Genomic DNA, 114103 nt, shown 5'->3' on the forward strand with positions numbered 1-114103 from the left:
CGTCGGAAGCGGCACCGGCCACGGTGACCCTGGAGGGGTGCGTCATGGGCAACTGGATCAACTCCGCGATCTCGTCCATCAGGGAACGGGACCGCGCGGCCCGGGACGACGACCGGGGACAGACGGCGGTCGAGTATCTGGGGATCATCGCGGTGGTGGTGGCCATTGTGCTGGCGATCACGGGGACGGATATCGGCTCGGCGATCTACGAGGCCATCATCGAGCAGATCGACGAACTGACCGGCTGACCCACGCTCGTCCGTCCGGTGACGCGGGGCAGGCCTTCCCCATCTACATCACGGTGGTGGCGGGCCTGCTCCTTCTCGCGTTCGCTTTCGTCGCCGTGGGCCAGGCAGCGGTCAACCGGAGCGACGCCCAGACCGCGGCCGACGCCGCCGCGTTGGCAGCGGCTCAGGAGACTCGGGACGACCTCACCGGCGCCTGGCTGGACGACCTGCTGGATCCTGCCCAATGGCGGGCGATCTTCGACGGCAACGCGGCAGGCGTCGACTCGGGCTGCTGGCGTGCCTACGAACTGGCCTCGATGAATGACGCGGAGGCCGACTGCACTGCCGACGGCCTTCTCGCCTACGTGGTCGAGGCGACGACCAACGAGTCCGTCGGAGACTCCATCGTGCCGGGCACGGAGGGTAAGCACGCGACCGCGCGGGCGCGGGCCGTGATCGAACCGCGCTGCGATTTCGACCTTCCCGGTGAGGACGCCGGTGAGGAAGTGCTGCCCGACCTCTCCTGTGACGGCGAGAGCTGGGAGCTGGATCCGGAGGAACCGGCCGACCTGCCAGGTCCCGAGGATCTCTTCGATGTCCACCTGGCCGACTGACAAGCGAACGACGAGTTGAGAAGGAAGCGGAGTCATGAGTATTCGGTGCACGGCGAAGGCTCGCAGGGGGATGGCTGCGCTGGCCGTTGCGGCTGGACTGGTCCTCGGCGTGGCCGGCTGCGGTGGCGGCGGTGGCAGCGACGACGCGAAGCCGGAGGCATCCGCATCCGCATCCGAGCGTGACAGCTCGGGCCTCGACACCCAGGAAGGCACGGACACACCCCTCGCCGAAGTGAGGGGCGAGGACGGGCTGATCCTGACGATCACCTCCGCCGTCAGAGACGCCGGTGGGTTCGTCACCGTGAACGGAGAGATCAAGAACGACGGTTCGGACTCGATCCGCATCCCGATCGAGACACGTGGCGACGAGACCGAGATCGTGCGGCACGGCGAGTCGCTCGGCGGGGCGACACTCGTGGACTCCGAGACCAAGAAGCGGTATTACGTGCTCCGCGACACCGATGGCCGTCCTCTGACCACCACGGACATGCCCCAGATCAAGGCCGGGGCGTCGATTCCCGTGTTCATGCAGTTCCCCGCACCCACCTCCAACTCCTCCGAAGTCACCTTCCAACTCCCCACCTTCGCCGCCGCCCCCATCCAGATCACCGGATGAGGCCCCCGACCATGACCTCCACTCCTACCCTCACCACCCGATCCCGACCCCGAACCCCCCTCCCCCTGGCCCTCGCCACAGCCACCCTCCTCCTGCTCTCCGGCACAGTCGCCCACGCCGACGACGACCCCAGCGTGCCGCCCGGTACCGAACCCAGCGCCTCCGCCCCCGTCGACGTCGACCCCAACGACCTCGACCTCAAGCTCCCCGAGGGCGCCACCCTGGCCGAGCCCAAGGTGCTGGACATCAAGACCGTCGTCGAGGAGCAGAGCGGCGACGAACGCCGCGAGGACACCAACGCCGACGTCAAGTTCGCCCTCCAGGCCGAGGTGCTGTTCCCCAAGGGCAGCGCCACCCTCACCGGCGACGCCAAGGCCCGGATCGCCACGATCGCCGCCGAGATCGACACACAGGGCGCCACCACGGTCCGCGTCTTCGGCTTCACCGACAACCTCGGCTCCGCCGCCAGCGGTGACGCCCTCTCCAAGGAGCGCGCCAACGCCGTGCACGACATCCTCGACTCGGAGCTGAACAACCCCAACGTCACCTTCGAGGTCCGCGGCTACGGCGAGGACTACCCCATCTCCTCCAACGACACCGAGACCGGCCGCAAGAAGAACCGCCGCGTAGAGGTCACCTTCCCCCGCACCGACTAACCCCCCACCCCATCAACCCCTCTCCACCTCCACCTCCACCCGCACCCCGACCCGAACCCCCCACCCCTCCATCGCCCCCGCCTCCGCCTCCAGGACATGCCGGGAGCGCAGGCGGGGCAGACCCAGGCGGCCCGGGGCCATGGTGCGGACGGCGAGGACCCGCAGCCCCCGGTCCAGATACGCCACGTCGATCGCGAACCGCATCCCGAACGTGTGCACACTCCCCGCCGGTGTCAGCAGCAGCGCCCCCTCGACCCCGTCCCGCCCCAGCAGCCCCCTCGTCCGGGCCCGGTACGAACGGGCGACCTCCACCGGCACCGACACCGGCACCCGCTCCCCCGAACCCCGCACCACCAGCACCCCCACCCCGTCCCGCCACCGCGACGACCGACGACCCACGCCGGACCACCCCCTCCCGCCCCCACCCCATCACACCCGCCCCGCCCGCAAAGCAGTTGTCCCGATCCCCACCCCCCGATAGGAAGAACCGCACGACCATCCCCTGACCCCCTGGGCCTTCTCATGCACCCGCACCACCCCCACCCCGCCCCCTTCGAAGCCCTCATCGCCGAAGCCCTGGCCACCCCCACCGACGGCTGGGACTTCTCCTGGTTCGAGGGCCGGGCCACCGAGGAGCGGCCCTCCTGGGGGTACGCGCTGGCCCTCGCCGGACGGCTGGCCCGGGCCGGTGCCGCGCTCGACATCCAGACCGGCGGCGGCGAGGTCCTCGCCTTCGCCCTCGGCCGGCCGGACGACGCCCACCCGGCCCCCCGCACCGTCGCCGCCACCGAGGGCTGGCCCCCCAACGTCGACCGGGCCACCACCCTCCTGCACCCCTACGGCGTCACGGTCGTGGCGTCCCCGGAGGACGCCCCGCTGCCGTTCGCGGACGGCGCCTTCGACCTGGTCTCCAGCCGTCACCCGGTACGCCCGCACTGGAGCGAGATCGCCCGCGTCCTCGCCCCGGGCGGCACGTACTTCGCCCAGCATGTCGGCCCCGCCAGCGTCTTCGAGCTGGTCGAGTACTTCCTCGGGCCCCAGCCGGAGGCCGTCCGCTCCGCCCGCCGTCCCGACCGGGAGCGCGCGGACGCCGAGGCCGCCGGACTGGAGATCGTCGCCCTGCGCGCGGAGCGGCTGCGGATGGAGTTCCACGACATCGCCGCCGTCGTGCACTTTCTGCGCAAGGTCGTCTGGATGGTCCCCGGCTTCACCGTCGAGGCGTACGAGCCGCGGCTGCGCGCCCTGCACGAGCGGATCCGCTCCGACGGCCCCTTCGTCGCCCACAGCACCCGCCACCTCTTCGAGGCCCGCAAGTCCACCACCACCCCCGACCGCCCGTAGCTCCGCACCCGCACCCCCGGCCTGCCCGCCCGCGAGGCCCCGCCGGTACGCGGGGCCGGGGTGGAGCGGTTCGCGGGGCTGGGCGGCGATGGCGTGGGCGTCGAAGCAGGGGAGGAGCCGTACCCCGCGCGGAGGGGCGTCGGGGAAGGCGGTGCCACCGGCCGCCGGCCAGGCCGGGCCGCCCTCGAAGCGGGGCGGGCGGACACAGGGGACCCTGCGGCCCCGGTTCGGGCCGAAGCACAGTGCGCCGAACTGCCCGGCCCGGTGCAGCACCGACCGCCGGCGCGGCCACAGGTCCTGGAACGCCGGCATCACCCGTTCCCGGGCCCAGGGCCCGGTGCGGGCCACGACCTCCTCGCTCAGCTCGTCCACGGTCAGCGGCCCGCGCTCGCCGAGCGCCGCCCCGGCCGCCGCGATCACCCGCTCGGTCCGCTCCCCGGTGGGCCCGGTCGGATTCGGCCCGGCTGGTACGGCGGTCAGCGCGGCGCGGTACAGGGGCAGGTCCGCGGCGGGCAGCAGAGGCACGGTGCCGCGCGGGCCGCAGGTCTTCCCCAGGGTCGGGTCCCCGCCCCCCGGGACGGCGCTGTCCCCCGGGCGGCGAGCCCCGCCCGTACGTCCGCCCGGGTCCGTCCCGTGGTCCGGAGACCGAGGGACAGCTCGGCCGCGGACAGCACCTGGGCGTGTGCCCCGAACATCGCGGACGCGATCCGGGCCACTCCGATGCCCTCCGGCGCAGGATTGGCCAGGAATTGCCGGTCGAGTCGGCGGGCGCTCGCGGCGCGCCAAGTGATCGCAACGGTCATGGGGGCGACCGTGGGGCAGCAGTAGGACGCATTCCGACCTCTTGGTCGGGAGCAATGGAAGGTGGCAAATCGCCTAAATAGGAGTAAAAGTCAAATTGCCGGTCCGTCGGTTCACGGATTCTCCACATCGTTATCGCAGGTGATTCGCATCTGGTGCGGGCGTCGCGTAAGTTCGGACCAAGGCAATTCGCGTGAGCAAAGCTGCGCGGTGGGCACCGCGCGGTGGAGGGGGCTGCGCGGTGCCGTGCCTGTTCGCGGGGGTGTCACGTGCGGGTTCGCCCGGCGATTGGCCCATCGGAGGGAACTCCGGCGATTCGCCCGGCCGGAGTGCCGAACGCTGGGAATCAGCCACGCATTGCCTGTGAAGCGGGCATTTCACGGGTGTCGAGGCGTTGCCGGACGACTTCGGAGAGTAGTTGTGGCACGCCGATGCACGCAGCATCACTTACGAAGGGTTATGGTGGAAGCCCCCCCTCGGGCCGGTCCGTCTCCCCCCCCACGGACCGGCCCGTTTTTCTGCCCTCTCCCGACCGCCCCCCGATGCGCCCGGCTCACGCCCCCCGGCGCCGGACCCGGGGCAGCGCCCCGCCCACGCCCCCGGCGCGGGACCCCGCACCGCGCGGCCCGCCTGCCGCCGGCCCACCCCCACCACAGCCCGCTCACCCCCATCCCCCACCCGCCCCGCACAAGGAGCCTCCCCCCTCAACACCCCTAGGGGGAGCCGTCGTAGAACGGGGGTAGGCTCACACCCCTCAAGGGACCGCCACTCGGACCGGACCCGCACTCGGCCGGGCCGTCCGAATCCGTACCGGAGGGGCTGACAATCACGTGAACCTGCGCGACACGCTGCGGAGCCTGCTCGTCAGGCTGTACGCGCACCGGGTGGAAGGCCACCTGGACCACGCTCAGGTGCCCAAGCACATCGGCGTCATCATGGACGGCAACCGGCGCTGGGCCAAAGCCTCCGGCTCGCCCACGATGGACGGACACCGGGCCGGCGCGGAGAAGATCGGGGAGTTCCTCGGCTGGTGCACCGAGACCGATGTCGAGGTGGTCACCCTCTGGCTGCTGTCGACCGACAACTTCGACCGCCCCAAGGAGGAGCTGGTCCCGCTCCTCGGCATCATCGAGAACGTGGTGCGCAGCCTCGGCGCCGACGGACGCTGGCGGGTGCACCATGTCGGCACCCCCGATCTGCTGCCCGCCGGGATGCAGCGCACCCTGAAGGAGGCGGAGGCGGCCACCGCCGACATCGACGGCATAGTGGTCAATGTCGCCATCGGCTACGGCGGCCGGCAGGAGATCGCCGACGCGGTCCGCTCGATGATGCTGGAGGCCCACGACAAGGGCACCACGATGGAGGAGCTGGCCGAGGCCGTCGACGTCGAGATGATCGGCCGCCATCTCTACACCCGCGCCCAGCCCGACCCCGATCTCGTCATCCGCACCAGCGGCGAACAGCGGCTGTCCGGATTCATGCTGTGGCAGACGGCCCATTCCGAGTACTACTTCTGCGAAGTCTTCTGGCCCGCCTTCCGCAAGGTCGACTTCCTGCGCGCGCTGCGCGACTACGCCGCCCGCGGCCGGCGCTTCGGCGGCTGACCGCCAGCGCGGGACCGGGCCGCGCCGCCCGTCCGACGGCAGGTCAAGGCGGCAGGTCAAGGCGGCAGGTCACGACGGCGGGTCACCTGACCGGTCCGGTCACCTTGGCCACCCAAAGGTGACGTACTCCCACAGAGCAGCGGTGACCCGGACGTACCCCGCTTAACGCGGAGTTCATCGGAGCGCCGTCATATGCCCTGGCATGGCCGCGCTCGTTCGAGGGCATAACGCAGACAGGTCGACATCCGAACCACGGATGTCTCGATCTCAGCGGACGGCACGGGGCCGTCCGCCCGGGAGGCCCTTTGCACCAGCCCGACCGTGCGGTCTCGGCACGGATGAAGCCGCGGAGGGCCGGTTCCCGGCCCGTGGTGCCACGGGGCCGAGGACCGGTCCAGCTCCTCTCCGTCGCTCCCCGACCTCATCCGAGGGGGTACGTCCTTCCGTGGTGACCAGCACAAAGCGCCACAAGCCCGACCGGCGCACCTATGTTCTCGACACCAGCGTCCTGCTGGCCGATCCCCATGCCCTCAGCCGCTTCGACGAGCACGAGGTCGTGCTCCCGATCGTGGTGGTGACGGAGCTGGAGGCCAAACGGCACCATCCGGAGCTCGGCTACTTCGCCCGGCAGGCCCTGCGCCTGCTGGACGATCTGAGGGTCCGGTACGGCCGACTCGACGCCCCCATCCCCACCGGGGAGCTGGGCGGCACCATCCGTGTCGAGCTCAACCACTCGGACCCCAGCGTGCTGCCCAGCGGCTACCGCCTGGGGGACAACGATTCCCGCATCCTCGCGGTCGCCCGGAACCTCCAGGCGGAGGGGTTCGACGTCACCGTCGTGTCCAAGGACCTCCCGCTGCGGATCAAGGCGTCCTCGGTCGGTCTGCTGGCCGAGGAGTACCGGGCCGAGCTGGCCATCACGGACGCCTCCGGGTGGACCGGGATGGCGGAACTCGCGCTGCCCGCCGAACAGGTGGACATCCTCTTCGAGGAAGGACACGTGTATGTGCCCGAGGCGGCCTCGCTGCCCGTGCACACCGGGCTGACCATCCAGTCCGAGCGCGGCAAGGCGCTCGGCCGGGTGACCCCGGAGGGCAGTGTCCGGCTGGTGCGCGGCGACCGGGAGGCGTTCGGCATCAAGGGCCGCAGCGCCGAGCAGCGCATCGCGCTCGATCTGCTGCTCGACCCGGACATCGGGATCGTCTCGATGGGCGGCCGGGCCGGCACCGGCAAGTCGGCGCTGGCGCTCTGCGCGGGCCTGGAGGCGGTGCTGGAGCGCCGTCAGCACCAGAAGATCATGGTCTTCCGGCCGCTGTACGCGGTGGGCGGGCAGGAGCTGGGCTATCTGCCGGGCACCGAGGCCGAGAAGATGAGCCCCTGGGCGCAGGCGGTCTTCGACACCCTGTCCTCGGTCACCAGCCGGGAGGTCATCGAGGAGGTCACCGCGCGCGGGATGCTGGAGGTCCTGCCGCTCACCCATATCCGCGGCCGGTCGCTGCACGACGCGTTCGTGATCGTGGACGAGGCCCAGTCGCTGGAGCGCAACGTCCTGCTGACCGTGCTCTCCCGGATCGGCGCCAACTCACGGGTGGTGCTCACCCATGACGTGGCCCAGCGGGACAATCTGCGGGTCGGGCGCTACGACGGAGTGGTGGCCGTGGTGGAGAAACTGAAGGGGCATCCGCTCTTCGCGCATGTCACCCTCACCCGGTCCGAGAGGTCCCAGATCGCCGCCCTTGTGACCGAAATGCTGGAGGACGGACAGATCTGACCCGGACGTCCCACAACGGGGCGAATATCCGGCAGTTGGCGCCGCCCGGCAAAGGGGAGACCCTAGCCGGGCGGCGCTGTCGTGCGCCGCACTTTCCCGAAATCCCCCGGGGCGCGCGGGGTGTGAGCTTTCACACGCAACACAGAATTGCCACCCGGCGCCGGGTTACGGCAGAGTCTCGTTCCTGTCAGGCCCCGCATACGGCACTCGTGTACCCCGAGGGGTACGGCACCACAGCGCACCACCGCAAACTCAACAGCGTCGCCGTATGCCGCCCGAGCATTTCGCGGCGCTCCCCGCACGGGAGTTGCCCACCGGGCCCGTGCCTCCCGTGACCGCGCAGTAGGGGAGGCCAGCGCCAGGGGCACGATCAGCGTCCGCCAGGGTCACCGAAGCGGGCGATGCTGGAAGGAAACCGTGTGAGCCGGATCTCGGTCCGGGGATTCGCAGTGGCCTCGGCCACCGCGGTCACCGCCGTCGGTAGCGTTGTCGGCGTTGCCTCGGGCAGCACCGCACAGAACAACGACGCCGAAGCGGCGGCTACCGACCTGACGCTCCTCGCGGACATACCCACGGGCCAGCAGGCCCCGGTCCTCACCGCCTCCCTCACGCAGCAGGCCGACAACCAGGCCATCGCCGCGGACGCGAGCGCCAAGAAGGACGCCGAGGCGGAGGCCCGCAAGGCGGCGGCCAAGTCGGCCATCAAGAAGAAGAAGGACGCCGAGGCCAAGGCCAAGGCGGAGAAGGAAGCCAAGGAGCGGGCGGAGGCCGAGGAGAAGGCCAGCCGCGAGAAGTCGGAGTCCGTCAGCGACGCCTCCAGCTTCAGCGTCCAGAGTTCCTACACCGTCGCGCAGATCCAGGCCATGGCCCGCCAGATGGTGCCGTCCGGCCAGTGGACCTGCTTCAGCAACATCGTGGACCACGAGTCGGACTGGAACTACAAGGCCGTCAACCCCTCCTCGGGCGCCTACGGTCTCTTCCAGGCGCTGCCCGGCTCCAAGATGATCTCCGCCGGCGCCGACTGGCAGACCAACCCGGCCACCCAGATCAAGTGGGGCCTCAGCTATATGAACGAGCGCTACGGCAGCCCCTGCGAGGCGTGGACGTTCTGGCAGGCCAACAACTGGTACTAGCACCGGTACCGGAGCCCCGGCCGGCCCTCACCGGGCCGCCCCGCTCAACCCCGTGAAGCCCCTCCCCGTCCTAGGGGGAGGGGCTTTCGCCCTGTACGGTCTGACACGACGGGCTCCAGGGGGGAGTAGTGGGGAAGGACGGGGGAAGAGGGCGGATCATGTCACGAGTGCCAGGGTGGCTGAGCCGGATGGGTGCCGGGCTGACCGAGATGGGCCAGCGGCTGGACGAGCGCCGCCGCGCCGGGGCCGGTGCCGACGACGACACCGGTCCGGTCCCGGGCCCCGGGACCGGGGGCGAGATGGTGCCGTCCCCGCCCCCGTATCCGCCGGCCGCGCCCCCCACCCGCCCCGACCCGGCGCACGCGGTGCCGTGGGGCGTCCGGGTCGCCGCCGAGGCGGGCTGGCGGCTGCTGGTGCTGGCCGGGACCCTGTGGGTGCTGATGCGGGTCATCAGCGCCGTCCAACTGGTCGTCCTGGCGTTCGTCGCCGCGCTGCTGATGACCGCGCTGCTCCAGCCGACCGTGGCGCGGCTGCGCCGGTACGGGGTGCCGCGCGGACCGGCCACCGCGCTCACCGCGATCCTCGGATTCGTGGTGATGGGCCTGATGGGCTGGTTCGTCACCTGGCAGGTGATGGAGAACATCGACACCCTCTCCAACCAGGTCCAGGACGGTATCGAGGAGCTGCGGCGCTGGCTGCTCAACAGCCCGTTCCATGTCACCGAGGAGCAGATCAACGACATCGCGGGCAATCTCCGCGACGCGGTCGGCGCCAACACCGACGAGATCACCTCCGCCGGACTGGAGGGGGTCACGGTCATCGTGGAGGCGCTGACCGGTATCGCGCTCGCCGCGTTCTGCACACTGTTCCTGCTCTACGACGGCCGGCGGATCTGGGAGTGGGCGCTGAAGCTGGTCCCCGCCGCCGCCCGGCCCGGTGTCGCGGGCGCCGGGCCGCGCGCCTGGCGCACCCTGACCGCCTATGTGCGGGGCACGGTGGTGGTCGCCCTCATCGACGCCATCTTCATCGGGCTCGGCATCTACTTCCTGGATGTCCCGATGGCGGTGCCGCTGGCCGTCTTCATCTTCCTCGGGGCGTTCATCCCGCTGGTCGGCGCGGTCATCTCCGGCGCGCTCGCGGTGGTCGTCGGGCTGGTCACCCAGGGCGTGTTCACCGGGGTGATGGTGCTGGTCGTGGTGCTCGCGGTGCAGCAGATCGAGGGGCACATCCTCCAGCCGTTCATCCTGGGCCGGGCCGTGCGGGTGCATCCGCTGGCGGTGGTCCTGGCGGTCGCGGCGGGCGGGCTGGTCGCCGGGATCGGCGGCGCGGTGGTCGCGGTCCCGCTGGTCGCGGTCACCAATACGGTCGTCGGCTATCTGCGGGCGTACGCCGACGGGCGGTACGACGGGGGCGGCGGGGGCGGCGGGGGGCAGGTGGTCGCGGCCCGGCCGCCCGTGGAGGACGCGGTGGCCGTCGAGGGGGGAGCGGTTCCCCCGGCGGACGGCGGTGGTGGCGGCGGTGGCGGCGGTGGCGGGAACGCGGAGAGCCCCGCCCACCAGGGGTGAGCGGGGCCCTCGAAACCACCGGGGTCACTCGGCGAGGATCGCCTCCGCGTCCAGGGTGACCGCGACCGCCTGGATCACCGAGGCGATCTTGAACGCCTCCTGGACGGTCTCGCGCGCCACGCCCGCCTTGCGCAGCACCTGCTCGTGCGAGTCCAGGCACAGCCCGCAGCCGTTGATCGCGGAGACCGCGAACGACCACAGCTCGAAGTCGACCTTGTCGACACCGGGGTTGCCGATGACGTTCATCCGCAGCCCCGCGCGCAGGGTGCCGTACTCGTGGTCCGAGAGCAGATGGCGGGTGCGGTAGAAGACGTTGTTCATCGCCATGATCGCGGCGGCCGACTTGGCGGCGGTGTACGCCTCCGGCGTCAGGTTCGCCTCGGCCGCCGGGGCCAGCTCGCGCAGGACCAGCGGGGAGCGGGCGGCGATGGCGGTGGCCAGGACCGTGCCCCAGAGCTGCTGGGCGGGCAGTTCGGAGTTGCCGATGACCGACCCGAGATTGAGCTTCAGGTCCTTGGCGTAGTCCGGTATGCGGGACTTGAGGGAGTCGAGGGACATGGCACTCACTCTCCGGCGAGCAGGGCGCCCGCGTCGAGGGTGTCCTCGCCCTTGGTCCAGTTGCACGGGCACAGCTCGTCCGTCTGGAGGGCGTCCAGGACCCGCAGGACCTCCTTGGGGTTCCGGCCGACGGAGCCCGCGGTGACCATGGTGAACTGGATCTCCCGGTTCGGGTCGACCACGAACACCGCGCGCTGCGCGAAGCCGTCCTCGCCCTCGATGCCCAGATCCCGCATCAGCTCGTGCCGGGAGTCGGCCAGCATCGGGAAGGGCAGGTCGCGCAGATCGTCGTGGTCCTTGCGCCAGGCGTGGTGGACGAACTCCGAGTCGCCGGAGAAACCGAGGATCTGGGCGTCACGGTCGGCGAACTCCTCGTTCAGCTTCCCGAACGCGGCGATCTCCGTCGGACACACGAAAGTGAAATCCTTCGGCCACGCGAACACGACCAACCACTTGCCCTCGTAGGACTTGTGGTGGATCTGCTCGAACTCCCGGCCCTTCTCCAGCGAGACACAGGCGGTCAGCTCGAACTCGGGGAACTTGTCACCGACAGTGAGCACTGGCTCTCCTTGCAGCGAGGAGACACCTTGGACGCGGGTGTCTCCCATGGGTTGGACGTGCTCGATGCTTTCATACGCTGGATTGATTGCGGTAATAGCTACACTCGGGTCTGTTGATCGGAAGGGGTTATCAGTGACTGTGGGTAAGGTGTCGGGGCGGCGGAGACAGCCGAGCCTGGCCCAGTTGCGGGCCTTCGCGGCGGTCGCCGAGCATCTGCACTTCCGGGACGCGGCGGCGGCCGTCGGGACCAGCCAGCCCGCGCTGTCCGGGGCGGTCGCCGCGCTGGAGGAGACCCTCGGCATCACCCTGCTGGAGCGCACCACCCGCAGGGTGCTCCTCACCCCGGCCGGTGCGCGGCTCGCCGTCCGCGCCAGGGCGGTCCTCGGCGAACTGGGCGCGCTGCTGGAGGAGGCGGAGGCGGTCCGGGCCCCGTTCACCGGCACCCTGCGGCTCGGCACGATCCCGACCGTCGCGCCCTATCTGCTGCCGACGGTGCTGACGCTGGTGCACGAGCGCTACCCCGACCTCGATCTCCAGGTGCACGAGGAGCTGACCGCGAGCCTGCTCGACGGCCTCGCCGCCGGGCGGCTGGACCTGCTGCTGCTCGCCGTGCCCCTCGGTGTCCCCGGGGTGACCGAACTCCCGCTCTTCGACGAGGACTTCGTCCTGGTCACCCCGCTCGGGCACCCGCTCGGCGGGCGCGAGGGCGTGTCGCGCGAGGTGCTGCGCGAGCTGCGGCTGCTGCTCCTGGACGAGGGGCACTGCCTGCGCGACCAGGCGCTCGACATCTGCCGGGAGGCCGGCCGCGAGGGCGTCCCCGCGACCACCACCGCGGCGGGGCTGGGCACGCTGGTGCAGCTCGTCGCGGGCGGCCTCGGGGTGACACTGCTGCCGCGCACGGCGGTGGGGGTGGAGGCGGGGCGCTCCGGGCGGCTGCTCACGGCGTCCTTCGCGGCGGCGCCGGGACGCCGGGTGGCCCTCGCCATGCGGACGGGGGCGGCGCGCTCCGCAGAGTATGCGGAGCTGGCGGGAGTGCTGAGGGAGGGGATGGGGGAGTTGCCGGTGCGGGTTGTTTCTCCTGCCGGTGATTCCGGGTTCGGCCGGTAGGGGTGCCGTGCGCGGTTCCTCCCCCAGAGGGGGTGCCCCCAGCACCCCTTGAAGGCCGCTCACGGCACCGTCCCTCATCCGCTCACTCCGTGCGCAAGCCGTCCGGGCGCATCAGGCGGAGCAGGGGGGGCAGGCTGAGGGCCGTCACCGCCAGGACGACGCCCGCGCCGATGCCGGTCATCGTGAGGACGCTCACCCAGTCGACCCCGACCCCGGTGTCCGACATCCGCAGCAGGATCGCGCCCAGCGTCAGACCCACCGCGTTGGCCAGGATCAGCCCGACGATGATGGGGATCGCCGTCTGCCACAGCACCGACAGGGTGAGGGTGCCGCGCCGGGTGCCGAAGGCGACCAGCACCGACAGCAGCTTCTTGCGCTCGCGGAGCTGTTCCAACTGGGAGACCAGCAGACTCGCCCCGATCAGCATCAGCACCGCCGCCGCGCCGACGAACAGACCCGTGCGGATGGTCTCGAAACGCTGGACGCGCTCCTCGGCGACCCACATCATCGTCCTGGCCAGCGGGTCGACCGCGGCGACGGCGTTGCGGGCCAGGTCGTAGGCGTCCGGCACGGTCCGGTCGAAGGTCAGATACACCTGGCCGGTGAACTGCGGACGCAGCTCGGCGGGCAGCGCCTTCGGGGTGACGAGCACCCCGCCCCACTCGCTGCCGGTCAGCGTGTCGCTGGCCTCGGCCCGCTTGAGGGCGGGCAGCTTCCAGGGGACCTCGTCGCCCGGCTGGTCGTCGTAGGACGCGTCGAACCAGACCGTCCTGCCCTGCTCGGCCAGGGCGCCGGTGTCCGGGTCGTAGGCGGCGTCCGGTACGACGAAGACATCCCCGTCCGTGCAGGACGGCAGCTTCGCGACCTCGCGCAGCAGCGCGCAATCGGCGACGGTCACCGAACTGCCCAGCTCCGGGTTCCTGGCCCGGTCCGCGATGTAGCCGTCCGAGTAGCCCCGGGCGGTGCGGACGCCCTCGGTGGCGGCGAGGGCTTCGACGGCCCGCTCGGGGCCGGTGCCGTCCCGCAGGGCGACCTGCATCTCCACACTGCTGACATCGCGCCCGGTGCTCCGGGTGTAGTCGTCCTCCACACCGGTGAACAGCATCTGGAGCGCGATGGCACCGGCCACCGCCACCGCGATCCCATTGACCGTCCGGGCCGCCGTGCCGCTGCTCAACTGGAGGCGGCGGACGGCGAGCTGCCAGGCGACCGGGCCGCCCCCGAGACGGCCGACGAACCGCTCCACGATCCACGGCAGCAGCGCGGTCACCCCGACCAGCAGCAGCACCACACCGCCCGTGACCAGGTACTGGTTGAACTCGCCCCCGTCGCTGCCCTGGCCCAGCATCGGATACAGCATCGCCAGTCCGGCCAGCGGCAGCAGCAGCCGCCACCACAGCCGGCGGCGCCGCGGCCTGGCGGTGCGCACCACGCCCAGCGGCTCGATCACCACCCCGCGCAGCGCGAACAGGGTCACCGCGACCGCCGCGGCCGGCACCAGCAGGGCGACCACCGCCACGAGCAGCGGCGAGGGGTTCAGATAGCTGGGGAAGACACTGAGGTCGAACAGCTCCGCGGAGCCCGCGGCCTGCCGGGCGACCAGGAAGAAGCCGGTGCCGACCAGCAGTCCGAGCAGGGACCCGGCGAGGGCCTCACCGGCCGCCACCCGGCGGGTCATCCGGCTGTCCGAGCCCACCAGCCGCAGCGCCGCCAGCCGCCGGTCCCGTCCGTCGCTGCCGAACCGCTCGGCCGCGGCGACGAACACCGCCACCGGCATCAGCAGCACCACGACCACCACCAGGATCAGCAGCAGCAGAACCGGGTCCCAGGGCTCGGTCTGCGAGTCCCGTCCGAAGCCGTCGATCCGCCGGGAGTCGGTGCCCAGAGAGCGTTCCAGGCCCTCGGCGCCCTGGTAGAAGACGAGATCGTGCGACCCGATCAGACCCGGCTCGGCGATGGTGCCGACGATCCGGTCCGGCAGCCGCTCGCGCAGCAGCGCCCCCTCGGACGACTCCAGCAGCTCCTTCAGCGCGGGCGAGACCACCATGGTGCCCGGCGCCGGGAACTCGGCCACCCCCGGCGGCGGTACCGCCTTGGCGCCCTCCGGCTGCAGCTTCCGGCCCCGGATGTCGTCCGCGCGGAAGGTGGTGTCGGCATCGGCGACCAGCAGGGTCGCGTCGGTCCGCGGCGGCGGCACGGTGACGAAGGTGTAGTCGTCACGGGCCTCCCCGCGCGCGTGCCGCTCGGTCAGCGCGTTCGGGATGGCGGTGGTCAGCAGCAGCAGGGCCACCCCGAGACCGACGCCCACCGCGGTGAGCCCGGCCCGGATGATCCCGCCGCGGCCGGAGAAGGCGAACCGGGCGCCCATGGCGAGATCGCGCGCCCACTGACGGACGTTCACCCCGCCGGACCCCGTTCTGCGCGTGCTCATACCGCGCGCTCCATGTCCCGCGAACGCCCGTCCCGGACGACGACCTCACGGTCGGAGTAGGCCGCCACCCGGGCCTCGTGGGTGACCAGGACGACCGCCGCGTTGGTGGAGCGGGCCGCCTCGGTGAGCAGGTTCATCACGCGCTCGCCGTTGAGGGAGTCGAGCGCGCCGGTCGGCTCGTCGGCGAACAGCACCCGGGGCCCGGTCACCAGCGACCGCGCCACCGCGACCCGCTGGCCCTGGCCGCCGGAGACCTCGCCGGGCCGCTTGCCCTTCAGGTCGTCCACCTCCAGCCGCTCCATCCAGGCGAGGGCGGTGCGCTCGGCGTCCTTGCGGGAGGTGCCGTTCAGCCGCAGTGGCAGCGCCACGTTCTCCACGCAGGTCAGCTCCGGCACCAACTGGCCGAACTGGAAGACGAACCCGAACTCCGTGCGCCGCAGGGCGCTGCGCTGGGCGTCGTTCATCCCCGTCATCTCACGGCCGTGGTAGACGATCGACCCGGAGTCGGGCGCCACGATCCCGGCGAGACAGTGCAGCAGGGTCGACTTGCCCGACCCGGAGGGGCCCATCACGGCGACGACCTCGCCGGGGTGGATGGAGAACCCGGCGCCGTCGAGGGCGGTCGTGGGGCCGTACGCCTTGCGCAGATCGTGCGCGGCGAGCAGGGAGCCGGGGGGCGTGGCGGCCGGGGCCGCGGCGGACGAGGTCGTGGTGGACGGGGTCATGGCGCCACCGCCTCCTTGAGTCGGTCGAGTCGGGCGGCGGTCAGTTCCAGCCAGCGCAGATCGGCTTCGAGATGGAACAGGGCGTGGTCGCAGATGAGCTGGTCGGCCAGATCGCCCTTGCGCTTGCGGTCGGTGAGGATCCGCATCATCCGCAGATGCTCGGAGCGCTGGGTGTCGAGGATCCCGGCGGCGTCGCGATGGGTGAGCAGCGCGAGCACGACCTTGGTGTAGAGGGTCGAGTGGAGGTAGGGCTCCGGCTTCTCCGGGGTCGCGAGCCACTGCTGGACGTCGGTGATCCCGGCGTCGGTGATCGCGTACCGCTTGCGCTCGGGGCCGCCGCCGGGCTCGATGCCGTCGACCTCCACGAGGCCGTGCTTCAGCAGCCGGGACATCGTCGAGTAGACCTGGCCGTAGTGGAGCGGCCGGTCCTGACCGAACTTCTCGTCGAAGGCCCGCTTCAGGTCGTAGCCGTGACGCGGCCCGGACTCCAGGAGACCCAGAAGGGTGTGACCGATGGACATGCCGAGCACTCTACACAGGGGGTATACCCGGTATGTATACGCGGAGTGTGTAGATCATGGTGGAGGTGATGAAGGCGCAGGTCAGCGCCGTTTGTCACGGTTCGGAGACGGCGATACGGGGATCAGGGCTGCGGCGGCTCACCACTCGACCTCGGCCGACCGCTCGGCCCCGGCTCGTCACTCGCCCCCGGCTCACCACCCGCCCCCGCCCGACCCCTCGGCCCCGGTTCACCACCCGCCCCCGCCTGCCCCGGCGGGCGCCCCCGGCGCGGGATCGGGCCCGCCTCGCCCGGCAGCCGGCCCTGCTCCGCCAGCGCCCGGCGGAGCAGGAACTCGATCTGGGCGTTGGCCGACCGCAGCTCGTCGGACGCCCAGCGGGCGAGCGCGTCGTACACCGCCGGATCCAGCCGCAGCAGCACCTGCTTGCGCTGCCGCTGCGGCCGGCGCTCGGGGCCGGTGCCCCCGGACGGGGCGGTCACTGGTAGAGCGTCCCGGTGTTGATGACCGGGTGGACCGAGCGGTCCCCGCAGAGCACCACCATCAGGTTGGACACCATCGCCGCCTTGCGCTCGGAGTCCAGCTCCACGACGTCCTGCTCGGTGAGCCGGGCCAGCGCCGCCTCGACCATCCCGACCGCCCCGTCCACGATCTGCCGCCGGGCCGCGACCACCGCGCCGGCCTGCTGCCGCTGGAGCATCGCCGAGGCGATCTCGGGGGCGTAGGCGAGGTGGGTGAAGCGGGACTCGATGATCTCCACCCCGGCCGCCTCGACCCGCGCGTACAGCTCGACGCCGAGCTTCTCGGTGATCTCCTCGGCGTTGCCGCGCAGCGAGAGGCCGTCCTCGTCATGGGCGTCGTAGGGGTACTCGATGGCGATGTGGCGCACGGCGGCCTCGGTCTGGGTGGAGACGAACTCGATGTAGTCGTCCACCTCGAAGACGGCCTGCGCGGTGTCCTCCACCCGCCACACCACGACCGCCGCCAGCTCGACCGGGTTGCCATAGGCGTCGTTCACCTTCAGCACGGCCGTCTCGTGGTTGCGCACCCGCGTGGAGATCTTGGTGCGGTCGGTGAGCGGGTTCACCCAGCGCAGGCCGTCCTGGCGGACGGTGCCCCGGTAGCGGCCGAAGAGCTGCACCACCCGGGCCTCGCCCGGCGCGACCGTGTTCAGCCCGCACAGCGTGATGAAGGCGGCGAGCGAGATCACACAGCCGCCGACGATCAGCGCGGCCTTGCCGCCGCCGGAGGTGACGGCGACCGCGGACACCGCGATGCCCACCCCGCCGAACAGTCCGAGCAGGCCGAACACCAGCGCCGGGCCCCCGCCGACACTGTGCGCGGCGAACTCCCGGACTCTGGGCTCGGGCATCTGCGGGGCGTCGGCGACGGCCGCGCTCTCGGATGTGGACATGGGTGCCCCCCGTTTCTGTGGCCGAACTCCCCCTGCGGGAGTCACTAGCTTGCTTCTATCTAAGTGATATCAGATTATCCGGTCACAGCAACCCCCACCCCCCTCCGAACGTCGGATTCAGTGGGCCAGGTCAGGACACGTGCCGATTGTCACGTCCGTAATGGGCCGGATCGTGCGCACTTCGTCACAGACGACGGTGTTAGCTTCTGAGCCGACCCGAGATGACACGGATGTGACAGACGAGACCGAAGCGGAGTAGACGGACACATGGGGCGAGCCGAAGAGAGACGAGCGCGTCAGCGCGGCGGTCGCCGCCGTGCGGCGTCCAGGGGCGGCCGTTCGTCCGATGGACGGACCCGCACCGGCATACGCCGGTTCCTCACCTGGCGGAAGATCCTCGGCACGTTCCTCGGCTTCTGCCTGCTGTGCATCGGCGCGTTCATCCTGCTCTACCTCCTGATCGACATACCCAAGGGCAACGCGGTCGCCCAGGAGCAGAGCAATGTCTACGAGTTCAGCGACGGCTCGGTCCTGACCCGGCAGGGCGAGACCAACCGGGAGATCGTCGACCTCGCCCAGGTCCCCAAGGACGTCCAGCGCACCTTCGTCGCCGCCGAGAACAAGACCTTCTACGAGGACTCCGGCGTCGACCTCAGGGGCACCGCCCGCGGTCTGTTCAACACCCTCAGCGGCCGGGGCATGCAGGGCGGCTCGACCATCACCCAGCAGTACGTCAAGAACTACTACCTGACGCAGGAACAGACGGTCACCCGCAAGCTCAAGGAGCTGGTGATCTCCCTGAAGGTCGACCGCGAGACCTCCAAGGACGACATCCTCGCCGGGTACATCAACACCAGCTACTACGGCCGCAACGCCTACGGCATCCAGGCCGCTGCCCAGGCCTACTACCGGGTCGACGCCGGTGACCTCACCGTGGAGCAGGGCGCCTATCTCGCGGCGCTGCTCCAGGCGCCCAGCCAGTACGACTGGGCGGTGGCCTCGGACACCAGCAAGAAACTGGTCCAGGACCGCTGGAACTACGTCCTGGACAACATGGTCGAGGAAGACTGGCTGGACGCCGCCGACCGGCGGGGCATGGAGTTCCCGGTGCCCGAGGAGGTCCAGGGCAACCCCGGGCTCCAGGGCCAGACCGGCTATCTGGTGGACGCGGCCAACGACGAACTCGCCCGGCAGCTCGTCGCCCAGGGCGCCGCGGAGAACGAGGACGACGCCGTCGCGATGGTCAAGCGCGGTGGCTGGAACATCACCTTGACCATCGACAAGAAGAAGCAGGGCCAACTGGAGCAGGCGGCCGAGGACCAGTTGATCAGCAAGCTGGACGCCGAGGAGCGCCCGGTCGACGCGAACATCCAGCCCGGCGCGGTCTCCGTCGACCCGAAGACCGGCAAGGTCGTCGCGATGTACGGCGGCGCCGACTACGTCGAGCACTACCGCAACAACGCCACCCGGCGGGACTACCAGGCCGCCTCCACCTTCAAGCCGGTGATCCTGGCGGCGGCCGTGGAGGAGGGCTCCGAGACCCAGGACGGCGACCCGATCACCGCGGACACCGTCTACGGCGGCGACAGCGGGCGCGAGGTGGTGGCCGACGGCGAGAAGGTCGGCTTCAACCCGCCCAACGAGGACGATGTCGACTACGGCGATGTCAGCGTCCAGACCGCCATGAACAAGTCCATCAACTCGGTCTTCGCCCAGATGGGCGTGGATGTCGGGATGGAGAAGGTGATGGAGGTCGCCGGGCTGCTCGGGATGGACACCGAGGGCATGGAGTCGGTGCCCGCGCAGACCCTCGGCTCGATGGGCGCGAGCCCGCTGGAGATGGCCGGGATCTACGCCACCCTCGACAACCACGGCAAGAAGGTCACCCCGACGATCCTCGCCTCCGCCGACCACAAGGACACCGTGGTCGACCTGCCCGACCCGATCGGCGAGCAGGTCATCAGCCGCGAGACCGCCGACACCGTCACCTCGGTGCTCACCGGCGTGGTCGACGACGGCACCGCCCGCACCTCGGTGCGGGACAACCCGGAGCGCGACGGCCAGCAGGTGGCCGGCAAGACCGGTACCTCCGACTACGGCCGCTCGGCCTGGTTCACCGGCTACACCCCGGACCTGGTGACCTCGGTCGGCCTGTTCGGCGAGGACGCGAAGTCCGGCGAGCAGGTCAACATGGCCGGCGCCACCGGCACCCTGCCCGGCAAGGGCCGGGTCAACGGCGGTGGCCTCCCGGCGCAGATCTGGGCCCAGTACACCTTCGGCGCCACCGGCAAGGCCACCGAGTTCGACCTGGACACCGACCAGGGCGCGGCCGTCCAGCCGTCCTGGACGCCCACCGCGACCCAGGAGCCCACCACCCAGGCGCCGACCCAGGAGCCGACCACCGAGGAACCGACCGAGGAGCCGACGACCCCGGACCCCACCACCGAGGAGCCGACCGAGGAGCCGACGACCGAGGAGCCCACCACCGAGCCCCCGTCGCAGACCCCGACCAGCGGCACCCCGACCGGCCCCACCACCGAACCACCGGTCAACCCCGACAACCCGGGCCAGCAGTAGCGAACCCGGCCGGTCACGGAGCAAAGCGCCCCGAAGGGACGCCGATGCACCCGTGACAGCAGCGGCAGGGGAGACTTTCGGCCAGTCTGACGACGGCCCTTTCCCCTGCCGAACACCCCGTGCCTATGGTGATCACGTCGTGATCCGGCCCCGCCCACCCGGCGGGGCCGTCGCGTGTGCAACTCCCCATGAAACCCCATGAAGGAGCGCCACATCCATGGCCGACGAGATGGTGCGCAGAGCGCAGATGTTCATCAACGTCACCTATGACAACGGTGCCAAACTCGGGATATCCCGGCTCACCGAGAACGGTGAGACCAGTTGGACCGTCATGTACGCCCTGACCCGGGCCCTCCAGTACGAACTGGGCATCACCGCCCTGTCCGACAGCTTCGGACCCACCACCCTCTCCACCCTCCAGACCAAGCACCCGAGCATCGGCTCCGGTTCCCCCGCGAACATCGTCCGGATCGTCCAGTCCGGCCTGTACTGCAAGGGCTACGACGGCGGTGAGATCGACGGGGTCTACGACGCCCGCGTCCAGGCCGCCGTGACCAGGCTCAAGACCGACATGGGCGTCGACTTCGCCTACCCCGGCACCGTGGTCACCCCCAAGGTCTTCAAGGGCCTGCTCAACATGGACCCGTACATCACGGTCGGCACCGGCACCGAGCAGATCCGGGCCGTCCAGCGCTGGATGAACGGCACCTTCGTCCAGCGCCGGGACTTCTTCATCGTCCCCTGCGACGGCCGCCACTCCCGCACCGTCGCCCAGGCGATGCTGTACGCCGTCCAGTACACGATCGGCATGGCCGACGGCACCGCCAACGGCAACTTCGGCCCCGGCACCCAGGCCGGCCTGAAGTCCAACACCGTCTCCGTCGGATCGTCCGGCACCTGGGTGCAGTTGTTCACCGCCGGGATGCTGCTCAACGCCCGGCCCGTCGCCTTCGCCGGCACCTTCACCGAGGCGCACGCCGCCGAGGTCCGCGCCTTCCAGTCGTTCGTGGCGCTCCCGGTCACCGGCCGCGGCGACTACCCCACCTGGGCCTCGCTCCTCGTCTCCTACGGCGACCAGACCCGCAAGGGCGCCGCCTGCGACGGGGTCACCCGGATCACCCCGGACCGCGCCGCCACCCTCAAGGCCGAGGGCATCACCATCGTCGGCCGCTATCTCACCAACGCCATCCCCGGCGGCGGCACGGTCCCCGAGAAGACCATCCAGCCCGGCGAACTCCAGACCATCGCCGACCAGGGCATGCGCTGCTTCCCCATCTACCAGACCTTCGGCCGGGGCGCCGAGGACTTCAGCTACCCGCTGGGCCGGGCCGCCGGACAGGCCGCCATCAACGCCGCCCTCGACCACGGCTTCAGGACCGGCACCCGGATCTTCTTCGCGGTCGACTTCGACGCCTACGACTACGAGGTCACTGACAACGTTCTCCCGCACTTCAAGGGCATCGAGGACGCCATCCGCGACGACGGCAACCGCTACACCGTCGGCGTCTACGGCCCCCGCAACGTCTGCACCCGCGTCTCCGACGCCGGGCACGCCTCCGCGTCCTTCGTCTCCGACATGTCCTCCGGCTTCTCCGGGAACTTCGGCTATCCGCTGCCCGCCAACTGGGCCTACGACCAGATCGTCACCAAGACCGTCGGCACCGGCGCGGGCGCCATCAACATCGATGTCAACATCACCTCCGGCCGCGACACCGGCCAGGGCTCCTTCAACCCGCCCCGCACCGTCAAGCCCGACACCCGACTGCACCCGGACGTCCAGAACGCCATGCAGATCGACGTCGGCAAGTACATGGAGTCCCTGGGTTTCCCGCTGGACGGCGGCATCCGCAGCTACCAGCACTGGAAGTGCTTCGAGCGCACCGTCACCGCCCATGACGACCTGATCACCGAACTCTCCCAGCGCCACTCCATGCGCAAGGCCCTCATCCAGACCACCGCCTACTGGGAGATGCGGCACATCGCCCCCGACGACGAGGCCGCCTGGCTCGCCGTCATCGCCGCCTTCAACACCACCGGCCAGTACATCCGCGACACCTCCACCGGCATCGCCAAACAGCGCGCGATCACCCTGATCGGCGCCCACAACCACGCCCTGGACCGCGGCTACGGCACCGACCAGCCCCGCCGGGACACCGCGATCGACGAGGACAAGTACAACGCCTGGAAACAGGCGTACGACAATGAGCGCTACGCCCTCACCAGCGTCGCCCTCATCCACCGCTGGGACATCGACGGCAAGCCCGGCGGCGACGACGACTCCCCGGCCCTGCGCGCCCCCAGCCTCGACTACACGGACACCGAGATCTACGAGGTCCTGCGCCGCTACCAGGGACCGGGCGAGCCCGCGTTCACCGAGGCCAAGAAGCGGATGGGCCTGTACTACGTGATGGAGAAGTACAACTCCATCTCACGCAACTACTAGCCGGGGAGCCCTCGATGTCGGGAGACGAGCCCTACGCCGGTCACAACGGCGCCCTGCTGCTGATCCTGCTCCTGGTCACCGGCACGGCAGCACTGATCCTCGCCGTCCAGGGCGTCCGGCGCCTGCGGGCGTCCTCGCCCCGGACCGGCGCCGCCCTGCTGTCCTGGTCCGCCACCGCCGCGCTCTACGTCTGGGGCCTGCTGCATCTGCTCCTCACCGACGACTACGGCCAGGCCCAGGCGTGCAACGACGCCGTCGGCGACCGGCTCACCGGCTACGACCCCGGCTTCCTCCCGCTGCGCTTCGGATGCCGGACCGGCGACGGACAGACCGTCGAGGCCGTCATCCCCTCCTCCCTCGATCCGGCCCTGGCCGTCCTGACCCTCTGCTCCCTGGCCCTGACCGGACTCGCCCTCGCTCATCACAGAAGGACATCGTCCCGTGACCAGTGAACTGTCCCGCCGCGGCGTGCTGCGGCGCACGGCCCTCGTGGCCGCCGGGGTTGCCCTGGGCTCCCCGCTCCTGTCGGCCCCCGCCGCCGCGGCCACCGACCCCGACAAGCTCCGCGCGGCCGTCCGCGCCGCCCAGGAACGCAACAAACGCCAGCTCACCGGCGTCTCCTCCACCAACGGCTGGGAGATGGAACGCAACCCCGGCGCCCGCGGCCACATCTACACCAGACCCGTCCCCGGCACCCCCGTCCGCGGCGTCCAGGTCCGCATGGGCGACGTGGAGACGATCCTCGTCCACGCCGTCCGCCGCTTCCACTACGAGATCGACGAACTGCGCCCCGACGACCTCACCGGCTGGCGCAGCCCGTCCACGGTCCGCAAGGGCCTGCCCGAGTCCAACCTGGCCTCCGGCACCGCCGTCCAGATCCGCCCCGGCCACTATCCGTCCGGCACCAAGGGCGGCTACTTCCCGAACCAGCTCACCACCATCGAGTCGATCCTGACCGACTGCGACGGAGTCCTGGCCTGGGGCGGCCACGACAAACACTCCGACGAGTCCCTCTTCTACCTGGCGGCGGGCCCGGACGACCCCCGCGTCACAGTGACGGCACAGAAGCTCCGCACCTGGAACTGGAACAGTCCCTTGTAGTCACCGGGCGACCCAGATGCCCCAAGGGGCGCGGGACTGTCCCGCGCCCCACCACGAGACATCACCCACTACCCACCGTTGAACTCACCCGCGATCCGATCCCCCAACCCCTTGTCCACATTCCGCCAGTACTGAAGCGCCCGCTCCAGCACCGCCGCCGACACCCCGTTGCGCAGATGCCCGGTGACATTGGAAGCGAGCCGCTCCCGGGCCGCCCCGTCCAGCACCTCCCGCACCATCGTCCCGGCCTGCCCGAAATCGTCGTCCTCCCGGTGCAGCGCGTAAGCCTCCCGCACCATCTCCCCGGCCGCGTACCACCCGGCGATGTCCCCGAACCGGTCGACATCGGCGGCCGGGCCGCCGTACGAGTTCGGCGCGTACGGCGCTCCCGTGCGGGCCGGTTCGTAGCGCATCGGCCCGTCCTTGGCGTAGGAGCGGACGTCGGAGTGGGCGCGGTTCGGGGGGAGCTGGGCGTAGTTGGGGCCGATCCGGTACCGGTGGGTGTCGGGGTAGGAGAAGAGCCGGCCCAGCAGCATCTTGTCCGGTGACGGCCCGATCCCCGGCACCAGGTTCGACGGCTCGAACGCGGCCTGCTCGATATGGACGAAGTAGTCCTCGGGGTTGTGGTTCAGGGTCATCCGGCCGACCTCGATCAGCGGATAGTCGCCGTGCGGCCACACCTTGGTCAGATCGAACGGGTTGAACCGGTAGTCCGCCGCCTCGTCGAACGGCATGACCTGCACATACATCGTCCAGGACGGATGCTCTCCGCGCTCGATCGCGTCGAACAGATCCCGGCGGTGCACATCGGCGTCCTCCCCGGCGAGCCGGTCGGCGTCGGCCTGGGTGAGGAACTCGATGCCCTGGTCGGTCTTGAGGTGGTACTTGATCCAGAACCGCTCGCCGCCCCCGTTGACCCAGAGATAGGTGTGGGAGGAGTAGCCGTTCATGTTCCGGTAGGTCCGCGGGATGCCCCGGTCGCCCATCAGCCAGGTCACCATGTGCGCGGACTCGGGGGACAGGGTCCAGAAGTCCCACTGCATATTGTTGTCGCGCAGGCCGCTGTCCGGGCGCCGCTTCTGGGAGCGGATGAAATCCTGGAACTTCTGCGGGTCGCGGACGAAGAACACCGGGGTGTTGTTGCCGACCAGGTCGTAGTTGCCGTGGTCGGTGTAGAACTTCAGCGCGAAGCCGCGGGGGTCGCGCCAGGTGTCGGGGGAGCCCTGCTCGCCGGCGACGGTGGAGAAGCGGGCCAGCATCTCGGTGCTGCGGCCCGGCTGGAAGAGATCCGCCTTGGTGAACTGACGGACGTCATTGGTCACCTGGAAGGTGCCGTACGCGCCCGAACCCTTCGCGTGGACCACCCGCTCGGGGACCCGCTCCCGGTTGAACTGGGCCATCTTCTCGATCAGATAGTGGTCCTGGAGCAGGATCGGCCCGGTGTCGCCGATGGTGAGCGAGTGTTCGTCGCTCTCCACCGGGATCCCGGCGTTGTTCGTCGTGTACGGCACGCGTGGGGGCGTCTGCGTCATGAGCGTCCTCCTCGAGGTCGTCAGGTCGCCTCGCTCACCCCATCCACTGAACTCCGCCCCACCTGCATCGGCAACTTCTGGATACGGTCCAGGACTGGCGCTAGCCTAGGTCTGGTTCAGTTCGAACCACACCACCTTGCCGGTGCTGAGCCGGGTCGCGCCCCAGCGCCGGGCCAGCCGGTTCACCAGATACAGTCCGCGCCCGCCCTCGTCGGTGGCCCGCGCCTGCCGCAGCCGGGGCAGTTGCGGGACATCGTCGCCGACCTCGCAGCGCAGCACGTCGGTGCGCAGCAACCGCAGCGTCACCGGCCGTGACGCGTACCGTACGGCGTTGGTCACCACCTCGCTGACCAGCAGCTCCACCGAGTCGGAGAGGTCCTGGAGGCCCCAGCGGTCCAGGGCCCGGCGGGCGAGTTTGCGGGCCTTGCCGGGCGCCGCGTCCTCCGGTTCGAGGAACCAGTACGCCACGTCGTTCGGGGCGATCCCGTCGAAGCGGGCGGCGAGCAGCGCGATGTCGTCGTCCCGGTCGCCCGGTCCGAGCATGTCGAGCACCTCGTCGCACAGGGCTTCCAGGGGCGGTGGATGGTCGGGGCCGGTGAGCTGGGCGGTCGCCGCGAGCCGGTCACGGAGCTGGTTTATACCGGTCCAGACGTCCCGCAGCCGGGACTCCACCAGGCCGTCGGTGTAGAGCAGCAGGGTGCCCCCGGCGGGCGCGTCCAGCTCGACCGCCTCGAAGTCCACCCCGCCGACCCCGATCGGGGCGCCCGCGGGCACCCGCAGCACCTCCGCCCGGCCGCCGAGGTGCAGCAGCACGGGCGGCGGATGCCCGGCGTTCGCGATGGTGATCCGGTGCGAGACCGGGTCGTAGACGGCGTAGAGGCAGGTCGCCATGCGGTCGGTGCCCAGCCGCTGGGCCTGCTCGTCCAGATGGTGCAGCACCTCCTGCGGGGGCAGGTCCAGCCCCGCGAGGGTCTGCGCGGTCGTGCGGAGCTGGCCCATGATGGCCGCCGAGGTCATGGAGTGCCCCATGACATCCCCGACCACCAGGGCGACCCGGCTGCCGGGCAGCGGGATCGCGTCGTACCAGTCGCCGCCGACCCGGGCGGTCTCGGCCGCCGGGAGATAGCGGGAGGCCAGCCGGACGCCGGTGGGGCGGGGCAGGGTCTCCGGGAGCATCGTGCGCTGGAGTTCGTCCGCGATGTACGCCTCGCGGCCGTACAGCACCGCCTTGTCGATGCCGAGCGCGCTGTGGGTAGCGAGCTGGGCGGCGACCAGCAGATCGTCCGGCTCGAACGCCAGGCGCTCCGGGCGGCGCAGGAACACCGCCGCACCGATCACCCGCCGACGGCCCCTGAGCGGCGCCAGAATCGCCCGCTGACCGGCGGGGACGACGAGTTCGGCGTCGTCCCCGAGCAGCTCGGGCAGCGCGGCGCGGGCCGCCGGGGCGTCGGCGAAGACCGGCCGCACCCCGCGCAGCACCTCGGCGAGCGCGCCGCCCGGCCGTACCTCGCACAGTTCGGCGGTGACGGCGGACAGCTCGCTGGGCTCCGGCGTCTGGGCGGGCAGGAAACCGCCCTCGGTGTCCCGCTCCTCCGGGATCCGGTCGGTGCGCCGCAGTCGCAGCACCACCGGACCCGTCGGCCGCTCGTCGCCGACCGGCAGCGGATCGCGCAGATAGACCAGGATCGCGTCCGCGAACGTCGGCACGGTCGCCCGGCACAGACCCATCACGATCTCGTCCAGGTCCATACCGCGGGCGATCCGGCGGGTGGCCGCGCCCACGAACCGCAGCCGGTCCCCGTCGCGCCGCATCGGGGTCGGCCTGCCGCCCGGCAGGGCACCGCCCTGGCCGCTGCGCCGCTCCGGGGCCGCCGCGCGGCCCGCGTCCGGCTGGACCGGGATGCCGTCAGGACCCGGATGCCGCCGGGGATCCGCGTCCTCGGCCGGGTGGTCGCCGTCGCCGGGCTTCTCCCGGGCCGGGGGCGCCGCCAGGGGTTCGTCGGCGGACGGCTGGGAGTGCTCCGCGTCCGCCCCGCCCTGCGTCAGGGCCGGCGGGCCCGGCGGGCCCGGCGTGCTCTCGGCGGCCGGGACCGGTCGCGCGGGGTCGCCGGGCGGGGGAGTCGGGGTGTGCAGAAGCGCCCCGCGGGGGTCCACGGGGTCGACGCCCGGCTGGGGGCGTTCATAGGAGGTGGGGTTCTCCGTCACGCGTGTCGCATCCGTCCGTCGGGGGCCGTGCGCCGCGCTCGCCGGGGGCATGCGCGCCGCGCGTGTTCGTCCCGCAGAAGTCCCGATACCCGGATTACGTGCCCCAGGAACGGAAAATCCGGGTGGTCAGCGGCTGTTCCTGTGCTGGTGGCCGACCGCTCGCGGCCCGCACGCCCCGTGCCCTCGTACCGCTCGCTCACGTCCTGCCGCCCCTCGGTGACATCTGGTCAGACTCCGTGCACGCTCCGGCAGTTGCCGCACAAGCTCCCTGGCGGAGGACGATCCTACGTTTCTTGCCCGGGGGCGCATCAAGGGTCTCATGAGGACACATGCGCGGGCGTACGGTCCCAGTCGTCCGGCAATGACGGTACCCCCCAGGACGGATCCGGGCGCCAGTGCTGCCAGCCATCGGCGTACGGAGCACCCCAGGCCGTGATCACCTCGATGGCGGCCCGGCCCGCCGCCCGCACCCGCCCGGCCAGCGCCGGGTCCACCAGACCGTCCCGCCGGGCCTGCGCGAACTCGTCCTCGTCGTGCCACCGCCAGGACCGGTCCGGGTCCACGGAGATGTCCAGAAAATGATCCTCGGAGTCCACTCCGCCCTCCCAACGGGACAGCGGCTCCTCCAGGTTGACGTACCAGTTCTTGAACTGCCATCCGGGCTCCCAGAACAGCCACACCGACCAGGGGTCGCCCGGCCGGGCGAGCTTCAGCACTCCGGTGCCGAACCAGCGGTCCCGCAGCACCGCGCGCGGCTTGGTGTAGCGGGAGTCCAGCGGCTCCCGGTGGACCGGGGTGCCGTCGGCCAGCACCGGCTTGACGCAGTCCGTGCCGGGCGCCAGCCAGACGGCCAGCAGCTCGGCGTCGTCGCGGACGACGGTCACCGGCCGGGCGATGTGGATGCCCGGTCCGCCGTTCTCCCGGTACCGCCACAGGATCGGGGAGCCCGGCGGCCAGTACGCCGTACCGCCGGGCGCCGCTGTCGCCTTCGGGTCCGCCACCGGGTGCTCGTCGTCGTCCGCCATGGGCAGATAGTAGGTGCCGACGGCGGGGCACGCTGCGGTCCCGGTCACGGTTCACCCGAGGGTCTGACGGACGGGCCCGGCGGGGGTCCGCGTGGGGGGCGGGGAGCGGGCCCGCGCCGGGGCTGCGAGCGGGCCCGCCCGGGGGTGGGGAACAGGTCCCCGCGGGGGTGGGGAGGCGGGCCCGCGCAGGGCGGGGGCGAGGGCCCGTCCGGGGCTCAGGGGCGGGTCATGCGCAGCACGTCCAGCGCCTCGTCGAGCTGCTGCTCGGAGAGGGCGCCGCGCTCCACGTAGCCGCCCTCCAGCACCACCTGGCGGATGGTCTTCCGCTCGGCCAGCGCCTTCTTGGCGACCTTGGCGGCCTCCTCGTAGCCGATGTACTTGTTCAGCGGGGTGACCACCGACGGGGACGACTCGGCGTACTCGCGGGCCCGCTCGCGGTGCGCGGTGATGCCGTCGACCGTGCGGTCGGCCAGCAGCCGGGAGGCGTTGGCGAGCAGCCGGATCGACTCCAGGACGTTGCGGGCGATCACCGGGAGCATCACGTTCAGCTCGAAGTTGCCGGCCGCGCCCGCCGTGGTGACCGTGAGGTCGTTGCCGATGACCTGCGCCGACACCATCAGGACGGCCTCCGGGATCACCGGGTTGACCTTGCCCGGCATGATCGACGAGCCGGGCTGGAGGTCGGGCAGGGCGATCTCGGCGAGGCCGGTGCGCGGACCGGACGCCATCCAGCGCAGATCGTTGGCGATCTTCGTCAGCCCGACCGCGATCGTCCGCAACTGCCCGCTGGTCTCCACGATGCCGTCCCGGGCGCCCTGCGCCTCGAAGTGGTCGCGGGCCTCGGTCAGCGGCAGCCCGGTGGCCCGCGCGACCTCCTCAATCACCGCCGCCGAGAAGCCGGGCGGGGTGTTGATGCCGGTGCCGACCGCCGTACCGCCCAGCGGCAGCTCCGCGAGGCGCGGCAGGGAGGCGGTGAGCCGCTCGACGCCGTAGCGGACCTGGGCCGCGTAGCCGCCGAACTCCTGGCCGAGGGTGACCGGCGTGGCGTCCATGAGATGGGTCCGCCCGGACTTCACCACATCCGCGAACTCCTCCGCCTTGCGCTCCAGCGCGGCGGCCAGATGCTCCAGCGCCGGGATCAGATCGCGGGTGACGGCCGCCGTCGCGGCGATGTGGATCGAGGAGGGGAAGACGTCGTTGGACGACTGGGAGGCGTTGACGTGGTCGTTGGGGTGGACGTTCCGGCCCAGATGCTCGGTGGCGAGGGTGGCGATGACCTCGTTGGTGTTCATGTTGGACGAGGTACCCGAGCCGGTCTGGAAGACATCGATCGGGAAATGCGCGTCCCAGCGGCCCTCGGCGACCTCTCCGGCCGCCTCCTGGATCGCCTCCGCGACCTCCTTGTCCAGCACCCCCAGTTCGGCGTTCACCTTGGCCGCGGCGCCCTTGATGCGGGCCAGCGCCTCGATGTGCGCGCGCTCGATGCGCTGCCCCGAGATCGGGAAGTTCTCGACGGCGCGCTGGGTCTGCGCCCGCCACTTCGCGTCCGCGGGGACCCGCACCTCGCCCATCGAGTCGTGCTCGACGCGGTAGCCGTCGGTGTCCTCGGTGCCCCGGGCGGGCTGCTGCTGGTCGTCTCCGCCGGCGGTCGTGGTCATCGTGCTGATACCTCCATGAGTGCGGTGCGGGCCCCGGTGGGTGAGCGCGTGGGGGGTGGGGGCGTATTCCCTCCGGGAGTCTCCCGGCGGCGCGGCTCGACCGCCGTCAACCGTGCGCCGGGCCCGCCCACATGCCCCGGACGTGCCCCAGGTGCCGGGTCATGATCGCCCGTACGGCGGTTTCGTCGCGGGCGAGGAGCGCGTCCAGCAGTTCCAGGTGCTCCTCGGCGGACGCCTCCAGACGGCCCTGCTCGACCAGCTTCGTCAGCCCGTACAGCCGGGCCCGGCCCCGCAGGTCCCGGACCACCTCCACCAGATGCGCGTTGCCCGCCAGCGCCAGCAGGCCCAGATGGAAGCGGGTGTCGGCCCCGACGTACGCGATCAGATCACCGGCCGCGGCGGCGGCGACGATCTCCCGGGCCACCGGGCGCAGCGCCGCCAGCTCCGCCGGGTCGGCCCCGGCCGCCAGTCCGGCCGTCGTCGGGATCTCGATCAGCGCGCGGATCCGGGTGTACTCGTCGAGCTGCCGCTCCGACACCGCCGTCACCCGGAAGCCCTTGTTCGGGACGGGTTCGAGCAGGCCCTCCTTGGCGAGGTCGAGCAGCGCCTCGCGCACGGGCGTCGCCGACACCCCGAACCGGGCGGACAGCGCCGGTGCCGAGTACACCTCGCCGGCCCGCAGCTCACCGGCGATCAGCGCGGACCGCAGCGCGTCGGCGACCCGCTCGCGGTAGCTGGCGGAGCGGACCCCGCCGAGGGAGGGCAGGGGAGGGGGCGGGGGCTGCGGGGGCGGGGGCTGCGGGGTCATGGGGTGCGGTGCTCCATGGTGCTCAGAGTACGAACCCGGCCGGGAACGGGTCGTCCGGGTCCAGCAGGTACTGGGCCGTCCCCGTGATCCAGGCCCGGCCGGTGAAGCTGGGCAGGACCGCCGGGCGGCCCGCGACCTCGGTGGTGCCGAGCAGCCGCCCGGTGAACCGGGTCCCGATGAACGACTCGTTGACGAACTCGGTGTGCGGGGCCAGCTCCCCGCGCGCGTGCAACTGCGCCATCCGGGCGCTGGTGCCGGTGCCGCAGGGGGAGCGGTCGAACCAGCCGGGGTGGATGGCCATGGCGTGCCGGGAGTGCCGGGCGTCGGAGCCGGGCGCGAGGAGCTGGACATGGTGGAGGCCGTGGATCGACGGATCCTCCGGGTGCACCGGGGCCTGCCCCTCGTCGCCGTTGACGGCGTCCATCAGGGACAGCCCCGCCGCGAGGATGTCGTCCTTGCGGGCCCGGTCGAAGGGCAGCCCGAACTCGGCCAGCGGCAGGATCGCGTAGAAGTTGCCGCCGTAGGCCAGGTCGTAGGTCACCGTCCGCCCGTCGGCGAGGGTGGCCCTGAGGTCCAGGCCGACCGCGAACGACGGCACATTGCGCAGCGTCACATTCCGCGCCCGGCCGCCCTCGACGGCGACCTCGGCGACGACCGGGCCCGCCGGGGTGTCCAGTCGGATCGTGGTGACCGGCTCGGTGACCGCCACCATCCCCGTCTCCACCAGCACGGTCGCCACCCCGATCGTGCCGTGCCCGCACATCGGCAGATAGCCGGAGACCTCGATGTAGATCACCCCCCAGTCGCAGTCGGGGCGGGTCGGCGGCTGGAGGATCGCGCCGCTCATCGCGGAGTGCCCGCGCGGCTCGTTCATCAGCAGCCGCTTGATGTCGTCGCGGTGCTCACGGAAGTACAGCCGCCGCTCGTTCATGGTCGCGCCGGGGACGGTGCCGATGCCGCCGGTGATCACCCGGGTCGGCATGCCCTCGGTGTGCGAGTCCACGGCGTGCAGGACCAGCTTGCTGCGCATGGTGCGCTCCTCTCTGCGATCGGGGTTCCGGTTCCTGTTCGGGTTCCTGTTCGGGTTCAGGTCAGTCCGGCGGCCAGGGCTTTTTCCGTGGCCGTCCGCACCGCCGCCTCCTGTTCCGGGAGCAGGGGCATTCTCGGCGGGCGGCAGGGGCCGCCGTACCGTCCGGCGATGTCCATCGACAACTTGATGGCCTGCACGAACTCCACCCGGGTGTCCCAGCGCAGCAGCGGATGCAGGGCCCGGTACAGCTCGCGCGCGGTGTCCAGGTCCCCGGCGACGGCCGCCCGGTACAGCCGTGCCGATGCCTGCGGCAGGGCGTTGGGGTAGCCCGCGATCCAGCCCTTGGCGCCCGCGAGCGCCAGTTCCATCAGGACGTCGTCCGCCCCGGCCAGGAGGTCGAGGCCGGGGGCGAGTTCGGCGATCCGGTACGCGCGCCGGACATCGCCGGTGAACTCCTTCACCGCCCGGATCAGCCCCTCCGCGTGCAGCTTGGCGAGCAGCTCCGGTACGAGGTCCACTTTGGTGTCGATGGGGTTGTTGTACGCGACGACGGGGAGGCCGGCGCGTGCCACTTCGGCGTAGTGCGCGAGCACGGAACGTTCGTCGGCGCGGTAGGAGTTGGGGGGCAGCAGCATCACGGCTTCGCAGCCGGCGTCCCGGGCGTGCTCGGCCCAGCGGCGGGACTCGGCCGAGCCGTACGCGCCGACGCCGGGGATGACGCGGGCGGGGCCCACGGCCGCGACGGCGGTCTCCACGACCGCGGCGCGCTCTTCGGGGGTGAGGACCTGGTATTCGCCGAGTGAGCCGTTGACGACTACGCCGTCGCAGCCGTTCTCCAGGAGCCAGGTGCAGTGGTCGGCGAATGTGGCGTGGTCGATGGTGAGGTGGTGGGGGGTGAGGGGGAGGGCTGTGGCTACGAGGATGCCGTGCCAGGGGGTTTTGGGCATTTGGGGGTCCTTTGGGTGGGGTGGGGTTTGGGTGAGGGTGGGTGGAGGTGTGCGGGTATGTGGGGGGTTTCGCGCAGTTCCCCGCGCCCCTGAGGGGGGTGGGTGGTGGGGGTGGGTGGGGGCGTGCGGGTTGTGGGGGGTGTTTGCGCAGTTCCTCCCCCAGAGGGGGTACCCCCAGCGCCCCTGGTAGGTCCCCTGTTAGGTCGGTTGTTGGGGTGGGGTGGTGAGGGTGTTCAGGGGGATGGGGTGGGGGAGGTGGGGGTGGGTGGGGGGTAGGGGGGATTTGGTGAGGGTGGTGAGGGCGGGGGTGCAGACGCGGCCCTGGCACCAGCCCATTCCGGCTCGGGTGAGCAGTTTCACCGTGCGCAGGTCCCCGGCGCCGAGGGTGTCGGTGGCCTCTCGTACCGCTCCGACGGTGACCTCCTCGCAGCGGCACAGGATCGTGTCGTCGGTGACCCGGTCCGGCCAGTCGGGGGGTGGGGCGTAGGCCCGTTCGAGGGCGGTGGCGACGCGGCGCATCCGGTTCCGGGCGCGTACGGCGGCCGGGTGGGCGTCCGGCGTGGTGCCCGTGAGGCGGGCGGCGGCGGAGCGGCCCGCGAGATGCCCCTCGGCAAGGGCGAGGGCGGCGCCGCCGACCCCGGTCGTCTCCCCGGCGGCCCAGACGCCCGGGACATCGGTGCGCTGTTCGTCGTCCACCCGGACGCGGTCGCCGTCCAGGGAGCAGCCGAGGGCCCCGGCGAGATCGGTGTGCGCCAGCATGCCGTGGCCGACGGCGAGGGTGTCGCAGGGGATCCGGCGGGTGGCGCCGGTGGCGAGGGAGACGACGGTGACCGCGTCGAGCCGGTCGCGGCCGTGGGCGGCGACGACCGTGTGCCGGGCCAGGACCGGGACCCGGCGGCGCAGCAGCGCGGCGGCGTAGGCGGCGGCCTCCGGTGCCTTGGGCAGCAGCGCGCGGGCCTCCCGCAGGACGGCCCGCGGATCGGCGGACTCCACCAGTGCGGCGATCCGCGCGCCCGCCGCCGCGAGCCCGGTGGCGACCGGCAGCAGCAGCGGGCCCGTCCCCGCCACGACGACCGTACGGCCCGGCAGCACCAGCCCGCCCTTGAGCATGGCCTGCGCCCCTCCGGCGGTGACCACCCCCGGCAGGGTCCAGCCGGGGAAGGGCAGGACGCGCTCGTAGCCCCCGGTGGCGAGGAGCACGGCGTCGGCGGGGTGGGCGGTGCCCTCGTCCCGGGCGGGGCCGCGCAGGGCGTGGAGGGTGATGCCGCCCGCGGGGCGTGGCTCGACGTGCCACACCTGGTGCTCGGTCAGATGCCGGACCCGCCCGGCCCGCAGCTCCCGCGCGAGCCCGTCGCGCAGCCGCTCCCAGGTGCGCCACTGGTGGTGCAGGGCCTGCGGGCGGCGGGCCCCGAGCGCGGGCGCGGGCTGCCGGTAGAACTGCCCGCCCGCGCCGGGCGCGGAGTCGAGGAGCGTGACCCGGACGCCCCGCGCGGCGGCGGCGAGGGCGGCGGCCAGCCCGGCGGGGCCCGCCCCGATGATGGCGAGGTCAGCCATCGTGGCCCGTCCCCTCCTGGGTGCGGATCTCGGCGCCGGGCGCGGCCGGGATGAGGCAGGCCCGCTGGTTGGGTCGGCCGTCGACGGTGACGAGGCAGTCGTAGCAGACCCCGATCCCGCAGAAGACGCCGCGCGGGGCGCCGCGTTCGCGGGTGGTGCGCCAGGAGACGATCCCGGCCGTCCAGAGCACGGCGGCGACGGTCTGGCCGGGCAGGGCGGGGAGCGGACGGCCGTCGAAGGTGACGGCGAAGGGGGCGCGGGGGCGGGCACGGGTGAGGGAGAGCGGGGTGTCCACGGTCACTTCGCGGGGTCGGGTCATGGCTGCTTCACGGCCTCCGGTCTCGGCTTCCGGTCACGGCTTGTGGTGATGGGTGGCTCACGGCCCCGGGAATCGGTCGGGGCGCAGGGCGTGCAGGTCGAGTGCGGGGCGGCGGCCGGTCATCAGGTCGGCGATCACCTGCCCGGTGCCGGTGGCGAGCCCGATCCCGGCGCCCTCGTGCCCGCAGGCGTGGAACAGCCCCGGCACCCGGGGGTCGGCCCCGACGGCGGGCAGATGATCGGGGAGGTAGGGGCGGAAACCGGCGTACGCCCGCAGCACCCGCACCCGGTCGAGGAACGGGAAGAGCCGGACCGCCCCGGCCGCCAGCGCCCGCACCACCGGCAGGGACAGCGACCGGTCGAAGCCGACCCGCTCCCGGCTGGCCCCGATCAGCACGGGACCGGCGGCGGTGGACTCCACGACCGGCGAGGTCTGGAGCGCGGCCGAGTCGCTGGCCACATCGGCGACATAGTCGGCGGCGTACACCTTGTGCCGGATCCGGCGGGGCGGCAACGGCTCGGTGACCAGCACGAATCCCCGGCGCGGCAGCACCGGCAGCACCACCCCGGCGAGGGCGGCGACCTCCCCGCCCCAGGTCCCGGCGGCGTTGACCACGAAGGGGGCGTGCAGGTCCCCCCGGTCGGTGCGGACCCCGCGCACGGCTCCGCCGGGGCCGCGCAGCACCTCCACGACCGTCCGCCCGGTGCGGACCCGGGCGCCGGAGGCCCGCAGCAGATGCGCGGCGGCCAGGGCGGGCATGACCTGGGCGTCCTGCGGGTAGAGCACGCCCCCGACAGCCTCCGGCGTCAGGTCCGGCTCCAGCTCCCGCAGCCGGTCGCCGCCCACGCTCTCCGCCCGCACCCCGCGGGCCCGCTGGGCGCCGGCGAACTCCTCCAGCGCGGCGAGCCCTTCGGGGTCCCGGGCGACGACGATCCCGCCCTTCGCCTCGTACTCGATCGCCGCCCCGATCTCCTCGGCGACCTCGCTCCACAACCGGGCGGACAGCAGGGCGAGTTCGAGTTCGGGGCCGGGTGCCTTGTCGGAGAGGAGCAGGTTGCCCTCCCCGGCCCCGGTGGTCCCGCCGGCCACGGAACCCCGGTCGACGACCACCACGTCCAGCCCGGCCCGCCCGGCGTAGTACGCACAGGCGGCACCGACCATGCCCGCTCCCACGACCACGACGTCGCAGGTGAGTTGCTTGCGCATGGCAGTAATATGTCACACAGCACTGATGCCGGGAATACCCTGCGCCCGACGGATCGCAACCCCTCCCCCCGGGGGTCCCTCTCCCCTTTTCCCTCCCGCTGTCCTGTCCCCGTGGGGTGCGGAAGGGGCCGCCGCACCCGGCAGGTGCGACGGCCCCTTCCGCGCCCGGGGTGCCGGGCGGCACGCCCTACGGCTGCGGGCTCCACTTCGCCACGAGCAGCTTCGGATCCAGCTCGTTCACCAGGTCGGCGCTGCTGATGTACACCTTGTTGCCCTTCAGAGCGACCGAGGTGGGTGAATTGATCCCGTCCACGAAGGTCGTGTTCGTGCCGTCGGGGTGCACGACCACCACCTTGTTCTGCCGGTTGATCGCGGCGAGGATCTCGTCGCCGTTGCCGGTGAACACCCAGTCGTCGATCCCGGTGAGGCCGGTCGCCTTGATCTCCAGCGTGCCCGCGGAGCCGTCCTGCTGCATCGGGACGCGGGTCAGCAGGCCCGCCTCCGCCTGGGCGACCCAGAGGGCGTTGTCCTTGATGTGGAGACCGTTGGCGCCGAAGCCCTCCGGGGTGGCGGGAGCCAGGACGGGGGAGCTGAGCCACTCGGTCGCGGTGCCGTCCTCGACCTTCCAGACGACACCGCTGGAGGAGTCGGTGAGGTAGAAGACGTCCCCGTCGACCGCGAGCCCGTTGGGGACGGTCACGTCCGGCAGCGCGGCGTACAACTGGGGCGTGCTGTTGCCCGGGACGATCCGGTACAGGCCGTTGGGGTCGTTGCCGCTGCGGTGCAGGACGTACAGATATCCGTCGGCCCCGCGCACCATCCCCGCGGCGGTGCCGCCGTCGAAGCTCGCCAGGACGTCGACGGTGCCGTCGGGGAAGACCCGGGCGACCTGCCCGGCCCAGAGCAGGCTCACGACGACCGAGCCGCCGCTCTCCAGCACGATGTTGTCGGGCTGCTGCATCTGGCCGATGTCGAAGGAGGCCATCACGCGCACCTGTGGGGCCGTCAGACCGGCCGTCGCCGACGTGGTCTCCGCCGGGGTGGTCTCCGCCGGGGTGGCGGCCGACGCCGCGGTGAAACCGCTCAGGGTGAGGGCGGCGGCGGAGGCGACCACCACGGCACCGCGGACGGCCTTTGACATGCGAAGCATTACCGCTCCATTGGTGAAAGGAGTGTGTGTTCCGGTGACGCGAACACTGTGGCACGGGATTTCCGCCGCCGGAGCGATGACAGGGAGTTCACAATGTGCCTTTTCTTGTGGCCAGTTGGCGTGCGCGGGTCGATTCCGCTGTGGTGCTGAGTCCCCTCATCCCTGGTCAGGGATGAGGGGGTGGGTGTGCCGTCCAGTGTGGCCGCCAGGCTCCGGAATTGCCGTGCGGGCGGCGCGCGGCGAATTTCGACAGGTGATCGACAGACGCGTTCCGGTCTTTTCTCGGAGAGCCTTGGGGGATTCTTGGGAAATCCTCAGGGGAATTCCAGGAAAGCTCCACGAAAGTCCCAGGGAACGGACTCCATGAAAGTCCCAGGGAACGGAAAAGAGCCCCCGGCCCGCGGCCGGAGGCTCCTCCCGTGCACATCGGTGTTCCGTCAGCCCTGCCCCGGCCCCCGTACCGGGATCGAGGTGAACGTCGGTGCGGGGGCCGGGTCCTGGAAGAAGTCGTTGCCCTTGTCGTCCACCACGATGAACGCCGGGAAGTCCTCGACCTCGATCTTCCAGACCGCCTCCATGCCGAGTTCCTCGTACTCCACGACCTCGATCTTCTTGATGCAGTCCTGGGCGAGGCGGGCGGCCGGGCCGCCGATGGAGCCGAGGTAGAAGCCGCCGTGCGCGTCGCACGCGTCGGTGACCTGCTTGCTGCGGTTGCCCTTGGCCAGCATCACCTTGGAGCCGCCGGCCGCTTGGAACTGCTCCACATAGGAGTCCATCCGCCCGGCGGTGGTGGGGCCGAAGGAGCCGGAGGCATAGCCCTCCGGGGTCTTCGCGGGGCCCGCGTAGTACACCGGGTGGTCCTTCAGGTACTGCGGCATCTCCTCGCCCGCGTCCAGTCGCTCCTTGATCTTGGCGTGGGCGATGTCCCGGGCCACCACCAGGGGGCCGGTGAGGGAGAGGCGGGTCTTGACCGGGTACTTCGTCAGCTCGGCGAGGATGTCGTCCATCGGGCGGCGCAGATCGACCCGGATCACGTCCGCCGCCTCCGCCGCGTCCTCAAGGTGCTCGTCCGTCGTCTCCGGCAGGAACCGCGCCGGGTCCGTCTCCAACTGCTCCAGGAAGACGCCCTCCGCCGTGATCTTCGCGACCGCCTGCCGGTCCGCCGAGCAGGACACGGCGATGGCGACCGGGCAGGACGCGCTGTGGCGCGGCAGCCGCACGACCCGTACGTCGTGGCAGAAGTACTTGCCGCCGAACTGCGCCCCGATGCCGATCCGCTGGGTCAGCTCGAAGACCTTCTCCTCCAGCTCCTTGTCCCGGAAGCCGTGCCCGAGCGGCGAACCCTCGGCCGGGATCTCGTCCAGATAGTGCGCGGAGGCGTACTTCGCGGTCTTCAGCGCGTACTCGGCCGAGGTGCCGCCGACGACGATCGCCAGGTGGTACGGGGGGCAGGCCGCCGTACCCAGGGAGCGGATCTTCTCCTCCAGGAACCGCATCAGGGACGCCTCGTTCAGGACGGCCTTGGTCTCCTGGTAGAGGAACGACTTGTTGGCGCTGCCGCCGCCCTTGGCCATGAACAGGAACTTGTACGCGCCGCCGTCGGTGGCGTACAGCTCGATCTGGGCCGGGAGGTTGGAGCCGGTGTTCTTCTCCTCCCACATGGTCAGCGGGGCGAGCTGGGAGTAGCGGAGGTTGAGCCGGGTGTAGGCGTCGTGGATGCCCCGGGACAGGGCCTCCTCGTCGCCGCCCTCCGTCAGCACCTGCTGCCCGCGCTTGCCCATCACGATCGCCGTGCCCGTGTCCTGGCACATGGGCAGGACCCCCGCCGCCGCGATGTTCGCGTTCTTCAGCAGGTCCAGGGCGACGAACTTGTCGTTCGCGGACGCCTGCGGATCGTCGATGATCCGGCGGAGCTGCGCGAGGTGGGCAGGGCGCAGATAGTGCTGGATGTCATGGATGGCCTCGGCGGCGAGCGTGCGCAGCGCCTCCGGCTCGACCCTGAGGAACGTGCGCCCGTCGGCCTCGAAGGTGGAGACACCCTCGGCGGTCACCAGCCGGTACGGGGTGGTGTCCTCTCCCATGGGGAGCAGATCGGTGTACGCGAACTCAGGCATTTCGGCCCATTCCTCACTTAAGCAGGCAGCGGCTGACGTCCATTGGCAGCGTCCTCCAGCGTAGGACGTGCCACCGACAGCGTGTCGGTGAGGTTGGCCTCAGCCGATGGGGCGGGGGCGTAATCGCCGCGCGGGCGGGGTGTCGCGATCTATCGTGTTTGGGTACGCTGCTGTCGTGGACCTTGAGAAGCAGCCCAGCCCCCGTCCCGGCCCGTCCCCCGCGCCCTCCGCGCCGTCCGCTCCCGCCGCCGCCCCGGCCGCCGAGCTGCGCGCCTCCGACGCCGAGCGCGACCGGATCGCGGACATCCTGCGCGAGGCCATGGCCGAGGGCCGGCTGACCGCCGAGGAGCACGCCGAGCGCATCGACGGCGTCTACCGGGCCAAGACGGTCGGCGAGCTGGAGCCGCTGGTCCGCGATCTGCCCGGCGCCCACCGTGACCCCGCCGCGAGCGCCTACCGGCCCGCCCCGGCCCGCCCGACCGCCGGCGCGATCCCGGAGGAGGCCGACGAGAACGTCGTGGCGGTGTTCAGCAGCGCGGTCCGCAAGGGCCGCTGGCGCGTCGGCCGCCGGGTCCACGCCTACGCGGTCTTCGGCAGTGTGGAGATCGACCTCAGCGAGGCCCTCTTCGAGCACCAGCAGATCGTCATCAAGGCGTTCTCGGTCTTCGGCAGCGTCGAGATCCGGGTCCCGGAGAATGTGTCGCTGCGCGGCAACGGCGGTGGTGTGCTGGGCAGTTTCGAGGTGCGCACCCTGGACTCCGGCGAACCGCAGGCCCCGGTGGTCTTCGTGGACGGCTGGGCGGTCCTGGGCAGCGTCGAGGCCCGGCCCAAGTACGGCAAGTTCGTCGCGGACATCGTCGACAAGGTGCAGCGCAAGGTGGAGAAGATCCAGCGCAAGTACCTGTGATCCGGCACAAGTACCTGTGATCTGGCGCCGGTCGGGGGTTTGCGATGGCGTACCCGATCATTGACGGTCGTGAATTCCCGTGCCGAAACGAACGCTTCCGGATTGCGTACCGCTCAAGAACCGCCAGGATCCCCGGGGTTGGGAACTCCCTGCATAGGCGCGCGCACAGCGGGTAGACCTTGCTGCATCGTCTCTCGCTCGCGAAGCCGTCGTCAGGAGTAGACCGTGCTGCAACCGCCGCATTCGTCCTTGCAGGTCGCTGCCGTGCCGGCCCAGCGGGAGCCAGCGCGGGACAGGGACCAAGACGCCCCCTGGCACACCGAAGCGGTGTGCCGACGCGACGAGGCCGGCCTGTTCTTCGCCCCCTCCAAGGAACCCACCGCCGCCCGGCTCTCCCGCGAGGAGGCCGCCAAGCGGGTCTGCGCCCGCTGTCCGGTCATGGTCGAGTGCCGGGAACACGCCCTGCTCCAGCCGGAGCCCTACGGCGTCTGGGGCGGGCTCACCGCCGCCGAGCGCCGGGTGGTCCTGGCCCGGCGGCGGCGCCGCGAGATGGAGCTGAAGAAGACGGCGCGGACGACGGGCCGCATAGCGCAGGCAGGCTGACGGGCCGGGCGGGAGCGAGGGGAGCGCGCCCACCGCACCGGGGACGCTCCCGAGTCCCATGGACCGGCGCTACTACCGCTCCGGCCCACTCCACCCCGTACTCGCCTCTACTGCGCCCGCTCGAAATTGACCGCGCTGTACGCCCGCAGCTTGCGCAGTTGATGCTCGGAGTCGATCTTCCGTACGGTCCCCGACTTGGACCGCATCACGATCGACTCGGTGGTCGCCGTCTCCGACCGGTACCGCACGCCCTGGAGCAGCTCGCCGTCCGTGATCCCGGTCGCCACGAAGAAGACGTTCTCCCCAGAGACCAGATCGTCCGTGGTCAGCACCCGGTCGAGATCGTGGCCCGCGTCGATCGCCCGCTGCCGCTCCTCGTCGTCCTTGGGCCACAACTTGCCCTGGATGGTGCCCCCGAGGCACTTCACCGCGCAGGCCGAGATGATCCCCTCCGGCGTCCCGCCGACCCCGAGCAGCAGATCCACTCCCGTGCCCTCGCGCAGCGCGTAGATCGAGCCCGCCACATCGCCGTCGGAGATCAGCTTGATGCGCGCACCCGCATCCCGGACCTCCTTGATCAGCCCCTGGTGGCGCGGCCGGTCCAGGATGACGACCGTGACATCGCCCGGCTGGCGCCGCTTCGCTTTGGCGATCCGCTTGATGTTCACCGCGACCGGGGCGTCGATGTCCACGAACTCGGCTGCCTCCGGCCCGGTGACCAGCTTGTCCATGTAGAACACGGCCGACGGGTCGAACATCGAGCCGCGTTCGGCGGCGGCCAGCACGGCGATCGCGTTCGGCATGCCCTTGGCCGTCAGCGTCGTCCCGTCGATCGGGTCGACCGCGATATCGCACTCGGGGCCGGTGCCGTCGCCGATCCGCTCCCCGTTGAAGAGCATCGGCGCCTCGTCCTTCTCGCCCTCGCCGATGACGACGACGCCGTTCATCGACACGGTCGAGACCAGCGAGCGCATGGCGCGCACCGCGGCACCGTCGGCGCCGTTCTTGTCGCCGCGCCCGACCCAGCGGCCGGCGGCCATCGCGGCGGCCTCGGTCACCCGGACCAGTTCGAGGGCGAGGTTGCGGTCGGGGGCTTCGGAGGGCACATCGAGTTCGGACGGCATGTGATGCTGCTCGGTCATCGGAACGCACCTTTCTGACTGATACGACGACGGCCGGATGAGGGTTTCGGCGTCGACTCTATCCCCAGGCCGACAAAATGAGCAGGGCACCCTTCGGATGAGCGGAGTGGGGGGTGCGGGCGGGGGCGGACCGGGCACCTGCGACGATAAGGACGTGGCAGGTACGAACGGCAAGCAGAAGACGGTCCGGGACATGATTCTCTCCCTGGGCCTGATCGTGCTGGCGGCATACGTCATCTATCTCTTCATCCCGCACGACGACACCGAGCCGGAGACCAAACCGGTGGACTACCGGGTGGAGCTGCTGACGGCCCAGCGCGCGGCGTCCTACCCGGTGGCGGCGCCCGAGGGGCTGCCGGACACCTGGAAGCCGACCTCCGTCCGCTACCAGGGGCAGGACGGCGAGGCCTGGCACCTCGGCTTCAGCGCCCCCGACGGTGAGTACGTGGCGGTCGAGCAGTCCACCCAGGCCCGCGCCCGGTTCATCGACGACACCAGCCGGGGCGGCGACGAGACCGAGGTCACCCAGGACATCGAGGGCCGCACCTGGATCCAGTACACCGGAGGCCGCTACAGCGCGCTCGTCCTGGACGGGGCGGACGGCTCGGACGGCTCCACCACGATGGTCATCGGCACGGGTTCCTTCGGCCAGCTCGCGACGATGGCGCAGGCGCTGAAGCTGGACTGACCGGGCCGGTGGGCGGTGACGGTACGGAGATGGCCCCCGGCGACCAACTGCCGGGGGCCATTGTCATGCGCGCGTGCGTGCCGAGGGCCTGGCCTCAGACCGTGGTGACGACCTCGTCGTACGACAGGCGCGGGGAGCGCGGGAACCAGGCGTCGGGGCCCGGGTTGCCGATGTTGACCACCATCAGCGGGGTGTGGTCCTCGTCCAGGAACTCCTTGCGGACGCCCTCGAAGTCGCAGCCGGTCATCGGGCCGGCGGCGAGCCCGGCGGCGCGGACGCCGACGATGAAGTACGCGGCCTGGAGGGACGCGTTCAGCGCGGCCTGGTTCTCGCGGACGCCGCGGTCGCCGAAGAAGGCGTCCTTGGCCTGCGGGAAGTGCGGGAAGAGGCGCGGCAGCTCCTCGTGGAACTCGTTGTCCGCGGAGAGGATCGCGACCAGCGGGGCGGCGGCGGTCTTGTCCCGGTTGCCCTCGGCCATGTGCTGCACCAGCCGCTCGCGGGCCTCGGGGGAGCGGACCAGGGTGACCCGCAGCGGGGACTGGTTCATGGAGGTCGGGCCGAACTTGACCAGCTCGTAGATCGCCTGCACCTGCTCCTCGGTGACGGGCTCGTCGGTGAAGGAGTTCGCGGTGCGGGCCTCGCGGAAGAGCAGGTCCTGGGCGGTGGGGTCAAGGGCGAGCGACATGGAGGGGCACTTCCTGTACGGCGGGTCCGGCTGGCTTCGGGGGTACAACCGGCTGACGGGACAGACGTTACGCCGTAGAAGTTTCAAGCTTCAACCAAAACCGGGGTGACGTGATCCGCTTCACAGAAACGGACCGCGGTCCGCCTAGTGTCTATTCGTCCGGGTCCCCCGCAGATGCGGTCCGTGCGGGTCCGGTGCCTTCGGATGGGGTCCCCGCGGGTGCGGTCCCCGCGGATGCGGTCCCGTCCCCCTCCGTGAGGGCCGCGTCCAGCCGGGCGCGGGCGCCCTCCAGCCAGCGGCGGCACACCTTCGCCAGCTCCTCGCCGCGCTCCCACAGCGCGAGCGACTCCTCCAGCGTCGTACCGCCCGCCTCCAGCCGTCGTACGACCTCGATCAGTTCGTCGCGCGCCTGCTCGTAGCCGAGCGTCTCGTCCACCTTGCTGCTCATGCCGTCCACCCTAGACATCGCCTCGGACATCGGTACCGGTGTCCGTGCCGGTATCGGTGCCGACCCGTACCGGGAACTCGCCCTCGGCGACGCGGGCCCGCAGCGGCTCGCCGGGGGTGACCTCGCCGGGGTCGCGCACGACATGGCCGTCGGCCCTCTGGAGCACCGCGTAGCCGCGTTTCAGGGTCGCCGCGGGGGAGAGGGCCACCACGCGCGCGCGGGTGTGGCCCAGCTCGGAGTCGGCGCGGTCCAGGAGGTGGCCGAGGGTGCGGCGGCTGCGGGCGAGCAGCGCGTCGAGCCGGTCGGCGCGCTCGTCGACCATCCGGTGCGGGTCCTGTATCGACGGCCGGGCCAGGGCCTGCGCCAGCCCCCGCTCCTCGCGCTCGACGAACCCGACCACACAGCGCCGGGCGCGGGCGCGCAACTGCTCCACCCGCTCCAGCTCCTCGCCCACGTCCGGGACGACCTTCTTGGCCGCGTCGGTCGGGGTGGACGCCCGCAGATCGGCCACGTAGTCGAGAAGGGGGGTGTCGGGCTCGTGGCCGATCGCGGAGACCACCGGGGTGCGGCAGGCGGCCACCGCGCGCACGAGCTGCTCGTCGGAGAAGGGCAGCAGATCCTCGACGCTGCCGCCGCCCCGGGCCACGACGATCACCTCCACGTCCTCGTGCGCGTCCAGCTCCTGGACGGCCTGGACGACCTGGGGGACCGCGTGCACCCCCTGCACCGGGACGTTGCGGACCTCGAAGCGGACGGCGGGCCAGCGGTGCCGGGCGTTCTCCAGCACATCGCGCTCCGCGGCGGAGGCCCGACCGCAGACCAGGCCGATGAGCCGGGGGAGGAAGGGGAGCGGTTTCTTCCGGTCGGCGGCGAAGAGCCCCTCACCGGCGAGCCGCTTCTTGAGCTGTTCGAGCCGGGCGAGGAGTTCACCGACGCCGACCGGGCGGATCTCGGTGGCCCGCAGCGAGAGCTGCCCCCGCGGGGCGTACCACTCCGGCTTCGCCAGGACGACCACCCGGGCGCCCTCCGTGACGACATCGGCCACCGCGTCGAAGACCTGGCGGTAGCAGGTGACGCCGACGGAGATGTCGTGCGAGGGGTCGCGCAGGGTCAGGAAGACGACACCGGCGCCGGGGCGGCGGGAGAGCTGGGTGATCTGCCCCTCGACCCACACCGCGCCGAGCCGGTCGATCCAGCCGCCGATCAGGCGGGAGACCTCGCCCACGGGGAGGGGCGTCTCGGCGGAGGAAATTGCTGCCATGCGGTGAGGGTAGTGGGAGGGGGTGACAACGGGTGGGCGGCGTTGGACGGACGGGCGGTACTGGACGGGGGCGCCCGGGGTTCAGTCCGCCCGGCCCCGTTGCACCACCAGCACCCCCGCCCCCACCGCCAGCCAGATCGCACCCACCACCTGGGCCGTGCCGCTGGCCGTCACGATCACCGTGATGGTGATCGCCGCGCCGGTCACCGGCATCACCACATGCCGCCACCAGCTCACCGGGCCGCCCCGGCGCCGGACCGCGAACCAGCTCACCACGCTGGCGTGCAGCAGGGTGAAGGCGGTGAGCGCGCCGATGTCGACAACCGAGACGAGATGGTCCATGCCGTCGCTCGCCCGTGCCGCCCACACCGCCGCCACCAGGGTGATCACCGCCGCGCACAGCAGCGCCACCCGGGGCACCCCGGAATCCGTGCGGGCCAGGGCCCGGGGCAGGCGCCGGTCGCGTCCCATCGCGAACAGCAGCCGTCCCGCCGCCGCCTGCCCGGCCAGCGCCGCGAACGCCGCCCCGATCGCCTTGCTCACCGCCACCAGATCGTGCAGCCAGCCCCCCACCGAGGTGTCCACGGCGTCGTAGAAGGCCGTCCCCTGCCGGCTCGGGTCGGCGGCCAGTCCGGCGCTGGTCACCGGCTCCAGCAGGGCCACCAGATAGGTCTGCGCGACAAAGAGGAACCCGGCCAGCGCCAGACAGAACAGCACCGCGCGGGCCACCTTCGCCGAGCCCCCCGTCACCTCCTCCGCGAACGACGCGATGGCGTCGAAGCCCAGATACGACAGCACCGCCACCGACACCGCCCCCAGGACCGCCGACAGCGCGAACGCCCCCTGGGAGCCGTCCCCGGTCAGCGGCGACAGCCACCCCCGCTCCGCCCCGTCCCGCGCCAGCACCACGATCGCCGCCACCACGAACACCAGCAGGACGACGATCTCCATCGCCAGCACCAGGAAGCCCACCCGCGCGGCGGCCCGTACGCCCCACAGGTTGAGCAGGGTGGTGACCACGACCGCGACGGCCGTCCACACCCAGCGGGAGACCTCCGGGACCAGCGCCTCCATGGCGATCCCGGAGAAGAGATAGGCGACGGCCGGGATGAGCAGGTAGTCCAGCATCGCCATCCACCCGGCGATGAACCCGGCCTCCCTGCCGAGCGCCGCCCGCGCGTACGCGAACACCGAGCCCGCCAGCGGCACCACCCGCACCATCTGCGCGTAGCTGAACGCGGTGAAGGCCATCGCCACCGTCGCCACGATGTACACCAGCGCGACCGCGCCGTGCGAGCGGGCGTCCAGGGTGCCGTAGATCCCGACCGGGGCCATGGGGGCGATGAACAGCAGCCCGTAGACGACCAGGTCCCGGAAGCCCAGACTGCGCTTCAGCCGGTGCCGCTCGTCGGCCGGGGGAGCGGTGGTGCCGGACTCGGACATCTGATCCTCCGCTGATCCTCCGCGGCTGACGCTCCGCGTACGTGCTGGCGCTCGGCGTGCGCGCTGACGCTCCGCGTGCGGGCTGGCACTCCGCGTACGGGCTGGCGCTCGGCCCAGTCTCCGCCGCCCACTCCCCGGCGCCGCCGAGACCCGCCGGGCCCGCCCGGATGACGCCCGTACGATGGGACGCATGACTGCTTCGACTGGCCGCCGTGTCCTGCTCGCCGCCCCCCGGGGCTACTGCGCGGGAGTGGACCGCGCGGTGATCGCCGTCGAGAAGGCCCTGGAGCAGTACGGGGCCCCGATCTATGTCCGGCACGAGATCGTGCACAACAAGTACGTCGTGCAGACCCTGGAGCGGAAGGGCGCCGTCTTCGTCGAGCGCACCGAGGAGGTCCCCGAGGGGAACATCGTGATGTTCTCCGCGCACGGGGTGGCCCCCGTCGTGCACGAGGAGGCCGCGCGGGGCCGCCTGGCCACCATCGACGCCACCTGCCCGCTGGTCACCAAGGTCCACAAGGAAGCCGTCCGCTTCGCGAACGAGGACTACGACATCCTCCTCATCGGCCACGAGGGGCACGAGGAGGTCATCGGCACCTCCGGCGAGGCCCCCGACCACATCCAGCTCGTGGACGGCCCCGCCGATGTCGCCAAGGTCGAGGTCCGGGACGAGTCCCGGGTCGTCTGGCTCTCCCAGACCACCCTCTCCGTCGACGAGACGATGGAGACCGTCGACGCGCTGAAGGAGAAGTTCCCGCAGCTCATCTCGCCGCCCAGCGACGACATCTGCTACGCCACGCAGAACCGCCAGCTCGCCGTGAAGCAGATGGGCGAGGAGGCGGAGCTGGTGATCGTGGTCGGCTCCCGCAACTCCTCCAACTCCGTGCGCCTGGTCGAGGTCGCCAAGCTGGCCGGTGCCCGCGCCTCCTATCTGGTCGACTTCGCGAGCGAGATCGAGGAGGGCTGGCTGGACGGGGTGACCACGGTCGGCGTGACCTCGGGGGCGTCCGTGCCGGAGGTGCTGGTGGAGGAGGTCCTGGAGTGGCTGTCGCAGCGCGGGTACGCGGATGTGGAGCTGGTGAAGGCCGCCGAGGAGTCGATCACCTTCTCCCTGCCGAAGGAACTGCGCCGGGACCTGCGCGAGGAGGCGGCGACGCTGGTGGCGGAGCGCGGGGGGTCCGGGACGGCGGAGTAGTGCGCGGAGGGGGGTCCGGGACGGCGGAGTAGTGCGCCGAGCGGATTCACGCCCCCGGCGTGCGCCCGTTCGGGAAGTGACCGTCAGTGGTCCGTCGTAACGTGGAGCCATGCAGATCTTCGGCGTGGACATCGGCGGTTCGGGCATCAAGGGCGCCCCTGTGGATCTCGACAGGGGCGACCTGGCCGAGGAGCGCTTCAAGGTGCTCACCCCGCACCCGGCGACACCGGACGGCGTGGCCGACGGCGTACGGCAGGTCGTGGAGCACTTCGGCTGGACGGGCCCGGTCGGGCTGACCTTCCCGGGCGTCATCACCGGCGGCCACACGGTCCGTACGGCGGCCAATGTGGACAAGAGCTGGATCGACACGGACGCGCGGGCCCTGTTCAGCGGGGCGCTCGGCGGGCTGCCGGTGACGGTCGTCAATGACGCGGACGCGGCGGGCGTCGCCGAGATCGCCTTCGGCGCGGGCCGCGACCGCGCGGGCACGGTGATCCTGCTGACCTTCGGCACCGGCATCGGCAGCGCCGTCTTCGTGGACGGCGTCCTGGTCCCCAACACCGAGCTGGGCCATCTGGAGCTGCACGGCCACGACGCCGAGAAGCGCGCCTCCAGCAAGGCCAAGGAGGACCACGATCTGACCTGGGAGCACTGGGCCCACCGGGTGCAGAAGTACCTCGCGCACGTGGAGATGCTCTTCTCGCCGGAACTGTTCATCATCGGCGGCGGAGTGAGCCGCAAGGCCGACAAGTTCCTGCACTTCATCGAGGGCATCCAGGCGGAGATCGTCCCGGCGCAGCTCCAGAACAACGCGGGGATCGTCGGGGCGGCGATGCGGGCGGCGAAGCCGGAGTAGCCGATACGGGTCTCGCTGATACGGGGTCGGGGTCTCAGCGCTGCCGCGCCGGGACCCGTCGCCGCCCCCTCCCGCCGACCCCCGGCACCCTCCGCCGCGCCCTGTCCCGCACCTTCCGTACGGTCGCGATGGACCCGGCGACGAGGGTGCCGCCGTAGAGCCACCCGGCCTCGGTGGCGAGGGCGGTGAACAGCCCCATCAGCCGCTCCAGGACCCCGCCCCCCTCGGCGAGGGGCAGCAGCCCGACGGCGAAGGCGATCGGTACGACGACGGGCGCGGTCACCAGATCGCCGGGCCGCACCCACAGCGCGGTGAGCGCGCACACCGGCAGGAACAGCACCCCGTACACCGTCACCGAGCCGCCGAGGAGCAGCCCGGTGAGCAGGGCGAGGACCAGCATCACGCCGACACAGAAGAGCCCGCCGCCGAGCCCGGTGAGGCGGGGACCGGGCAGCCGACGCCCGGACACTCCGGCGGACGGCGCAGCCCCCCGACGCACAGCACCCCCTCCACGCCCACCCCCACCTCCACCTCCGGCCCCCCTGGACCGCTCCCCGGCCCGCCCCTGCGGCGGCACGGGCGTCACGCGCCGCGCAGACCCACTCCCCTGCCGTACCGGACCGCGCACCGGACCGCCGCGACGGCTCTGCCCACCCTGACTCGACCTGCGTTGCTCCACTGGACCAACTTAGGTCGGTTTATGTGCCGAATAGGCCGACAGACACGCCGGTGAGGAGTGCTTGGCCCGCTGTTCGAACGTCCCGTCGGAGGGGGAGGGGCCACCCCGTAGACTGGTGGATCGGCCGGACCGGCCGGATGGGTCGCACCGGCCGGATGCGCCGGATGGGCCGGACCGGTTCAGTGAGAGGCAATCGCACCGCACCGCCCCTCCCGGCTCACCCTCCAGTCCCTCTCACCCACGGGAAGACGTCAACGTGTCGCTCACGATCGGAATCGTCGGTCTGCCGAATGTCGGCAAGTCGACCCTGTTCAACGCCCTGACCAAGAACGACGTGCTCGCGGCCAACTACCCGTTCGCCACGATCGAGCCGAACGTGGGTGTGGTCGGCGTCCCCGACCCCCGGCTGGCGAAGCTGGCGGAGATCTTCACGTCCGAGCGGATCCTCCCGGCGACGGTCGACTTCGTGGACATCGCGGGCATCGTGCGCGGCGCGTCGGAGGGGGAGGGCCTGGGCAACAAGTTCCTGGCGAACATCCGTGAGTCGGACGCGATCTGCCAGGTCATCCGGGCCTTCAAGGACGAGAACGTGGTCCATGTCGACGGCAAGGTCTCGCCCAAGGACGACATCGAGACGATCAACACCGAGCTGATCCTGGCCGACCTCCAGACGATCGAGAAGGTCCTGCCGCGCCTCCAGAAGGACTCGCGGATCAAGAAGGACCTGGCGCCCAAGGTGGCGGCGGTGGAGGAGGCCAAGGAGATCCTGGAGCGCGGCGACACGCTCTTCGCGCACGGCATCGTCCAGGGCAGCGAGAAGGCGTCCCCCCTGCACGACCTGCACCTCCTCACCACCAAGCCCTTCCTCTACGTCTTCAACGTCGACGAGGACGAACTGGTCGACGACTCCTTCAAGGCCGCCCAGAGCGCCCTGGTCGCCCCCGCCGAGGCGATCTTCTTGAACGCCAAGCTGGAGGCGGACCTCGCGGAACTCGACGAGGCCGACGCCATGGAACTCCTGGAGTCCGTCGGCGCCGAGGAACCGGGCCTCGCCACCCTCGCCCGCGTCGGCTTCAACACCCTCGGCCTCCAGACTTACCTCACCGCAGGCCCCAAGGAATCCCGCGCCTGGACCATCAAGAAGGGCGCGACGGCCCCGGAAGCGGCCGGCGTCATCCACACCGACTTCCAGAAGGGCTTCATCAAGGCGGAGGTCATCTCCTTCGCCGACCTGGTGGAGACGGGCTCGGTGGCGGAGGCCCGGGCCAAGGGGAAGGCTCGGATGGAGGGCAAGGAGTATGTGATGCGGGATGGGGATGTGGTGGAGTTTCGTTTCAACGTGTAGTCGTGCAGCTACCACACGTGACGTGACTGGTCGAGTGCGCAGCTCGGAAGGGGTCGGACTCTGTCGAGTCCGACCCCTTCGTCGTCACCGTGCTGGATGGGTGCTGGATATTCTGACGTGGAGTCAGTGAGTGATCAGGTCTCGTAAACGGTGGACCGGTGTCCCACGTGAACGACCCAGATCACCAGCTCGCCGTTGTCGATCGTGTAGACGACGCGGTAGTCGCCCACTCGCAGGCGACGGCGTTCTGGCTGTGACACGAGCGCAGTGGTGTTGAAACCGAGAGGGTCGGTCTCCAGCTCGGTCAGCTTGGCCAGGATGCGCAGCGCCATGTCGCGGGGGATCTTCCGAAGCTCGGCCTGCGCCTCGGGGCGGAAGACGGTTCGGTACTCACTCACCGCGCGCCAGCGTCTCCCTCATGATGTCCTCGATCGGGATGCCGGTTGCCGGGTTGGCCATGCGCTCGTCGATGATCCGGTTGATCTCGCGCTCTTCCCACTCCTGGTACTTGCGCAGCACCTCGATGGACACCACAGCGGCGACTTCCTTGCCCCGGCGCGTGATCACCGTGGGTACGTCGTCGCGGTCCGCGCGCTCCACGACCTCGGCCAGATGTGCGCGCACGTCGCGAATGGACTCTATGGGTAGCGGCTGCGTCATGCGCTCAAGCGTACCGAGTGTTCCAGGTGTACACAACGTCGCCGACGGGTGACCTGCCCTCGCCGCGGACGTGCGTGCTGGGCGAACCCGCACGGTGCTGGATTGGTGCTGGATCGCTGCTTCCAGAACCGCGTTTCCGCAGTTCATAGCTCCGCGCTGAAAGTTCCGCTTCAACGTGTAGGCCACGCGTTGGTGTGGGTGTGGCGGACCAGGAGGGTTCGCCGGTCAGGTGGGGTCTGCTCGATTTGGGTGGGCCCCGCTGGTGTGTGCACGGCCGGTGTCGGCTGGGCTGGATGGACTGACGGCGGTCATCTGGCAGTTGAGGGTGTGAGGGTCCGTACGGCCGTATGCGGCCTTCCCTCGGGTGGCCCTCACCCGTACAGCGCCAGGCCCCCCGGGCTGTCGCCCTTGAACCGCTGGCCCGCCGCGATCTCTTCGCCGATCACCGACCAGGCGGTCTCGTCGTCCTGGAAGGGGAGGGGGTCGATGCCCGACGTCTCCTCGCCGATGCGCTCGACCTCGCGTTCCAGTCGCTCGAAGCCCGCCTCCTCGTCGTCGCCGAAGGTGAACTCCTCCAGCAGTCGCTGGAACCTGACGGTGACCTGGATCAGGGAAGAGACGTCCGTGTGGAGTCCGCCCACGGTCTCCTCGTCGGAGTCGAAGGCGTACACCGTGCCGGAATCGGGGTCCAGGGCGAGGTGGGCGTTGAGCAGCCAGCCGATGACGGGCCAGCCGGTCATGTCTGGCGAGGCGTTCTCGAAGTCCTCGATGTCGAGGACGTCCTGTACGAGGGGCAGTCGGCCGGAGTCCTCGTCGGGCTCGCGCAACCGGAGTGTCCCGGTGGGGACGCCGACGGTCCGGAGGAGGCGGGCGCCCTCGGTGTCCGCGGCGGCGGGCGGGAAGGCGGCGGCGGGCAGGGACGCGAGTCGTTCCTCGCCGAAGAGGCCGACGAGTTCGCTGCGGATGATGTCGAAAAGCACTGCCGGAACTCCGAATTCGGCTGCGGTGGCGGTAGGGCGCCGTGGCTTGGATCAGTGGAGGGGAAGGGGTGCTGTTACGGTATCGGGGATCGATTGTGGTGCTTTTGGTGAATCCGATTCTAGTCTATTCTGCGATTCCGTTCTGCTTCTCTTTTGCTCATTTCGTCCCGCCCGCTCTCGTCCCGTCCGCCTTCTTACGGAACGAATCTGTTCTCCTGGGGGGAGAGGTTCATCACCGTATCAGTGCGTCCCCCCGTGACACCGTGTTGGTCCCACTGCTCATGCAGCCAATTGACGTAGGCGCGGTGTTCCCGGTCCCTTCTGTGCTTGCTGAGTTCCTCGCCGTCCGCCCCCTTCTCGGACTGGTTGTACATTGCACTGTGAGTGACCTCAAGATTGTCGGGGAATTCTCTCGCGAGGTATTTGTCGCATTTGGGATTCTTCTGGCAGGGCTCCCGTTCGGTGTACAACTCACTGACCCTGTCCTCCTGGCCGTTCTTGATCAGCGGGTGTCCGATGGAGCGTTCGGAGTGGGACTCGCCGCTGGCCCCGACCAGGATGAATCGATTCCCCTGGCCGTCGTCGTACAGCGCTGAGGCGTAGTTTCCGCCCGGGATGTAGGAGTCGGGGCGTTCCGTGCGATTGGCGAAGCGGCCGAGCTGGGTGGCGCGGGCCAGGTCGGTGGAGCCGGGCGCGACCTTGGTGGAGTCGACCGTGTCGCCCGTGCCGGGCTTGCCCTTGCGCTGCTTCTCTCCGGGGTTGTTCCACGGGTACCAGGCCCTTTCGCCGAGTGCGTCGTTCACTCCGGAGGTGTCGTTGGGGCGGACGGGGGTGGTGGTCCCGTCGTGGTGAAGCTGACGGATCGTTCCGTCATCGCTGAGCAGGTACATGGGCGTGTCGCCCTCGCCTGTCTGCTCCACCTTCTTGACCTGGACCTTGCCGGCCTCGTCGCCGATGTCGTGGTCCTTCTGCTTGAGATGCTTGGAAGCGGCCTTCACCTGGCCCGGGATGGTGTCGGTGACATGGTCGGTCGCCTTCTTCGCGGCCTTCTCCAGTCCCTCGACGGCTTCTTCGAGAATGCCGTCGAAGGCTTGGCTGAAGGAGTCCTTGCCCTTGGTCTTGCCGAACGCGGTCTTCGACTTGCCGAGATGGAGGTGTGTCTTGCCCCCCATGTCGCTGCCGTGGAGGGAGATCTTGCCCGCGCCGTCCTCGAACTCGCCGTGGTCGATGGCCGTCTTCTTGGCCCCGCCCGGTGTGTCGGATCCCCCATCGCCACCGGCGGAGGCCAGTTGCATCGCGCCGGGGTTGTCACCGGGATGGAAGGCGCCTTCGGCGAGGTCGAGCACGGTGTCCGTGAGGAGTTGCTGGAGTCTGCCGGTGACGGGCTCGGTGAGCCGGGTGATCAGCTCGTCGACGATCTGGTCGACCGCCTCGTCGATGAGCCGTTTCGCGATGGTTCGCATCAGCGCGATCTCACCGGCGGCGACGGCGGCCGTGATGCCCAGGGTCAGGGGGGCGGCGGCGAGTTCGGCGACGATGGTCGCGGCCAGTACGCCGAGTTCGATGCCCGCCTTGACCTTCATGCCCCGGATGACCTGACCGACGCCGTCGCAGGCGTCCGCGAACAGGCGGGCCACCTCGGGGAGTTTGTCCAGATGACCGGCCTTCACATGGGTCCAGTGCTTCCGCATGGACTCGACGGCCCAGCCCTCGGAGGAGGTGAGGACACGGGTCATGGCCGTGTGCGCGTCGCCGCCGTGGCCCTCGAACTGCTCGGCGAAGTCCCGCAGGGACGTCGCCATCTCGAAGTAGTCGTCCTCGTCGACATTGGGCCATCTGACCCCGATGAGATCGAGTGCCTCGTCGACGATGCTCGGCAGTACCAGACCCATGGCCGCTCCGTCCCCCGACAAACCGCAGCCACCAGCTAACGGGCCGAATTGTCAGGTGCACAGAGACAATTCGGCCGTGTCGCCGCTCTGTGACAGGCATCTCATCCGACGGTGACAGCAAGGGAGTTGACGGAGGCTCGGACATGGGCAGGGCACGGACGGCGACGAGTGTGAAGGACTGACCGGCCGGGCCTTCGCTGGGGGCCGCCCGTCCTCACGGCAGCGCGGACCGGCGGCCGGCGCGATTCCGTCGGCGGTCGGGGTGCGCACCCCGGTCGCCACCGTTCACCGCGCAGTCGCCGCAGTCGCCGCCGTCACCGCAGTCGCCGCTCCCGCGTTCGTAGGCGCAGCCGCACGAGGGTCTCGTCCGTCCCCACCACCAGGTCCCCCTCTGCCGTGAAGGCAAGAGCGTGGACCTGGCTGCCGGGGTGGAAGGTGTGCAGCCGGTCGTCGTCCAGAGCGCGATGTTCGACGAGGCCGTCGGCCCAGGCGATGGCGAAGGCGATCACGCCGTCGGCCGTCGTCGTCACCGCCACCGCGTTGACCGCGCAGGCGCGGGCGGCCACCGGATCGGGCAGGGGATCGGTGTGCGGGGCCCACGCCCGCACGGTGCCGTCGGCGCCGCCCGAGTACAGCAGGGGGATGGTGGTCCCGGCCGCGACGGGCAGGACGGTCCCGGCAACCGAAGTGACGCGCCCCCGGTGCAGCGGTGCGGTACGCGGCTCGGCGCCGACACCCACCACATGGACCGTTCCGCCGGCGTCACCGACGACGACCCGGTCTCCCGCGCGGGTCAGAGCGGTGACCGTCGCCTCGCGGTGCCGCGTGTACTCCCGGACGGAGGCGAGAAGGCGTTCGGGTGCGGAGGGGCCGTCGCCCAGCAGGGCGGCGAGCCCCTTGGGCCTCGCGGAGTCGAGGGCGTACCGGGTGTGCACCAGGCCGTGCTCGTCCAGGACGCTGACGGTGCCGTCGCCGTGGTCGGCGGTGCAGCGGACACCGGGTGTGGTGTGCGGGAGGCGTCCGGTGGGGCGGGCGCTCTCCGCGTCGAGGACCCGCACGGTGCCCTGGTGGTCGGCGACGACGAGCTGACCGGCCAGGGGGCCGCCACCGGCCGTCAGGGAACGGACCGGGCCGGGCCACGGCGGGGTGACATCGCCGCGCACCCGGTGCCAGACGACGGTCCACGAGGCATCGTCGGCGGCGGCGCGCAGGGCGGTGGGCAGGCGCGGATCACCGGCGTCACCGAGGGCGGCCAGCAGGACCACGGCGCGTTCGGCGGTCGGCTGCTCGCGGGTCAGGGAGGCACCGGCCCGCAGCCACGCGGCGCGCAGTCCGCCGTGGCTCCGCCCGGAACGCTCGTACGCGGTGGTCACGCTCCAGGGGTCGGCGGCGCAGACCGAGGCGGGATCGTCCAGATCTAACGGTTCCGTCGGCTCGGGGCCCCGCTCCGTGGCCCCGGTCGGTGCGGAGGGGTGGGCCGCGTCCCAGGCCGCGCGACGCGTCCCGTCGGTCCACCGGGGCTCGTCCAGGTCCATACGGGCGCACGGTCCGGCGGTGAGTGCCCGCTCCCAGCGCGTCCCGGAGCGGACCTCCACGAGAACCCGGACGTGGTCCAACGCGGCCAGTCCCAGGATCAGGTCGACGAGGGCGCCGGGCTGCTCGGCGGCGTCCAGTCCGGGCAGCGCGACGACGGTGCGGCGCGCGTCGGCGGCGAGGGCGGCCAGCAGGTCGCCCGGGGAGCGGGCGGCGATGGACAACTGCTCGCCGAGCATCCAGACGGCCGTGGTCGCGGTCTGGCCGGGCAGCGGTACGAAGCCGTGGACGCGGCGTTCACCGACGGTCCCGGGCCGGGTGCCGTTCCCGATCAGCCAGGCGAGGAGCCCCGCCGAGCCGCTGTCCTCGGCGCCGGTGACGACGGCGAGGCGTGGAGCGCGGGGGTCGGCGAGCCAGGAGAGCAGGGCGGCAGCGGCGGGTTCCCGCCCGGAAGCGGGCCGGGACCAGCGCGCGGGTTCGTCGGCCGTCACCCGCCCGTCCTCCTCCCTGCGGCGACCGGGCGGCGGCGGATCACTGCCGGGCCTGCTGCGCGGCGTGGGTGATGAGTTCCCTGATGCCTTCCTCACGGGACTCCGCGGTGCTGCCGTACGTGAAGCTGTGGGTGAACTCGGCATGGGGGAGGACGGCCTGGAGCCAGGCGGAGCAGTAGTGGCCCGGCATCATGCAGGGTTCGAGTTCGCAGTAGACGCGGCGGACCTGCCCGGGCTCCACACCGGCGGCGGAGAGCCGCTGCCAGAGCTGCTCCTCGGGGTGGGGCCGGCCGGGACCGGCCTGGGCGGTGACGATCTGCTTCCCACCGTCCTCGCCGACGTACTCGAACGCCGATGAAAAGGGGAAGTTGAGGGTGTGGCGGACGTCGTCGAGAACCCGTGACCACCAGTGCTCCCGGTCGGCGACGGCCGCCGGGTCGATCCGCCGGATCTCCTGGACCAGCTCGGTGAACGCCACGGCGGCGGACTGGAGTCCGTCGGACGCCGCGATCACCGGGAGGGCGCGGTCCAGGGCGGCGGCGCAGTGGGTGAAGGCGGCCACATCCGAGCTGACGAAGAGGGCGCCTTCGCCGCGGCCGAGAAACAGGGCCTGGACCGATCCGTCGGTGCGCACGCACAGGTGCGCCAGCCGGTCGGTGCCGATACGCACCCAGTCCGCCCACTCCCCGTGCAGGGCGACGCCCCGGTGGCCGCTGTACATCCCGAGCGTGTGACCGTCGGTGTCGTCCGCCGCGAGGAAGTACGGGCCGACGTGCAGCGGCACGCCGACCTGCGCGAGATGGGCACGGGCCGGGCCCGGTACGGTCCCGTACGAGGCGGGCACGCTGATGCGGCGCAACCCCTGGGGGCCGAACTGCGCGATGGCGGGGTCCGAGGGAACGTCGGGCATCGCAGACCTCTCACGGCGGCGGACTGACCGGCTCCACCCTATGGGCAGGCCGCGCGTGGAGCCGGGGCGGTGACGAATCCGGGGCGACGCCGCCGTGGTTCTGAACGAGCCGTTCCGGCGCGGAACAGGCTCGCCAGGGCTCGTTCCCTACAGCAGATGGTCCGCCTTGCCCGCCTTGATGTCGGTGATGAGGGTGCGGAGGGCTTCGCGGGAGTCGGTGAGGTAGTGGTGTTCTTGGCCGTTGACGGTTATGTAGGCGTTGCCGTGGGGGTCGGTGCCGAGGCGGAAGCATGAACTTCCTTCGCCGCAGAAGGGGGCTTCCCAGGTGATGTCGGGCATCTGGCTTCTCCTCAGAGCTGTTGGGCGATCTGGCGGATCAAATCGCGGGACTGCTCCCGTGACAGTGCCAAGTCTTCCAACAGGTCGAGTTGCGCCCGGTATTTCGCGAGTTGGCCGTCGGCGTGCAGGAAGACAGGACCATGAGAGTTGTCCACCTGCACGGTGTCGAGCTGCTGTACGGGGCCCTCGGTGTAGACGACCGTGTGCCCTGCTCCGGGGAATGCTCCGTGACTGAAGGGCAGGACAAGCACGGTGATGTTGTCCCGTTCCGAAGCCTCCAGCAGGTACTCCAACTGAGCCCGGGTGACGTCTCTTCCGCCGAACTGCATCCGCAGCGCCGCCTCGTGGATGACAGCCACGTAGGGGGCGGGGTTGTCCCTGGTGATGATCTGCTGGCGTTCCGAACGGTGCGCCAGCCGTAGTGCGACCTCGTGCTCGGGCAACTGGGGGACAACCGCGCGGAAAATGGCCATGGCGTGCGCCGAGGTCTGAAGAAGTCCCGGCACATGCACGGTGTTCGCGCCGCGCAGGCGTACCGCACCGGCCTCCGTCTCGGAGATGTCCAGGAGCCCTGGGGGCAGGCTGCCCCGGTAGCGCTCCCACCATCCTGTTCCGTTCGGCTCCGCCATCTCGACCAAGGCGTCGACGTATGTCTCGTCGGTGCAGTCGCAGTTGCAGGCCAGCGTGCGCAGCCGTTCGGCGCTGATCGCGCGTAGTCCGGACTCCATGTTGGAGATCCTGCTCTGATCGACGCCGAGGAGCCCTGCGGCGTACACCGCCGACATGCCAGCGGTGGTGCGCATTCTGCGCAGCTCACTCCCTAGGCGCTTCTGGCGTTGGGTGAGGATCGTCCTTGGTGGCATACCGGACCTCTCGTGCCGTGAGGCGTTCACGTGGACTCGACGAGCACTACTTCACCGCATCGAGGCCATTATTGCGAACCGGATGGCAAATATGGCCCCTGATGTCCTACTGTCGGTGGCACGCAGGCTACACACCGCAATGGCGACCCCACCCCCGTCGAGGAGTCCCCCATGCCCGAAATCCCCCCCGTCCCCGCCCACTGGCGTTTCCCCGCGCACCCCGCCTCCGTGCGGCGGGCCCGGCGTGCTGTCGCGGAGGCGTTGCCGTGTGCCCTTCGCCCTCACCTTCACGACGACCTCAGCCTGTTGACCTCGGAGCTGGTCACCAATGCCATCCGGCACGGTGCCCGCCCGGCGGGCGACGATCTCATCGAACTCGTCCTCTGGCCCGCCGACGGGCACTACTGGCTCGCCGTCTCCGATCCGGGCACCGGCAAGCCCGTCCCGGCGCACCCGGACGCCGACTCGGAGAGTGGTCGCGGGCTGCTGCTGGTCGAGAGCCTCGCTGCCGCCTGGGCCGTCCGGCCCCGCCCCGCGCGCGGGACGTCCGTCGTCGCGGGGCTCTCCCTCCGGTACGGCGGTTGAGCGTCCCGCCGTACCGTCACACCCCGTACGCCGCCAAGAACACCCCGCAAGCCGCCCCCGCCCTCCCCTCCACCTCCGCCCCGTCCAGCCGCCCCCCCGGCCGGAACATCGCCCGGTTCACCGGGGTCCACATCGTCAGCCCCGCGAAGTGCTCCGCCGCGGTCTGCGGGTCCGGGGTGTTGAGGAGCCCTCGGTCGGTGAGGCGGCGGAAGCCGTCCGCCAGGGTGGCGAGGCCGCGTTCGAAGCCCTGCTCGTAGTACGTGCGGCCCAGGTCGGGGAAGCGTTCGGCCTCGCTGATGACCAGGCGGCGGAGCTGGATCACCTCGGGGCGGTGCAGGGCGGTGATGCAGCGCTGGGCGAGGGTGTTCAGCTCGGCGGGCACATCCGTCGTCGTCTCGAACGTCGTCGTCACGTCCTGGAAGAGGGAGTCGATGCCCTGCACCGAGTCCAGGATCAGGCCCGTGAAGAGCTGCTCCTTGCCGCTGAAGTGCTTGTAGAGGGTCTGCTTGGAGACGCCGGCCTTCGCGGCGATCTCGTCCATGCTCGTGCCCGGGTAGCCCTTGGCCAGGAAGAGTTCCGTGGCCGCCGCCACCATCGCCCGCCGTTTCTGCGCCGAGCGGCCCCCCTCGCCGCCGGGGAGGGCGGAGGGCTTGGACGGCGTGGGCTGCTCCGTGCGGTTCCTGGTGGGCATTCCGCTCCTCGGGTGCTGTGACGGGGTCCCCCCGTCCGGATGGATAGTACTGGACAGTCCAGTTTCTGTGTGGGTACTGTACCGTCCAGTTCCAGAGAGCGGCCTCAACCGGCCCTGAAGTGGGGAGATGTCATGGCGTCCGTGACCAATGCGTCCAGCGAGTTGCAGCAGCGCGTCCAGGCCGTCGTCGACGACCTGGTCGACTGGGGGGTCGAGCGGGGGATCCAGGTCGCCGTGCACCGCGAGGGGCGCCTCGTCGCCGAGGCGTGGGCCGGGGTCGCCGACCCGGAGCACAAGCTGGACGTGAACGGCGACACCCTCTTCTACGCCACCTCCACCGGGAAGGCCGCCACCGCCACCCTCGTGCATGTGCTGGCCGAGCGCGGGGCCTTCGGGTACGACACCCGGATCGCCGAGCTGTGGCCCGAGTTCGGGGCCGAGGGGAAGGGCGAGATCACCGTGGGGCACGCGCTGACCCATCGGGCCGGGGTGCCGGGGCTGCCCGTCGACACCACCCCCGAGGACCTGGGCGACTGGGAGAAGATGTGCGCCGCCCTCGCCGCCGCCCGGCCCTGGTGGGCGCCGGGGACCGAGATGGGGTATCACGCGCAGAGTTTTGGATTTTTGCTGGGTGAGGTGGTCCGGCGGGCTACTGGGGTGCCGGTGTCCGCCGCGCTGCGGCAGTACGTCACCGAGCCGCTCGGTATCGCCGACCAGGTGTACTTCGGGGTGCCGGGGGAGGCGTTGGGGCGCGTCGCCCGCCTGGAGGACGGGCCGATGCCCGAGATGCCGGAAGGGGTGGACATGAGTGAAGTGGATATGGGTGGGATGGAGGACCTGTCCTTCTTCCGGGTCGTCGACGGGTACACCGCCGCCCCGCTGGCCGCCCTCCCCGACGCCGCCTTCGGCAATCGCCCCGACGTCCTCGGGGCCGACATCCCGGCCGGGGCCACCATGACCGCCCGGGGCATGTCCCGGCTGCTCGCCGCGCTGATGGACGACGTCGACGGGGTCCGGCTCATCGGGCCCGAGCGGCTGCGCCAGGTCTCGGCCGTCGCCGCCCAGGGCGTCGACCAGGTCATCGGGTTCCCGGTCACCCGCGGGCTCGGGTACGACCTCGGGTACTCCTGGCCCATGGCGGCGGGCCCTACCTCCGTCTTCGGCGCCGCCGGGAGCGGCGGGACCGCCGCCTACGCCGACACCGCCACCCGCACCTCCTTCGCCGTCGTCAAGAACATCCACTCACCCGGCGACTACAGCACCGCCCAGCGCATCGCGGAGGTCATCGACGAGGGGTGACCGCGTGCGTCGGTCACTCCATCGCCGCCCCGCCCCCGCGCCCGCCCCCGAACGCCTCCGAGGGATCTGCGCCGCAGGACGAAGCGGGCGTACCCCGTGAACCGCAGGGCTCCGGCGGGCCGTTGGCCGGACTCCTCCCACAGTTCGCGGACGGCCGCCTCGCACGGCCTCTCGCCCAGGTCGATCAGCCCGCCGGGCAGTTCCCAGGCAGTTCCCGGGCGCGCCGGGGGCGCGCTCCCCGGTGAGCGGACGAACGCCGTGGGCCCGTCGCCTCTCCCCTCATCCGCCGGATTCACGCCCTCCCCACCACCTCCCCGCACGCCCCCGCATACCCCCGCACCAGCGCCCGGTGCCGTTCCTCCCCCCGTCGCCAGGCCAGCACATACCGGCTCGGCCCCAGCCCCCGCACCGGCCGGACGGCCACCCCGCCCAGGGTGATCAGCGGCGCGTTGCCCGCGGCGACCAGGCAGACGCCGAGCCCGGCGACGAGGGCCTCGTACGTCTCCTCCGTGCTCGCTATCTCCGCGCCGATCCGGGGCGGGGACGTACGGGCGTCCAGGCCGAGGAAATGGTCGCGGAGGCAGCCCGCGCTGTGCGGGAGGGCGAGGAAGGGCTCGTCGGTCAGGTCGGTGAAGTCGATGGTCGTGCGGGCGGCGAGCGGATGGTGGTCGGGGAGGGCGACCAGGCGGTGTTCCTCCGAGATCACCGTCCAGTCGTAGCGCTCGGGCTCGGTGAGCGGGAGCCAGACGAAGGCCACGTCCGTGGTGCCGTCCGCGAGCCCGGCCGTCGGGTCGTCCCAGCCGATCGGGCGCAGCCGGACCGTCGCCCCGGGGTGCGTGGCGGAGAACCGGGAGCGGATCGCGGGAAGCAGCCCGCCCCGGCCGGGGCTGGTGCTCAGGCCGACCACCAGGGTGCCGCGCCGGGCCGCGCGGGTCTCCTCGACGGCCGCCGCGCCCCGTTCCCAGGCGGCCAGCACCCGGCGGGCGTGCGGCAGCAGCGCGTCCCCGGCGGCGGTCAGGGTGACGCCCCCCGGATCCCGCCGGAACAGATCCGTGCCGAGCTGCCGCTCCAGCGCGCGGATCTGCTTGCTCAGCGCGGGCTGGGACACGTAGAGCCGCTCGGCGGCCCGGGTGAAGTGGAGTTCCTCGGCGACCGCGATGAAGTACCGCAGGTCCCGGGTGTGTACGTCCGGTGTCGCCGCCGTCATGGTCGTCGGACCGCCTCGGTGCCTGGATCGTCGTCCCGTGTCATAGCCATTGGTTATCAGGCTAGGTCTTGGACCCCGCCGCGCGCCACGGGCGAGGCTGATGGGGACAGGGAATGGCACGGGAGACGACGGCCGGGAGGCGCGATGAACAAGGTGTGGTTCGTGACGGGCGCGAGCAGCGGGTTCGGGCGGGCGATCACCGAGGCCGCGCTCGCCGACGGCGATGTGGTGATCGGCGCGGCGCGGCGCGCGGCGGCGCTGGACGATCTGGTGGCGGCGTATCCGGATCAGGTGGAGGCGCTGGAGCTGGATGTCACCGATACCGGGGCCGCCGGGGCGGCGGTCGCGGAGGTGCTGGCGCGGCACGGGCGGATCGACGTCCTGGTCAACAACGCCGGGCGGACGCATGTCGGGGCCATGGAGGAGACCACAGACGATGAGCTGCGGGCGCTGTTCGATGTCCATGTCTTCGGTCCGGCGGCGCTGACCCGGGCGGTGCTGCCGGCCATGCGGGAGCGCCGGTCGGGCGCGATCGTGCAGATGAGCAGCATGGGCGGGCAGCTCTCCTTCGCGGGCTTCGGGGCGTACAGCGCGACCAAGTTCGCCCTGGAGGGGCTGTCGGAGGCGCTGGCGGACGAGATGCGGGAGTTCGGGGTGCGGGTGCTGATCGTGGAGCCGGGGGCCTTTCGGACCGGGCTGTTCCGGGGCGGCACGGCCGGGGCGAGCGCGGACGGCGGCCACTATCCGGCGGTCACCGGCACCCGGCGGATGATCGCCGCCGGGGACGGCAGCCAGCCCGGCGACCCGGCGAAGGCGGCGGCCCTGGTGCTGGCCGCGCTGGCGGCACCGGACGCCCCGCTGCGGCTGCCGCTCGGCGACGACGCGGTGAGCGCCGTCCTGGCCCACGCGGACCGGGTGCGGGCCGAGGTGACGGCCTGGGAGAAGCGGACCCGGGACACCGCGCTGGAGGAGTAGCGGACGGGCAGGGTCTGCCAGTCACGGTCTGAGGGACGCGGTCTGAGGGCCACGGTCCGGCGGGCGCGATTTGGCGGGCGCTGTCTGACGGGCGTGGTCTGACGGCCACGGTCCGGAGGGCGTGGTCTGACGGGCGCGGTCCGGCGGCCACGGTCCGGCGGGCGCGATCTGCCAGCCACGGTCTGACAGGCGCGGTCTGACGGCCCCTTTGCTGAATCAAGGATCAGCACAGGGGCCGTCGGGCCGCGCCGCGCGGGCATGTCGGGGGTGTGGTGCGCGGGCATGTCGGGGGTGTGGCGCGAACGTGACGACCGTGCAGGGCCTCTTGTGCAAATCCTGTGGAGGCATCAATCTTTCGGCTGACACACCGGCACACACACCGGCACGCATCCCGGATCTGGATTGACATGGACCTGCCATAAACAGGTCCGGTCGTGCCCGGATCCGTGTGCCGCACCACCCCCACACACCGACGCACCACCGATGAGGAGGATCCCTCGGATGGCAGTGATGCGTACTCCCCACACCTCCCCCCACACCTCTCCCCCCGCCTCCCCCCACCCCGGCGCCACCCGGCGAAGACTGACGGCGATCAGCGTCTTCGCCTCGGCGGCCCTCGCCGCCGGTCTCCTATCCGCCCTCCCCGCCGGAGCGGCGCCCGCGGCCGAGGGCCGCATCCAGTACGAGGGCGCGGCCAACGCCGTCGCCGACAGCTTCATCGTCACCCTGAAGCCCGACCACGCCCGCTCCGGCACCGCCGCGGGCAAGGCGATCACCGACAAGTACGGCGCCGGTATCGAGCGCACGTACACCAAGGCCCTGAACGGCTACGAGATCGAGGCCACCGAGGCCGAGGCCAAGCGCCTCGCCGCCGACCCCGCCGTCGCCTCCGTCGTCCAGAACCGCACCTTCACCATCGCCGCCACCCAGCCCAACCCGCCCTCCTGGGGCCTGGACCGCATCGACCAGCGCAATCTGCCGCTGGACAACTCCTACACCTACCCGGACCACGGCGGTCAGGGCGTCACCGTCTACGTCATCGACACCGGGGTCCGCATCACCCACAGCGACTTCGGCGGCCGGGCCAGCTACGGCTACGACGCCATCGACAACGACAACACCGCGCAGGACGGCCACGGCCACGGCACCCATGTCGCCGGTACCGCCGCGGGCACCGCGTACGGCGTCGCCAAGAAGGCCAACATCGTCGGTGTGCGGGTGCTGAACAACTCCGGGTCGGGGACCACCGCGCAGGTCGTCGCCGGGATCGACTGGGTGGCCCGGAACGCCGTCAAGCCCGCCGTGGCCAACATGTCGCTCGGCGGCGGCGCCGACACCGCGCTCGACACGGCCGTCCGCAACGCCATCGCCACCGGGGTCACCTTCGCCGTCGCGGGCGGCAACGAGTCCACCGACGCCTCCACCCGCTCGCCCGCCCGGGTCACCGAGGCCATCACGGTCGGCGCCACCACCTCGACCGACGCCAAGGCCACCTACTCCAACTACGGCAGCGTCCTGGACTTGTTCGCGCCGGGCTCTTCCATCACCTCGGCCTGGAACACCAACGACACCGCCACCAGCACCATCAGCGGCACCTCGATGGCCACCCCGCACGTGGCGGGCGCGGCGGCGCTCCACCTGGCCGCCAACCCGACCGCCACCCCGGCGCAGGTCTCCACGGCGCTGACCACCGCGGCCACCCCCAATGTCGTCACCGGCCCCGGCACCGGCTCCCCGAACCGGCTCCTGTACGTCGGCTCCGGCACCCCGAACCCGCCCGGACCGCGCTTCGAGAACACCGCCGACTACGCCATCGCCGACAACACCACCGTCGAGTCCCCGCTGACCGTCTCCGGCGTCACCGGCAACGCCCCGGCCGCGCTCTCCGTCGAGGTGCACATCGTGCACTCCTACATCGGTGACCTCCAGGTCCAGCTCATCGCCCCGGACGGCACCGCGTACACCCTCAAGGCGTACGGGACGGGCGGCAGCGCCGACAACATCGACACCACCTACTCCGTCAACGCCTCCTCCGAGGTCGCCAACGGCAGTTGGAAGCTGCGCGTCAGCGACAACGCGAACGCCGACACCGGCCGCATCGACGCCTGGGCCCTCCAGTTCTGACCCCGGCCCCGGCACCTCACCAGCACGCGCCGAGGGCCTCTGACGGCCCGTAGCACCCACGGCACCCGAGGCACCCCACCCCGCCCCCGCGCACGGTCACCGGCCACCCCGGTCCCCCGCGGGGGCGGGGCACGTACACCGGTCACCCCGGTCCCCGCGGGGGCGGGGCACGTACGATGCCGGGACCCGCGGGAACGCCGCGGACCCCCCGACTCGCCCCCGCCAGGAGCACGGCACCCGTGTCCATACCCCCGCCGCCCTCGGACCCCCAGCAGCAGCCGCCCTACGGCGGTGGCTACGGCTACCCGCCGCCCCCGCCGGGCGGCCCCTATCCGCCGCAGCAGCCCTGGGCCCCGTACCCGCCGCCGCAGCGGCCGTCGCTGAACGCCCTCGCCGTGGCCGCCCTGGTGCTGGGCATCCTGTGTCTGCTGCCCGGCGTCGGACTGGTCCTCGGGCTGGTGGCGCTGGCCCAGATCCGGCGCAGGGGCGAGCGCGGCAAGGGCATGGCGATCACGGGGGCGGCGCTGTCGGCGGTCGGACTGCTGCTCTGGACGCTGTTCTTCACCACGGGCGCCTCGGACGAGTTCCTGGACGGCGTCAAGGAGGGCGTCCGCGAGAGCAGCACGCTGTACGTCCCCAAGGGCAAGTGCTTCAACACCCCCGACGGCACCTCCGAGGGCGTGATGTACGACGTCGACGAGGTGCCCTGCGCGGACGCGCACGAGGGCGAGGTGTTCGCCACCTTCGCGCTGCCCGAGGGCGACTTCCCCGGCGACAACCGGCTCGCGGAGATCGCCGACGAGCGCTGCTACGGGCTGCGTGACGACTACGCCATGGACACCTGGGCGGTGCCCGACAACGTCGACGTGTACTACCTGGTGCCGATCCCCAGCAGTTGGCGGCTGGGCGACCGCGAGGTCACCTGCTTCTTCGGCCATGTCGACTCCGGCGCCACCCTCACCGGCTCGCTGCGCGCCGACGCCACCACCCTGGACGAGCACCAGGTCCGCTATCTGACGGCCGAGCGGCTTCTGAACGAGGCCATGGACGCCGTCCCCGAGGCGGAGTACGTCGAGGACGATCTGCCGGGGCACCGGGAGTGGGCGCGCGAGATCGAGGCCGCGCTCGGCGAGCAGACCGCGCTCCTGGAGTCCCACCCCTGGCCGGCCGGCGCCGAGGAGCAGGTCGGCGACCTGGTCAAGGATCTGGAGGAGGCCCGGGGGGCCTGGGGCGAGGCGGCGGACGCCACGGACGCCGACACCTACTACGTCCACATGGACAAGGGGTTCGTGATGACCGACCCCGAGCGGTTCGTGCCCTCGCGCGAGGCCCTGGACCTGGAGACGACCCCGCCCTACACCTATGAGGACGACAGCGGCAGCGGGGGCGGCGGTTCCACGGGCGGCGGCGTTGACGTGTAAGCGCCGCACCAACGGGGAGAACGTGCCTGCGTAACCCCTCCCCGACCCCGTGTCATCACATCGAGTGATTCTCTGGCCTTTGCTTGCACCGCACAACCCACGGTTGCGACGCTGTTGCTGTCTGTACAACCTGATGGGAGCGGCCTGTGACTTTCGGTGAGCAGCCGGCGTATCTGCGTGTCGCGGGTGATCTCCGCAAGAAGATCGTCGACGGGCAGCTCCCGCCGCACACCCGGCTCCCCTCCCAGGCCCGCATCCGCGAGGAGTACGGCGTCTCGGACACGGTGGCGCTGGAGGCGCGCAAGGTGCTGATGGCCGAGGGCCTGGTCGAGGGCCGCTCCGGGTCCGGCACCTATGTCCGGGAGCGGCCGGTGCCCCGCCGTATCGCCCGCTCCGGGTACCGCGCGGGGGGCGGTGCCACACCGTTCCGGCAGGAGCAGGCCGACGTCGGGGCGCGGGGCACCTGGGAGTCGGGCAGCGCCCAGACCGAGGCGGGCGGGGCCATCGCGGAGCGGCTCGGCCTCAAGCCCGGTGAGCGGGTGATGCGCACCCGGTACGTGTTCCGGGAGGCGGGGGAGCCGATGATGCTCTCCACCTCCTGGGAACCCCTCTCCGTCACGGGGCGCACACCGGTGATGCTGCCCGAGGAGGGCCCGCTCGGCGGGATGGGCGTGGTGGAGCGGATGGCCGCCATCGACATCGTGGTGGACAACGTGACCGAGGAGGTCGGTGCCCGCCCCGGACTCGCCGAGGAACTGCTCGCCCTCGGGGGTGTTCCCGGCCATGTCGTGATCGTCGTCCAGCGCACGTTCTACGCGTCCGGGCGGCCCGTGGAGACCGCCGATGTGGTCATCCCGGCCGATCGGTACCGGGTGGCCTATCACCTGCCGGTGCGATAGCGCCGGGCTGACCGGCGGCTCCGCGCGCCGGGGACCGGGGGGCGCGCTCGGGAGCGCTCCGTCTGTCGTGGTGCGCTCTGTGTGAGCTGGCGTGCGCGGTCGCGCAAGACCCTTTCGGCCCCGGGTCGGCCGGGGGTGGGGCGCGTGGGGTGCCGGGCGGGGTGTTGTCGCAGGTCACCGGGGTGGGGTGGGTGGCGCCGGGCGCGGGATGCGCGGGAGTGCGCGGACGGCGCGTTCGCTGGCGCGCGCCCCCTGTGTCCTGGCTGGTTGCGTGCCTCTTTGTGAAAAGCCGTATTCGCTGCGTGAAGGTAAGGCGTAGGCTCGGGCATATGCGGATTGCGGTTTCCTTATCGGGTGGGGCTCGGCCGGGGACGCGGCACGTCGGGGCGGCAACGAGCGGAGGGGCGCGATGAACGACAGCACGGTCGTACTTCCCTGGCTCGTCATACGGCAGGACGACAACGGCAGCCGCTACCGCGTGGGGAGGTACGCCACCCGCGCCGAGGCCGAGCGGATAGCCGACAGCCTCGACACCCGGGGCCACAAACAGCTCTACTTCGTGGAACGCATCGACGGCCCGGACGACGACGGGGGCCGCACCCCGCTCCCCTGACCGGCGCCCGATTAGGCTCCCGCCCATGAGTGAACGCATCCTCGTGGTGGGAGCCGCCCTGTTCGACGGGGGACGGCTGCTCGCCGCCCGCCGCAGCGCCCCGCCCGCCACGGCCGGCCGCTGGGAGCTGCCCGGCGGCAAGGTGGAGCCCGGCGAGCGCCCCGAGGCCGCCCTGGTGCGCGAACTGCGCGAGGAACTGGGCGTCGAGGCCGACACCGTCGCCCGGGTCCCCGGCGAATGGCCCCTGACGGGCCCCTACGTCCTCCAGGTCTGGACGGCCCGGCTGCGCCCCGGCTCCCCGGCGCCGAAGCCCCTGGAGGACCACGACGACCTGCGCTGGCTCGGCCCGCGGGAGATCTGGGACGTGGAGTGGCTGGACCAGGACGTCCCCGCCGTCCGCGCCGCCGTCACCCGTCCGGACCCGGACCGCTGACCGGCCCCGAGGTAGCCCGGACTCCCGACCGTCGACCGGGCCCGAGGTAGCCCGGCCCCCCCGACCGTCGACCGGGCTCAAAGCAGCGGGCCCAGGGCGGCGGCCCCAAGGCAGCGGGCCCAAGGTAAGAAAAGCGGCAGCGCCCCGCGCACATGCGTCCGGAACCAGCGCATCCACCGGCGCACAACGCCCTCCCCACCCCCCTGGTCACGCGCTGCGTACGCCCTGGGTGCCTCGGTGCGCCCAGGGCTTTCCTTACCCGAGTCTCAGATTTGACGGCGATAGTGGCCCCCTTATGGCGGGTATGTCGCTATTAATCCCACGAAACAAGACATCTGTGGGCTCGCGGTCTGGGAAGTGATCGGTGTGATCGACACCGAAGGTGACTGCGCCGAGTGGACCTTTCCCGCGGACCCGGGGGCCGTGCGCACCGCGCGTGCCGAGGTCCGCGAACAGCTCCGGGACTGGTCCCTGGAGAGCCTCAGCGATCTTGCGGCGCTGCTGGTCAGCGAGCTGGTGACCAATGCCCTGCGGCATGCCACCGGCCCGGTCGGGCTGCGTCTGATCCGGCGCGGCGGGGGCTCCGGGATGCTGCTCGTGGAGGTCTCCGACTCCCTCCCGGACCTCCCCACCGAGCGCGCGCCCGACCCCGAGGACGAGAGCGGCCGGGGTCTGCTTCTGGTCGCCTCCTCGGCCGATCGCTGGGGCACACGACCGGACGACAGCGGCAAGACGGTGTGGTTCGAATTGGCGGTACCGGGGTGAATCGGGTGTACAGCCGGGGCGCCCCTGTCCCGCGCGTGGTTCAGGCCACTGGCGCCTGCCGCCGAGGGTGGTTCGACGCCGTGTCCGCTGGTTAGAAGACTGGTTGTGTTCTCGCAGCACGGGCCGAAATGCACCCGGGCCGTGCTGTGATCGTGAACACCGTGTTGTGCGGCGCCGTAGTGCTGGATACTGCGGGCAGCCGCCACCCGGTGACCGGTGCCGGGCGCGGTGAGCTGGAGGGGACGGTTCGCGTGAGCGAGATACCAGCGAAGGCCACGGAGTCCGAGGACCCGTCGGGCCGAGCGAGGCGGACTGCCGCACAGGCACCCGCCCGCGCGGTGGAAGGCGCCCTCGCCCTGGGCGAGGCGCGGCCCGGTGACGCCCTGTGGCAGAGCAGTCCGCCCGGCTCGATCTACGACCACATCAAGGTGGCCTCGTTCTCCGTCGGCCCCGACGGACTGGTCGACCAGTGGAGCCTGCGGGCCGAACAGCTCCTCGGCATCCCCGCCGCGCGGGCCGTCGGCATGGACCCCATCGAGGCGTTCATCGACCCCGGGCTGCGCGAGCGCGGCCAGCGCAAGATGGCCGAGATCCTCGACGGCCGGGAGTGGACCGGCCTCGTCCCGTTCCGGACACCGGCGCACTCCGACGGCACCCCCGGCGAGGACGCCCTGGCCGAGGTGTACGTCATGCCGACCCGGGCCGAGAGCGGTGAGAGAGCGGCGCTGTGCATCGTCGTCGATGTCCGGGTGCTCCGCCGGATCGAGACCGACCTTGCCGCTTCGCAGTCGATTTTCGGTCAATCTCCGTTCGGGTTCGTGCTGATCGACACCGAGTTGCGGGTGCGCCGGGTCAACGCCCGGTTCGCCTCCGTCTTCGGCGGGGTGCCCGACGACCACCGCGGGCGCAGCGTCCACGACTATCTGCCCCGACCCGAGGCCGAACGCGTCCTCGCCACCCTGCGCCGGGTGCTGGAGACCGGTGAGTCCCTCACCGATATGCACATCACCGGCCATGTCCCCGGCTCCGAGGAACGCCGCCACTGGTCCGTCAACCTCTACCGGGTGCACAGCGGCACCGGCCGCCCCATCGGGATCGCCTGGGTCGGCACCGACATCACCGCCCGCCGCGCCGCCGCCCGCGAGGCCGCCGCCGCCCGCCGCAACCTCGCCCTCCTCAACGAGGCCGGGGCCCGCATCGGCAACTCCCTGGACCTGGAGACCACCGCCCGCGAACTCCTCGACGTCGCCGTCCCCGGCTTCTGCGACCTCGCCAGCGTCGACCTCTACCAGGGCCTGCTGGCCGGCGACGAGACCCCGCCCGGCCTCGCCGACGGCAGCGCCGAACTGCGCCGGGTCGCCTACGCCAGCGCGGTCGCCGACCTCCCCTTCACCGGCGCCACCACCACCGTCCCGGTCGGCGCGGTCCACCACTTCGCCTTCACCTCCCCGCACGCCGACGCCCTGCGCACCGCCCGCACCCGGCATGTGCCGCCCGAGGGCGGCGCCGTGCAGTCGACCCTCGCCGTGCCGATGGTCGCCCACGACACCGTCGTGGGGCTCGCGCAGTTCTCCCGGACCAAGGGCAGCGAGCCGTTCGGCGACCGGGACCGCGACCTCGCCGTCGAACTCGCCGCGCGGGCCGCCGTCTGCATCGACAACGCCCGCCTCTACCGCCGCGAGCACGAACGGGCGCTGATACTGCAACGGTCCCTGCTGCCGCCCGGCGACCCCGTCGCCTCCGGCCTCGACATCGCCTGCCGCTACCGCCCCGGCAACGCCTCCACCGGCCGCCCCAGCGAGGTCGGCGGCGACTGGTTCGATGTCATCGAACTCCCCGGCCACCGCACCGCGCTGGTCGTCGGCGATGTCATGGGCCGCGGCCTGCGCGCCGCCGTCGCCATGGGCGAACTGCGCACCGCCGTGCGCACCCTGGCCCAGCTCGATCTGGAACCCGCCGAGGTGCTCTCCCAGTTGGACGAGATCGCCCGCGGCCTCGGTACCCCCGGCGGGATCCAGCAGGCCACCCGCGCCGCCCGCCGCCCCCGCGAGGCGGACCTCTCCGAGGTGTACCTGGCGACCTGCGTCTACGCCGTCTACGACTCCGTCACTCGCCGATGTACCTTCGCCAACGCCGGTCACCTCCCGCCGGTCCTGGTCGAACCCGGCGAGAGCGCGCTGATGCTCGACGTACCGCCCGGCATGCCGCTCGGCGTCGGCGGCGAACCCTTCGAGGAGGTCGAGGTCGAACTCCCCGAGGGCGCGCTGCTCGCGCTCTACACGGACGGGCTGGTCGAGTCCCGGGACCATCCGCTGGACGAGGGGCTCCAGGCGTTCGTCGGGGCGCTCACCGACCCCTCCCGCCCCCTGGAGGACGTCTGCGACCACGTCCTGACCACCCTCGACACCCATCACGGCGAGGACGACATCGCCCTCCTCATGGCCCGGGTCCAGGGCCTGCCGTCCGACTCCGTCGGGGACTGGACGCTGCCGCGCGAGCCGCGGAGCGTGGGGCGGGCCCGGGAGTACGCCCGGGGGCAGTTGCTGAGCTGGGACCTCGAACCACTCGTCGATACGACGGAGTTGCTGGTCAGCGAGCTGGTGACGAACGCGCTGCGGTACGGGGAGGGGGACATCCGGCTGCGGTTGCTGCTCGATCGGACGCTGGTGTGCGAGGTGTGGGACTCGGGTCTGGTGCAGCCGCGGCGGCGGCGGGCGCGGGACACGGACGAGGGGGGGAGGGGGCTTCAGTTGGTGGGGTTGCTGTCGGCTGCGTGGGGGTCCCGGCGGACGCCTCGGGGGAAGACGGTGTGGTTTGAACTGCCCTTGCCAGATGGGGAGGGTGGGGTTGTTGATCCTGCTGAGGCGTTGTTGAGTTTGTTCTAGGGGGTTCGGGGGGTTCGGGGGGGCTCGGGGGTTCGGGAGGCTCGTCGGGTGCGGGTGGGTGGGGGCTGGTCGCGCAGTTCCTCCCCCAGAGGGGGTACCCCCAGCGCCCCTAAAGTGTCCGGCGTTGTCGGGTCTCTGGGCCGCCGTAGCTGGCCGGGGTGGGGCCCAGGAGGATGCCTCCCAGGGTGGCGCCCGTTGTGCCTGCCTCGTGGGGGGAGGTGTCGTCGGGGTGGGGGTTGCCGTGGGTGCGGACGTCCTGTTCCGCCCGGGCCCGGGACTCCAGGGCCAGGGTGTCCGCCCGGGACGGGTCCGTGGGGAGGAGGCGGAGGGCGGCGGCGAGGAGGGTGCGGGGGGTCGCGGTGATCGCCGCCCGGTGGGTCGAGAGGTACGCCTCCGTCGTCGCCGTGGTGCTGTGGGCGGGGAGGGGCGATGCGGTGCGGCGCCGCAGCAGGTCCAGGGGGTCGTAGGGGGTGGCGGGGAGTTCGGTGTCCGGGTCCTGCTGGAGGAGTGCCTCCGCCGCGGCCAGGTCCGTTCCCAGCCGGGTCACCGCCGCCAGCAGTACGGACGCCTGCGTCACGGCTCCCTCCGCCGCCCTCAGATGTGCCGCCGCCCCGGCGGGGTCGTCGAGGTCGGACTGGCGGCGGGCGTGGTTCAGGCGGAGCGCGGCGAAGACCAGCCGGTCCCTGGCCTGCTCGGGGAAGCCGGTGACGGGGGCGACGGCGGCGGGGGTGTGGCGCCGGGCCAGGTCCAGCAGGGCCCGCTCGGCCGGGGCCACCCGCGCGGTCAGCGCACGGAACTGTGACTCCGCCCGCTCCACCGCCGGGAGGGGATCGCCCTCCAGATCGCGGACCGCGTCCAGCGCGGGCGCCTCGGCGTCCAGCAGCCGGCCGGCCTCCGTACAGCGCCCGGCGATCCCGGTGAGCGCCTGCCGCCGGGCCGGGTCGTCGCCGGGTACGCCCTCGTCGTAGCGGTGGCGGATGGCGAAGGCCGCCGACAGTTCCGTCTCGGCGTGCTGGAGGGCGTGCCGGAACGGGGCCGTGGTGCCGGGGTCCCGGCCCGCCCCGGCCCAGTCCAGTTCCTCGCGGCTGGTGCGGACACTGTCGTCGGCCGCCACCAGCAGCGCCCGCGTCTCCTCGTCCAACCGGGGGAGGGGGGAGGGGCCCGTGGCGGGCGCCGGTGCGGACGGGATCGTACGGGTGTGCGGGCGGCGGGTGCGGCGGAGGTAGCCGTAGGTACCGGCGACCACCGCGCCCACCGCCACGATCAGCGGCAGCGCGAGATCGGCCGCCGAGGTGCCCTCCTGCTGGGCGGCCCGGTGGCCCCGGGCGACCGGGAGCGCCAGGCCCAGCCACAGCACCGCTATCACCACGCCGAGCGCCGACTGGGCCAGGCGCGCGGATATCTGGGCCCTGGCCCGCTTGGGCCTGCCCCGGATCAGGGAGCGCGTCACATTTCGGAGCGTATGGGGAGGTATGCGGCTCCGCGAGCGGGGTGGGGCACCCGGTCAGCCGGATACCTGGCGATCTGGCCTTCCGGTTCCCCGGTTCTCCGGTTCCCCGGCTGTCCGGGTGCGTGGCTGTCCGGCGATCCCGTTCCCCGGTCAGGTGGTGGAGCGTCTTCTGATTTTTGAGCCCAGCCAGACCAGGGGGTCGTACTTGCGGTCGACGGCCCGTTCCTTCAGGGGGATGAGGGCGTTGTCGGTGATCTTGATGCCCTCGGGGCAGACCTCGGTGCAGCACTTGGTGATGTTGCAGTAGCCGAGGCCGTGCTCGTCCTGGGCGGTGGCCTTGCGGTCGAGGCCGGAGTCGGCGGCGGCGTCCAGCGGGTGCATGTCCAGTTCGGCGACCCGCATCAGGAAGCGGGGGCCCGCGAACGCCTGCTTGTTCTCCTCGTGGTCGCGCACCACATGGCAGGTGTCCTGGCACAGGAAGCACTCGATGCACTTGCGGAACTCCTGCGGGCGGTCCACGTCCTCCTGGAACATCCGGTACTCCCCGGGGCCCAGGTCCTCGGGCGGGACGAAGGCGGGGATCTCGCGGGCCTTGGTGTAGTTGAAGCCGACGTCGGTGACCAGGTCGCGGACGACGGGGAAGGCGCGCAGTGGGGTGACGGTGATCGTCTCCTCGCGGGTGAAGACCGACATCCGGGTCATGCACATCAGCCTCGGGCGTCCGTTGACCTCCGCCGAGCACGAGCCGCACTTGCCCGCCTTGCAGTTCCAGCGGACCGCCAGATCGGGCGCCTGGGTGGCCTGGAGGCGGTGGATGATGTCGAGCACCACCTCGCCCTCGTTGACCTCGACCGTGAAGTCCTGGAGACCGCCGCCCCCGGTGTCGCCGCGCCACACCTTGAAACGGGCCTGGTAGCCGCTCACTCGTACAGCTCCTCTTCGGCGAGGTACTTGACCAGCTCCTCCTTGTCGAACAGGGCGAGCAGGTCCGGGCGGATGGGTTCGGTGTTCTCCCGGGCGAGGTCGATCCGGCCGTGCGCCGAGCCGGTCCCGGCGGGGTCGTGCAGGGTGCAGACGAGGTTCACATTGCGCCAGCGGCGGTCCATCTCCGGGTGGTCCTCGCGGGTGTGGCCGCCGCGCGACTCGGTGCGCTCCAGCGCCGCACGGGCCACGCACTCGCTGACCAGCAGCATGTTCCGCAGGTCCAGCGCCAGGTGCCAGCCCGGGTTGAACTGGCGGTGCCCCTCGACCCCGGCCCGCCGGGCCCGTGCGCGCAGCTCGGCCAGCTTCTCCAGGGCGTGGGTCATCTCGCCCTCCCGGCGGATGATGCCCACCAGGTCGTTCATGGTCTGCTGGAGCTCCTGGTGGACGGTGTAGGGGTTCTCCGGGAGGTTCTTCGGGAGCTTCTCCGGGAGATCCCGGAGGTTCTCCGGGAGCTTCTCCAGAGGGTTCTCCGGGGGGCTGTCCGTGGCCGGTTCGCCGTCGGCCGCCTCCGCCTCCGCCTCCGTCGCCGAGAACGGGCGCAGCGCCTCCGTCTCCGCCAGCTCCACGGCGCTGTCCGGCACCCGGGGCCGTCCGTCCGTCCCGGCGGCGTACCCGGCCGCGTACTCGGCGGCGTGCCAGCCCGCGCGGCGGCCGAAGACCAGCAGGTCGGAGAGGGAGTTGCCGCCGAGCCGGTTGGAGCCGTGCATCCCGCCGGCCACCTCACCCGCCGCGAACAGCCCCGGCACCCCGCGCGCCGCCGCGGTGTCGGAGTCGACGGCGATACCGCCCATCACGTAGTGGCAGGTGGGGCCGACCTCCATCGCCTCGGCGGTGATGTCGACGTCCGCCAGCTCCTTGAACTGGTGGTACATCGACGGCAGCCGACGCCTGATCACCTCGGCGGACATCCGGGTGGAGACATCCAGGAACACCCCGCCGTGCGGGGAGCCCCGGCCCTCCTTGACCTCGGAGTTGATGGCGCGGGCGACCTCGTCGCGGGGGAGGAGTTCGGGCGGGCGCCGGTGGTGCTCGGGGTCGTCGTACCAGCGGTCGGCCTCGGACTCGGTCTCCGCGTACTTCTCCTTGAAGACATCCGGGATGTAGTCGAACATGAACCGCTGGCCCGCGGAGTTGCGCAGCACCCCGCCGTCGCCGCGCACCGACTCGGTGACCAGGATGCCCTTCACCGACGGCGGCCAGACCATGCCCGTCGGATGGAACTGCACGAACTCCATGTTCAGCAGCGGCGCCCCGGCCAGCAGCGCCAGCGCGTGGCCGTCGCCGGTGTACTCCCAGGAGTTCGAGGTCACCTTGAAGGACTTGCCGATGCCGCCGGTGGCGATCACCACCGCCGGGGCCCGCAGCACGAAGAAGCGGCCGGTCTCGCGGTCGTAGGCGAAGACCCCGGCGACCCGGCCGTCCTCGTCCTGGAGGACGCGGGTGACCGTGCACTCCTGGAAGACCTTCAGGCCCCACTCGTAGTCGCCGCTCTCGCGGTGGTCCTGCTGCTGGAGGGCGACGGTGCGCTGCTGGAGGGTGCGGATCAGCTCCAGGCCGGTGCGGTCGCCGACATGCGCGAGGCGCGGGTACTCGTGCCCGCCGAAGTTGCGCTGCGAGATCCGGCCGTCCTTCGTGCGGTCGAAGAGGGCGCCCCAGGTCTCCAGCTCCCACACCCGGTCCGGCGCCTCCTGGGCATGCAGCTCGGCCATCCGCCACTGGTTGAGGAACTTCCCGCCGCGCAGGGTGTCGCGGAAGTGGGTCTGCCAGGTGTCGTGCTCGTTGGCGTTGGCCATGGCGGCGGCGATCCCGCCCTCCGCCATCACCGTGTGCGCCTTGCCGAACAGGGACTTGCAGATCACGGCCGTACGGGCGCCCCGCTCGCGTGCCTCGATCGCCGCGCGCAGCCCGGCGCCACCGGCCCCGATCACGACGACGTCCCACTCCTGCCGGTCGACCACGGACATCAGAAGAACCTCGGATCGTCGAAGGCGCCTGAGGCGACCAGGTACACGTAGAAGTCGGCGAGGGCCACGCTCAGCAGCGAGGCCCAGGCGAGCTGCATATGGCGGGCGTTCAGCTTTCCGACCCACTGCCACATGCGGTAGCGCACCGGATGCCGGGAGAAGTGCTTGAGCTTGCCGCCCACGATGTGCCGGCAGGAGTGGCAGGACAGGGTGTACGCCCAGATCAGCACGATGTTGAGGAGGAACACCAGGGTGCCGAGGCCCATGTGGCCCCACGCGTAGTGCTCGTCGCGGAAGGTGAGGGCGGTGTCCCAGGTGAGGATGCAGGCGACCAGCAGCGCCGCGTAGAAGAAGTACCGGTGGATGTTCTGGAGGATCAGCGGGAAGCGGGTCTCACCGGTGTATTTGGAGTGTGGCTCGGCGACCGCGCAGGCGGGCGGGGACGCCCAGAAGCCCCGGTAGTACGCCTTGCGGTAGTAGTAGCAGGTCAGCCGGAAGCCGAGCGGGAAGATCAGGATCAGGATCGCCGGTGACAGGCCCCACCAGCTTCCGAAGATCTCCCAGTTGGGGCCGCCGCGCATGGGCTCGCAGTTCTCCGCCAGGCAGGGGGAGTAGAAGGGCGAGACATAGGGGGCGGCGTAGTAGTCGGCGTTGGCGAAGGCCCGCCAGGTCGAGTACGCGATGAAGGCCAGCAGTCCGGCGGCGGTGGCGGCCGGTGCCAGCCACCAGCGGTCGGTGCGCAGATGACGGGCGGCGATGGCGGCGCGGCCGGCACCGCGGACGCCGCCGGGGGGATGGGATCGGGTGGCGGGAGGTTCCGTACCAGTGACCAAGGGATGACTCCGGTCGATGACTCCGGTCGGGGTTCGGGGCCGCTCTCAGGGCGCACGCCGGTCGCGAGCGCCGAGGCCCTCGTCGTCCGTGTCCACCCACAGGCTGTTGTCGTAGGGGGTGTCGGGGATGGTGACCAGTTCCGGGCGTTTCGGCGCGGCCGGTGCCGCCGGGGCGGCGACCGCCTGGCGCAGCAGCGCGACGCTCTCGCGCAGATGCTCGCAGTCGGTGCGGACCCGGCGGACGTCGAGCCCGTCGCCCACCTGCTGCTCCAGACGCCGCACCGACCGGGTCAGGTCGTCGAGGCTTTTCTGGACCGACGTCAGTTCCTCGTGCACGGACATGACGTGACCTCATTTCCGTCGGCGTTCGGTGTCGGGCACGGCCCGGGGCCGGTGTGGACGGCGACGTTCATGCGCCTGCGAGTGTTGCGCGTCACACCGGCCGGTGGGAAGGGACGTGCACCGATTGGCCGAGGCGTACGGGTGCGCGGTCCCGGCGACGGCGGTCGCGACTGAGCCGCCCGGGTGACGTTCCCGCGCGTGGGCGCCGTGTCGCCGCCTGTTGCCCCGGCCTTTCCTCTTCAGTGGCCGTATATGGAGAAATCATCTGATCAACTCCATATAGGTAAATTTCCCGCCGATCATGATCATAACTCCCGCGGCTCCCCGGAGGTATGCAGCGATGTCCCACCCCGTCGGTCCGCGCGCGGTGCTGCGCTCGGTCGCCTTCCTCACCGCGGGTGCCCTCGCGGTGCCGCTTCTGAGCGCCTGCGGCTCGGACGACCCCGCCGGCAAGCCGTCGGCCGGGCAGGACATCGCCCCGGTCGCCCGCGACCAGGTCGCCGACGGCGGCACCCTGCGCTGGGCGGTGGACTCCGTCCCGGAGACCCTGAACGCCTTCCAGTCCGACGCCGACGCCACCACCGGCCGGGTCGCCCAGGCCGTGCTGCCGTCGATGTTCCGGCTGGACGCCAAGGGCCGGCCCGAGATGAACACCGACTTCCTGGAGTCGGCGAAGGTGGTCAAGACCGAGCCCCGCCAGGTGGTGCTGTACAAGCTCAACCAGCAGGCGGTGTGGAGCGACGGCCGGGAGATCGGCGCCGCCGACTTCGCCGCCCAGTGGCGGGCCCTGAACGGCAAGGACAGCGCCTACTGGACCGCCCGCAACGCCGGGTACGACCGGATCGAGCGGATCGAGCGGGGCAAGAACGACCTGGAGGTCAGGGTCACCTTCGCCCGCCCCTACGCCGACTGGCGCTCGCTCTTCTCGCCGCTGTACCCCAAGGAGGTCATGGGCACGCCGGACGCCTTCAACGACGGGGCGCGGCGCAAGCTCAAGGCGACGGCCGGGCCGTTCCAGGTCAAGAAGATCGACCGGGACGCCGACCAGATCACCCTGACCCGCAATCCGCGCTGGTGGGGCGAGCCCGCGAAGCTCTCCGAGATCGTGCTGCGCTCGGTTCCGCGCGAGCAGCGGATCACGGAGCTGACCGAGGGGCGGCTCGATCTGGCGGAGGTGGATCCGGCGGGGGCGCGCAAGGTGGGGCTGGCGGGCCCGGAGCGGGCGGACGGGTCCGGGGATCCGGCCCCGGACAAGGGCGGCGAGCAGGGTGCGGCGGGTGCGAAGGCCCCGGCCCGGCCGCTCACCGCACAGGAGAAGGCGCTGCGGGGCTATGAGATCCGCCGGTCCCTGGAGCCCGCGTACACCCAGCTCGCGCTGAACGGCTTCGACGGTCCGCTGGCCGACGAGCGGGTCCGGCGGGCGGTGGCCCGCGCACTGGACCGCAAGGCGCTGGCCAAGCTGGTCCTCAAGCCGCTGGGCCTGCCGGCCGAGCCGGTCGGCAGCCATCTCGCCCTCTCCGGCCAGGCCGCCTACGCCGACAACAGCGGCGCCCTCGGCGACCAGGACACCAAGGAGGCGCAGGCGCTCCTCGCGGACGCCGGGTGGGTGCCCGGCGGGGCGAAGGGCGGGACCAAGGACGGGAAGAAGGCGGCGGGGCCGGAGGACGAGTCCAAGGACGGCGAGGAGGAGTCGCCCGGCGGCGAGGACGGCACCTACATCGTCGGCGAGGACGGCAAGGCGGGCGACGACGAGGCCGGCCGGCCGGACACCCAGGACGCCGCGCATCCGGCGCAGGACGGCAAGCAGTACGCCGGGGAGGGGCTGAAGCAGGGCGGGGCGCCGGGGGCGTACGCGCCCAAGGGCACGGCGGCACCGGCCGAGGCGCCGAAGGGGCCGCTGGGCAAGGACGGCAAGCCGCTGAGGCTGCGGTTCGTGGTGCCGTCGGGGCAGGGGTCGGAGACGCTGCGGGCGGTCGCCGACCGGATCTCGAAGATGCTGGACGAGGTCGGGATCGGCACGGAGACGAAGAAGGTCTCGGACGAGAGCTACTTCAAGGACCACATCGCGTCCGGTGAGTACGATCTGGCGCTCTACTCGTGGCCGGCGTCGGCCTACCCCGCGACGGACGCCCGCCCGATCTACGCGAAGCCGGTCCCGGCGGCGGACGGGTCGCTGAACGTGGAGCAGAACTACACGCGGGTCGGCACGGATCAGGTCGACCAGCTCTTCGACCAGGCGATCTCCACGCTGGACGAGGGCGAGACCCGGGCGCTGCTCCGCAAGGCGGACGGGAGGATCTGGGCGGCGGCGGGGTCGATCCCGCTGTACCAGCGGCCCCAGCTCGTCGCCACGAAGACGTCGCTGGTGAACGCCGGGGCGTTCTCCTTCCAGACGCCGGTGTACGAGGACATGGGGTTCTTGAGGAAGGGCGCGAAGAAGGAGGGGTAGGGGGGTGGGGGGGGTAGGGGGAGGGCGGATCGGTGGGATGCCGGGTGCGTGCAGGACTGTGGCTGATCGCGCAGTTCCCCGCGCCCCTAAAATCAGGGCGCTGCCCCCACCCACCATCACATCCCCCCACCCCTGCCCGCCGCACCGAGCCGACCCGCTCGCGTGGTGCCCCAGCCCCGCTCCCGCCCGCGCGTACCGCCGGCTGGTCGGTGGCGCTCTCCGTGAACCGGGCTCCCCCGCTCCCGCCCGCGCGTACCGCCGGTCTGGCGGAGCTGCGGCCGGAGCGGCACGAGATCGCCCGCCCCCGCCTGGCCCCCGCGTGCCGCCACACGCTCGCCCCCGCCTCCCCCCCCGCCGCCGCCCCGCGCGTACCGCCGCAGCGCCCCCGTACCCCGCCCCATCCAGCCGCGGGCAGTCGTGCCGCTGGGGCGGCACGGGTGGGCGCGGCGGCACCCCGCTAACGCGGTGAGTGAAACCCCGCACCCCAGCCACGCCCACGCCCGGCACCGGCACCCGCGCCTGCACGCCCCGCACCCCGCACCCCAGCCACCCTCACGCCCCGCACCCCCAGCCCTCCCCCCCCCGCGGAGCACCCCCCACCTGCACAAACCCCCTCCCTGCACCCCAGAGGACCCCGCACCGTAGGATGGGGTGAGGCCGTGGCATGTCAAGCCCGGCATGGCCCGCGTGAACGAAACAGACGCAGGCCGTCCTCACACTCCGGGAGTACGCCGCACCATGGCTGTGACTGCAACGCGTCACGACATCCGCAACGTCGCCATCGTCGCCCACGTCGACCACGGCAAGACGACCATCGTCGACGGCATGCTCAAGCAGGCCGGTGCCTTCGCCGCCCATCAGCTTGAGCAGGTCGACGACCGGGTCATGGACTCGAACGACCTGGAGCGTGAGAAGGGCATCACGATCCTCGCCAAGAACACGGCGGTGAAGTACCACCCCAAGGACGGCGGCGACCCGATCACGATCAACATCATCGACACCCCCGGCCACGCCGACTTCGGCGGCGAGGTCGAGCGCGGTCTGTCGATGGTGGACGGCGTGGTGCTGCTGGTCGACGCCTCCGAGGGACCGCTGCCGCAGACCCGCTTCGTGCTGCGCAAGGCGCTCCAGCAGCGGCTGCCCGTGATCCTCTGCATCAACAAGACGGACCGCCCCGACTCGCGCATCGACGAGGTCGTCAACGAGACCTACGACCTCTTCCTCGACCTGGACGCCGACGAGGAGCAGATCGAGTTCCCGATCGTCTACGCCTGTGGCCGCGACGGCATCGCCTCGCTCACCAAGCCGGAGAACGGCACGGTCCCGGCGGACTCGGACAGCCTGGAGCCGTTCTTCTCCACGATCCTCCAGCACATCCCGGCCCCGGTCTACGACGAGGAGGCCCCGCTCCAGGCCCATGTCACCAACCTGGACGCGGACAACTTCCTCGGCCGGATCGCCCTGCTGCGGGTCGCCCAGGGCGAGCTGCGCAAGGGCCAGACGGTGGCCTGGATCAAGCGCGACGGCTCGATCTCCAACGTCCGGATCTCCGAGCTGATGATGACCGAGGCGCTCACCCGCAAGCCCGCCGAGAAGGCCGGCCCGGGTGACATCTGCGCGGTCGCCGGTATCACCGACATCATGATCGGCGAGACCCTCGCGGACCCCGAGAACCCGGTCCCGCTCCCGCTGATCACGGTGGACGAGCCCGCGATCTCGATGGTGATCGGCACCAACACCTCGCCGATGGTCGGGCGCGGCGCCACCGGCAAGGGCGCGGACAACAAGGCGGCCGTCAAGGACCGCAAGGTCACCGCCCGCCAGGTCAAGGACCGCCTCGACCGCGAGCTGATCGGCAATGTCTCGCTGCGCGTCCTGGAGACCGAGCGGCCGGACGCCTGGGAGGTGCAGGGCCGTGGTGAGCTGGCGCTCGCCATCCTGGTGGAGACCATGCGCCGGGAGGGCTACGAGCTGACGGTCGGCAAGCCCCAGGTGGTCACCAAGGACGTCGACGGCAAGACGTACGAGCCGGTCGAGCGGATGACCGTGGACGTCCCGGAGGAGCACATGGGCGCGGTCACGCAGCTCATGGGCGTCCGCAAGGGCCGGATGGACAACATGTCCAACCACGGCTCGGGCTGGGTCCGGATGGAGTTCGTGGTGCCCTCGCGGGGTCTGATCGGATTCCGGACGGAGTTCCTCACCCAGACCCGCGGCACCGGCATCGGGCACTCCATCCACGAGGGCTTCGAGCCCTGGTTCGGCCCGCTCCAGACCCGCAACAACGGCTCCCTGGTCGCCGACCGCTCCGGCGCGGTCACCGCCTTCGCGATGACGAACCTCCAGGAGCGCGGCGTCCTCTTCGTGGAGCCGGGCACCGAGGTGTACGAGGGCATGATCGTCGGCGAGAACTCCCGCGCCGACGACATGGACGTGAACATCACCAAGGAGAAGAAGCTCACGAACATGCGGTCGTCCACGGCCGATGTGACGGAGTCGATCGTGCCCCCGCGCAAGCTGTCGCTGGAGCAGTCGCTGGAGTTCTGCCGGGACGACGAGTGCGTCGAGGTGACCCCGGAGGCGGTTCGCATTCGCAAGGTGAACCTGGACGCCCGTGAGCGGGCCCGCGCGGCGAGCCGCGCCAAGCACGGCTGATCCGGGCCCACCCGACGGCCGGCCAACCCGCGACCAACCCGAGCCCCGGGAGGCGTGCACGGCCCCTCAGGGGCCCTGTACCTCGCTTCCCGGGCCCCTCTACCTAGCCTCCCGGGCCGCTCTACCCCGCATCCCGGGCCCCGGTACGCCTCACCGGCACCCCGCAGCGCCCTTCGCGGGCCGCGCAGCCCGGCTCTCCGCTCCGGAGGGCCGGGTTCTTCGGCGTTCCCGCCCGCGGGCGGGCCGGGAACCCGTACGCTCGCTGCGGGGCCCCGGTGAGTGTGGCGAAGGCCACTTCAAGGGTCGAACGCAGCCCCCGATCGAGGGCGTTCCGGATCACCCGAGGCAACCCTTAAAGCACTGTTCGGATATCGGTGAGCGAGCGATCAAGTTTCGGACATGTAAACCAGAAAATCGTCCCGGAATGTCCATTTCGCCGGTTTGTCGTCTCACATGTCAAGCGCGCGCAGGTGTCGATCCTCGCAATTTTTGCTCAAAATATGCACGGTAGGGAGATCCCTATGCCTTCCGCCCTTGACGCGCGTTGATGCACTTGGCGAAAGTTCCCCCAAACCACAGAACCTGCCGGTATCTGTGCTGCGCTGAACTCTCTCCAACCCCCCGGGGGAAGAACACACATGACCAGTCCAACCAAGGCCGAGGGCTCGGGGTCCGCGGTCGCCTTGGACCCTGAGCTGGACGCGACCTCCGCGGTCGCCAAGGGCGAGCCCAAGCTGGAGGGCCGTTCCCCCGGGCAGCTAATGTGGCAGCGCTTCAGGCGTGACCGTACCGGGATGATCTGCGCCGGTGTAGTGATTTTTTACTTCGTCGTCGCCCTGCTGGCTCCCGTACTGACCGGAATCAGCGGTACCAACCCGTACACCCTGTACGGCCAGGACCCCACCTACGCCGACAAGCCCGTGCTGGACAGCTTCGGTCTGCCGCTCGGCTACTTCGGCGGTGTCTCCGCCGACCACTGGTTCGGCGTCGAGCCGCAGTACGGCCGTGACCTCTTCGCGATGCTGGTCTACGGCATGCGGACCTCGCTGTTCATGGCGCTGGGTGTGACCACCCTGCTGATGGTCACCGGTATCGCCATCGGTCTGATCGGCGGCTACTTCGGCGGCCGTACCGACTACTGGATCGGCCGGGTGACCGACTTCTTCCTGTCGTTCCCGCAGCAGCTCTTCTTCATCGCCTTCATGCCGGTCGTGACCGCGTTCTTCGTGGACCCGCGGGAGGAGACGCCCACCTACTTCCGGGCGCTCGCCATCCTGATCGTGCTGTGGCTGCTGGGCTGGATGGGCATGGCCCGGCTGGTCCGCTCGACGGTGCTGTCGCTGCGCGAGCGCGAGTTCGTGGAGGCCGCCAAGGTCTCCGGCGCCTCGCCCTGGCGGATCGTCCGCAAGGAGATCCTGCCGAACGTCGTCTCGCCGATCCTGGTCCAGTTCACCTACCAGCTCCCGAGCACGATCCTGACCATCGCCTTCCTGTCCTTCGCCGGTGTGGGCTTCATCGAGCCGACCCCGGACTGGGGGCGGCTGTTCGCGGCCGGCGCGCAGTACGCGGAGCAGAACCCGGCCTTCATGTTCTTCCCCGGTGTGGCACTGGTGATCTTCATCCTGTGCTTCAACCTCCTCGGGGACTCCGTACGGGATGCCTTCGACCCCAAGTCCGGGCGGTGAAGCGTCCATTGGTGGGGGGTGACTGCCGCCCCCGCGTCGGCCTGCCAGCCGCGTCAGGCAGTACTCATGGATAACAACCGACAGGTAGGTGCATTCACCGCTATGAAGACGTTCACTTCGCGCAGAGCACGCCGCGCCATAGTCGTCGCGATCGCGGCCGGCTCGCTCGCGCTCACGGGCTGCTCGGAGAACACCGGCTCCGACGGCGCCGAGTCCGACCAGAACCAGGACGACGCGGCGGCGCAGTCGGCGGCGGTCACCTACGCGGACGCCGCCGCCTCCACCGGCCCGGCCGAAGAGGTCCCCGGCGCCAAGCCCGGCGGCACGGTCATCGCCTACCAGGAGGCGGGCCTGTCCCACCTGGACCCGGGCCAGATCTACGTCTCGGACGCCGGCCAGGTCGCCAACCTGCTCTTCCGCGGTCTGACCAACTTCGAGGAGGACGGCAAGGGCGGCGTCTCGGTCGTCGGCGACCTCGCCACCGACTCGGGTCAGATGTCGGACGGCGGCAAGACCTGGACCTTCACCCTGAAGGACGGGATCAAGGACCAGAACGGCACGGCGATCACCTCCGCCGACGTCCGCCACACCATCGAGCGCACCTACGCCGAGTTCATCTTCGACGGCCCGAACTACGTCCAGACGTGGCTGAGCGGCGCCGAGTACAAGAAGACGCTGCCCGACGGCGGCTACGGCGACAAGCACCTGCCGGACACCGTCCTGGAGACCCCGGACGACAAGACGATCGTCTTCCACTTCGACAAGGCGCGCACGGACCTGCCGCAGACGCTGGCCATGCCGGGCTACGCGATCGTCCCCGAGGCGACCGACACCAAGGAGCAGTACGACAAGGCCCCGGTCGCCACCGGCCCGTACAAGATCTCCGAGTACAAGGTCGGCAAGTCCCTCAAGCTGGTCAAGAACGACCAGTGGGACCCGAACTCCGACTCCGTGCGCCACCAGTACGTGGACGGCTGGGACTTCCAGTTCGGTGTCACCGAGTCGACCCAGACCAAGCGTCTGATCGCCGACCAGGGCGACGCCAAGAACGCCATCCAGTTCACCGGCAGCGTCGAGTCCACCCAGATCCAGGACGTCGTCGGCGACGCCGAGGTCAACAAGCGCACGATCCAGGGCTACCAGCCCTACGTCCAGGTGCTGAACTTCAACCTGGACCGGGTCAAGAACAAGGCCGTCCGGGACGCCATCACCCACGCGGTGAACTCCAACTCGCTCATCGCGGGTGAGGGCGGCGCCTACGGTGGCGAGGTCGCCCCGAACCTGTTCGCCCCGACCCTGCCGGGCTTCGAGGCCAAGTACGACCCCTACGGCCGCCTGACCGCCCCGCAGGGCGACATCGAGAAGGCCAAGGAGCTGCTCGCGGACGTTCCGGCCGCCGAGAAGAAGCTGGTCTTCGCCTACGCCAACAGCGAGGCCGGCCAGAAGCGCAAGGTCGCCATCGAGGACGCGCTGACCAAGATCGGCATCGAGGTGGTCGCGAAGGAGATCGACGCGGCCAGCTACTACGAGCAGATCGGCAAGCTCGACAACCCGTACGACATCTACATCTCCGGCTGGGGCCAGGACTGGCCGTCGCCCGCCACGGTCGTCACCCCGGTCTACGACGGTTCGCTGATCTCCGACGGTTCGCCGAACTACTCGCACATCAACGACCCCAAGGTCCAGGAGCTGATCAACAAGGCCCTGACCCAGGAGCCGACCGAGGCGTCCAAGACCTGGCAGGAGGCGCACCACTACATCCTCGAAGAGGTCAACCCGGCCGCGCCGCTCTGGTACACCAAGCAGTTCCAGCTCTACGGCTCGAACATCGGCGGTGCCCGCTACAGCACCGAGTCCAGCTACATCGACGTGACCCGGCTGTTCCTGAAGTCGTAGCTCTCTACGGCTGATCGCGGGAGTGCGCACCAGGCGGAGCGCACTCCCGCGGTTCCGCGCAAACCTCCCACCGTCTCCGCAGAGAGCAGCCTCCCCGCCATGCTTCAGTTCATCATCCGGCGTCTGGTCGGTGCCGTCGTCACCCTGTTCCTGATCGGGGCAGCGACCTTCTTCCTGTTCGTCGCCGCGCCGTCCGACTACGCCTCCCTGGCCTGTGGCAAGGACTGCTCACCGGAGCGACTGGACCAGATCAGAACCGCCCTCGGTCTGAATCTTCCGATCACCACGCAGTTCTGGGACTTCATGTCCGGCGTCGTCGTCGGCCGTGACTTCCCGACCGGCCACTGTTCCGCGCCCTGCCTCGGACAGTCCTTCTACTCCGGCGACATGGTCTGGGACACGATCATGGACCGCTTCCCGCTGACCCTGTCGCTGACCCTCGGCGCCATCGTGGTCTTCCTCACCGTCGGCATCGGGGCCGGCATGCTGGCCGCCTACCGGCGCGGCACCCTGGTCGACAAGATCGCCACCGGCTCGTCCATGGTGCTCAGCTCGTTCCAGATCTACTTCCTCGGCCCGATCGTGCTGCTGATCTTCGTCTACAGCACCGGCTGGGTGGAGGACCCCAAGTACGTCCCGTTCACGGACGACCCCTTCGGCTGGCTGGCCGGACTGTGGATCCCGATGATCGTGATGGCCACCATCTTCACCGCGCAGTACACCCGTATGGCCCGCGCCTCGCTCATCGAGCAGCTCTCCGAGGAGCATGTGCGCACCGCACGGGCCAAGGGCATGCCCAAGCGCTATGTGTTCTTCCGCTACGCCTGGCGCGGCTCGCTCATCCCCATCGTCACGGTCCTCGGTATCGACATCAGCGCCCTGCTCGGCGGCGGTGTGGTCACCGAGATCACCTTCTCGCTCCAGGGCATCGGCCGCCTCGCGGTCGACGGCGCGACCACCAAGGACCTCCCGCTGACGATGGGCGTCATGCTGTTCGGCGCCTTCTTCATCCTGCTTCTGAACATCCTCGTCGACATCGTGTACGCCTGGATCGACCCGCGCGTCCGGCTCTCCTAGGAAGAACCCCACCACCGTGACCACACTGACCAAGACCGAGGACGCCCCGGCCCCGACCGGGCCCGAGAGCTTCCTCTCGGTCCGTGACCTGCGGGTGCAGTTCTCCACCGAGGACGGCATCGTCAAGGCCGTCGACGGACTGTCCTTCGACGTCGAGCGCGGCAAGACCCTCGGCATCGTCGGCGAGTCCGGTTCCGGCAAGTCCGTCACCAACCTGACCGTCCTGGGTCTGCACAACCCCCAGTCCACCACCGTCGACGGGGAGATCGTCCTCGACGGCAAGGAACTGGTCACCGCCACCGAGAAGGAGCTGGAGAAGCTCCGCGGCAACAAGATGGCGATGATCTTCCAGGACCCGCTGACCGCGCTGTCGCCGTACTACACGGTGGGCCGCCAGCTCTCCGAGCCGTTCATGAAGCACACCGGCGCCTCCAAGAAGGAGGCCAAGGTCCGGGCCGTGCAGATGCTGGAGAAGGTCGGCATCCCGCAGCCCAAGGTGCGCTTCGACGACTACCCCCACCAGTTCTCCGGCGGTATGCGCCAGCGCGCGATGATCGCCATGGCCCTGATGTGCGACCCCGATCTGCTGATCGCGGACGAGCCGACCACCGCGCTCGACGTGACCGTGCAGGCGCAGATCCTGGATCTGCTCAAGGATCTCCAGCAGGAGTTCGGCTCCGCGATCATCTTCATCACCCATGACCTCGGCGTGATCTCCAACATGGCCGACGATCTGCTGGTGATGTACGCGGGCCGGGCCGTGGAGCGCGGCAGCGTCAAGGAGGTGCTGCGCACGCCCAAGCACCCGTACACCTGGGGCCTGCTCAGCTCGATGCCCCGGCTGGACGGCGACATCCACGCCGATCTGACGCCGATCCCCGGCTCGCCGCCCTCGCTGCTCAACCCGCCGTCGGGCTGCCCCTTCCACCCGCGCTGCGCCTACCCGGAGAAGATCGCGGGCGGACTGTGCACCACCACCCGCCCGGCGCTGGGCGAGGGCCGCGCTTCCGCCTGCCACCTCACGGCGGAGCAGAAGCAGACCATCTTCATCGACGAGATCCAGCCCCGGCTGCGCTAGGGAGATTCGACATCATGAGCGAGAACCTCACGCTCCCCGCACAGCAGGGCGCCACCGACACCGTCCCGGAGACCCTCCTGGAGGTCAAGGGGCTGACCAAGCACTTCCCCATCTACGGCGGCTTCCCGATCAAACGCAGGGTCGGCGCGGTCCAGGCGGTGGACGGTGTCGACCTGACCGTCGGGGTCGCCGAGAGCGTCGGCCTGGTGGGCGAGTCGGGCTGCGGCAAGTCCACCACGGGCCGGCTGATCACCCGGCTCCTGGAGCCGACCGGCGGCACGATCAGCTACGCGGGGCAGGACATCACCAGCGCCTCGCGCCGTGAGCTGGCCCCGGTCCGCTCCGAGATCCAGATGATCTTCCAGGACCCGTACTCCTCGCTGAACCCGCGTCAGACCGTCGGCACGATCATCAAGTCGCCGATGGAGGTCAACGGGATCAACCCGCCCGGCGGCCGGGAGAAGCACGTCCGGGAGCTGCTGGAGCTGGTCGGTCTCAACCCCGAGCACTACAACCGCTTCCCGCACGAGTTCTCCGGCGGTCAGCGCCAGCGCATCGGGGTGGCCCGCGCGCTGTCCCTGAACCCCAAGCTGATCGTGGCCGACGAGCCGGTCTCCGCGCTGGACGTCTCCATCCAGGCCCAGGTGGTGAACCTCCTCCAGAAGGTCCAGGAGGAGATGGGCATCGCGTTCGTCTTCATCGCCCACGACCTGGCGATCGTGCGGCACTTCTCGCAGCGCGTGGCCGTGATGTACCTCGGCAAGGTGGTCGAGGTCGGCGACCGGGACTCGATCTACAACCGGCCCCGCCACCCCTACACCCACGCCCTGCTGTCCGCCGTCCCCGAGGTGGAGATGACGGACGAGGACGAGCCGCGCGAGCGGATCCGGCTCGCCGGTGACGTCCCCTCGCCGATCCATCCACCGTCCGGCTGCCGCTTCCGCACCCGCTGCTGGAAGGCGCAGGACAAGTGCGCCACGGAGGAGCCCCCGCTGCTCCAGCTCTCCGGCAACCGCGACGGCCACCTCACGGCCTGCCACTTCCCGGAGGACCCGACCACCGAGGCCCGCGAGCACGACGTGGTGATGGACCCGGCGCTGAAGGCGCTGGAGGACGCGGCGCAGGCGGCGGACGCGGCGGAGGCGCCGAAGAAGCTCTGAGCCGACACCGGCTCTCAGCCGGCCCGCCGCCTCGCACGACAGATACCTGTGGCCCGCCCGGACGACCGGACGCGGGCCACAGGCGTTCCGCGTCCCGGGGCTCGGGGAGCCGCCCGCCCGCCAAGGGCCTCCGCCGAGGAGCCCCGGCCCGGCCGCCGGGTGGGCCCTTCGCGCACGCCCCCCGCCCAGAACCCCTCCGCCCCCTGGCCGCCCACCACACGGATGGCTCGGGATAACTGCGCATTATGTCGGATATGCCGGAATATGATCCGGTAACAGCCCAGCGTCTCCGGCGCTGGATCCGGCGTACTGACGAGGAGGCACCCCATGCGTGGGGCGAGGCACGCCCAGTGGGTCGCGGGGGCCGCCGCCGCCGCTCTCGTGGCGACGGCATGCGGGGGCGGCGGGAGCGGCGGCGGGGACAGCGGTGCGGTGCTCAGCGCCTCCTGGGGCGACCCGGCGAACCCGCTGGAGCCGGCCAACACCAATGAGGTGCAGGGCGGCAAGGTGCTCGACATGATCTTCCGGGGTCTGAAGCGCTACGACCCGGACACCGGCGAGGCCAAGAACATGCTCGCCGAGAGCATCGACACCACCGACTCCCAGAACTTCACCATCACCGTCAAGGACGGCTGGACCTTCAGCAATGGCGAGGCGGTCACCGCCAAGTCCTTCGTCGACGCCTGGAACTACGGCGCGAGCCTGAAGAACAACCAGCGCAACGCCTACTTCTTCGGCTACATCGAGGGCTACGACCAGGTCCACCCCGAGAACGGCGCCCAGCGCGCCGACACCCTCTCCGGGCTCAAGGTCACCGGCGACCGCACCTTCACCGTCAAGCTCGGCCAGAAGTTCTCCACCTTCCCCGACACCCTCGGCTACGCCGCCTACGCCCCGCTGCCCCAGGCGTTCTTCGACGACCACGCCGCCTGGCTGAGCAAGCCGGTCGGCAACGGCCCCTACACCGTCGACTCGTACACCAAGGGCTCCCAGATGTCGCTGCGCGCCTGGGACGGCTACCCCGGGGACGACAAGGCCGTGAACGGCGGCGTCGACCTCAGGGTCTACACCGACAACAACACCGCCTACACCGACCTGATGGCCGGCAACCTCGACCTCGTCGACGACGTCCCGGCCGCCCAGCTCAAGAACGTCAAGAGCGACCTCGGCGACCGCTACCTGAACACCCCGGCCGGCATCATCCAGACCCTGGCCTTCCCGTACTACGACAGTGCTTGGAACACACCCAAGTCCGATCTGGTCCGCAAGGGCCTGTCCCGGGCCATCGACCGCGACCAGATCACCCGGACGATCTTCCAGCAGACCCGCACCCCCGCCACCGACTGGACCTCCCCCGTCCTCGGTGCCGACGGCGGCTACCGGTCGGGGCTGTGCGGCGAGTGGTGCCAGTACGACGCCGCCGAGGCCAAGAAGCTGATCGAGCAGGGCGGCGGTCTGCCCGGCGGCCGGGTGACCATCACCTACAACGCCGACACCGGCTCCCACAAGCAGTGGGTCGACGCCGTCTGCAACTCCATCAACAACGCGCTGGGCAACGACCGGGCCTGTGTCGCGAACCCGGTCGGCACCTTCGCCGACTTCCGCAACCAGATCACCCAGCGCAAGATGAGCGGCCCCTTCCGGGCGGGCTGGCAGATGGACTACCCGCTGATCCAGAACTTCCTCCAGCCGCTCTACTACACCAACGCTTCCTCCAATGACGGCAAGTGGTCCAACAAGCAGTTCGACAGCCTGGTCGACCGGGCCAACGCCGAGTCGGACAGCGCCACCGCGATCGGGCTGTTCCAGCAGGCCGAGGGCGTGGTCCGGGACAACATGGCGGCCATCCCGCTCTGGTACCAGAACGGCAGCGCCGGTTACTCCGAGCGGCTGTCCGAGGTGAAGCTCAATCCGTTCAGCGTCCCGGTCTACGACCAGATCAAGGTGAGCTGACCCGGCATGGGACGGTATGTCGTCCGGCGTCTGCTCCAGATGATCCCGGTCTTCATCGGGGCGACGCTGCTCATCTTCCTGATGGTCAATGTGATGGGCGACCCCATCGCTGGGCTCTGCGGCGACCGGCAGTGCGACCCGGCGACGGCCGCCCAGCTCCGCAAGGAGTTCGGCCTCGACAAGCCCGTCTGGCAGCAATACCTGACCTACATGGGCAATGTCTTCACCGGTGATTTCGGCACCGCCTTCAACGGCCAGCCGGTCACCGAGCTGATGGCCTCCGCCTTCCCCGTCACCATCCGGCTCACCCTGGTCGCGATCTTCTTCGAGATCGTCATCGGCATCACCCTCGGAGTGATCACCGGCCTCAAGCGGGGCCGCCCCGTCGACACCGGCGTGCTGCTGCTCACCCTCGTGGTGATCTCGGTCCCCACCTTTGTCACCGGGCTGCTGCTGCAACTGCTCCTCGGCGTCGAATGGGGCTGGATCCGCCCCTCGGTCTCCCCGGAGGCCCCCTTCGACGAGCTGATCGTGCCCGGCCTGGTCCTCGCCTCCGTCTCCCTCGCCTATGTCACCCGCCTCACCCGCACCTCCATCGCCGAGAACCGCCGCTCCGACTATGTCCGCACCGCCGTCGCCAAGGGCCTGCCCCGCCACCGGGTCGTCACCCGGCATCTGCTGCGCAACTCCCTCATCCCGGTCGTCACCTTCATCGGCACCGACATCGGCGCCCTGATGGGCGGCGCCATCGTCACCGAGCGGATCTTCAACATCCACGGCGTCGGCTACCAGCTCTACCAGGGCATCCTGCGCCAGAACACCCAGACCGTCGTCGGCTTCGTGACCGTCCTCGTCCTGGTCTTCCTGGTCGCCAACCTCCTGGTCGACCTGCTGTACGCCGTACTCGACCCGAGGATCCGCTATGCCTGAGCCCCAGCCGCCCCGCCCCCCGGGCGCCGGCCGCACCCCCGTGAACGGGGCCATCGCGGCGACCGGCATGGGCGGCGCGATGGACCTGGCCACCAGCGAGGGCGAGACCCTCGAGGCGCCGCCCGGCGGGGGACCCGGACCGCAGGAGCGGGCCCGCAGCCTCTGGTCCGACGCCTGGCACGACCTGCGCCGCAACCCTGTCTTCCTCCTCTCCGGCCTGGTGATCCTCTTCCTGGTCGTCATCTCCCTGTGGCCCGGGCTGATCGCCTCCGGCAACCCCCTCCAGTGCAACCTGGCCAAGGCCCAGGAGGGCTCCCAGCCCGGCCACCCCTTCGGCTTCGACGGCCAGGGCTGCGACGTCTACACCCGGACCGTCTACGGGGCCCGCACCTCCGTCGCCGTCGGGGTCCTCGCCACCCTCGGGGTCGCGCTGCTCGGCGCGGTGCTGGGCGGGCTCGCCGGGTTCTTCGGCGGGGGCTCGGACGCGGTGCTGTCCCGGCTCACCGACATCTTCTTCGCCATCCCCGTCGTCCTCGGCGGTCTGGTGCTGCTCTCCGTCGTCACCAGCAACACCATCTGGCCCGTCATCGGCTTCATGGTGCTGCTCGGCTGGCCGCAGATCTCCCGGATCGCCCGCGGCGCGGTCATCACCGCCAAGCAGAACGACTACGTCCAGGCCGCCCGCGCCCTCGGCGCCTCCAACTCCCGCCTCCTGCTGCGGCACATCGCGCCCAACGCCGTCGCCCCGGTGATCGTCGTCGCCACCATCGCGCTCGGCACCTACATCGCCCTGGAGGCCACCCTGTCCTACCTCGGCGTCGGACTGAAGCCGCCCACCGTCTCCTGGGGCATCGACATCTCCGCGGCCTCGCCCTACATCCGCAACGCCCCGCACGCCCTGCTCTGGCCCTCCGGCGCCCTCGCCCTGACCGTCCTGGCGTTCATCATGCTCGGCGACGCGGTGCGCGACGCCCTCGACCCGAAGCTGAGGTGAGCCCCCGTGCTGCTCGAAGTACGCGATCTGCACGTGGAGTTCCGGACCCGGGACGGCATCGCCAAGGCCGTCAACGGCGTCAGCTACGCCGTCGACGAGGGCGAGACCCTGGCCGTGCTCGGCGAGTCCGGCTCCGGCAAGTCGGTCACCGCGCAGGCCGTGATGGGCATCCTCGACACCCCGCCCGGCCGGATCACCGGCGGCGAGATCCTCTTCCGGGGCCGCGACCTCCTCAAACTCAAGGAGGACCAGCGGCGCAGGGTCCGCGGCGCCGAGATGGCGATGATCTTCCAGGACGCCCTGTCCGCCCTCAACCCGGTGCTCACCGTCGGCGACCAGCTCAGCGAGATGTTCATCGTCCACCGGGGCATGTCGAAGAAGGACGCGCGGAAAAGAGCCGTCGAGCTGATGGACCGGGTGCGGATCCCCGCCGCCGCGGAGCGGGTCCGGCAGTACCCCCACCAGTTCTCCGGCGGTATGCGCCAGCGGATCATGATCGCCATGGCGCTCGCCCTGGAACCCGCCCTGATCATCGCCGACGAGCCCACCACCGCCCTCGACGTCACCGTCCAGGCCCAGGTCATGGAACTCCTCGCCGACCTCCAGCGCGAACTGCGGATGGGCCTCATCCTCATCACCCACGACCTCGGCGTGGTCGCCGACGTCGCCGACCGCATCGCGGTGATGTACGCCGGGCGGATCGTCGAACAGGCCCCCGTCCACGACCTCTACAAGGCCCCCGCCCACCCCTACACCCGCGGCCTCCTGGACTCCATCCCCCGCCTGGACCAGAAGGGCCAGGAGCTGTACGCCATCAAGGGCCTGCCGCCGAACCTCCTGGCCATCCCGCCCGGCTGCGCCTTCCACCCCCGCTGCCCGCTCGCCCAGGACATCTGCCGCACCGACCCGCCCCCGCTGTACGAGGTCTCCGCCCACCGGACGAGCGCCTGCCACTTCTGGAGGGAGTGCCTCGATGACCCAGGCCGCTGAACCGCTGCCCGTACCGGCGCCCGCGCCCGCCCCCGAACCCGTCCTAGAGGTCACCGGCCTGGTCAAGCACTACCCGCTGACCACCGGCATCCTCTTCAAGAAGCAGGTCGGCGCGGTCAAGGCGGTCGACGGCGTCGACTTCACCCTGGCCCGCGGCGAGACCCTCGGCATCGTCGGCGAGTCCGGCTGCGGCAAGTCCACCGTCGCCCGGATGCTCGTCCACCTGGAACGCCCCACCGCCGGCACCATCACGTACAAGGGCGAGGACATCACCCGCCTGTCCGGCCGCGCCCTGAAGGCCGTCCGCCGCAACATCCAGATGGTCTTCCAGGACCCCTACACCTCCCTCAACCCCCGGATGACGGTCGGCGACATCATCGGCGAGCCCTTCGACATCCACCCCGAGGCCGCCCCCAAGGGCGACCGCCGCCGCCGGGTCCGCGAACTCCTGGACGTCGTCGGCCTCAACCCGGAGTACCTCAACCGCTACCCCCACCAGTTCTCCGGCGGCCAGCGCCAGCGCATCGGCATCGCCCGGGGCCTCGCCCTGCGCCCCGAGATCATCGTCGCCGACGAACCCGTCTCCGCCCTGGACGTCTCCGTCCAGGCCCAGGTCGTCAACCTGCTGGAACGCCTCCAGGCCGAGTTCGACCTCTCCTATCTCTTCATCGCCCACGACCTGTCGATCGTCCGGCACATCTCCGACCGGGTCGCGGTGATGTACCTGGGCCGGATCGTGGAGACCGGCCGGGACGCCGAGATCTACGACCACCCCACCCACCCGTACACCCAGGCCCTGCTCTCCGCCGTGCCCGTGCCCGATCCGGGGGCCCGGGAGCACCGGGAGCGGATCATCCTCTCGGGTGACGTGCCCTCGCCGACCGCCGTCCCCTCCGGGTGCCGCTTCCGCACCCGCTGCTGGAAGGCCCGCCCGCGCTGCGCCGAGGAGGACCCGATCCTCGCGATCCCGCCGCACTTCCGCTCGCTCACCGGGCCCACCGCCCACGACTCGGCGTGCCATTTCGCCGAGGAGAAGCGGGTCGTCCCGCCCGAGAACCCCACCGGCCCGGCGGACCCGGGAACGCGATAGCGGAATCGCAGTAACAAACAAGCAACTCCCCGGACCCGCCTCCGATATACGGACGCGCGAAGCTGAGGAACGTACGGCCGTGCGGGTGCCGTGAACGGGCCGGGGTGAGCCATGTCACCCCGGCCCGTTTTTTTGCGCCTAAACCGGCGCCGCTCTCGCGGACGTGGTCGGCGCATCGTCGTGGTTCCTCAATTGATGGTTGCGGTGCTCTCGTGAAGAAGCCTTGCCGACAGGGCGGATCACGGCAGATCGAGGGCCCGCCGGAGGAAGTCGACCTGGAGCAGCAGCAGATTCTCGGCGACCCGCTCCTGCGGGGTCATATGGGTGACCCCCGACAGCGGCAGCACCTCGTGCGGGCGACCGGCCGCCAGCAGCGCCGAGGACAGCCGCAGCGCGTGGGCGACCACCACATTGTCGTCAGCGAGCCCGTGCACGATCATCAGCGGGCGGTGCGGCCCGGCAGCGGCGGCCGACAGCCCCTCGTCGGTGATCAGCGAGCTGTGCGCGTACGCCGCCGGGGCGGTGGCCGGGTCGCCGAGATAGCGCTCGGTGTAATGGGTGTCGTAGAGCCGCCAGTCCGTCACCGGGGCACCGGCGACGGCCGCGTGGAAGACATCCGGGCGGCGCAGAACAGCCAGAGCGGCCAGATATCCCCCGTAGGACCAGCCACGAATGGCCACCCGGCCGAGATCGAGCGGATGAGTCTTCGCCAAATCCTGGAGCGCCTCGATCTGATCGTCCAGGGTCAGGGTGAAGTCCCCCTGGATCGCCTTCTCCCAGGCCGGGGAGCGCCCCGGGGTGCCCCGCCCGTCCGCCACGACCACGGCGAACCCCTGGTCGGCGAACCACTGCGAGGTGAGATGGGCGTGGTGCGCGGCGCTCACCCGCGCCCCGTGCGGACCCCCGTACGGATCGAGCAGCACCGGCAGGGGACGGTCACCGGGGTAGTCCTGTGGCATAAGCACGGCGCACGGGATCCGCCGTGCGCCCCCCTCGACCAACGTCACGCGGGGGGAGAAACCGGGAGTTTCCGCATACGACCGGATCACCGTCACGGGGCTGCCGTCACGCAGGACCCGCGCCACCGTCCCCGGCCGCTCCAGAGTCGCCGACAGCAGGACCGTCACCCCGCCCCGCCGCACCGCCGCGTGCACCCCGGGCTCCTCGGAGACCCGCGCCACGCCGAGTTCGTTCACCCGGTAGACATGCGTCTCACCGACCTCCGGCGACCCCGCCTCCTCACCCGCCGACGCCGTGACCAGCACATCCGAGGCCCCGACATCCAGCACCGCCCGCACCTGCAACTGCGGCCCGGTCAACGGGCGTTCACCCACCGCGAGGACCCGGGCGCCGCCCTCGTCGGCGATCCGCACCAACTGCCCGGACGGCGACCAGCAGGGCACCCCGCCGAAAAGATCAAGCCAAATCGGATCCTCGTCGGCATGCACCATCCGGGTCGCCCCGGTGTCCGGATCCACCGCCAGATAGAGCTGGCTGCGCTGATCGCGCGCCTGCACCAGAATCAGCGGCGCCCCCGCGTCCGACCAGTGCACACGCGCCAGATACGGGTACCGCACCCGGTCCCAGGCCACCTCGGTACGGGCCCCGCCGAGGTCCGTCACGAACAGCCGCACCAGCGCGTTCGGCGTCCCCGCCGCCGGATACGGGACGTGTTGTGGATCACGTTCCGGCTGCGCGGGATCAGCGATCCACCAGCGCCGCACCGGCGTGTCGTCCACCCGCGCCACCAGCAGCCGGTCCGAGTCCGGCGCCCACCAGAATCCACGCGTACGGTCCATTTCCTCCGCCGCGACGAACTCCGCGAGCCCATAGGACACTTCCGGCGTGTCGGGCTCCGCGAGCGCCCGGTCACCCGCCCCCTCGGCCCCCACGACCCGCAGCGCACCGCCCGCCACATAGGCGATCCACCGCCCGTCCGGCGAGGGCCGCGGATCGATCACCGGACCGGGAACCCGCAGCTCGCGGCCGGTCCCGGCGCGCAGCTCGGCCGTGAACAGCCGCCCCGACAGGGCGAACGCGGCCAGCTCCACCGCCGCGTCCGTGGCATAGCCGACGATCCCCGCGCCGCCCTCCCGGCTGCGCTCCCGGCGGGCCCGCTCCTCGGGCGACAGCCGCTCCCCGGCGCCGCCCAGCAGCGCCCCGGGATCGGCCGCCACCCGCTCCCCGCCGTCCGGCAGATCGAGCACCCAGAGGGCACCCGCGCGATCCTGGCCGGATCGCGCGCGCAGAAACGCGACACGCGAGCCGTCCGGAGCGACGGAGAAGGAACGCGGCGCGCCGAGCGTGAATCGCTGGGTGCGGGCGTGCCGGCGGGGGAAGGACTCGGGCTCGGTCGTCATGCCACGACGATATTGGCCATGCGCCCCCTTGTGCGGCCGTGCGCCGACAGATGCGCGCGCACGGATAGTTATGATCACTAGCGCTGTGTGGGTATGAACCTGCTGGCTCCTGCATGGATTTACGCGTCTGTATGCATTGACCGGTCTGTATGGATGGGCAAGTCCGCCCGCTCTGCTTGGAGGTGAACCGCCATGGCACTCTCGATCTCGGCGGTGGTGCTGCTGGCGATCATCGTCTTCCTGCTGATCAAGAAGTCCGGGCTCAAAGCGGGACACGCGGTGGTCTGTATGTTGCTGGGGTTCTATCTCTCGTCCTCGACGATCGCGCCCACGATCAGCGAGCTGACGAGCAATATCGCGGGGATGATCGGCAGCATCAACTTCTGACCCCCGTCATGGCCCCCGTACCCTGGGGGCCATGACGGACCACCCCGCCCGTCGTCTGCTGCTGGTGCACGCGCACCCCGACGACGAGTCGATCAACAACGGCGCGACCATGGCCGCGTACGCCGCACAGGGCGCGCGGGTGACGCTGGTCACCTGCACGCTCGGCGAACGCGGCGAGGTCATCCCGCCGGAGCTGGCCCATCTGACCGGTGCCGCCCTCGGCGCGCACCGGCTCGGTGAGCTGGCCGCCGCCATGCGCGTCCTCGGTGTCACCGATGTCCGTCAGCTCGGCGGCGCCGGCCGCTACACCGACTCCGGGATGATGGGCCTGCCCGACAACGACGCCCCGGACTGCTTCTGGCAGGCCGATGTCGACCGGGCGGCGACCGCCCTGCTCACCGTGGTCCGCGAGGTCCGCCCCCAGGTCCTGATCACCTACGACCCCGACGGCGGCTACGGCCACCCCGACCACATCCAGGCCCACCGGGTCGCCATGCGCGCCGCCGAACTCGCCGCCGCCGAGGGCATCGCCATCGACCGGATCTTCTGGAACCGCATCCCGCGCGGCACCGCCGAGGCCGCCTTCGCCCGCCTCGCCGCCGACCTCCCCACCCTCCCCCACGACACGGCGGGCACCCTCGAAGACCTCCCCGGCGTGATCGACGACGACCGGATCACCACCACGATCGACGGCACCGCGTTCGCCACCGCGAAGGCCGCCGCGATGGCCGCGCACGCCACCCAGATCACCGTCCTGCCCCCGTACTTCACCCTCTCCAACGACCTCGTCCAGCCGCTGCTGACCGACGAGTCCTACGAGTTGGCGCGCGGGGAGCGCGCGCCCGGCGTGGAGCGCGATCTCTTCGCCGGGATCTCCACCGGAACGGGAGGCACCCCATGACGGACGGCGACCGCGGTTCCCTCCTCGCCCAGCCCCTGCGCCTGCCCCGCCCCTCCGCCGGGCGGATCGCCGCGTATGTCGGCCTGTTCGCCCTCGGGCTGCTCACCGGGATCGCGGGCGCGCTGCTGGAGGGCGCCTGGTTCCCCGGCGGACTGCTGCTGGCGCTCGCCGGGTCGGCCGGGGCGATCCTCGGCGGGTCCCTCGCCACCGGCACCCGAGGCGGGGGAGTGGCGGTCGCGGCGGGCTGGATGCTCTCCGTCATCCTGCTCACCACCAGCCGCCCGGAAGGGGACTTCGTGTTCGCCGCGGGCGCGGGCTCCTACCTCTTCCTGCTCGGCGGCATGGCCGTGGCTGTGATCTGCGCCACCCTCGGCCCCGGGCGGCAACCGCACGACCGCTCCGCCCGACTTGGCAAGTGACGTACCACTTCTGCGCCCCCGGTACGTGCGCGTCCCGTGCGGGTTTCCCGAACGCTCCGGGGAATCGTGTGTCAAGTGGCCAGTATGGTGGTGCGCGCCGCCGATCCTCCCCATCCGCTCGACTCGGTTCGGGCCCGGGGGGACCCCCAAGCAGAGTGAGGTCGCAACGGGCGGCGGAGCCAACCGGGAGAACCTGCCTTGAGTCGTGAAACTGACAGTCCGTCCTCCGGGCCCACCGGGCACGGCGGAGCCGCATACCCCTCGGGGACGCCGCCGTACGGTACGCCGGCGGCCACCGACGGCGGTGCGGACGCGGGCCGTTCGGCCGCGCAGCCGGAGGAACGCAAGACCGAGACCACACTGACGACCCGGGTCCGGATCAACATCCCCGGATCCCGGCCCATCCCGCCGGTCGTGGTGCGCACCCCCGTCGCCGACGGCGAGGGCGACGGCGACCGGACGGCCGCCGAGCCGCCCCGGCCCCCGTCCCCGGCCCAGGGCGGCGCGGACGCCGCCGCGTCCCCGGGCGCACCGGGAGCGCCGGGAGCGCCGGCGGGGGAGAAGACCAGCGACTGGTTCGCGCCGCGCAAGCCCGGCCAGCCCGCCCCCGGCCCCCGCACCGGCCCCTCGGCGGGCGGCGCCACCCAGAGCCCGGGTCCGGGCGCCACCCCGGCAGCCGGCACCCCGGTCGCCGGTACGGCACCGGCCGCCACCCGCCCGGCCCCCGGCACCCCCCTGCCCGGCGCGACCGGCGGCCCGGTCGCCCCCGGCCACGGCGGCGGCACCGGCTCCTTCGACGTCACCGAGGCCCTCGCGGCCGGCCAGCGCCCCCAGAACGGCAACGGCGCCGCCCCCCACCCCGCCCCGAACGGCTACGCCAACGGCACCCACCCCGCGGGCCCCGCCCCCGGCACGGGAGCCCCCGGCGGACCCGGCGGCCAGAACGGCCAGGGCGGCCCGTACGGCTACGGCGGCCCCCAGGGCCCCGCGGGTCCCACCGGCGGCCCCGTCACCGGCGACGGCCCCCTCGTCCCGCCCCCGGCCCCCGGAGGCGTCTCCCTGGCCCCCGGCGGCGGCTTCAGCGACGACACCGCGATCCTCACCCCCCAGGTGCAGGTCCCGGAGCCCCCCGGCGGCGTCTACCCGCCCCCCGCGGGGAACGCCCCCGGCGAAACCCTCGCCGGCGGCATCCCGGTGGTCCCGCCGGGCACCCCCCAGCGCACCGAACCCACTCCCGCCCCCGCCCCGCAGCAGAGCACCCCCGCCCCCGCCCCCGCCGCGCCCCGCAAGAAGAAGGGCCGCAGCAAGCTGGTCCTCCTGGTCGGCGGTCTGGTCTTCATCGGCGGTGTCGCCTACGGCGCCGGACTCCTCATGAACCACTCCGACGTCCCCAGGGGCACCACCGTGCTCGGCGTCGACATCGGCGGCGGCACCCGTGACGACGCCGTCAAGAAGCTGGACGCGGCGCTCGGCGAGCGCACCGCGACCCCGCTGAAGCTCTCCGTCGACGGCGAGACCGTCTCCCTCGCGCCGGACCAGGCGGGCCTCCAGTTCGACGCGGACGCCACGGTCGCCGCCGCCGCGAAGAGCGACTACAACCCGGTCTCCGTCATCGGCTCGCTCTTCGGCGAGAAGCGGATCGTCGAGCCGGTCATGCCGGTCGACGAGGAGAAGCTGCGCGCCGCCCTCACGGACGCCGCGGGCGGCGCGACCGGCGCCGGGGACGGCACGATCACCTTCGAGTCGGGCAAGGCCGTCCCGGTCTACGGCAAGAAGGGCCAGGGCGTCGACGCGGGCCGGGCCGCGGACGCCGTCGAGGAGGCGTACCGCACCCAGGTCGAGACCGGCTCCGAGACCCCGCTCCCACTCCCGACGACCACGGTCGAGCCGACGGTGACCGACGCCGAGGTGGACCGCATGATGAAGGAGTTCGCCGAACCGGCGATGTCCGACCTGGTCACCGTGCGCACCGACGCCGGCCAGTCCATCGACTTCAGCCCCGAGAACAGCCTCTGGAAGTTCCTCCAGGTCAAGGCCGTCGACGGCAAACTGGTCGACTCCTACGACGAGGCCGCCCTCCAGGAGCTGTACGGCAGCACCTTCGCCGACGTCCTGATCACCCGGGGCACCGGCGAGAAGACCCCGGTAACGGTCCAGGACGTCATCGGCGCCCTGCGCCCGGCCCTGAAGAGCACGGACAACCGCGTGGCAACCATCGAAACCAACCCGAGCTAGAACCGGGCAACCAGCCTTGGGGGCACCCACACACCGGGGGTGCCCCCCAAGGCTTTCGCTTTTCAGAGCTGCGGAGAACGGCGGAGTCTTCCAGGGCTGGGGGAATCTCCGCATCTTCTAGGGGCGCGGGGAACTGCGCGACCAGCCCCCACTCACCCGCACCCGACGACGGTCTCAGGGGCGCTGGAGGTACCCCCTCCGGAGGAGGAACTGCGCGAGAACCACCCGCACACCCGCACCCAACAACCGCCCCCTAGTTCAACCGAGCCCGAGCCGCCCGAGCCTCCGCCCGAACCCCCTCGGCCACCTCCGCGTCCACCCCCTCCACCACCTCCGCATACCCCTCCAACTCCACCGCCCCACCCAAGAAATCCCCCCGCTCCACCAGCAACCGCCCCCGCTCGTACCGCAACCGCGCCGCATGCGACGGCAGCAACAGCCCCAACTCCACCGCCCACAACGCCACGTCCCCCCGCTCCGGCCGCCCCCGCGCCCACACCCCCACGTTGTTCAGCACCCTCCGCACCACCTGCACCACCCCGGCCGGAGCCGGCATCCCCGCCTCCAGCCCACCCCCCACCAACCCCTCCACATCCCCCTCGGCCAACACCCGCCCCCCATCGAACGGATCCACCAGCACCGGCCGCCGCCCCGGCCCCACCGGACCGAGCCCCACCACGAAATGCCCCGGCAGCGCCACCCCGTACACCGGCGCCCCGGCCCGCCGGGCGACCTCCACCCACACCACCGACAGCAGGATCGGCAGCCCCCGCCGCCGCTCCAGCACCCGGTGCAGCAGCGACGCCTCCAGCCGCCCGTACTCCCTCGGGGAGCCACAGAACCCCAGCCGCTCCCCGAGCAACTCCCGCAGCGCGACCGCCCACGCCCCCGGCCCACCGGGACGGAACGGCAGCATCCCCGCCAGTTCGTCCAGCGCGAGCTGCGCCGCGTCGATCCCGGCGTCGTCCAGCCCGGCGTCCGCCTGCGCCCCGATCAGCAGGCACAGCGTGGCCAGATCGGGCGACTCGGCCCGCGCCTCCGCCGCGAACCGCCGCCGCACCTCGGCGACCCGCTCCGCCGAGGGACCGAAAGCCGACGACCCCGACGAACCCGGCCAAGACGATGACGACACCCCCCTCACCCCCCGCCCGCAGGATCGGCCACGAACCGGAAGTGGTGATAGGCGTGATGCGGAGCGAACCCCAGCCGCCCGTACAGCGCACGCGCCCCCGCGTTGTCCGTCTCGACCTGGAGCCAGGCCGCCGACGCGCCCTCCTCCAGCGCGCGCCGGGCGAGCGCGGCCACGACCTCGGTCGCCAGCCCCTGCCGCCGCAGCCCCGGATCGACCTCCACCGCCGCGAACCCGGCCCACCGCCCGTCCACCACACACCGCCCGATCGCGGCGGGCACGCCCCCCGCACCCGGCACGCTCGCGAACCACACCGAGGCCCCGCTCCCCAGCACCCGCAGCGCGACCTCGCTCACCCCCCGCCGCTGATACCGCCCCAGCCACCCGGCGTCCGCCCCCCGAGCCAGCACGACACCCCCGCCGCCCACCGCCCCAGCCCCCTCTCCCCGGTCCGCGACCGGCGCCAGCGCCCCGGTCCACAGCTCGGCGCTCACCTCCCGCACCCACCCCCGTGCCGCCAGCTCCGCGCCCAGCACCTCCTGTGTGCCCTCGGCCCCGGTCGCGATCTGCACATACGCGGGCAGCCCCCGCGCCCGGTACCAGTCCCGCACCACCCGCAGCGCCTCGTCCAGCGGCACCCCCGGATCGCCCAGCGGCAGCACCGAGTTGGCCCGGCGGGTGAACCCCGAGGCGGCCCGCAGTTCCCACTCCCCGAGCCACTCGCTCTCCACCGGCCGCCAGGCCCGCGCGGCGACCCGGGCGAGTTCCCCGTACGAGGCCGAGGGACCCCGGCGGCGGGCCGGGGCGGCGGGCACCACCTTGCCCGCGACCAGGGCGGATTCCGGAATCCGGACGGCCTCGCCGTCCCGGCGTGTGATCACCAGCACAGCGTCGTCCCAGGATGTGAGAACACCCACCGTGTCGGTGAATTCACCCCCGGTGTCCCGGGGATCGAGACGCTGCCGGACCGAGACCCGTTTGCCCACGTCAGCAGCGGTGATTCGGATGACGAGACGTCCGGTCGCCGAGATTTCCACAGGTCAATCCACCCCTCCTGTTCGGATCATGCCCAAGAACGGAGATACTAGGTGCGGGCATCGACGAAGCCGCGCTCTCGCGCGCCAGACCGGCGGAGCCCAGGTGGCCCGCCAGCGCCCGTATCGAGGAGGAACGACAGCGTGACCTACGTCATCGCGCAGCCTTGTGTCGACGTCAAGGACAAGGCGTGCATCGAGGAGTGCCCGGTCGACTGCATCTACGAGGGCTCCCGGTCCTTGTACATCCACCCGGACGAATGCGTCGACTGCGGCGCCTGTGAGCCGGTCTGCCCGGTCGAGGCGATCTTCTACGAGGACGACACTCCCGAGGAGTGGAAGGACTACTACAAGGCGAACGTCGAGTTCTTCGACGAGCTGGGCTCGCCCGGCGGTGCCAGCAAGCTCGGGCTGATCGAGCGGGACCACCCCTTCATCGCCGCGCTGCCGCCGCAGAACGGCTGAGCGCGCGCCCGCGACCGACTCGCGCCGCCCCGTTCCCCCAGGGACCGGGGCGTTCGCCGTACCAGCGCGCAACCGAAAGTGAGCACGAACCCGTGTCCGCAGTCACCGACCGGCTTCCGGTCTTCCCCTGGGACAAGCTGACCCCCTTCAAGCAGACCGCCTCGGCCCATCCGGACGGCATCGTCGACCTCTCGGTCGGCACGCCGGTCGACCCGGTCCCCGAGGTGATCCAGAAGGCGCTGGTCGAGGCGGCCGACTCGCCGGGCTACCCGACGGTCTGGGGCACGCCCGAACTGCGTGACGCGATCACCGGCTGGCTCACCCGCCGCCTCGGCGCGCGGGACGTCACCCACCGCCATGTCCTGCCGGTCGTCGGCTCCAAGGAACTCGTCGCCTGGCTCCCCACCCAGCTCGGCCTGGGCCCCGGCGACCGGGTCGCCCTCCCCCGCCTCGCCTACCCCACCTACGAGGTGGGCGCCCGCCTGGCCCGCGCCGACCACGAGGTCTACGACGACCCCACCACCCTCGACCCCGAGGGCCTGAAACTGCTCTGGCTCAACTCCCCGTCCAACCCGACCGGCCGCGTCCTCCCCAAGGAGGACCTCACCCGGATCGTCGCCTGGGCCCGCGCCCACGGCGTCCTGGTCTTCTCCGACGAGTGCTACCTCGAACTGGGCTGGGAGGCCGACCCCGTCTCCGTCCTCCACCCGGACGTGAACGGCGGCTCCTACGACGGCATCGTGGCCGTCCACTCCCTCTCCAAGCGCTCCAACCTCGCCGGCTACCGCGCGGCCTTCCTGGCCGGTGACCCGGCGGTGCTGGGCCCGCTGCTGGAGATCCGCAAGCACGGCGGCATGATGACCCCGGCCCCCACCCAGGCGGCAGCGGCGGCGGCCCTGCACGACGACGACCATGTCCGCGTCCAGCGCGAGCGCTACGCCACCCGACGCGCGGCGCTCCGTACGGCCCTGGAGTCCCACGGCTTCCGCATCGAGCACAGCGAGGCCAGCCTCTACCTCTGGGCCACCCGCGACGAACCCTGCTGGACCACGGTCGCCCACCTCGCCGACCTGGGCATCCTGGTGGCCCCCGGCGACTTCTACGGCACCGCGGGCAACACCTTCGTCCGAGTGGCCCTGACAGCGACGGACGAGCGCATCGCCGCAGCAGTGGACCGACTCGGGTAAGAGGCTCTCAGGGGCGCTGGGGGTACCCCCTCCGGGGGAGGAACCGCGCGACCAGCCCCCACCCACCCGCACCCGAACACGCAAGAAGAGGGGCCCGGGGTTCAACCCCGGGCCCCTCCTCCGCACACCGCAACCTCAGCCCAGCGGAAGCCCCTGCACGGGCAGCCCGCCCTTGGTCAGCCCCTCGGTCGGCAGCCCGCCCTTGGTCGCCGCCTTGGCGGTGTCACCCACGACATCCCCCGCGGACCCGGCGACCTCGCCCGCCGCACGCTGCGCGGCCGGAGTCGCCTTCTTCGCCGCCGCGCCCGCGGTCTTGCCCGCGGCGGGAACCGCCGTCTTCACCGCGTTGCCGCCGGTCTCACCGGCCAGCCCGGTGGTGGTGCGCGCGGCGCTGTCCACGGTGCTGCCCGTGTTCGCGCCGTCCAGCGCGGTCAGCCCACCGAGGTTCGGGGTGGCCGGCAGTTCGGGCGCGGCGCTGGCGGAGCCGGCCGCACCGACCCCGGCAGCCGCCCCCGCAGCGACGAGCAGCGCGGCACGGGCGATCCGGCGGGTCAGGGGGAGGGACATGATGCTCCTTCGACGGAAGAGAGAAGTACGGCAGAGACTGATGAGCCGGGCAGTGAACTGCCCTGTCCTGCCCGGGAGTTGACCAACTGGCCAAGAACCACGGGGCCGAGGTGACTCGGCGGTGGACCGTCCGGGCTCGGACGCAGTGACTACCGCTCGACCCCCCATCGAGGTTGCGGAGCGCCAACGTAAAGAGTTGGTAATGCGTCGCATTATCGGTTGCGGATAAAAACGGGCAAATGGTCAAGGTGGGGAGGGGGCGGGGAACTGCTGCTGAATCCTTACGCCCCTGTGTTCCCAAGGGATTCGCCGTTCGGCCGGGTGACCGCGCGAAAACCCGCGCACCCGGACGCCGCGCGCCCGGCGGGCTACTCCCCGCGAGGGAACGTTCGCACTAGCGCACGGTGGTGATCCGCACCGCGTCCGCCGTGTCGCCGTCCGTCGTCCGCCACGGCTTCTCGGAGGACCCGGCGGTCCACTCCCGGCCCGCGTAGGAGACGCGCTCGATGCCCAGCGCGGTGGCGTTGGCCACGGCCCAGTGCGCGACCCGCCAGCCGCGCTCCCCGGCCGGCGTCGGGTCGGTGCCGCCGTCGGTCACCGGTACCGTCACCGTCCGCCCCACTGCCTCCGCCGTGACCCCGCTCGGGCCCGCCGCCGGGGTGCCCGGCGTGCCCACCTCCGCGCCGGTCCGCTCCAGTTGCCCGAAGTCCCGCACCAGGGCGGAGCGCACCGCGTCGGGCCCGGTGGCCGAGGTCTGCCCGGGAGCCGGTGACTCGGTGGCGTCGGGGCGGCCACCGCAGGTCAGGGTGGCCGCGGCCCGGCCGGTGAAGGCGTCGGCGAGAAGCTGCGCGTCCGGCTCGTGCTTGGCGTACGCGGTGGGGAAGCCGCTGCGCTGGACGCGCTGGGCGGCGACGGTGAGCGGCAGTTCGGTGTAGCCGTCCACCTTCTCCAGATGCTCGTAGAACTCGGTCGCCGAGTAGACCGGGTCCATGATCTGCTGCTCGGTGCCCCAGCCCTGGGAGGGCCGCTGCTGGAAGAGGCCGAGCGAATCACGGTCGCCGTGGTCGAGGTTGCGCAGCGCCGACTCCTGCATCGCGGTGGCCAGCGCGATGGTGACGGCCCGTTCGGGCAGCCCGCGCGCGGTGCCGACGGCGGAGATGGCCGCCGCGTTCACCGCCTGCTCCGGGGTGAAGTCGTAGGTCCCGCCCCGGCCGTCGCCCGCGACCACCTTGCAGTGCGCACCGGAGGCGCCGGTGACGTACTGCACGACCAGATAGCCCGCGACAGCGAGCATGACCACCAGGGCCGCCCCGAGACGCAGGAGACGGCCGGGACGCTTGGGGGAGGGGGACGGCTCTGACACGCGTCCACGGTACTTGAGCTTTCCGGCGGGCTTCGGAGCGGTGGCGAAAACATGGACGGAAGGGCAGGGGAGGGCAGGAGCGGGAGCGGGTCGGTGCCGTCCTGACCGGCGATAGTGTCGTCACCATGCCCGACACGCCCGACAACGCCCCCGCCGCCGCCCTGGACCTCGGTCTGGACGCCGCCCTGCTGACCGCGCGCCTGGTCGACCTCCCGTCCGTCAGCGGCTCCGAGAAGCCGCTGGCCGACGCCGTCGAGCGGGCCCTGCGCGCCCTGCCGCACCTCACCGTCCACCGCTACGGCAACAACGTCGTGGCCCGCACGGACCTGGGGCGGGCCGAGCGGGTGGTGCTCGCCGGGCACATCGACACCGTCCCCATCGCGGACAACGTCCCCTCCCGCCTGGACGACGAGGGCGTCCTGTGGGGCTGCGGCACCTGCGACATGAAGTCCGGCGTGGCGGTCCAGCTCCGCATCGCGGCCACCGTCCCGGCCCCCAACCGCGATCTGACCTTCATCTTCTACGACAACGAGGAGGTCGCCGCCGAGCGCAACGGCCTGCGCCATCTCGCCGCCGCCCACCCGGAGTGGCTCGCCGCCGACTTCGCGGTGCTCCTCGAACCCTCCGACGGCCAGGTCGAGGGCGGCTGCCAGGGCACCCTGCGGGTCCTGCTCACCACCAAGGGGGAGCGCGCCCACTCGGCCCGCTCCTGGATGGGCTCCAACGCGATCCACGCCGCCGCCCCGATCCTCGCCCGCCTCGCCGCCTACGAGCCCCGCTACCCGGTGATCGACGGCCTGGAGTACCGCGAGGGCCTGAACGCGGTCGGGATCACGGGCGGGGTGGCGGGCAATGTCATCCCCGACGAGTGTGTGGTCACGGTCAATTTCCGCTACGCCCCGGACCGTACGGAGGACGAGGCCATCGCCCATGTCCACGAGGTCTTCGCGGACTGCGGGGTGACGGACTTCCAGGTCGTCGACCACAGCGGCGCGGCGATGCCGGGGCTGTCCCATCCGGCCGCGGCGGCGTTCATCGAGGCGGTGGGCGGCACCCCGCAGCCCAAGTACGGTTGGACGGACGTCTCCCGGTTCAGCGCGCTGGGCGTCCCCGCGGTGAACTACGGCCCCGGCAATCCGCACTTGGCCCACAAGCGGGACGAAAGGGTGGAGACCGCGAAGATCCTGGCGGCGGAGGAGCGACTCAGGTCCTGGCTGACCTCCTGATGCTCTGACCGGCGCCCGTCCCGCACCGGTCCCGTCGGCCCCCTTGGGCCGCCCGCTGCGGCCCGGACACGCCGACGTCCCCCGCGCGTAACCGGCGTAGATCTACGCTGAGGTGGAAAGACGTCCCTCCCCGGACCCGCGGCCCCGGCCGTGCCGACCGGGGAAGGACCCGATCGGAGGGAGCGCATATGGCCACCGGCAACCCTGAGGACAAGAGGCAGCCGCCTCGGGAGCAGCGTCTCGGACCGGTCCTGCGGCGGCGCGGCCAGGTGACGGCCAGCACGACGGACCAGCGTCTGCTGGACGCGGGCGGCCCCTCCGACTGGGTCCACACCGACCCCTGGCGGGTGCTGCGCATCCAGTCGGAGTTCATCGAGGGCTTCGGCACCCTCGCCGAACTCCCGCCCGCGATCTCCGTCTTCGGCTCCGCCCGCACCCGGCCCGACTCCCCGGAGTACGAGGCGGGCGTCCGCCTGGGCACCGGTCTGGTCGAGGCGGGGTGGGCGGTCATCACCGGGGGCGGACCCGGCGCCATGGAGGCCGCCAACAAGGGCGCCCTGGAGGCGGGCGGGGTCTCGGTCGGCCTGGGCATCGAACTGCCCTTCGAGCAGGGACTGAACCCCTATGTCGACATCGGCCTCAACTTCCGTTACTTCTTCGTCCGGAAGATGATGTTCGTCAAGTACGCGCAGGGGTTCGTGGTCCTGCCCGGCGGTCTCGGCACCCTCGACGAACTCTTCGAGGCGCTCACCCTGGTCCAGACCCAGAAGGTCACCCGCTTCCCGATCGTCCTGTTCGGCACCGAGTACTGGGGCGGGCTGATCGACTGGCTCCGCAACACCCTCATCGCCCAGGGCAAGGCGGCGGAGAAGGACCTCCTCCTGTTCCACGTCACGGATGACGTCGAGGAGGCGGTAGCCCTGGTCTCGAAGGAGGCGGGCCGGTAGGACCGTCCGGCCCGTCCGGCGTTTGAGGACGAGGCCCCGCAGGGGCCGATACGGGGGTCCGGGGGCGAAGCCCCCGGGGATGGGACGGGTAGGGGCGGCGGGGGCGAATCAACTCCCCCCACCGCTCGCCCCCAGGCCCCGACCTCCTGAGCCCACCCCCTGAACCACCCCCTGAACCACCCCCTAAGCCAACCCCCGCCGAGCCACCGCAGGGCCCCGGTGCCCCGCGATGGCCCCCACCATCTCCAGCACCTCCCGCGTCTCCGCCACCTCGTGCACCCGGTACACCCGCGCCCCCAGCCACGCCGAGACCGCCGTCGTCGCCAGGGTCCCGAGCACCCGCTCCTTCACCGGCTTGTCCAGCGTCTCCCCGACGAAGTCCTTGTTGGACAGCGACACCAGCACCGGCCACCCCGTCTCCACCAGCTCCCCGAGCCGCCGGGTGGCCTCCAGGCTGTGCCGGGTGTTCTTCCCGAAGTCGTGCCCCGGGTCGATCAGCACCGACTCGCGCGGCACCCCGAGCGCCACCGCCCGCTCCGCGAGACCCAGGGTCACCCGCAGGATGTCGGCGACGACATCGTCGTACGCCACCCGGTGCGGCCGGGTGCGGGGCTCGGCGCCCCCGGCGTGGGTGCAGACCAGGCCGACCCGGTACCGCGCGGCGACCTCCGCGAGGCCGGGGTCGACCCCGCCCCAGGCGTCGTTCAGGACATCCGCGCCGGCCTCGCAGACCGCCGCGCCGACCTCCGCCCGCCAGGTGTCCACACTGATCACCACGTCCGGGTGGCGCCGCCGCACCTCCGCCACGAAGCCGACCGTGCGCCGCGCCTCCTCCTCGGCGGTGACCTCCTCGCCCGGCCCGGCCTTCACCCCGCCGATGTCGATGATCGCGGCCCCCTCGGCGACGGCCCGCTCCACGCGCGCGAGTGCCGCCTCGTCCCGGAAGGTCGCCCCCTGGTCGTAGAAGGAGTCCGGGGTCCGGTTCACGATCGCCATGATCACCGGCTCGTGCGCGGCGAACTCCCGTCCGCCCAGCCTCAGCATCTGCTGCGCCCCTCCTCGTGCCGCCTCGCACCGACCGGCTGCCGTGTGCGTTCATCCTGGTCCGCGGCCCTGTCCGGCCGTCTGTGACCCTAGCTGTCAGACTCGCATGGCACGATCGGACCAGACATCCCAGATCGACCACACCCAGCGTGGGGGCTCACCCGATGGTCATGTTCCTCTTCCTCGTCGTCGCGCTCGCCGTCGTGGTCGCCGCGGTCACCCTGCTGGTGGTCGGCGGCGGCGACGGCGGCGGTCCGCTGCCCGAGGCGGCGCCCGAGCGGCTGCACGACCCGCTGCCCCCGGACCGCCCCCTGGACCGCGGCGATGTCGACGCCCTGCGCTTCCCGCTCGCCGTCCGCGGCTACCGGATGGCGGAGGTGGACGACGCCCTGAACCGGCTCGGCGCCGAGCTGGCCGAGCGGGACGCCCGGATCGCCGACCTGGAGTCCGCCCTCGCGGGCGCCCGCGCAGGCGCCGGGACCGAGGTCGACCTGGGCAAGGACACCGACGGGGACCATCGGTGAGCGACGGATCCGCCGTCCCCGGGGAGGACGGCACGCTGCGCTGCCCCTGGGCCCTGTCCACCCCGGACTACACGGCCTACCACGACGAGGAGTGGGGCCGCCCGGTCCACGGCGACGACGCGCTGTTCGAGCGGCTCAGCCTGGAGGCGTTCCAGTCCGGTCTGTCCTGGATCACCATCCTGCGCCGCCGCCCCGGCTTCCGGACCGCCTTCGCGGACTTCCGGATCCCCGCGGTCGCCGCCTTCACCGACGCCGACCGCGAACGGCTCCTCGCCGACCCCGGCATCATCCGCAACCGCGCCAAGGTCGACGCGACGATGGCCAACGCGCGCGTGCTCACCGACTGGGCGCCGGGTGACCTGGACGCCCTGATCTGGTCCCACGCCCCCGACCCGGCCACCCGCCCGGTCCCCAGGACCCTCGGGGACGTCCCGGCGGTCACCCCCGAGTCCACCGCCCTGTCGAAGGCGCTGAAGAAGCGGGGCCTGCGCTTCGTCGGCCCGACCACCGCCTACGCGCTGATGCAGGCGTGCGGCCTGGTGGACGACCATCTGGCGGGCTGCGCGGCCAGAGGCGCGCGGTAGGGCGCCGGTCTCACCGGCCCAGGTACCTCGGCCTCTCCTTGTTCACGAACGCCCGGACGGCGATGGCGTGGTCCTCGGAGGCGCCCGCCCTGCGCTGGAGTTCGTCCTCCTTCTCCAGCGTCTCCGCGAAGGAGTGGGAGGAGCCGTGGGCGAGGGATTCCTTGAGCGCCGCGTAGGCCACGGTCGGGCCCTCGGCCAGCGCGCGGGCGACCTTCCCGGCCTCGGCGCGCAGCTCGGCGGCGGGCACCACCCGGTTCGCGATCCCCAGCTCGTACGCCTCCTGCGCCGTGATCCCGCGCGGGAACAGCAGCAGGTCGGCCGCCCGGCCGGGGCCGACGACCCTGGGCAGGGTCCAGGAGATCCCGGAGTCGGCGGTCAGGGCGACGCCCGCGAAGGAAGTGTTGAAGGAGGCGGTGTCGGCGACGATCCGGTGGTCCGCGGCCAGCGCGAAGCCGAAACCGGCGCCCGCGGCGACCCCGTTCACCGCGGCGACCACCGGCTTGGCCATCTGGGCGAGGGTCCGGACGATCGGGTTGTAGTGCTCCCGGACCGTGCTCATGGTCTCTCCGCCGCCCGACTCCCGGTCCGCCGCCAGCAGCCCGATGTGCTCCTTGAGGTCCTGGCCCACACAGAACGCCCGCTCCCCGGCCGCCGTCAGCAGCACGGCCCGTACGGCGCTGTCGTCCGCCGCCGACCGGACCGCCTCGCGGAGGGCGACCTTGGCGGCGATGTTCAGCGCGTTCATCGCCTCGGGGCGGTTCAGCGTGATCGTCGCGAGTCCGTCGCTCACCTCGTAGAGCACGGTGTCGGCCATGGGGTGTCCCCTCCGTCGTCGGGCGTCCGGCGGCGTACCGAACGGTAGGTCGTTTCCTGGGGACAGCATGGCGGAGATCACGGTCGTTGCACCGGAACGGACGTGTGACCTGCGTCAAAGAATTCAGGCCGGTTTCCGGCGGCCGGATGTCGGTGCGGGAGCGGGGTATCGCGTTCCGATCGCCGAATTGAGTGGTTTTGCTCGCGCGCGTTGCCCAAGCGATGCCGACTGATGTTGGTCATCGGGTCGCGCGATGCGGGATAATGGCCGGGAAGCAATGTGTTCGATGCCGGTGTCGCGTGTCCCCAGGGCCGCGGGTGCCCCCCAGGGGGCCGTCGGCTCTGACGATGAGCTGGTTTCAGGAAGGGGAACAAGCATGGCGGCCATGAAGCCGCGGACGGGCGACGGCCCGCTCGAGGTGACCAAGGAGGGGCGGGGCATCGTCATGCGCGTTCCGCTCGAAGGCGGCGGTCGGCTTGTCGTCGAGCTGACCCCGGACGAGGCCGACGCGCTCGGCGACGCCCTCAAGAAGGTCGTGGGCTGACCGCGACCCCACCGCGGTCCGGTCGCGAGCGACCCCACACCCCTTCAACCGCCCCTGCACCTCCCCGGTGCCGGGGCGGTTGCTCGTTCCGGACTCTCGTTCTGGGTTCTCGTTCTGGGTTTCTCGTTCCCGAATGCCTGGCGGTCTCAGGGCCCGGGTGTCCGGCTCAGCGCTTGACCGCGCACAGCAGGCCGTCGCCCATCGGCAGCAGGGACGTCACCAGCTCCTGGCTCTCGCGCACCGACCGCAGCAGCTCGCGCAGCCGCAGCACCTCGGTCGGCTGGGGCCCGGAGTCGACGGTCCGGCCATTGGCGAAGACGCCCTCGAAGACCACCAGGCCACCGGGGCGCAGCAGCCGCAACGATTCAGCGAGGTAGTCGAGGACCTCCAGCCGGTCACCGTCGCAGAACACGAGGTCGTAGCCGGCGTCCGCGAGCCGGGGCAGTACGTCCAGGGCCCGGCCCGGGATGAACCGGGCGCGGTTTCCGGTGAAACCGGAGGCGCGGAACGCCTGCCGGGCGAACTGCTGGTGCTCCGGCTCGGGGTCGACGGTGGTCAGCACCCCGTCGGGGCGCATGCCGTGCAGCAGATGGATCCCGGAGACCCCGGTACCGGTGCCGATCTCGGCGACCGCCTTGGCGTCGACGGAGGCCGCCAGCAGCCGCAGCGCGGCACCCGTGCCGGGCGACACCGAGCGCAGCCCTGCCTCACGGGC

The 114103-nt window shown here is 71.5% G+C and carries 103 protein-coding genes and 1 pseudogene (1 of these 104 only partly in view); 53 read left to right on the forward strand and 51 right to left on the reverse strand.

The annotated features are described in order from the left end of the window. The first annotated feature begins 44 nt into the window (after positions 1–44). The 4 genes from AB0O01_RS21915 to AB0O01_RS21930 are packed head-to-tail and all read left to right on the forward strand — an operon-like array spanning position 45 to position 2113. The gene (locus AB0O01_RS21915) at positions 45–248 is read left to right on the forward strand and encodes a hypothetical protein (protein WP_365315962.1); all 204 of its coding nucleotides are present in this window, start codon (positions 45–47) and stop codon (positions 246–248) included. Then, complete coding sequence (locus AB0O01_RS21920) at positions 245–841, forward strand: pilus assembly protein TadG-related protein (RefSeq protein ID WP_365315964.1); 597 nt, start codon at positions 245–247, stop codon at positions 839–841. Before AB0O01_RS21915 ends, AB0O01_RS21920 begins: the two co-directional genes overlap by 4 nt. Before the next feature lie 34 nt (positions 842–875). Continuing rightward, on the forward strand, positions 876–1457 hold the full coding sequence (locus AB0O01_RS21925; RefSeq protein ID WP_365315653.1) for a hypothetical protein: 582 nt from the start codon (positions 876–878) through the stop codon (positions 1455–1457). Positions 1458–1468: 11 nt separating this feature from the next. Further along, entirely contained in the window at positions 1469–2113 is a 645-nt protein-coding gene (locus AB0O01_RS21930; RefSeq protein ID WP_365315655.1) for an OmpA family protein, read from the forward strand. A gap of 12 nt (positions 2114–2125) precedes the next feature. Here the strand turns inward: AB0O01_RS21930 and AB0O01_RS21935 are convergent, their stop codons facing one another. Further along, positions 2126–2512 (reverse strand): DUF192 domain-containing protein, encoded by a 387-nt coding sequence (locus tag AB0O01_RS21935; protein ID WP_365315657.1) that lies wholly within the window; start codon positions 2510–2512, stop codon positions 2126–2128. A gap of 123 nt (positions 2513–2635) precedes the next feature. Between AB0O01_RS21935 and AB0O01_RS21940 the strand changes: the two genes are divergently transcribed. Further along, positions 2636–3454, forward strand: coding sequence for a methyltransferase domain-containing protein (locus AB0O01_RS21940; protein ID WP_365315658.1), 819 nt, complete (start codon positions 2636–2638; stop codon positions 3452–3454). Positions 3455–3469: 15 nt separating this feature from the next. On the opposite strand, the pseudogene AB0O01_RS21945 reads toward AB0O01_RS21940, so the two are convergent. Then, a pseudogene (locus AB0O01_RS21945) lies at positions 3470–4257 on the reverse strand (crosslink repair DNA glycosylase YcaQ family protein); the annotation flags it as partial. An 828-nt stretch (positions 4258–5085) separates the two neighbouring features. On the opposite strand from AB0O01_RS21945, the gene AB0O01_RS21950 reads away from it, so the two are divergent. From AB0O01_RS21950 to AB0O01_RS21965, 4 genes are all read left to right on the forward strand, one after another. Further along, positions 5086–5859, forward strand: a complete 774-nt coding sequence (locus AB0O01_RS21950) for an isoprenyl transferase (protein ID WP_365315660.1) — start codon at positions 5086–5088, stop codon at positions 5857–5859. Positions 5860–6304: 445 nt separating this feature from the next. Further along, on the forward strand, positions 6305–7630 hold the full coding sequence (locus AB0O01_RS21955) for a PhoH family protein (RefSeq protein WP_365315662.1): 1326 nt from the start codon (positions 6305–6307) through the stop codon (positions 7628–7630). 419 nt (positions 7631–8049) lie between these two features. Further along, a complete protein-coding gene (locus AB0O01_RS21960; RefSeq protein ID WP_365315663.1) occupies positions 8050–8763 on the forward strand; it encodes a transglycosylase SLT domain-containing protein in 714 nt (237 codons plus the stop codon). A 158-nt stretch (positions 8764–8921) separates the two neighbouring features. Then, positions 8922–10328, forward strand: coding sequence for an AI-2E family transporter (locus tag AB0O01_RS21965; RefSeq protein WP_365315665.1), 1407 nt, complete (start codon positions 8922–8924; stop codon positions 10326–10328). Positions 10329–10352: 24 nt separating this feature from the next. On the opposite strand, the gene AB0O01_RS21970 is transcribed toward AB0O01_RS21965, so the two are convergent. Both AB0O01_RS21970 and AB0O01_RS21975 read right to left on the reverse strand, forming a co-directional pair. Further along, positions 10353–10886, reverse strand: coding sequence for an alkyl hydroperoxide reductase (locus AB0O01_RS21970; RefSeq protein ID WP_365315666.1), 534 nt, complete (start codon positions 10884–10886; stop codon positions 10353–10355). Between the two features lie 5 nt (positions 10887–10891). After that, complete coding sequence (locus tag AB0O01_RS21975) at positions 10892–11446, reverse strand: peroxiredoxin (RefSeq protein WP_365315668.1); 555 nt, start codon at positions 11444–11446, stop codon at positions 10892–10894. 133 nt (positions 11447–11579) lie between these two features. Here AB0O01_RS21975 and AB0O01_RS21980 point away from each other — a divergent pair, with 133 nt between their 5' ends. After that, positions 11580–12554, forward strand: coding sequence for a LysR substrate-binding domain-containing protein (locus tag AB0O01_RS21980; protein ID WP_365315670.1), 975 nt, complete (start codon positions 11580–11582; stop codon positions 12552–12554). An 82-nt stretch (positions 12555–12636) separates the two neighbouring features. On the opposite strand, the gene AB0O01_RS21985 is transcribed toward AB0O01_RS21980, so the two are convergent. The 5 genes from AB0O01_RS21985 to AB0O01_RS22005 form a co-directional block, all read right to left on the reverse strand. Further along, positions 12637–14985, reverse strand: a complete 2349-nt coding sequence (locus AB0O01_RS21985) for an FtsX-like permease family protein (protein ID WP_365315672.1) — start codon at positions 14983–14985, stop codon at positions 12637–12639. Beyond that, complete coding sequence (locus AB0O01_RS21990; protein WP_365315674.1) at positions 14982–15710, reverse strand: ABC transporter ATP-binding protein; 729 nt, start codon at positions 15708–15710, stop codon at positions 14982–14984. The genes AB0O01_RS21985 and AB0O01_RS21990 overlap by 4 nt, the downstream gene beginning before the upstream one ends. Continuing rightward, positions 15707–16231 (reverse strand): PadR family transcriptional regulator, encoded by a 525-nt coding sequence (locus AB0O01_RS21995; protein WP_365315676.1) that lies wholly within the window; start codon positions 16229–16231, stop codon positions 15707–15709. Before AB0O01_RS21995 ends, AB0O01_RS21990 begins: the two co-directional genes overlap by 4 nt. Before the next feature lie 122 nt (positions 16232–16353). Further along, entirely contained in the window at positions 16354–16710 is a 357-nt protein-coding gene (locus AB0O01_RS22000) for a hypothetical protein (RefSeq protein ID WP_365315678.1), read from the reverse strand. Continuing rightward, entirely contained in the window at positions 16707–17642 is a 936-nt protein-coding gene (locus tag AB0O01_RS22005; protein ID WP_365315679.1) for an SPFH domain-containing protein, read from the reverse strand. Before AB0O01_RS22005 ends, AB0O01_RS22000 begins: the two co-directional genes overlap by 4 nt. Positions 17643–17909: 267 nt before the next feature. Between AB0O01_RS22005 and AB0O01_RS22010 the strand changes: the two genes are divergently transcribed. The 4 genes from AB0O01_RS22010 to AB0O01_RS22025 all read left to right on the forward strand — a co-directional run bounded on the left by AB0O01_RS22010 (position 17910) and on the right by AB0O01_RS22025 (position 23763). Then, a complete protein-coding gene (locus AB0O01_RS22010) occupies positions 17910–20219 on the forward strand; it encodes a transglycosylase domain-containing protein (protein WP_365315681.1) in 2310 nt (769 codons plus the stop codon). 217 nt (positions 20220–20436) lie between these two features. Continuing rightward, on the forward strand, positions 20437–22662 hold the full coding sequence (locus AB0O01_RS22015; protein WP_365315683.1) for a glycoside hydrolase domain-containing protein: 2226 nt from the start codon (positions 20437–20439) through the stop codon (positions 22660–22662). A gap of 14 nt (positions 22663–22676) precedes the next feature. Next, on the forward strand, positions 22677–23114 hold the full coding sequence (locus AB0O01_RS22020) for a hypothetical protein (RefSeq protein ID WP_365315685.1): 438 nt from the start codon (positions 22677–22679) through the stop codon (positions 23112–23114). After that, on the forward strand, positions 23104–23763 hold the full coding sequence (locus AB0O01_RS22025; protein ID WP_365315687.1) for a hypothetical protein: 660 nt from the start codon (positions 23104–23106) through the stop codon (positions 23761–23763). Before AB0O01_RS22020 ends, AB0O01_RS22025 begins: the two co-directional genes overlap by 11 nt. Positions 23764–23831: 68 nt before the next feature. Here the strand turns inward: AB0O01_RS22025 and AB0O01_RS22030 are convergent, their stop codons facing one another. The 12 genes from AB0O01_RS22030 to AB0O01_RS22085 all read right to left on the reverse strand — a co-directional run bounded on the left by AB0O01_RS22030 (position 23832) and on the right by AB0O01_RS22085 (position 39311). Then, positions 23832–25295 (reverse strand): catalase, encoded by a 1464-nt coding sequence (locus tag AB0O01_RS22030; protein ID WP_365315689.1) that lies wholly within the window; start codon positions 25293–25295, stop codon positions 23832–23834. Between the two features lie 105 nt (positions 25296–25400). Beyond that, entirely contained in the window at positions 25401–27500 is a 2100-nt protein-coding gene (locus tag AB0O01_RS22035) for a SpoIIE family protein phosphatase (protein WP_365315691.1), read from the reverse strand. Positions 27501–27817: 317 nt separating this feature from the next. Beyond that, the gene (locus AB0O01_RS22040; protein WP_365315693.1) at positions 27818–28573 is read right to left on the reverse strand and encodes a DUF402 domain-containing protein; all 756 of its coding nucleotides are present in this window, start codon (positions 28571–28573) and stop codon (positions 27818–27820) included. Positions 28574–28740: 167 nt separating this feature from the next. Further along, positions 28741–30183: a class II fumarate hydratase gene (locus tag AB0O01_RS22045; RefSeq protein ID WP_365315694.1), complete on the reverse strand. Its 1443-nt coding sequence runs from the start codon at positions 30181–30183 to the stop codon at positions 28741–28743. A gap of 106 nt (positions 30184–30289) precedes the next feature. Further along, positions 30290–30991 (reverse strand): GntR family transcriptional regulator, encoded by a 702-nt coding sequence (locus tag AB0O01_RS22050; protein WP_365315696.1) that lies wholly within the window; start codon positions 30989–30991, stop codon positions 30290–30292. A 22-nt stretch (positions 30992–31013) separates the two neighbouring features. Then, positions 31014–32021: a proline racemase family protein gene (locus AB0O01_RS22055; protein WP_365315697.1), complete on the reverse strand. Its 1008-nt coding sequence runs from the start codon at positions 32019–32021 to the stop codon at positions 31014–31016. 56 nt (positions 32022–32077) lie between these two features. After that, positions 32078–32968, reverse strand: a complete 891-nt coding sequence (locus AB0O01_RS22060; RefSeq protein WP_365315699.1) for a dihydrodipicolinate synthase family protein — start codon at positions 32966–32968, stop codon at positions 32078–32080. 198 nt (positions 32969–33166) lie between these two features. Next, positions 33167–34522, reverse strand: a complete 1356-nt coding sequence (locus tag AB0O01_RS22065; RefSeq protein ID WP_365315701.1) for an NAD(P)/FAD-dependent oxidoreductase — start codon at positions 34520–34522, stop codon at positions 33167–33169. Next, positions 34515–34841 carry a (2Fe-2S)-binding protein gene (locus tag AB0O01_RS22070; protein ID WP_365315702.1) on the reverse strand — a complete coding sequence of 109 codons (327 nt, stop codon included), beginning with the start codon at positions 34839–34841 and terminating at the stop codon, positions 34515–34517. Before AB0O01_RS22070 ends, AB0O01_RS22065 begins: the two co-directional genes overlap by 8 nt. Before the next feature lie 57 nt (positions 34842–34898). Next, on the reverse strand, positions 34899–36047 hold the full coding sequence (locus AB0O01_RS22075) for an FAD-binding oxidoreductase (RefSeq protein ID WP_365315704.1): 1149 nt from the start codon (positions 36045–36047) through the stop codon (positions 34899–34901). A 187-nt stretch (positions 36048–36234) separates the two neighbouring features. After that, positions 36235–37197, reverse strand: coding sequence for an SMP-30/gluconolactonase/LRE family protein (locus AB0O01_RS22080; RefSeq protein ID WP_365315706.1), 963 nt, complete (start codon positions 37195–37197; stop codon positions 36235–36237). A 437-nt stretch (positions 37198–37634) separates the two neighbouring features. Next, a complete protein-coding gene (locus AB0O01_RS22085; RefSeq protein ID WP_365315708.1) occupies positions 37635–39311 on the reverse strand; it encodes a fumarate hydratase in 1677 nt (558 codons plus the stop codon). A gap of 175 nt (positions 39312–39486) precedes the next feature. Here AB0O01_RS22085 and AB0O01_RS22090 point away from each other — a divergent pair, with 175 nt between their 5' ends. Then, positions 39487–40218 (forward strand): DUF1707 domain-containing protein, encoded by a 732-nt coding sequence (locus tag AB0O01_RS22090; RefSeq protein WP_365315710.1) that lies wholly within the window; start codon positions 39487–39489, stop codon positions 40216–40218. A 225-nt stretch (positions 40219–40443) separates the two neighbouring features. Further along, positions 40444–40821 (forward strand): WhiB family transcriptional regulator, encoded by a 378-nt coding sequence (locus AB0O01_RS22095; RefSeq protein ID WP_365315712.1) that lies wholly within the window; start codon positions 40444–40446, stop codon positions 40819–40821. Positions 40822–40928: 107 nt separating this feature from the next. On the opposite strand, the gene glpX is transcribed toward AB0O01_RS22095, so the two are convergent. Further along, entirely contained in the window at positions 40929–41963 is a 1035-nt protein-coding gene (glpX, locus tag AB0O01_RS22100; RefSeq protein ID WP_355748072.1) for a class II fructose-bisphosphatase, read from the reverse strand. A gap of 154 nt (positions 41964–42117) precedes the next feature. Between glpX and AB0O01_RS22105 the strand changes: the two genes are divergently transcribed. Then, positions 42118–42651 (forward strand): DUF4245 domain-containing protein, encoded by a 534-nt coding sequence (locus AB0O01_RS22105; RefSeq protein ID WP_365315714.1) that lies wholly within the window; start codon positions 42118–42120, stop codon positions 42649–42651. A gap of 94 nt (positions 42652–42745) precedes the next feature. Here AB0O01_RS22105 and AB0O01_RS22110 read toward each other — a convergent pair whose 3' ends face one another. From AB0O01_RS22110 to AB0O01_RS22125, 4 genes are all read right to left on the reverse strand, one after another. Beyond that, complete coding sequence (locus AB0O01_RS22110; RefSeq protein ID WP_365315715.1) at positions 42746–43336, reverse strand: malonic semialdehyde reductase; 591 nt, start codon at positions 43334–43336, stop codon at positions 42746–42748. A 151-nt stretch (positions 43337–43487) separates the two neighbouring features. Continuing rightward, positions 43488–43784 carry an exodeoxyribonuclease VII small subunit gene (locus AB0O01_RS22115; protein ID WP_365315716.1) on the reverse strand — a complete coding sequence of 99 codons (297 nt, stop codon included), beginning with the start codon at positions 43782–43784 and terminating at the stop codon, positions 43488–43490. A gap of 10 nt (positions 43785–43794) precedes the next feature. Next, positions 43795–45045 (reverse strand): exodeoxyribonuclease VII large subunit, encoded by a 1251-nt coding sequence (gene xseA / locus AB0O01_RS22120; RefSeq protein ID WP_365315718.1) that lies wholly within the window; start codon positions 45043–45045, stop codon positions 43795–43797. A gap of 81 nt (positions 45046–45126) precedes the next feature. Next, the gene (locus tag AB0O01_RS22125; protein ID WP_365315720.1) at positions 45127–46488 is read right to left on the reverse strand and encodes an APC family permease; all 1362 of its coding nucleotides are present in this window, start codon (positions 46486–46488) and stop codon (positions 45127–45129) included. Positions 46489–46669: 181 nt separating this feature from the next. On the opposite strand from AB0O01_RS22125, the gene AB0O01_RS22130 reads away from it, so the two are divergent. Both AB0O01_RS22130 and ppgK read left to right on the forward strand, forming a co-directional pair. Further along, a complete protein-coding gene (locus tag AB0O01_RS22130; protein WP_365315722.1) occupies positions 46670–47683 on the forward strand; it encodes a 4-hydroxy-3-methylbut-2-enyl diphosphate reductase in 1014 nt (337 codons plus the stop codon). Between the two features lie 109 nt (positions 47684–47792). Beyond that, entirely contained in the window at positions 47793–48539 is a 747-nt protein-coding gene (ppgK, locus tag AB0O01_RS22135; protein ID WP_365315723.1) for a polyphosphate--glucose phosphotransferase, read from the forward strand. Positions 48540–48573: 34 nt separating this feature from the next. Here ppgK and AB0O01_RS22140 read toward each other — a convergent pair whose 3' ends face one another. Further along, positions 48574–49218, reverse strand: coding sequence for a DUF6542 domain-containing protein (locus tag AB0O01_RS22140; protein WP_365315725.1), 645 nt, complete (start codon positions 49216–49218; stop codon positions 48574–48576). Between the two features lie 256 nt (positions 49219–49474). On the opposite strand from AB0O01_RS22140, the gene ychF reads away from it, so the two are divergent. After that, on the forward strand, positions 49475–50563 hold the full coding sequence (gene ychF / locus AB0O01_RS22145; RefSeq protein ID WP_365315727.1) for a redox-regulated ATPase YchF: 1089 nt from the start codon (positions 49475–49477) through the stop codon (positions 50561–50563). Positions 50564–50697: 134 nt separating this feature from the next. On the opposite strand, the gene AB0O01_RS22150 is transcribed toward ychF, so the two are convergent. The 8 genes from AB0O01_RS22150 to AB0O01_RS22185 all read right to left on the reverse strand — a co-directional run bounded on the left by AB0O01_RS22150 (position 50698) and on the right by AB0O01_RS22185 (position 58231). Further along, positions 50698–50961 (reverse strand): type II toxin-antitoxin system RelE/ParE family toxin, encoded by a 264-nt coding sequence (locus AB0O01_RS22150; protein WP_099130288.1) that lies wholly within the window; start codon positions 50959–50961, stop codon positions 50698–50700. Continuing rightward, positions 50954–51223 (reverse strand): type II toxin-antitoxin system Phd/YefM family antitoxin, encoded by a 270-nt coding sequence (locus AB0O01_RS22155; RefSeq protein ID WP_214943751.1) that lies wholly within the window; start codon positions 51221–51223, stop codon positions 50954–50956. The genes AB0O01_RS22150 and AB0O01_RS22155 overlap by 8 nt, the downstream gene beginning before the upstream one ends. Before the next feature lie 371 nt (positions 51224–51594). Beyond that, the gene (locus tag AB0O01_RS22160) at positions 51595–52203 is read right to left on the reverse strand and encodes an SUKH-4 family immunity protein (RefSeq protein WP_365315729.1); all 609 of its coding nucleotides are present in this window, start codon (positions 52201–52203) and stop codon (positions 51595–51597) included. Between the two features lie 194 nt (positions 52204–52397). Continuing rightward, the gene (locus AB0O01_RS22165) at positions 52398–54095 is read right to left on the reverse strand and encodes a nucleic acid/nucleotide deaminase domain-containing protein (protein WP_365315731.1); all 1698 of its coding nucleotides are present in this window, start codon (positions 54093–54095) and stop codon (positions 52398–52400) included. A 314-nt stretch (positions 54096–54409) separates the two neighbouring features. After that, the gene (locus AB0O01_RS22170) at positions 54410–56119 is read right to left on the reverse strand and encodes a hypothetical protein (RefSeq protein WP_365315733.1); all 1710 of its coding nucleotides are present in this window, start codon (positions 56117–56119) and stop codon (positions 54410–54412) included. Positions 56120–56159: 40 nt separating this feature from the next. After that, positions 56160–57029 (reverse strand): nucleic acid/nucleotide deaminase domain-containing protein, encoded by an 870-nt coding sequence (locus AB0O01_RS22175; protein WP_365315735.1) that lies wholly within the window; start codon positions 57027–57029, stop codon positions 56160–56162. Between the two features lie 147 nt (positions 57030–57176). Beyond that, complete coding sequence (locus AB0O01_RS22180; RefSeq protein ID WP_365315736.1) at positions 57177–57368, reverse strand: hypothetical protein; 192 nt, start codon at positions 57366–57368, stop codon at positions 57177–57179. An 11-nt stretch (positions 57369–57379) separates the two neighbouring features. Then, positions 57380–58231, reverse strand: a complete 852-nt coding sequence (locus AB0O01_RS22185; RefSeq protein WP_365315738.1) for a helix-turn-helix transcriptional regulator — start codon at positions 58229–58231, stop codon at positions 57380–57382. 171 nt (positions 58232–58402) lie between these two features. Here AB0O01_RS22185 and AB0O01_RS22190 point away from each other — a divergent pair, with 171 nt between their 5' ends. After that, on the forward strand, positions 58403–58816 hold the full coding sequence (locus AB0O01_RS22190) for an ATP-binding protein (RefSeq protein WP_365315739.1): 414 nt from the start codon (positions 58403–58405) through the stop codon (positions 58814–58816). A 16-nt stretch (positions 58817–58832) separates the two neighbouring features. Here AB0O01_RS22190 and AB0O01_RS22195 read toward each other — a convergent pair whose 3' ends face one another. Next, positions 58833–59507, reverse strand: coding sequence for a TetR/AcrR family transcriptional regulator (locus tag AB0O01_RS22195; protein ID WP_365315741.1), 675 nt, complete (start codon positions 59505–59507; stop codon positions 58833–58835). A gap of 132 nt (positions 59508–59639) precedes the next feature. Between AB0O01_RS22195 and AB0O01_RS22200 the strand changes: the two genes are divergently transcribed. Further along, positions 59640–60806, forward strand: a complete 1167-nt coding sequence (locus tag AB0O01_RS22200) for a serine hydrolase domain-containing protein (protein ID WP_365315743.1) — start codon at positions 59640–59642, stop codon at positions 60804–60806. Here the strand turns inward: AB0O01_RS22200 and AB0O01_RS22205 are convergent. Next, a complete protein-coding gene (locus AB0O01_RS22205) occupies positions 60761–61102 on the reverse strand; it encodes an NUDIX domain-containing protein (protein WP_365315744.1) in 342 nt (113 codons plus the stop codon). The two genes, AB0O01_RS22200 and AB0O01_RS22205, sit on opposite strands and share 46 nt — an antisense overlap. Further along, positions 61099–62013, reverse strand: coding sequence for a LysR family transcriptional regulator (locus AB0O01_RS22210; protein WP_365315746.1), 915 nt, complete (start codon positions 62011–62013; stop codon positions 61099–61101). Before AB0O01_RS22210 ends, AB0O01_RS22205 begins: the two co-directional genes overlap by 4 nt. A 144-nt stretch (positions 62014–62157) precedes the next feature. On the opposite strand from AB0O01_RS22210, the gene AB0O01_RS22215 reads away from it, so the two are divergent. From AB0O01_RS22215 to AB0O01_RS22250, 8 genes are all read left to right on the forward strand, one after another. Beyond that, positions 62158–62988, forward strand: coding sequence for an oxidoreductase (locus AB0O01_RS22215; RefSeq protein ID WP_365315747.1), 831 nt, complete (start codon positions 62158–62160; stop codon positions 62986–62988). A gap of 510 nt (positions 62989–63498) precedes the next feature. Further along, complete coding sequence (locus AB0O01_RS22220; protein WP_365315966.1) at positions 63499–65112, forward strand: S8 family serine peptidase; 1614 nt, start codon at positions 63499–63501, stop codon at positions 65110–65112. A gap of 239 nt (positions 65113–65351) precedes the next feature. Beyond that, positions 65352–66533: a DUF4190 domain-containing protein gene (locus tag AB0O01_RS22225; RefSeq protein WP_365315748.1), complete on the forward strand. Its 1182-nt coding sequence runs from the start codon at positions 65352–65354 to the stop codon at positions 66531–66533. 146 nt (positions 66534–66679) lie between these two features. Then, positions 66680–67432 carry a GntR family transcriptional regulator gene (locus tag AB0O01_RS22230; protein WP_365315750.1) on the forward strand — a complete coding sequence of 251 codons (753 nt, stop codon included), beginning with the start codon at positions 66680–66682 and terminating at the stop codon, positions 67430–67432. 409 nt (positions 67433–67841) lie between these two features. Next, complete coding sequence (locus tag AB0O01_RS22235) at positions 67842–68045, forward strand: SPOR domain-containing protein (RefSeq protein ID WP_365315751.1); 204 nt, start codon at positions 67842–67844, stop codon at positions 68043–68045. Between the two features lie 25 nt (positions 68046–68070). Further along, entirely contained in the window at positions 68071–68478 is a 408-nt protein-coding gene (locus tag AB0O01_RS22240; RefSeq protein WP_365315753.1) for a (deoxy)nucleoside triphosphate pyrophosphohydrolase, read from the forward strand. Positions 68479–68835: 357 nt separating this feature from the next. Then, positions 68836–69243, forward strand: a complete 408-nt coding sequence (locus AB0O01_RS22245; RefSeq protein ID WP_365315755.1) for an ATP-binding protein — start codon at positions 68836–68838, stop codon at positions 69241–69243. A gap of 251 nt (positions 69244–69494) precedes the next feature. After that, the gene (locus AB0O01_RS22250; RefSeq protein ID WP_365315756.1) at positions 69495–72128 is read left to right on the forward strand and encodes a SpoIIE family protein phosphatase; all 2634 of its coding nucleotides are present in this window, start codon (positions 69495–69497) and stop codon (positions 72126–72128) included. Between the two features lie 109 nt (positions 72129–72237). Here the strand turns inward: AB0O01_RS22250 and AB0O01_RS22255 are convergent, their stop codons facing one another. The 5 genes from AB0O01_RS22255 to AB0O01_RS22275 all read right to left on the reverse strand — a co-directional run bounded on the left by AB0O01_RS22255 (position 72238) and on the right by AB0O01_RS22275 (position 77701). Continuing rightward, entirely contained in the window at positions 72238–73578 is a 1341-nt protein-coding gene (locus AB0O01_RS22255) for a hypothetical protein (RefSeq protein WP_365315758.1), read from the reverse strand. A gap of 150 nt (positions 73579–73728) precedes the next feature. Beyond that, on the reverse strand, positions 73729–74502 hold the full coding sequence (locus tag AB0O01_RS22260) for a succinate dehydrogenase/fumarate reductase iron-sulfur subunit (RefSeq protein ID WP_365315759.1): 774 nt from the start codon (positions 74500–74502) through the stop codon (positions 73729–73731). Continuing rightward, on the reverse strand, positions 74499–76526 hold the full coding sequence (locus tag AB0O01_RS22265) for a fumarate reductase/succinate dehydrogenase flavoprotein subunit (protein ID WP_365315761.1): 2028 nt from the start codon (positions 76524–76526) through the stop codon (positions 74499–74501). The genes AB0O01_RS22260 and AB0O01_RS22265 overlap by 4 nt, the downstream gene beginning before the upstream one ends. Further along, entirely contained in the window at positions 76526–77359 is an 834-nt protein-coding gene (locus tag AB0O01_RS22270) for a hypothetical protein (protein WP_365315763.1), read from the reverse strand. The genes AB0O01_RS22265 and AB0O01_RS22270 overlap by 1 nt, the downstream gene beginning before the upstream one ends. A 45-nt stretch (positions 77360–77404) precedes the next feature. Then, positions 77405–77701: a hypothetical protein gene (locus AB0O01_RS22275; RefSeq protein ID WP_365315764.1), complete on the reverse strand. Its 297-nt coding sequence runs from the start codon at positions 77699–77701 to the stop codon at positions 77405–77407. 340 nt (positions 77702–78041) lie between these two features. Here AB0O01_RS22275 and AB0O01_RS22280 point away from each other — a divergent pair, with 340 nt between their 5' ends. From AB0O01_RS22280 to AB0O01_RS22335, 12 genes are all read left to right on the forward strand, one after another. Next, entirely contained in the window at positions 78042–80150 is a 2109-nt protein-coding gene (locus AB0O01_RS22280) for an ABC transporter family substrate-binding protein (RefSeq protein ID WP_365315766.1), read from the forward strand. A 738-nt stretch (positions 80151–80888) separates the two neighbouring features. Further along, positions 80889–82805 carry a translational GTPase TypA gene (gene typA / locus AB0O01_RS22285; RefSeq protein ID WP_365315768.1) on the forward strand — a complete coding sequence of 639 codons (1917 nt, stop codon included), beginning with the start codon at positions 80889–80891 and terminating at the stop codon, positions 82803–82805. Positions 82806–83443: 638 nt separating this feature from the next. Continuing rightward, positions 83444–84490: an ABC transporter permease gene (locus AB0O01_RS22290; protein WP_365315770.1), complete on the forward strand. Its 1047-nt coding sequence runs from the start codon at positions 83444–83446 to the stop codon at positions 84488–84490. 102 nt (positions 84491–84592) lie between these two features. After that, positions 84593–86386, forward strand: a complete 1794-nt coding sequence (locus AB0O01_RS22295; protein WP_365315772.1) for an ABC transporter substrate-binding protein — start codon at positions 84593–84595, stop codon at positions 86384–86386. A 99-nt stretch (positions 86387–86485) separates the two neighbouring features. Continuing rightward, on the forward strand, positions 86486–87463 hold the full coding sequence (locus AB0O01_RS22300) for an ABC transporter permease (RefSeq protein ID WP_365315773.1): 978 nt from the start codon (positions 86486–86488) through the stop codon (positions 87461–87463). A gap of 16 nt (positions 87464–87479) precedes the next feature. Further along, entirely contained in the window at positions 87480–88541 is a 1062-nt protein-coding gene (locus tag AB0O01_RS22305; RefSeq protein WP_365315775.1) for an ABC transporter ATP-binding protein, read from the forward strand. Between the two features lie 14 nt (positions 88542–88555). After that, a complete protein-coding gene (locus AB0O01_RS22310) occupies positions 88556–89701 on the forward strand; it encodes an oligopeptide/dipeptide ABC transporter ATP-binding protein (RefSeq protein ID WP_365315777.1) in 1146 nt (381 codons plus the stop codon). A 327-nt stretch (positions 89702–90028) separates the two neighbouring features. Then, a complete protein-coding gene (locus AB0O01_RS22315; RefSeq protein WP_365315779.1) occupies positions 90029–91654 on the forward strand; it encodes an ABC transporter substrate-binding protein in 1626 nt (541 codons plus the stop codon). Positions 91655–91660: 6 nt separating this feature from the next. Next, a complete protein-coding gene (locus tag AB0O01_RS22320) occupies positions 91661–92584 on the forward strand; it encodes an ABC transporter permease (RefSeq protein WP_365315781.1) in 924 nt (307 codons plus the stop codon). Further along, entirely contained in the window at positions 92577–93578 is a 1002-nt protein-coding gene (locus tag AB0O01_RS22325) for an ABC transporter permease (RefSeq protein WP_365315783.1), read from the forward strand. Before AB0O01_RS22320 ends, AB0O01_RS22325 begins: the two co-directional genes overlap by 8 nt. Positions 93579–93584: 6 nt before the next feature. Continuing rightward, positions 93585–94568 carry an ABC transporter ATP-binding protein gene (locus tag AB0O01_RS22330; RefSeq protein WP_365315784.1) on the forward strand — a complete coding sequence of 328 codons (984 nt, stop codon included), beginning with the start codon at positions 93585–93587 and terminating at the stop codon, positions 94566–94568. After that, on the forward strand, positions 94552–95658 hold the full coding sequence (locus AB0O01_RS22335; RefSeq protein ID WP_365315785.1) for a dipeptide ABC transporter ATP-binding protein: 1107 nt from the start codon (positions 94552–94554) through the stop codon (positions 95656–95658). The genes AB0O01_RS22330 and AB0O01_RS22335 overlap by 17 nt, the downstream gene beginning before the upstream one ends. Positions 95659–95897: 239 nt before the next feature. Here AB0O01_RS22335 and AB0O01_RS22340 read toward each other — a convergent pair whose 3' ends face one another. After that, positions 95898–98018, reverse strand: coding sequence for an alpha/beta fold hydrolase (locus AB0O01_RS22340; RefSeq protein WP_365315787.1), 2121 nt, complete (start codon positions 98016–98018; stop codon positions 95898–95900). 192 nt (positions 98019–98210) lie between these two features. On the opposite strand from AB0O01_RS22340, the gene AB0O01_RS22345 reads away from it, so the two are divergent. From AB0O01_RS22345 to AB0O01_RS22360, 4 genes are all read left to right on the forward strand, one after another. Next, complete coding sequence (locus tag AB0O01_RS22345) at positions 98211–98405, forward strand: hypothetical protein (RefSeq protein ID WP_355748187.1); 195 nt, start codon at positions 98211–98213, stop codon at positions 98403–98405. A gap of 31 nt (positions 98406–98436) precedes the next feature. Further along, complete coding sequence (gene mshB, locus AB0O01_RS22350) at positions 98437–99306, forward strand: N-acetyl-1-D-myo-inositol-2-amino-2-deoxy-alpha-D-glucopyranoside deacetylase (RefSeq protein WP_365315789.1); 870 nt, start codon at positions 98437–98439, stop codon at positions 99304–99306. Beyond that, positions 99303–99725 carry a DUF6113 family protein gene (locus tag AB0O01_RS22355; protein WP_365315790.1) on the forward strand — a complete coding sequence of 141 codons (423 nt, stop codon included), beginning with the start codon at positions 99303–99305 and terminating at the stop codon, positions 99723–99725. The genes mshB and AB0O01_RS22355 overlap by 4 nt, the downstream gene beginning before the upstream one ends. Before the next feature lie 198 nt (positions 99726–99923). Continuing rightward, positions 99924–101960, forward strand: a complete 2037-nt coding sequence (locus tag AB0O01_RS22360) for a hypothetical protein (RefSeq protein WP_365315792.1) — start codon at positions 99924–99926, stop codon at positions 101958–101960. Between the two features lie 253 nt (positions 101961–102213). Here AB0O01_RS22360 and AB0O01_RS22365 read toward each other — a convergent pair whose 3' ends face one another. Both AB0O01_RS22365 and AB0O01_RS22370 read right to left on the reverse strand, forming a co-directional pair. Then, the gene (locus tag AB0O01_RS22365; RefSeq protein WP_365315794.1) at positions 102214–103092 is read right to left on the reverse strand and encodes a transglutaminase-like domain-containing protein; all 879 of its coding nucleotides are present in this window, start codon (positions 103090–103092) and stop codon (positions 102214–102216) included. 5 nt (positions 103093–103097) lie between these two features. Continuing rightward, positions 103098–104126, reverse strand: a complete 1029-nt coding sequence (locus AB0O01_RS22370; protein ID WP_365315796.1) for a GNAT family N-acetyltransferase — start codon at positions 104124–104126, stop codon at positions 103098–103100. Between the two features lie 141 nt (positions 104127–104267). Here AB0O01_RS22370 and fdxA point away from each other — a divergent pair, with 141 nt between their 5' ends. Continuing rightward, positions 104268–104588, forward strand: a complete 321-nt coding sequence (gene fdxA / locus AB0O01_RS22375; RefSeq protein ID WP_003985062.1) for a ferredoxin — start codon at positions 104268–104270, stop codon at positions 104586–104588. A gap of 92 nt (positions 104589–104680) precedes the next feature. Beyond that, positions 104681–105775, forward strand: coding sequence for a bifunctional succinyldiaminopimelate transaminase/glutamate-prephenate aminotransferase (locus AB0O01_RS22380; RefSeq protein ID WP_365315797.1), 1095 nt, complete (start codon positions 104681–104683; stop codon positions 105773–105775). 135 nt (positions 105776–105910) lie between these two features. On the opposite strand, the gene AB0O01_RS22385 is transcribed toward AB0O01_RS22380, so the two are convergent. Both AB0O01_RS22385 and AB0O01_RS22390 read right to left on the reverse strand, forming a co-directional pair. Then, positions 105911–106342 (reverse strand): ATP-binding protein, encoded by a 432-nt coding sequence (locus tag AB0O01_RS22385; protein WP_365315799.1) that lies wholly within the window; start codon positions 106340–106342, stop codon positions 105911–105913. A gap of 394 nt (positions 106343–106736) precedes the next feature. Beyond that, on the reverse strand, positions 106737–107705 hold the full coding sequence (locus AB0O01_RS22390; protein WP_365315800.1) for a heavy metal transporter: 969 nt from the start codon (positions 107703–107705) through the stop codon (positions 106737–106739). Positions 107706–107830: 125 nt separating this feature from the next. Here AB0O01_RS22390 and dapE point away from each other — a divergent pair, with 125 nt between their 5' ends. After that, a complete protein-coding gene (gene dapE, locus AB0O01_RS22395) occupies positions 107831–108931 on the forward strand; it encodes a succinyl-diaminopimelate desuccinylase (protein ID WP_365315802.1) in 1101 nt (366 codons plus the stop codon). 188 nt (positions 108932–109119) lie between these two features. Further along, positions 109120–109878 carry a TIGR00730 family Rossman fold protein gene (locus AB0O01_RS22400; RefSeq protein WP_365315803.1) on the forward strand — a complete coding sequence of 253 codons (759 nt, stop codon included), beginning with the start codon at positions 109120–109122 and terminating at the stop codon, positions 109876–109878. 183 nt (positions 109879–110061) lie between these two features. Here AB0O01_RS22400 and folP read toward each other — a convergent pair whose 3' ends face one another. Next, positions 110062–110922: a dihydropteroate synthase gene (gene folP / locus AB0O01_RS22405; protein WP_365315804.1), complete on the reverse strand. Its 861-nt coding sequence runs from the start codon at positions 110920–110922 to the stop codon at positions 110062–110064. A gap of 164 nt (positions 110923–111086) precedes the next feature. Here folP and AB0O01_RS22410 point away from each other — a divergent pair, with 164 nt between their 5' ends. Further along, the gene (locus AB0O01_RS22410) at positions 111087–111446 is read left to right on the forward strand and encodes a DivIVA domain-containing protein (protein WP_365315968.1); all 360 of its coding nucleotides are present in this window, start codon (positions 111087–111089) and stop codon (positions 111444–111446) included. Beyond that, complete coding sequence (locus tag AB0O01_RS22415) at positions 111443–112030, forward strand: DNA-3-methyladenine glycosylase I (RefSeq protein WP_365315806.1); 588 nt, start codon at positions 111443–111445, stop codon at positions 112028–112030. Before AB0O01_RS22410 ends, AB0O01_RS22415 begins: the two co-directional genes overlap by 4 nt. Positions 112031–112040: 10 nt before the next feature. On the opposite strand, the gene AB0O01_RS22420 is transcribed toward AB0O01_RS22415, so the two are convergent. After that, positions 112041–112844 carry an enoyl-CoA hydratase-related protein gene (locus tag AB0O01_RS22420; protein WP_365315807.1) on the reverse strand — a complete coding sequence of 268 codons (804 nt, stop codon included), beginning with the start codon at positions 112842–112844 and terminating at the stop codon, positions 112041–112043. A 376-nt stretch (positions 112845–113220) separates the two neighbouring features. Here AB0O01_RS22420 and AB0O01_RS22425 point away from each other — a divergent pair, with 376 nt between their 5' ends. Beyond that, complete coding sequence (locus AB0O01_RS22425) at positions 113221–113388, forward strand: DUF3117 domain-containing protein (protein ID WP_003966491.1); 168 nt, start codon at positions 113221–113223, stop codon at positions 113386–113388. A 166-nt stretch (positions 113389–113554) separates the two neighbouring features. On the opposite strand, the gene AB0O01_RS22430 is transcribed toward AB0O01_RS22425, so the two are convergent. Next, a protein-coding gene (locus AB0O01_RS22430) for an O-methyltransferase (RefSeq protein WP_365315970.1) crosses the window boundary here: on the reverse strand, positions 113555–114103 show its 3' portion. It continues 147 nt past the right edge of the window; 549 of the gene's 696 nt are visible here — the last part of the coding sequence; its start codon lies off the right edge, out of view; it ends in the stop codon at positions 113555–113557.

Origin of the sequence: Streptomyces sp. NPDC093252, from assembly GCF_040683675.1 — a bacterium.
Lineage (GTDB): Bacteria > Actinomycetota > Actinomycetes > Streptomycetales > Streptomycetaceae > Streptomyces.

Excerpts from the sequence above, each read along its gene's own strand:
- AB0O01_RS21915 (WP_365315962.1), top strand. The coding sequence starts at position 45 with ATGGGCAACTGGATCAACTCCGCGATCTCGTCCATCAGGGAACGGGAC.
- AB0O01_RS21925 (WP_365315653.1), top strand. The coding sequence starts at position 876 with ATGAGTATTCGGTGCACGGCGAAGGCTCGCAGGGGGATGGCTGCGCTG.
- AB0O01_RS21930 (WP_365315655.1), top strand. The coding sequence starts at position 1,469 with ATGACCTCCACTCCTACCCTCACCACCCGATCCCGACCCCGAACCCCC.
- AB0O01_RS21940 (WP_365315658.1), top strand. The coding sequence starts at position 2,636 with ATGCACCCGCACCACCCCCACCCCGCCCCCTTCGAAGCCCTCATCGCC.
- AB0O01_RS21965 (WP_365315665.1), top strand. The coding sequence starts at position 8,922 with ATGTCACGAGTGCCAGGGTGGCTGAGCCGGATGGGTGCCGGGCTGACC.
- AB0O01_RS21970 (WP_365315666.1), bottom strand. The coding sequence starts at position 10,886 with ATGTCCCTCGACTCCCTCAAGTCCCGCATACCGGACTACGCCAAGGAC.
- AB0O01_RS21985 (WP_365315672.1), bottom strand. The coding sequence starts at position 14,985 with ATGAGCACGCGCAGAACGGGGTCCGGCGGGGTGAACGTCCGTCAGTGG.
- AB0O01_RS21990 (WP_365315674.1), bottom strand. The coding sequence starts at position 15,710 with ATGACCCCGTCCACCACGACCTCGTCCGCCGCGGCCCCGGCCGCCACG.
- AB0O01_RS21995 (WP_365315676.1), bottom strand. The coding sequence starts at position 16,231 with ATGTCCATCGGTCACACCCTTCTGGGTCTCCTGGAGTCCGGGCCGCGT.
- AB0O01_RS22005 (WP_365315679.1), bottom strand. The coding sequence starts at position 17,642 with ATGTCCACATCCGAGAGCGCGGCCGTCGCCGACGCCCCGCAGATGCCC.
- AB0O01_RS22010 (WP_365315681.1), top strand. The coding sequence starts at position 17,910 with ATGGGGCGAGCCGAAGAGAGACGAGCGCGTCAGCGCGGCGGTCGCCGC.
- AB0O01_RS22015 (WP_365315683.1), top strand. The coding sequence starts at position 20,437 with ATGGCCGACGAGATGGTGCGCAGAGCGCAGATGTTCATCAACGTCACC.
- AB0O01_RS22020 (WP_365315685.1), top strand. The coding sequence starts at position 22,677 with ATGTCGGGAGACGAGCCCTACGCCGGTCACAACGGCGCCCTGCTGCTG.
- AB0O01_RS22030 (WP_365315689.1), bottom strand. The coding sequence starts at position 25,295 with ATGACGCAGACGCCCCCACGCGTGCCGTACACGACGAACAACGCCGGG.
- AB0O01_RS22045 (WP_365315694.1), bottom strand. The coding sequence starts at position 30,183 with ATGACCACGACCGCCGGCGGAGACGACCAGCAGCAGCCCGCCCGGGGC.
- AB0O01_RS22050 (WP_365315696.1), bottom strand. The coding sequence starts at position 30,991 with ATGACCCCGCAGCCCCCGCCCCCGCAGCCCCCGCCCCCTCCCCTGCCC.
- AB0O01_RS22055 (WP_365315697.1), bottom strand. The coding sequence starts at position 32,021 with ATGCGCAGCAAGCTGGTCCTGCACGCCGTGGACTCGCACACCGAGGGC.
- AB0O01_RS22060 (WP_365315699.1), bottom strand. The coding sequence starts at position 32,968 with ATGCCCAAAACCCCCTGGCACGGCATCCTCGTAGCCACAGCCCTCCCC.
- AB0O01_RS22065 (WP_365315701.1), bottom strand. The coding sequence starts at position 34,522 with ATGGCTGACCTCGCCATCATCGGGGCGGGCCCCGCCGGGCTGGCCGCC.
- AB0O01_RS22070 (WP_365315702.1), bottom strand. The coding sequence starts at position 34,841 with ATGACCCGACCCCGCGAAGTGACCGTGGACACCCCGCTCTCCCTCACC.
- AB0O01_RS22075 (WP_365315704.1), bottom strand. The coding sequence starts at position 36,047 with ATGCGCAAGCAACTCACCTGCGACGTCGTGGTCGTGGGAGCGGGCATG.
- AB0O01_RS22080 (WP_365315706.1), bottom strand. The coding sequence starts at position 37,197 with ATGCTTCGCATGTCAAAGGCCGTCCGCGGTGCCGTGGTGGTCGCCTCC.
- AB0O01_RS22085 (WP_365315708.1), bottom strand. The coding sequence starts at position 39,311 with ATGCCTGAGTTCGCGTACACCGATCTGCTCCCCATGGGAGAGGACACC.
- glpX (WP_355748072.1), bottom strand. The coding sequence starts at position 41,963 with ATGACCGAGCAGCATCACATGCCGTCCGAACTCGATGTGCCCTCCGAA.
- AB0O01_RS22110 (WP_365315715.1), bottom strand. The coding sequence starts at position 43,336 with ATGTCGCTCGCCCTTGACCCCACCGCCCAGGACCTGCTCTTCCGCGAG.
- AB0O01_RS22115 (WP_365315716.1), bottom strand. The coding sequence starts at position 43,784 with ATGAGCAGCAAGGTGGACGAGACGCTCGGCTACGAGCAGGCGCGCGAC.
- xseA (WP_365315718.1), bottom strand. The coding sequence starts at position 45,045 with ATGGCAGCAATTTCCTCCGCCGAGACGCCCCTCCCCGTGGGCGAGGTC.
- AB0O01_RS22125 (WP_365315720.1), bottom strand. The coding sequence starts at position 46,488 with ATGTCCGAGTCCGGCACCACCGCTCCCCCGGCCGACGAGCGGCACCGG.
- AB0O01_RS22130 (WP_365315722.1), top strand. The coding sequence starts at position 46,670 with ATGGGACGCATGACTGCTTCGACTGGCCGCCGTGTCCTGCTCGCCGCC.
- ppgK (WP_365315723.1), top strand. The coding sequence starts at position 47,793 with ATGCAGATCTTCGGCGTGGACATCGGCGGTTCGGGCATCAAGGGCGCC.
- AB0O01_RS22155 (WP_214943751.1), bottom strand. The coding sequence starts at position 51,223 with ATGACGCAGCCGCTACCCATAGAGTCCATTCGCGACGTGCGCGCACAT.
- AB0O01_RS22165 (WP_365315731.1), bottom strand. The coding sequence starts at position 54,095 with ATGGGTCTGGTACTGCCGAGCATCGTCGACGAGGCACTCGATCTCATC.
- AB0O01_RS22175 (WP_365315735.1), bottom strand. The coding sequence starts at position 57,029 with ATGCCCGACGTTCCCTCGGACCCCGCCATCGCGCAGTTCGGCCCCCAG.
- AB0O01_RS22180 (WP_365315736.1), bottom strand. The coding sequence starts at position 57,368 with ATGCCCGACATCACCTGGGAAGCCCCCTTCTGCGGCGAAGGAAGTTCA.
- AB0O01_RS22185 (WP_365315738.1), bottom strand. The coding sequence starts at position 58,231 with ATGCCACCAAGGACGATCCTCACCCAACGCCAGAAGCGCCTAGGGAGT.
- AB0O01_RS22190 (WP_365315739.1), top strand. The coding sequence starts at position 58,403 with ATGCCCGAAATCCCCCCCGTCCCCGCCCACTGGCGTTTCCCCGCGCAC.
- AB0O01_RS22195 (WP_365315741.1), bottom strand. The coding sequence starts at position 59,507 with ATGCCCACCAGGAACCGCACGGAGCAGCCCACGCCGTCCAAGCCCTCC.
- AB0O01_RS22200 (WP_365315743.1), top strand. The coding sequence starts at position 59,640 with ATGGCGTCCGTGACCAATGCGTCCAGCGAGTTGCAGCAGCGCGTCCAG.
- AB0O01_RS22210 (WP_365315746.1), bottom strand. The coding sequence starts at position 62,013 with ATGACGGCGGCGACACCGGACGTACACACCCGGGACCTGCGGTACTTC.
- AB0O01_RS22215 (WP_365315747.1), top strand. The coding sequence starts at position 62,158 with ATGAACAAGGTGTGGTTCGTGACGGGCGCGAGCAGCGGGTTCGGGCGG.
- AB0O01_RS22220 (WP_365315966.1), top strand. The coding sequence starts at position 63,499 with ATGCGTACTCCCCACACCTCCCCCCACACCTCTCCCCCCGCCTCCCCC.
- AB0O01_RS22235 (WP_365315751.1), top strand. The coding sequence starts at position 67,842 with ATGAACGACAGCACGGTCGTACTTCCCTGGCTCGTCATACGGCAGGAC.
- AB0O01_RS22240 (WP_365315753.1), top strand. The coding sequence starts at position 68,071 with ATGAGTGAACGCATCCTCGTGGTGGGAGCCGCCCTGTTCGACGGGGGA.
- AB0O01_RS22265 (WP_365315761.1), bottom strand. The coding sequence starts at position 76,526 with ATGTCCGTGGTCGACCGGCAGGAGTGGGACGTCGTCGTGATCGGGGCC.
- AB0O01_RS22275 (WP_365315764.1), bottom strand. The coding sequence starts at position 77,701 with ATGTCCGTGCACGAGGAACTGACGTCGGTCCAGAAAAGCCTCGACGAC.
- AB0O01_RS22280 (WP_365315766.1), top strand. The coding sequence starts at position 78,042 with ATGTCCCACCCCGTCGGTCCGCGCGCGGTGCTGCGCTCGGTCGCCTTC.
- typA (WP_365315768.1), top strand. The coding sequence starts at position 80,889 with ATGGCTGTGACTGCAACGCGTCACGACATCCGCAACGTCGCCATCGTC.
- AB0O01_RS22290 (WP_365315770.1), top strand. The coding sequence starts at position 83,444 with ATGACCAGTCCAACCAAGGCCGAGGGCTCGGGGTCCGCGGTCGCCTTG.
- AB0O01_RS22295 (WP_365315772.1), top strand. The coding sequence starts at position 84,593 with ATGAAGACGTTCACTTCGCGCAGAGCACGCCGCGCCATAGTCGTCGCG.
- AB0O01_RS22300 (WP_365315773.1), top strand. The coding sequence starts at position 86,486 with ATGCTTCAGTTCATCATCCGGCGTCTGGTCGGTGCCGTCGTCACCCTG.
- AB0O01_RS22310 (WP_365315777.1), top strand. The coding sequence starts at position 88,556 with ATGAGCGAGAACCTCACGCTCCCCGCACAGCAGGGCGCCACCGACACC.
- AB0O01_RS22315 (WP_365315779.1), top strand. The coding sequence starts at position 90,029 with ATGCGTGGGGCGAGGCACGCCCAGTGGGTCGCGGGGGCCGCCGCCGCC.
- AB0O01_RS22320 (WP_365315781.1), top strand. The coding sequence starts at position 91,661 with ATGGGACGGTATGTCGTCCGGCGTCTGCTCCAGATGATCCCGGTCTTC.
- AB0O01_RS22325 (WP_365315783.1), top strand. The coding sequence starts at position 92,577 with ATGCCTGAGCCCCAGCCGCCCCGCCCCCCGGGCGCCGGCCGCACCCCC.
- AB0O01_RS22335 (WP_365315785.1), top strand. The coding sequence starts at position 94,552 with ATGACCCAGGCCGCTGAACCGCTGCCCGTACCGGCGCCCGCGCCCGCC.
- AB0O01_RS22340 (WP_365315787.1), bottom strand. The coding sequence starts at position 98,018 with ATGACGACCGAGCCCGAGTCCTTCCCCCGCCGGCACGCCCGCACCCAG.
- AB0O01_RS22345 (WP_355748187.1), top strand. The coding sequence starts at position 98,211 with ATGGCACTCTCGATCTCGGCGGTGGTGCTGCTGGCGATCATCGTCTTC.
- mshB (WP_365315789.1), top strand. The coding sequence starts at position 98,437 with ATGACGGACCACCCCGCCCGTCGTCTGCTGCTGGTGCACGCGCACCCC.
- AB0O01_RS22355 (WP_365315790.1), top strand. The coding sequence starts at position 99,303 with ATGACGGACGGCGACCGCGGTTCCCTCCTCGCCCAGCCCCTGCGCCTG.
- AB0O01_RS22385 (WP_365315799.1), bottom strand. The coding sequence starts at position 106,342 with ATGTCCCTCCCCCTGACCCGCCGGATCGCCCGTGCCGCGCTGCTCGTC.
- dapE (WP_365315802.1), top strand. The coding sequence starts at position 107,831 with ATGCCCGACACGCCCGACAACGCCCCCGCCGCCGCCCTGGACCTCGGT.
- AB0O01_RS22400 (WP_365315803.1), top strand. The coding sequence starts at position 109,120 with ATGGCCACCGGCAACCCTGAGGACAAGAGGCAGCCGCCTCGGGAGCAG.
- folP (WP_365315804.1), bottom strand. The coding sequence starts at position 110,922 with ATGCTGAGGCTGGGCGGACGGGAGTTCGCCGCGCACGAGCCGGTGATC.
- AB0O01_RS22410 (WP_365315968.1), top strand. The coding sequence starts at position 111,087 with ATGGTCATGTTCCTCTTCCTCGTCGTCGCGCTCGCCGTCGTGGTCGCC.
- AB0O01_RS22420 (WP_365315807.1), bottom strand. The coding sequence starts at position 112,844 with ATGGCCGACACCGTGCTCTACGAGGTGAGCGACGGACTCGCGACGATC.
- AB0O01_RS22425 (WP_003966491.1), top strand. The coding sequence starts at position 113,221 with ATGGCGGCCATGAAGCCGCGGACGGGCGACGGCCCGCTCGAGGTGACC.